105 protein-coding genes, 2 tRNA genes and 1 pseudogene (1 of these 108 only partly in view) are annotated in these 113,373 nt (G+C 67.3%); 67 read left to right on the top strand and 41 right to left on the bottom strand.

All coding sequences use genetic code 11. The features are described 5' to 3' along the window. The coding region (locus tag ASF25_RS22365) for a transposase (protein ID WP_156369090.1) at positions 1–326 on the bottom strand (326 nt) is incomplete at its 3' end. Positions 327–393: 67 nt separating this feature from the next. Beyond that, positions 394–1,017 (bottom strand): annotated as a pseudogene (locus ASF25_RS20865) (aldehyde dehydrogenase family protein); the annotation flags it as partial. A gap of 354 nt (positions 1,018–1,371) precedes the next feature. Here ASF25_RS20865 and ASF25_RS22370 point away from each other — a divergent pair. After that, a complete protein-coding gene (locus ASF25_RS22370; protein ID WP_082479397.1) occupies positions 1,372–4,128 on the top strand; it encodes a PAS domain-containing protein in 2,757 nt (918 codons plus the stop codon). Between the two features lie 86 nt (positions 4,129–4,214). On the opposite strand, the gene ASF25_RS20880 is transcribed toward ASF25_RS22370, so the two are convergent. From ASF25_RS20880 to ASF25_RS20890, 3 genes are read right to left on the bottom strand one after another with little or no spacing between them, the layout of a single operon-like run. Beyond that, positions 4,215–6,350, bottom strand: a complete 2,136-nt coding sequence (locus tag ASF25_RS20880; RefSeq protein ID WP_056265644.1) for a peptidase domain-containing ABC transporter — start codon at positions 6,348–6,350, stop codon at positions 4,215–4,217. Next, positions 6,350–7,777: an HlyD family efflux transporter periplasmic adaptor subunit gene (locus tag ASF25_RS20885; protein WP_056306650.1), complete on the bottom strand. Its 1,428-nt coding sequence runs from the start codon at positions 7,775–7,777 to the stop codon at positions 6,350–6,352. Before ASF25_RS20885 ends, ASF25_RS20880 begins: the two co-directional genes overlap by 1 nt. Then, the gene (locus tag ASF25_RS20890; protein WP_056306651.1) at positions 7,774–8,661 is read right to left on the bottom strand and encodes a hypothetical protein; all 888 of its coding nucleotides are present in this window, start codon (positions 8,659–8,661) and stop codon (positions 7,774–7,776) included. Before ASF25_RS20890 ends, ASF25_RS20885 begins: the two co-directional genes overlap by 4 nt. A 669-nt stretch (positions 8,662–9,330) precedes the next feature. On the opposite strand from ASF25_RS20890, the gene ASF25_RS20895 reads away from it, so the two are divergent. The 7 genes from ASF25_RS20895 to ASF25_RS20925 all read left to right on the top strand — a co-directional run bounded on the left by ASF25_RS20895 (position 9,331) and on the right by ASF25_RS20925 (position 17,603). Then, entirely contained in the window at positions 9,331–9,726 is a 396-nt protein-coding gene (locus ASF25_RS20895) for an acyl carrier protein (protein ID WP_244473124.1), read from the top strand. Then, a complete protein-coding gene (locus ASF25_RS20900; protein WP_056265654.1) occupies positions 9,723–10,916 on the top strand; it encodes a beta-ketoacyl-[acyl-carrier-protein] synthase family protein in 1,194 nt (397 codons plus the stop codon). Before ASF25_RS20895 ends, ASF25_RS20900 begins: the two co-directional genes overlap by 4 nt. A gap of 30 nt (positions 10,917–10,946) precedes the next feature. Continuing rightward, complete coding sequence (locus tag ASF25_RS20905; RefSeq protein ID WP_056265657.1) at positions 10,947–11,471, top strand: MaoC family dehydratase; 525 nt, start codon at positions 10,947–10,949, stop codon at positions 11,469–11,471. 263 nt (positions 11,472–11,734) lie between these two features. Further along, entirely contained in the window at positions 11,735–13,087 is a 1,353-nt protein-coding gene (locus ASF25_RS20910; RefSeq protein ID WP_082503017.1) for a TolC family protein, read from the top strand. 215 nt (positions 13,088–13,302) lie between these two features. Further along, positions 13,303–13,686: a hypothetical protein gene (locus tag ASF25_RS20915; protein WP_056306652.1), complete on the top strand. Its 384-nt coding sequence runs from the start codon at positions 13,303–13,305 to the stop codon at positions 13,684–13,686. Between the two features lie 144 nt (positions 13,687–13,830). After that, complete coding sequence (locus tag ASF25_RS20920; protein ID WP_082503019.1) at positions 13,831–15,363, top strand: DUF2252 domain-containing protein; 1,533 nt, start codon at positions 13,831–13,833, stop codon at positions 15,361–15,363. A 77-nt stretch (positions 15,364–15,440) separates the two neighbouring features. Further along, complete coding sequence (locus tag ASF25_RS20925) at positions 15,441–17,603, top strand: helicase-related protein (protein ID WP_056306653.1); 2,163 nt, start codon at positions 15,441–15,443, stop codon at positions 17,601–17,603. Here the strand turns inward: ASF25_RS20925 and ASF25_RS20930 are convergent. The 4 genes from ASF25_RS20930 to hemB form a co-directional block, all read right to left on the bottom strand. Further along, entirely contained in the window at positions 17,572–18,318 is a 747-nt protein-coding gene (locus ASF25_RS20930; RefSeq protein WP_056306654.1) for an arginyltransferase, read from the bottom strand. The two genes, ASF25_RS20925 and ASF25_RS20930, sit on opposite strands and share 32 nt — an antisense overlap. Positions 18,319–18,425: 107 nt before the next feature. Continuing rightward, positions 18,426–18,851, bottom strand: a complete 426-nt coding sequence (locus ASF25_RS20935; protein ID WP_244473134.1) for an RDD family protein — start codon at positions 18,849–18,851, stop codon at positions 18,426–18,428. Positions 18,852–18,997: 146 nt separating this feature from the next. Then, positions 18,998–19,372: a hypothetical protein gene (locus tag ASF25_RS20940; protein WP_056174356.1), complete on the bottom strand. Its 375-nt coding sequence runs from the start codon at positions 19,370–19,372 to the stop codon at positions 18,998–19,000. Continuing rightward, positions 19,369–20,427 carry a porphobilinogen synthase gene (gene hemB / locus ASF25_RS20945; protein ID WP_056174358.1) on the bottom strand — a complete coding sequence of 353 codons (1,059 nt, stop codon included), beginning with the start codon at positions 20,425–20,427 and terminating at the stop codon, positions 19,369–19,371. Before hemB ends, ASF25_RS20940 begins: the two co-directional genes overlap by 4 nt. Before the next feature lie 194 nt (positions 20,428–20,621). Between hemB and ASF25_RS20950 the strand changes: the two genes are divergently transcribed. The 3 genes from ASF25_RS20950 (at position 20,622) to ASF25_RS20960 (ending at position 22,844) form a co-directional block, all read left to right on the top strand. Next, complete coding sequence (locus tag ASF25_RS20950) at positions 20,622–21,686, top strand: enoyl-CoA hydratase/isomerase family protein (RefSeq protein ID WP_056306656.1); 1,065 nt, start codon at positions 20,622–20,624, stop codon at positions 21,684–21,686. Between the two features lie 13 nt (positions 21,687–21,699). Beyond that, positions 21,700–22,167 (top strand): DUF6163 family protein, encoded by a 468-nt coding sequence (locus tag ASF25_RS20955; protein ID WP_056306657.1) that lies wholly within the window; start codon positions 21,700–21,702, stop codon positions 22,165–22,167. Positions 22,168–22,331: 164 nt separating this feature from the next. Further along, the gene (locus ASF25_RS20960) at positions 22,332–22,844 is read left to right on the top strand and encodes a winged helix DNA-binding protein (RefSeq protein WP_056174365.1); all 513 of its coding nucleotides are present in this window, start codon (positions 22,332–22,334) and stop codon (positions 22,842–22,844) included. A 162-nt stretch (positions 22,845–23,006) separates the two neighbouring features. On the opposite strand, the gene pqqA (ASF25_RS20965) is transcribed toward ASF25_RS20960, so the two are convergent. Further along, complete coding sequence (pqqA, locus tag ASF25_RS20965; protein WP_056092902.1) at positions 23,007–23,096, bottom strand: pyrroloquinoline quinone precursor peptide PqqA; 90 nt, start codon at positions 23,094–23,096, stop codon at positions 23,007–23,009. Positions 23,097–23,156: 60 nt separating this feature from the next. After that, on the bottom strand, positions 23,157–23,246 hold the full coding sequence (gene pqqA / locus ASF25_RS20970; RefSeq protein ID WP_055952695.1) for a pyrroloquinoline quinone precursor peptide PqqA: 90 nt from the start codon (positions 23,244–23,246) through the stop codon (positions 23,157–23,159). 523 nt (positions 23,247–23,769) lie between these two features. On the opposite strand from pqqA (ASF25_RS20970), the gene mgtE reads away from it, so the two are divergent. The 13 genes from mgtE (at position 23,770) to ASF25_RS21035 (ending at position 35,531) form a co-directional block, all read left to right on the top strand. Further along, complete coding sequence (gene mgtE / locus ASF25_RS20975) at positions 23,770–25,140, top strand: magnesium transporter (protein WP_056306658.1); 1,371 nt, start codon at positions 23,770–23,772, stop codon at positions 25,138–25,140. A gap of 241 nt (positions 25,141–25,381) precedes the next feature. Then, on the top strand, positions 25,382–25,924 hold the full coding sequence (gene petA, locus ASF25_RS20980) for a ubiquinol-cytochrome c reductase iron-sulfur subunit (RefSeq protein WP_056174967.1): 543 nt from the start codon (positions 25,382–25,384) through the stop codon (positions 25,922–25,924). A 48-nt stretch (positions 25,925–25,972) separates the two neighbouring features. Beyond that, positions 25,973–27,259, top strand: a complete 1,287-nt coding sequence (locus ASF25_RS20985; protein ID WP_056306659.1) for a cytochrome b N-terminal domain-containing protein — start codon at positions 25,973–25,975, stop codon at positions 27,257–27,259. Positions 27,260–27,281: 22 nt separating this feature from the next. Further along, positions 27,282–28,178, top strand: coding sequence for a cytochrome c1 (locus ASF25_RS20990; protein ID WP_056306660.1), 897 nt, complete (start codon positions 27,282–27,284; stop codon positions 28,176–28,178). Positions 28,179–28,285: 107 nt separating this feature from the next. After that, the gene (locus ASF25_RS20995) at positions 28,286–29,161 is read left to right on the top strand and encodes an S-methyl-5'-thioadenosine phosphorylase (RefSeq protein ID WP_056306661.1); all 876 of its coding nucleotides are present in this window, start codon (positions 28,286–28,288) and stop codon (positions 29,159–29,161) included. 137 nt (positions 29,162–29,298) lie between these two features. Beyond that, the gene (gene hisB / locus ASF25_RS21000) at positions 29,299–29,886 is read left to right on the top strand and encodes an imidazoleglycerol-phosphate dehydratase HisB (protein WP_056174374.1); all 588 of its coding nucleotides are present in this window, start codon (positions 29,299–29,301) and stop codon (positions 29,884–29,886) included. Between the two features lie 28 nt (positions 29,887–29,914). Continuing rightward, on the top strand, positions 29,915–30,400 hold the full coding sequence (locus tag ASF25_RS21005) for a DUF2628 domain-containing protein (RefSeq protein ID WP_056306662.1): 486 nt from the start codon (positions 29,915–29,917) through the stop codon (positions 30,398–30,400). After that, entirely contained in the window at positions 30,397–31,059 is a 663-nt protein-coding gene (gene hisH, locus ASF25_RS21010) for an imidazole glycerol phosphate synthase subunit HisH (protein WP_056174379.1), read from the top strand. Before ASF25_RS21005 ends, hisH begins: the two co-directional genes overlap by 4 nt. Before the next feature lie 47 nt (positions 31,060–31,106). Continuing rightward, positions 31,107–31,853, top strand: coding sequence for a 1-(5-phosphoribosyl)-5-[(5-phosphoribosylamino)methylideneamino]imidazole-4-carboxamide isomerase (hisA, locus tag ASF25_RS21015; RefSeq protein ID WP_056174970.1), 747 nt, complete (start codon positions 31,107–31,109; stop codon positions 31,851–31,853). Positions 31,854–31,882: 29 nt separating this feature from the next. After that, positions 31,883–32,659, top strand: coding sequence for an imidazole glycerol phosphate synthase subunit HisF (hisF, locus tag ASF25_RS21020; RefSeq protein WP_056306663.1), 777 nt, complete (start codon positions 31,883–31,885; stop codon positions 32,657–32,659). A 97-nt stretch (positions 32,660–32,756) separates the two neighbouring features. Then, positions 32,757–33,080, top strand: a complete 324-nt coding sequence (locus ASF25_RS21025; RefSeq protein WP_056174383.1) for a phosphoribosyl-ATP diphosphatase — start codon at positions 32,757–32,759, stop codon at positions 33,078–33,080. After that, positions 33,077–34,096, top strand: a complete 1,020-nt coding sequence (gene coaA / locus ASF25_RS21030) for a type I pantothenate kinase (protein WP_056174385.1) — start codon at positions 33,077–33,079, stop codon at positions 34,094–34,096. Before ASF25_RS21025 ends, coaA begins: the two co-directional genes overlap by 4 nt. A gap of 175 nt (positions 34,097–34,271) precedes the next feature. Continuing rightward, positions 34,272–35,531 (top strand): hemolysin family protein, encoded by a 1,260-nt coding sequence (locus tag ASF25_RS21035; protein ID WP_056174972.1) that lies wholly within the window; start codon positions 34,272–34,274, stop codon positions 35,529–35,531. A 12-nt stretch (positions 35,532–35,543) separates the two neighbouring features. Here ASF25_RS21035 and thpR read toward each other — a convergent pair whose 3' ends face one another. Both thpR and ASF25_RS21045 read right to left on the bottom strand, forming a co-directional pair. Continuing rightward, complete coding sequence (gene thpR / locus ASF25_RS21040) at positions 35,544–36,086, bottom strand: RNA 2',3'-cyclic phosphodiesterase (protein WP_056306664.1); 543 nt, start codon at positions 36,084–36,086, stop codon at positions 35,544–35,546. Next, positions 36,086–36,715: an arylesterase gene (locus tag ASF25_RS21045; RefSeq protein WP_056306751.1), complete on the bottom strand. Its 630-nt coding sequence runs from the start codon at positions 36,713–36,715 to the stop codon at positions 36,086–36,088. Before ASF25_RS21045 ends, thpR begins: the two co-directional genes overlap by 1 nt. 182 nt (positions 36,716–36,897) lie before the next feature. On the opposite strand from ASF25_RS21045, the gene ASF25_RS21050 reads away from it, so the two are divergent. The 3 genes from ASF25_RS21050 to ASF25_RS21060 all read left to right on the top strand — a co-directional run bounded on the left by ASF25_RS21050 (position 36,898) and on the right by ASF25_RS21060 (position 41,174). Next, positions 36,898–37,617, top strand: coding sequence for an ABC transporter ATP-binding protein (locus ASF25_RS21050; protein ID WP_056174979.1), 720 nt, complete (start codon positions 36,898–36,900; stop codon positions 37,615–37,617). Positions 37,618–37,619: 2 nt separating this feature from the next. After that, positions 37,620–40,202, top strand: coding sequence for an FtsX-like permease family protein (locus ASF25_RS21055; RefSeq protein ID WP_056306665.1), 2,583 nt, complete (start codon positions 37,620–37,622; stop codon positions 40,200–40,202). A 204-nt stretch (positions 40,203–40,406) separates the two neighbouring features. Further along, a complete protein-coding gene (locus ASF25_RS21060) occupies positions 40,407–41,174 on the top strand; it encodes a Bax inhibitor-1/YccA family protein (protein WP_056268553.1) in 768 nt (255 codons plus the stop codon). Positions 41,175–41,248: 74 nt separating this feature from the next. Here the strand turns inward: ASF25_RS21060 and ASF25_RS21065 are convergent, their stop codons facing one another. After that, positions 41,249–41,623, bottom strand: coding sequence for a DUF2794 domain-containing protein (locus tag ASF25_RS21065; protein WP_056306666.1), 375 nt, complete (start codon positions 41,621–41,623; stop codon positions 41,249–41,251). 441 nt (positions 41,624–42,064) lie between these two features. Here ASF25_RS21065 and bluB point away from each other — a divergent pair, with 441 nt between their 5' ends. Together bluB and ASF25_RS21075 are read left to right on the top strand one after the other, a co-directional pair. Further along, positions 42,065–42,697: a 5,6-dimethylbenzimidazole synthase gene (gene bluB / locus ASF25_RS21070; protein WP_244473125.1), complete on the top strand. Its 633-nt coding sequence runs from the start codon at positions 42,065–42,067 to the stop codon at positions 42,695–42,697. A gap of 186 nt (positions 42,698–42,883) precedes the next feature. After that, positions 42,884–43,393, top strand: coding sequence for a L,D-transpeptidase (locus ASF25_RS21075; protein WP_056174396.1), 510 nt, complete (start codon positions 42,884–42,886; stop codon positions 43,391–43,393). A gap of 18 nt (positions 43,394–43,411) precedes the next feature. On the opposite strand, the gene ASF25_RS21080 is transcribed toward ASF25_RS21075, so the two are convergent. Further along, entirely contained in the window at positions 43,412–43,639 is a 228-nt protein-coding gene (locus tag ASF25_RS21080) for a DUF1674 domain-containing protein (RefSeq protein WP_244473135.1), read from the bottom strand. Between the two features lie 88 nt (positions 43,640–43,727). Here ASF25_RS21080 and ASF25_RS21085 point away from each other — a divergent pair, with 88 nt between their 5' ends. The 4 genes from ASF25_RS21085 to ASF25_RS21100 all read left to right on the top strand — a co-directional run bounded on the left by ASF25_RS21085 (position 43,728) and on the right by ASF25_RS21100 (position 49,238). Next, complete coding sequence (locus ASF25_RS21085) at positions 43,728–45,098, top strand: RsmB/NOP family class I SAM-dependent RNA methyltransferase (RefSeq protein ID WP_056306668.1); 1,371 nt, start codon at positions 43,728–43,730, stop codon at positions 45,096–45,098. A 254-nt stretch (positions 45,099–45,352) separates the two neighbouring features. Beyond that, a complete protein-coding gene (locus ASF25_RS21090; RefSeq protein ID WP_056306669.1) occupies positions 45,353–46,891 on the top strand; it encodes a DUF4173 domain-containing protein in 1,539 nt (512 codons plus the stop codon). A 38-nt stretch (positions 46,892–46,929) separates the two neighbouring features. Further along, positions 46,930–47,631 (top strand): response regulator transcription factor, encoded by a 702-nt coding sequence (locus ASF25_RS21095; RefSeq protein ID WP_056306753.1) that lies wholly within the window; start codon positions 46,930–46,932, stop codon positions 47,629–47,631. Next, positions 47,628–49,238: a HAMP domain-containing sensor histidine kinase gene (locus tag ASF25_RS21100; protein WP_156369091.1), complete on the top strand. Its 1,611-nt coding sequence runs from the start codon at positions 47,628–47,630 to the stop codon at positions 49,236–49,238. The genes ASF25_RS21095 and ASF25_RS21100 overlap by 4 nt, the downstream gene beginning before the upstream one ends. 125 nt (positions 49,239–49,363) lie before the next feature. Here the strand turns inward: ASF25_RS21100 and ASF25_RS21105 are convergent. Continuing rightward, positions 49,364–49,439 (bottom strand) — tRNA-Ala (locus ASF25_RS21105). A 122-nt stretch (positions 49,440–49,561) separates the two neighbouring features. On the opposite strand from ASF25_RS21105, the gene ASF25_RS21110 reads away from it, so the two are divergent. Both ASF25_RS21110 and ASF25_RS21115 read left to right on the top strand, forming a co-directional pair. Further along, positions 49,562–49,864, top strand: a complete 303-nt coding sequence (locus ASF25_RS21110) for a YggT family protein (protein ID WP_056174402.1) — start codon at positions 49,562–49,564, stop codon at positions 49,862–49,864. Positions 49,865–49,997: 133 nt separating this feature from the next. Then, a complete protein-coding gene (locus tag ASF25_RS21115) occupies positions 49,998–51,044 on the top strand; it encodes a MaoC family dehydratase (protein WP_056306671.1) in 1,047 nt (348 codons plus the stop codon). 15 nt (positions 51,045–51,059) lie between these two features. On the opposite strand, the gene ASF25_RS21120 is transcribed toward ASF25_RS21115, so the two are convergent. Together ASF25_RS21120 and ASF25_RS21125 are read right to left on the bottom strand one after the other, a co-directional pair. After that, positions 51,060–51,863 carry a TSUP family transporter gene (locus tag ASF25_RS21120; protein ID WP_056306672.1) on the bottom strand — a complete coding sequence of 268 codons (804 nt, stop codon included), beginning with the start codon at positions 51,861–51,863 and terminating at the stop codon, positions 51,060–51,062. 98 nt (positions 51,864–51,961) lie between these two features. Further along, positions 51,962–52,531: a L,D-transpeptidase gene (locus ASF25_RS21125; RefSeq protein WP_056174407.1), complete on the bottom strand. Its 570-nt coding sequence runs from the start codon at positions 52,529–52,531 to the stop codon at positions 51,962–51,964. Positions 52,532–53,001: 470 nt separating this feature from the next. Here ASF25_RS21125 and ASF25_RS21130 point away from each other — a divergent pair, with 470 nt between their 5' ends. From ASF25_RS21130 to ASF25_RS21140, 3 genes are all read left to right on the top strand, one after another. Then, positions 53,002–53,247, top strand: coding sequence for a hypothetical protein (locus ASF25_RS21130; protein ID WP_156369092.1), 246 nt, complete (start codon positions 53,002–53,004; stop codon positions 53,245–53,247). Positions 53,248–53,652: 405 nt separating this feature from the next. Continuing rightward, positions 53,653–54,939 carry an efflux RND transporter periplasmic adaptor subunit gene (locus ASF25_RS21135; protein WP_244473126.1) on the top strand — a complete coding sequence of 429 codons (1,287 nt, stop codon included), beginning with the start codon at positions 53,653–53,655 and terminating at the stop codon, positions 54,937–54,939. Positions 54,940–54,942: 3 nt separating this feature from the next. Continuing rightward, positions 54,943–58,107 carry a multidrug efflux RND transporter permease subunit gene (locus tag ASF25_RS21140; protein WP_056268526.1) on the top strand — a complete coding sequence of 1,055 codons (3,165 nt, stop codon included), beginning with the start codon at positions 54,943–54,945 and terminating at the stop codon, positions 58,105–58,107. Positions 58,108–58,182: 75 nt separating this feature from the next. On the opposite strand, the gene ASF25_RS21145 is transcribed toward ASF25_RS21140, so the two are convergent. The 7 genes from ASF25_RS21145 to ASF25_RS21175 all read right to left on the bottom strand — a co-directional run bounded on the left by ASF25_RS21145 (position 58,183) and on the right by ASF25_RS21175 (position 66,133). Then, positions 58,183–58,986 (bottom strand): succinate dehydrogenase iron-sulfur subunit, encoded by an 804-nt coding sequence (locus tag ASF25_RS21145; protein ID WP_056306674.1) that lies wholly within the window; start codon positions 58,984–58,986, stop codon positions 58,183–58,185. Positions 58,987–59,050: 64 nt separating this feature from the next. Further along, entirely contained in the window at positions 59,051–60,874 is a 1,824-nt protein-coding gene (sdhA, locus tag ASF25_RS21150; protein ID WP_056306675.1) for a succinate dehydrogenase flavoprotein subunit, read from the bottom strand. A gap of 31 nt (positions 60,875–60,905) precedes the next feature. Continuing rightward, complete coding sequence (gene sdhD / locus ASF25_RS21155; RefSeq protein WP_056268519.1) at positions 60,906–61,310, bottom strand: succinate dehydrogenase, hydrophobic membrane anchor protein; 405 nt, start codon at positions 61,308–61,310, stop codon at positions 60,906–60,908. An 11-nt stretch (positions 61,311–61,321) separates the two neighbouring features. Beyond that, entirely contained in the window at positions 61,322–61,723 is a 402-nt protein-coding gene (gene sdhC, locus ASF25_RS21160; protein WP_056268517.1) for a succinate dehydrogenase, cytochrome b556 subunit, read from the bottom strand. A 169-nt stretch (positions 61,724–61,892) separates the two neighbouring features. Then, positions 61,893–63,212, bottom strand: coding sequence for an SLC13 family permease (locus ASF25_RS21165; RefSeq protein ID WP_056306676.1), 1,320 nt, complete (start codon positions 63,210–63,212; stop codon positions 61,893–61,895). 126 nt (positions 63,213–63,338) lie between these two features. After that, positions 63,339–65,561 carry a glycosyltransferase family 2 protein gene (locus ASF25_RS21170; protein ID WP_244473127.1) on the bottom strand — a complete coding sequence of 741 codons (2,223 nt, stop codon included), beginning with the start codon at positions 65,559–65,561 and terminating at the stop codon, positions 63,339–63,341. A 71-nt stretch (positions 65,562–65,632) separates the two neighbouring features. After that, positions 65,633–66,133, bottom strand: coding sequence for a hypothetical protein (locus ASF25_RS21175; RefSeq protein WP_056268512.1), 501 nt, complete (start codon positions 66,131–66,133; stop codon positions 65,633–65,635). Positions 66,134–66,328: 195 nt separating this feature from the next. On the opposite strand from ASF25_RS21175, the gene argC reads away from it, so the two are divergent. Beyond that, positions 66,329–67,267: an N-acetyl-gamma-glutamyl-phosphate reductase gene (gene argC / locus ASF25_RS21180; protein WP_056306677.1), complete on the top strand. Its 939-nt coding sequence runs from the start codon at positions 66,329–66,331 to the stop codon at positions 67,265–67,267. Positions 67,268–67,356: 89 nt separating this feature from the next. Then, complete coding sequence (locus ASF25_RS21185) at positions 67,357–68,400, top strand: cytochrome c peroxidase (protein ID WP_056306678.1); 1,044 nt, start codon at positions 67,357–67,359, stop codon at positions 68,398–68,400. Positions 68,401–68,502: 102 nt separating this feature from the next. On the opposite strand, the gene ASF25_RS23330 is transcribed toward ASF25_RS21185, so the two are convergent. Further along, positions 68,503–68,664, bottom strand: coding sequence for a hypothetical protein (locus tag ASF25_RS23330; protein WP_200927171.1), 162 nt, complete (start codon positions 68,662–68,664; stop codon positions 68,503–68,505). A gap of 290 nt (positions 68,665–68,954) precedes the next feature. Here ASF25_RS23330 and ASF25_RS21190 point away from each other — a divergent pair, with 290 nt between their 5' ends. After that, positions 68,955–69,992, top strand: coding sequence for a hypothetical protein (locus ASF25_RS21190; protein ID WP_056306679.1), 1,038 nt, complete (start codon positions 68,955–68,957; stop codon positions 69,990–69,992). Positions 69,993–70,053: 61 nt separating this feature from the next. Here ASF25_RS21190 and ASF25_RS21195 read toward each other — a convergent pair whose 3' ends face one another. Then, positions 70,054–70,350 carry a hypothetical protein gene (locus ASF25_RS21195; protein WP_244473128.1) on the bottom strand — a complete coding sequence of 99 codons (297 nt, stop codon included), beginning with the start codon at positions 70,348–70,350 and terminating at the stop codon, positions 70,054–70,056. A 327-nt stretch (positions 70,351–70,677) separates the two neighbouring features. Here ASF25_RS21195 and ASF25_RS21200 point away from each other — a divergent pair, with 327 nt between their 5' ends. After that, entirely contained in the window at positions 70,678–73,470 is a 2,793-nt protein-coding gene (locus tag ASF25_RS21200; protein ID WP_056306681.1) for an EAL domain-containing protein, read from the top strand. Positions 73,471–73,486: 16 nt separating this feature from the next. Further along, a complete protein-coding gene (locus ASF25_RS21205; protein WP_056306682.1) occupies positions 73,487–75,493 on the top strand; it encodes a matrixin family metalloprotease in 2,007 nt (668 codons plus the stop codon). Positions 75,494–75,526: 33 nt separating this feature from the next. Here ASF25_RS21205 and ASF25_RS23025 read toward each other — a convergent pair whose 3' ends face one another. Then, positions 75,527–76,822, bottom strand: a complete 1,296-nt coding sequence (locus ASF25_RS23025; RefSeq protein WP_156369093.1) for a tetratricopeptide repeat protein — start codon at positions 76,820–76,822, stop codon at positions 75,527–75,529. Between the two features lie 496 nt (positions 76,823–77,318). Here ASF25_RS23025 and ASF25_RS23030 point away from each other — a divergent pair, with 496 nt between their 5' ends. Then, on the top strand, positions 77,319–78,233 hold the full coding sequence (locus tag ASF25_RS23030) for a class I SAM-dependent methyltransferase (RefSeq protein WP_156369094.1): 915 nt from the start codon (positions 77,319–77,321) through the stop codon (positions 78,231–78,233). Between the two features lie 64 nt (positions 78,234–78,297). Here the strand turns inward: ASF25_RS23030 and ASF25_RS23035 are convergent, their stop codons facing one another. Continuing rightward, positions 78,298–78,495, bottom strand: a complete 198-nt coding sequence (locus ASF25_RS23035; protein WP_156369095.1) for a hypothetical protein — start codon at positions 78,493–78,495, stop codon at positions 78,298–78,300. A 224-nt stretch (positions 78,496–78,719) separates the two neighbouring features. On the opposite strand from ASF25_RS23035, the gene ASF25_RS23040 reads away from it, so the two are divergent. After that, positions 78,720–79,679: a hypothetical protein gene (locus ASF25_RS23040; protein WP_156369096.1), complete on the top strand. Its 960-nt coding sequence runs from the start codon at positions 78,720–78,722 to the stop codon at positions 79,677–79,679. Positions 79,680–79,887: 208 nt separating this feature from the next. On the opposite strand, the gene ASF25_RS21215 is transcribed toward ASF25_RS23040, so the two are convergent. Further along, a tRNA-Thr gene (locus ASF25_RS21215) sits at positions 79,888–79,963 on the bottom strand. A 221-nt stretch (positions 79,964–80,184) separates the two neighbouring features. Here ASF25_RS21215 and ASF25_RS21220 point away from each other — a divergent pair. Genes ASF25_RS21220 through ASF25_RS21230 form a run of 3 tightly spaced genes read left to right on the top strand, consistent with a single transcriptional unit; the run spans position 80,185 to position 81,775 of the window. Then, on the top strand, positions 80,185–80,652 hold the full coding sequence (locus tag ASF25_RS21220) for a TerB family tellurite resistance protein (RefSeq protein ID WP_056268501.1): 468 nt from the start codon (positions 80,185–80,187) through the stop codon (positions 80,650–80,652). Positions 80,653–80,666: 14 nt separating this feature from the next. After that, positions 80,667–81,062 carry a CidA/LrgA family protein gene (locus ASF25_RS21225; protein ID WP_056306684.1) on the top strand — a complete coding sequence of 132 codons (396 nt, stop codon included), beginning with the start codon at positions 80,667–80,669 and terminating at the stop codon, positions 81,060–81,062. Then, the gene (locus tag ASF25_RS21230) at positions 81,059–81,775 is read left to right on the top strand and encodes an LrgB family protein (protein ID WP_056268496.1); all 717 of its coding nucleotides are present in this window, start codon (positions 81,059–81,061) and stop codon (positions 81,773–81,775) included. Before ASF25_RS21225 ends, ASF25_RS21230 begins: the two co-directional genes overlap by 4 nt. Positions 81,776–81,782: 7 nt before the next feature. Here the strand turns inward: ASF25_RS21230 and ASF25_RS21235 are convergent, their stop codons facing one another. Continuing rightward, positions 81,783–83,885, bottom strand: a complete 2,103-nt coding sequence (locus ASF25_RS21235; RefSeq protein WP_056306759.1) for an ABC transporter ATP-binding protein/permease — start codon at positions 83,883–83,885, stop codon at positions 81,783–81,785. Positions 83,886–84,018: 133 nt separating this feature from the next. Further along, positions 84,019–84,357, bottom strand: coding sequence for a hypothetical protein (locus tag ASF25_RS21240; RefSeq protein WP_056174442.1), 339 nt, complete (start codon positions 84,355–84,357; stop codon positions 84,019–84,021). A 132-nt stretch (positions 84,358–84,489) separates the two neighbouring features. On the opposite strand from ASF25_RS21240, the gene ASF25_RS21245 reads away from it, so the two are divergent. Beyond that, a complete protein-coding gene (locus ASF25_RS21245) occupies positions 84,490–85,122 on the top strand; it encodes a 2OG-Fe(II) oxygenase (protein WP_056174444.1) in 633 nt (210 codons plus the stop codon). A gap of 261 nt (positions 85,123–85,383) precedes the next feature. Here the strand turns inward: ASF25_RS21245 and groL are convergent, their stop codons facing one another. Continuing rightward, positions 85,384–87,039 carry a chaperonin GroEL gene (gene groL, locus ASF25_RS21250; RefSeq protein WP_056174446.1) on the bottom strand — a complete coding sequence of 552 codons (1,656 nt, stop codon included), beginning with the start codon at positions 87,037–87,039 and terminating at the stop codon, positions 85,384–85,386. Between the two features lie 99 nt (positions 87,040–87,138). Next, positions 87,139–87,426: a co-chaperone GroES gene (groES, locus tag ASF25_RS21255; protein ID WP_056094907.1), complete on the bottom strand. Its 288-nt coding sequence runs from the start codon at positions 87,424–87,426 to the stop codon at positions 87,139–87,141. Between the two features lie 213 nt (positions 87,427–87,639). Here groES and ASF25_RS21260 point away from each other — a divergent pair, with 213 nt between their 5' ends. The 5 genes from ASF25_RS21260 to ASF25_RS22375 all read left to right on the top strand — a co-directional run bounded on the left by ASF25_RS21260 (position 87,640) and on the right by ASF25_RS22375 (position 94,731). Further along, entirely contained in the window at positions 87,640–88,650 is a 1,011-nt protein-coding gene (locus ASF25_RS21260; protein ID WP_056174448.1) for a magnesium transporter CorA family protein, read from the top strand. Positions 88,651–88,753: 103 nt separating this feature from the next. Then, the gene (locus ASF25_RS21265) at positions 88,754–90,244 is read left to right on the top strand and encodes a lipopolysaccharide biosynthesis protein (protein WP_056306685.1); all 1,491 of its coding nucleotides are present in this window, start codon (positions 88,754–88,756) and stop codon (positions 90,242–90,244) included. 59 nt (positions 90,245–90,303) lie between these two features. After that, positions 90,304–91,506, top strand: a complete 1,203-nt coding sequence (locus ASF25_RS21270; protein ID WP_056306686.1) for an FAD-binding protein — start codon at positions 90,304–90,306, stop codon at positions 91,504–91,506. 193 nt (positions 91,507–91,699) lie between these two features. Next, positions 91,700–93,067 (top strand): heterodisulfide reductase-related iron-sulfur binding cluster, encoded by a 1,368-nt coding sequence (locus tag ASF25_RS21275; RefSeq protein WP_056306687.1) that lies wholly within the window; start codon positions 91,700–91,702, stop codon positions 93,065–93,067. A 632-nt stretch (positions 93,068–93,699) separates the two neighbouring features. Beyond that, on the top strand, positions 93,700–94,731 hold the full coding sequence (locus ASF25_RS22375) for a DUF262 domain-containing protein (protein ID WP_082503029.1): 1,032 nt from the start codon (positions 93,700–93,702) through the stop codon (positions 94,729–94,731). Here the strand turns inward: ASF25_RS22375 and ASF25_RS21280 are convergent. Genes ASF25_RS21280 through fumC form a run of 3 tightly spaced genes read right to left on the bottom strand, consistent with a single transcriptional unit; the run spans position 94,717 to position 96,576 of the window. Next, positions 94,717–94,935 carry a ribbon-helix-helix domain-containing protein gene (locus ASF25_RS21280; RefSeq protein WP_056306690.1) on the bottom strand — a complete coding sequence of 73 codons (219 nt, stop codon included), beginning with the start codon at positions 94,933–94,935 and terminating at the stop codon, positions 94,717–94,719. The genes ASF25_RS22375 and ASF25_RS21280 overlap by 15 nt on opposite strands. Before the next feature lie 13 nt (positions 94,936–94,948). Then, the gene (locus tag ASF25_RS21285) at positions 94,949–95,137 is read right to left on the bottom strand and encodes a DUF4169 family protein (RefSeq protein ID WP_056306692.1); all 189 of its coding nucleotides are present in this window, start codon (positions 95,135–95,137) and stop codon (positions 94,949–94,951) included. Positions 95,138–95,148: 11 nt separating this feature from the next. Then, positions 95,149–96,576: a class II fumarate hydratase gene (gene fumC / locus ASF25_RS21290; RefSeq protein WP_056306695.1), complete on the bottom strand. Its 1,428-nt coding sequence runs from the start codon at positions 96,574–96,576 to the stop codon at positions 95,149–95,151. A gap of 139 nt (positions 96,577–96,715) precedes the next feature. Between fumC and ASF25_RS21295 the strand changes: the two genes are divergently transcribed. Further along, a complete protein-coding gene (locus ASF25_RS21295) occupies positions 96,716–98,113 on the top strand; it encodes a cytochrome P450 (RefSeq protein ID WP_056306697.1) in 1,398 nt (465 codons plus the stop codon). Positions 98,114–98,165: 52 nt separating this feature from the next. On the opposite strand, the gene ASF25_RS21300 is transcribed toward ASF25_RS21295, so the two are convergent. After that, complete coding sequence (locus tag ASF25_RS21300; RefSeq protein WP_056174465.1) at positions 98,166–98,840, bottom strand: ClpXP protease specificity-enhancing factor SspB; 675 nt, start codon at positions 98,838–98,840, stop codon at positions 98,166–98,168. A 300-nt stretch (positions 98,841–99,140) separates the two neighbouring features. Between ASF25_RS21300 and ASF25_RS21305 the strand changes: the two genes are divergently transcribed. The 6 genes from ASF25_RS21305 to ASF25_RS21330 all read left to right on the top strand — a co-directional run bounded on the left by ASF25_RS21305 (position 99,141) and on the right by ASF25_RS21330 (position 105,461). Continuing rightward, complete coding sequence (locus ASF25_RS21305; RefSeq protein WP_244473129.1) at positions 99,141–99,950, top strand: CPBP family intramembrane glutamic endopeptidase; 810 nt, start codon at positions 99,141–99,143, stop codon at positions 99,948–99,950. A gap of 90 nt (positions 99,951–100,040) precedes the next feature. Further along, positions 100,041–100,835 (top strand): thymidylate synthase, encoded by a 795-nt coding sequence (locus ASF25_RS21310; protein ID WP_056306699.1) that lies wholly within the window; start codon positions 100,041–100,043, stop codon positions 100,833–100,835. Next, on the top strand, positions 100,835–101,332 hold the full coding sequence (locus ASF25_RS21315; RefSeq protein WP_056306701.1) for a dihydrofolate reductase: 498 nt from the start codon (positions 100,835–100,837) through the stop codon (positions 101,330–101,332). Before ASF25_RS21310 ends, ASF25_RS21315 begins: the two co-directional genes overlap by 1 nt. Positions 101,333–101,684: 352 nt before the next feature. Further along, a complete protein-coding gene (gene hflK / locus ASF25_RS21320; protein ID WP_056306762.1) occupies positions 101,685–102,845 on the top strand; it encodes an FtsH protease activity modulator HflK in 1,161 nt (386 codons plus the stop codon). Continuing rightward, positions 102,842–103,789 (top strand): protease modulator HflC, encoded by a 948-nt coding sequence (locus tag ASF25_RS21325; protein WP_056174472.1) that lies wholly within the window; start codon positions 102,842–102,844, stop codon positions 103,787–103,789. The genes hflK and ASF25_RS21325 overlap by 4 nt, the downstream gene beginning before the upstream one ends. Before the next feature lie 136 nt (positions 103,790–103,925). Further along, complete coding sequence (locus ASF25_RS21330; protein WP_082503031.1) at positions 103,926–105,461, top strand: Do family serine endopeptidase; 1,536 nt, start codon at positions 103,926–103,928, stop codon at positions 105,459–105,461. Between the two features lie 58 nt (positions 105,462–105,519). On the opposite strand, the gene serB is transcribed toward ASF25_RS21330, so the two are convergent. After that, positions 105,520–106,416, bottom strand: a complete 897-nt coding sequence (gene serB, locus ASF25_RS21335) for a phosphoserine phosphatase SerB (RefSeq protein WP_056306704.1) — start codon at positions 106,414–106,416, stop codon at positions 105,520–105,522. Positions 106,417–106,433: 17 nt separating this feature from the next. On the opposite strand from serB, the gene miaA reads away from it, so the two are divergent. After that, on the top strand, positions 106,434–107,396 hold the full coding sequence (gene miaA, locus ASF25_RS21340; RefSeq protein WP_056306706.1) for a tRNA (adenosine(37)-N6)-dimethylallyltransferase MiaA: 963 nt from the start codon (positions 106,434–106,436) through the stop codon (positions 107,394–107,396). Here the strand turns inward: miaA and ASF25_RS21345 are convergent. Then, complete coding sequence (locus ASF25_RS21345; RefSeq protein ID WP_056306709.1) at positions 107,374–108,240, bottom strand: NAD(P)-dependent oxidoreductase; 867 nt, start codon at positions 108,238–108,240, stop codon at positions 107,374–107,376. The genes miaA and ASF25_RS21345 overlap by 23 nt on opposite strands. 77 nt (positions 108,241–108,317) lie before the next feature. Further along, positions 108,318–109,460: a GTP 3',8-cyclase MoaA gene (gene moaA, locus ASF25_RS21350; protein ID WP_244473130.1), complete on the bottom strand. Its 1,143-nt coding sequence runs from the start codon at positions 109,458–109,460 to the stop codon at positions 108,318–108,320. Between the two features lie 96 nt (positions 109,461–109,556). Here moaA and ASF25_RS21355 point away from each other — a divergent pair, with 96 nt between their 5' ends. The 5 genes from ASF25_RS21355 to ASF25_RS21375 all read left to right on the top strand — a co-directional run. Continuing rightward, entirely contained in the window at positions 109,557–110,048 is a 492-nt protein-coding gene (locus ASF25_RS21355; protein WP_056306710.1) for a DUF971 domain-containing protein, read from the top strand. A gap of 24 nt (positions 110,049–110,072) precedes the next feature. Next, a complete protein-coding gene (locus tag ASF25_RS21360) occupies positions 110,073–111,449 on the top strand; it encodes an MATE family efflux transporter (protein ID WP_056306766.1) in 1,377 nt (458 codons plus the stop codon). 198 nt (positions 111,450–111,647) lie between these two features. Next, on the top strand, positions 111,648–112,220 hold the full coding sequence (locus tag ASF25_RS21365) for an iron transporter (protein ID WP_056306768.1): 573 nt from the start codon (positions 111,648–111,650) through the stop codon (positions 112,218–112,220). An 11-nt stretch (positions 112,221–112,231) separates the two neighbouring features. Then, on the top strand, positions 112,232–112,564 hold the full coding sequence (locus tag ASF25_RS21370; protein ID WP_056306770.1) for a cupredoxin domain-containing protein: 333 nt from the start codon (positions 112,232–112,234) through the stop codon (positions 112,562–112,564). 29 nt (positions 112,565–112,593) lie between these two features. Then, positions 112,594–113,373 carry the 5' portion of a 4Fe-4S binding protein gene (locus ASF25_RS21375; RefSeq protein WP_056306772.1) on the top strand. Its footprint extends 621 nt past the window's final position, so the window shows 780 of its 1,401 coding nt (coding positions 1–780); its start codon is at positions 112,594–112,596; its stop codon lies off the right edge, out of view.

Raw genomic sequence — 113,373 nt, forward strand, 5'->3', positions numbered from 1 at the left:
GGCGACCTTGCAGACGGGGCGGGCCATACGTTTTTTAGGACGTCGCGCTCCATGCGCGTCCGGTCGAGTTCACGCCGCAGACGGGCGATCTCAGCGGCTTGGTCGGAGGGGGACGCCACTGGGCTCGCAGGCGCGGCTCCCGGTGACCCTGCTCTCCGCGGTGGTGGGGAGCCACCCATCAGCGCCGAGCGCCACGGCCTCAGCATCGAGGGTTGGGTCCCGAACTCGGCTGCGATCTGCATCTGCGGCCGGCCGCTGCTGTCCAGCAGGGCCACCGCCTCGCGTTTGAACTCGGGGGTGAACTCGCGTCTCGTCTTGGCCCTCAAACACCTTCCCGGCCCGCAAGGAGCGTATCAGAGGTGTCCGTGAAAGCGGGGGAGGATCAAACTCGGTCTCCTTGTCGCCGTGGACGACGGAGAACACACCGTCCGGCAAGCCCGCCTCCTTGAGCCAGGCGGCGATTAGGAGTGCCGGTGAGGGATCGCGCTCGGAGGGCTTCAGCACGAAGCAATTGCCGCAGGCGAGCGCCACCGGGAACATCCACATCGGTACCATGACGGGGAAGTTGAACGGGGTGATGCCGGCGACCACGCCGAGGGGCTGGCGCAGGGAATGACTGTCGACGCGGGTGCCGACATTCTCCGTCACTTCGCCCTTGAGGAGCTATGGTGCTGCGGTGGCGAACTCGACCACTTCGAGCCCGCGCTGGATCTCGCCCTTGGCGTCGGACAACACCTTGCCGTGCTCTGCGGTGATGAGGGCCGCGAGCTCGTCGATGCGCTCCTCGGCGATGCGCAGGAATGCGTTGAGGATGCGCGCCCGGCGAAGCGGCGTGGTATGGGCCCAGTCGCGGGCGACCGCCTTCGCGGCCGCCACCGCATCGTTCACATCCGCCGCGTTGGCCAGCGCGACCCGGCCGGTCTCCTCGCCGGTGGCGGGATTGTAGACGGGGGCGGTTCGCGTACCGGTGCCGGGAACGGTCCGGCCGCCGACGAAGTGGTGGATTGCGGTGGGCATGGCTGTCTGGTGTCCTGTTTCTGGGAGATCCGCGAACCGGCGGATCGAGAGCAAAGGGAATGCCTTCGACGGAACGTCGCGACACCCGCGTCAGGAAATGTTCATGTCCCTGCGCGGCCGCGGGGCAGGCGGCGTGCCGAAGACGGTTGCCGCGGACCGAAACGGGTGGCGGTGGTTTCCGCTCGTGGGCGTGCCGCGCTTTCCCGCCCCCGATGGCTACCGCCGCGAGGCGGCGGAGTTCACCCCGGGCGATTCCAAGCGGCGGCGTCTCCAGAATGTTATGGCTCGCATCATCGCCGGTAATCGTGCCGGACGCCCTCGCCCATAACACAATCACCGGCTAACCCGGTCCGCATGCAGGCCCTATCCCTTCCGGACCCCGAAACCTTGTCCCGCGGGCAGCTCGAAGCCGAAGTGCGCCTGCTGCGGGCCCAGTCGGGCTCGCTCGCACAGATGTTCGAGCAGGCCCCGAGCTTCATCGCCCTGCTCAGTGGCCCGGAGCACCGATTCACCCTCACCAACGCCGCCTATCAGCGGGCCATCGACCACCGCGACGTGGTCGGTCGCACGGTGGCCGAGGCCTTGCCGGACGCGGCGGCGCAGGGCTACGTCGATCTCCTCGACGACGTGTTCCGCACCGGCCGGATACACAAGGCGACGGGCGCGCGGTTCGATGTCCAGGCCACGGCCGACGGTCCGGTCAACGAACGCTACCTCGACTTCGTCTACCAGCCGATCACCGACGCGCAGGGCACCGTCGTCGGCATCTTCGTCGAGGGGCACGACGTCACCGAGCGCACCTTGGCGGAGACCGCCTTGCGGGCGAGCGAGGCGCGCTACCGGACCCTGTTCGAGAGCATCGAGGTCGGCTTCTGCATCGTCGCGATGAAGTTCGCGGGCACCCACGCCGTCGATTACCGAATCGTCGAAGCCAATCCCGCCTTCGTTCGGCAGACGGGGGCCGATGTCGCCGGCCGGTGGGTGAGCGAGTTCGCCCCCGACCTGGAACGCCACTGGTTCGACACCTACGGCCGCGTCGCCCTCACGGGCGAACCAGCGCATTTCGAGCATTACGCGGACGTGTTCGGGCGCTGGTTCGACGTGCGCGCCCTGCGGACCGGCGATCCGGCCGCACACCACGTCGCCATCTTCTTCTCCGACATCACGGAGCGCCGGAACGTCGAGACCCGCGCGGAAGCCGGTGAGCGCGAATTGCGTCTCATCACCGACGCGCTGCCGGTCCTGATCTCCTTCATCGGCGCGGACCACGTCTATCGCTTCGCCAACCGGGCATACGAAGACTGGTTCTCGATGCCGGCGGGGGACGTGGTCGGACGGGACGTCAGGGACCTCCTCGGACCGGACGCCTATGCCACCCGCAAGCCCTACATGGACCGGGCGCTGGGCGGCGAATCGGTGACCTTCGAACTCGACTGGCCGCAACGCGACGGGCGGCATCGCGTCGCCGAGATCCGCTACCTGCCGCGGTGGGACCCGGCCGGCACCGTCGACGGTTTCCACGTGTTCGTGCACGACGTGACCGCACGCAAGCAGACGGAATCCGAACTCGCGCGCCAGGTCGCGCTGCGGACCGCGGAGCGCGATCAGGTCTGGCAGGCCTCCTCGGACCTGCTCTGCGTCGCCACCCTCGACGGGTACTTCGTCAGCCTCAACCCGGCCTGGCCACGGACGCTGGGATGGAGCGAGGCCGAGATGAAGGCGCGCCCGTTCCTCGACTTCGTGCATCCGGACGACGTGGCATCCACCCTCGCGGCGGCAGCTGGCTTGGCGCGCGGCGAGCCGCAACTCACCTTCGAGAATCGCTACCGCCACCGGGACGGCACGGACGTGTGGCTGTCCTGGAACGCGGTGCCGCGCGACGGCCTGATCTACGCCTCCGTGCGCGACGTGTCCGAGGCCAAACGTCAGGCCGAGATCCTGGAACGAACCGAGGAGGCTCTCCGGCAATCGCAGAAGATGGAGGCGGTCGGCCAACTCACCGGCGGCTTGGCACACGACTTCAACAACCTGCTCGCAGGTATCTCCGGCTCCCTGGAGCTGATGCAGACCCGGATGGCGCAGGGGCGGCTCACCGAGGTCGATCGGTACATGACGGTGGCGCAGGGAGCCGCCAAGCGCGCCGCCGCGCTCACCCACCGGCTCCTCGCCTTCTCCCGGCGCCAGACCCTCGACCCGAAGCCGACGAGCGTGAACCGTCTCGTCAACGATATGGAGGAACTCGTCCGGCGCACGGTCGGCCCCGCGATCCAACTCGAGGTCGTGGGTCTCGCGGGCCTATGGCCGGCGCTGATCGACCCGGGCCAGTTGGAGAATGCGTTGCTCAACCTGTGCATCAACGCCCGGGACGCGATGCCGGACGGCGGCCGCATCACCATCGAGACCGCCAACAAATGGATGGACGAGGCCGGGGCCCGCCAGCACGACATGCCGCCGGGTCAGTATCTCAGCGTTTGCGTGACGGACACCGGAAGCGGCATGTCCGCCGACCTCATGGCCAAGGTGTTCGAACCCTTCTTCACCACCAAGCCCATGGGGGAGGGCACCGGGCTCGGCCTGTCGATGGTGTACGGCTTCGCCCGCCAGTCCGGCGGACAGGTCCGGCTCTATTCGGAGGTCGGACAGGGCACGACGGTCTGCCTCTACCTGCCGCGCCACTACGGTGAGGCCGACGAGGCCGACGTCACGCGACGCCCCCCCGAAGTCGAGCGTGCGGGCCAGGGCGAGACCGTGCTGATCGTCGACGACGAGCCGTCGGTGCGCATGCTGGTCACGGAGGTGCTGGAAGATCTCGGCTACACCGCCATCGAGGCAGGCGACAGCATCGCCGGTCTGAAGATCCTGCAGTCGGATGTCCGGATCGACCTGCTGGTGACGGATGTCGGGCTACCGGGTGGCATGAACGGGCGCCAGATGGCGGACGCGGCCCGTGATCGGCGGCCCGACCTGAAGGTGCTGTTCATCACCGGCTACGCCGAGAACGCGGTCCTGGGAAACGGATACCTTCGCCCGGGAATGCAGGTTTTGACAAAGCCGTTCGTACTGGAGACGCTTGCATCCCGCATCAGGGATCTCATCGCCAGGACCGTCTGACCCCGGGCATTTCACGATGCCATGCGCAGCACCCGCCGGAGATTCCATTGGGTCCCGGGGGGGGCAAGCCGTGCGGGCGTTCGGCGTCACGCCGCCCGCTTCAACCCATCGATCTGCTGCAGCCGCCCGTCCTTCACCTGCAGGATGCGGTCGGCGAACGGCAGCAGGTGAGCGCTGTGGGTCACGAAGACCTTCGACACCGGGATCGCCATCAGGGCGCGGATCAGGGCCTCTTCCGACACGGGATCGAGGTTGGCCGTGACCTCGTCGAGGAGGAGCAGCCGGGGCTGGCGGCACAAGGCGCGGGCGAGGATGAGCCGTCGGCGCTGGCCGGTGGAGAGCAGGGGGCTCTCGTCGGAGAGGAGCGTGGCGAAGCCCTGGGGGAGGGACTGGATCTCCTCCAGCAGCCCCACCACCGACAGCGCGGCCTTCATCTGCTTGTGGGTGACGTCGGGCGAGAACAGGGACAGGTTCTCGATCACGGTGCCGGCAAGCACGCGGTCGTCGGCGAAGACGCAGCCGATATTGGCGCGATACTCGTGGATGCCGAACTCCTCCAGGGGGCTGCCATCCACCATCATCCGGCCGGTCGCACGGACGTTCAGGCTGGACAGGACCTTGAGCAGGGACGACTTCCCGCAGCCCGACGGCCCCACGATGGCGATGGTCTCGGGCTTGTCGATGCGGATGGTCAGATCGAACGGTTCGATGAGCGGCCGGCCGCGGCGGCCGAACTGGATCGACACCTCCTCAAGGCTGACGCTGCGCCGGATCAGGCGGTCGATGCGCAGGCCGGCGCTCGCCGGCTCCGGGCTCTCGTTCAGCACGTCGTCCAGGCGGGCGAAGTGGACCCGCATCACCGAAATCTGCAGCAGGCTCATGATCAGAGTGTTCATGGCGGTGAAGAACGACGCCCGCAGGGCGAAGAACGCGTACAGCACACCCACCGACAGGGTACTCTTCATCACCTCGGTCACGCCCATGAACAGGGTCGCGACGGTGCCGAGCATGAAGATCAGGTGAAGGAACAGATCCGCGTCGATGGAGAGCTTTTTCGCGCGGTAGCCGTAATTGGCGAACCGCGTGAAGTTCTCCAGCCATTTCAAGCCGAAGAAGTTCGTGGTGTTGCCGACCTTGAGGGCGCGGATCTGGGCGAGGCCGTCGAGCAGGCGGGCCTGCTCCTCGGAGCGAGATTCGAGGGTGAGCGCCGTGCTGCGGGCGATACCCGGATAGGTGGCGAAGCGCACGAGGATGGCGGCCGCCAGGGTCACCACGGAAGCGAACGCCATACTGGGCGAGTAGTAGTACATCATCCCGACGAGCAGGATCGACATCGTCCCGTCGGCGATGGACGAGACGAAACCGCCGACGAGGAAAGTCTTGATCTGGTCCACCGACGAGACGCGGGTGACGAAGTCTCCGGGATGCCGGGCCTCGAAGAACGTCATCGGCAGGCGAAAGGCGTGGGAGACGATGTTGCGGGTGAAGTGAATCTCGAACAGCGTCGCCGAGCGCAGGGCCACGAGGTCGCGAAGCCAGCGCGACAGGGCGTCGAGGGCGCTGAAGAGGATGAGGCCGATGACCACGACGGTGAGGAGGTCGAGGTCGTATTGCGGGATCACGCTGTCGACGGCGGTCTGCAGGAAGATCGGCGTCGCCAGGGCGAACAGGGTCGCGGAGAACGACAGCACTGTGATGAGGGCCAGGGTGTGCTCGATGCCCCGACACGAGCGCAGGACCGCCCAGAACAGGGACTTTCGCGACGTCTTCACCGCCTCGAAATCGACCCGCCGCTCGAACTCGAGGGCGATGCCGCCGAAATGGTGCTCCATGTCCTCGCGGGCGTAGAGCCGCTCGCCGAAGGCCGGATCGTGAACGTGGAACGTGCCGCGCACCACCTTCTCGAGCACCACGAAGTGGTTGCCGTTCCAGTGCAGGATCGCCGGGCAGGCGAGCTTCGACAACTCGCCGGTGTTGGAAATGGCCAAGCCCTGCGCGTCGAGCCCGATCTGGCCGGCGACTTCGACGATCTCCGCGAACGTCATGCCCTCCTGCGACGGCGGGAACAGCGCACGCAGGTAGGGCAGGTCGATGTCGTGGCGGTGCGCGTTGGCGACCATCGCCAGGCAGGCGAGCCCGCATTCCATGGTTTCGTTCTGCAGAACGGTCCGGACGGCGCGTTTGCGCTCGCCGAACCCGCCGAACACCGATTGGCCGAACATCAGCGTCCCCTCAAGGCTCGGATCGGATCGAGGACCCAATCGAGCAGGCGGCGGCGCTCCACCACGATATCGGCCGAAAGAGTCGAGCCGATCTTCACGGGAATGCGCTCGCCATAGGCGTCCACGTCGGGCCGGTCGGGCCGGATCTCGATGCGGTAGGCGGATTGGCGCTCCACCGGGCGCGGATCCAGGCCGATATCGGGCTTGTCCTCGCCCGCGAGGCCGCGCACGGCGGCGGTGGAGATGTAGGTGATGGTCCCGTGCTGGATGCCGAAGGTCTTGAACGGGAAGGCATCGTACTTGATGATCACCCGCTGACCGACCTTGGCGAGGCCGACGGCGCGGGCCGGGGCCTCGACGACGACGAGGGGGGCGGCGTTCGGCTCGCCGGTGGCGGCCACGAACTGGCCGGGCTTGACCGAATCCCCGACTTTGGCGGCGAGCGCCAGCACGGCGCCCGCGCTCTGGGCCTGAACCTCGACGGCGGTCTCCGTGCGCAGCATCGCGAGCCGGCTGTCGGTGGATTCGATCTGGTTCTGGGCGCTCGCCTTCTGCGACACCTTGGTGGCGACGACGAGGTCGAACTCGCGGCGCCGCTCCGAATCCTGGCGCTGCACTTCGAGGCGCTTCAGGCGCAGGTCGGAGAGCTGGCGCTCCAGGTCGAAGGTGCCGCGCTCGTGCGATTCGAGCATGTCGCGGGTGGCGTAGCCGTCGCGCATGTAGGCGGCGATCCGGCGCACCACGGCGCGGCTCTTCTCCGTCGCGGCGGCATGGCGCTGCGCCTGCTCGGCGAGGCCGGCATAGAACACCTCCTGGTCGGCCGCGATCTGCGCCTGCTGCTTCGTCGCGCGGGCAATGAACGCGTCGGCCCGCTCCACCTCGTCCTGCAGGCCCTTGCGGGAGAGTTGGAGGTTGCGCATCTCGGCCTCCACGGCCGATTCCCCACCGGAACTCGCAGAGCCGATGCGCAGGGCGTAGACTGCTTGGCCCGCTTTCACGGGATCGCCCTGGTTGAGGAAGATCCTGGTGATCACGCCGGCCCGGGGCGCATCGAGGCGGGCGAAACCGCCCGTGGCCGCGACCGTGCCCCGCACGGTTTCGGTCTGGGCGAAGTGACCGAACCACAGGCCGCCGATCACCGTGCACACCGTCAGCGCCACGAGCCCCGTCGCCAGAGTCGCGGTTCGGTTCTGACGCAGATCGATGGTCTGGACGATGCGGGGATTCTGGACGATGCCGGGCATCGGCCCGTCATCGGGATTCCCGGAGGTCTCCTCCGGCTGTGCCTCCGGCGGATCATCGTCGACGGGACGCGCATCGGACTCGGCCCGGACCATATGGCGGGCGGCAGCGGCCTCGACGCTCCGAGCCGGGGATTGCGTCGTGTCGTCCTCGGGTGGGCCGGCCCGGGTCACGTCGAAGGTCATGCCTGTCCGCCCTCGTGGAGAAACTCGTGCAGGCGCGGCCACATGAACCATTGGGCGGGGGCCGTCAGCACCGAGGTCTCGATGTGGCGGCGAACCAGACTCGTCACCCGTGCCTTGGTCTCCGGACCGCTATCGGCGACCTCGAAGGGCTGACCGCAACGAACCGTGTCGCCGGCGCAATCCGACGTGATGGAGAGCGGCAGGACCGCCGCCTCCGTCAGGCGGGCGAGGCTGTCGATGCCCATGGCGAGGCGGATCGGTCGGCCGAACAGGGTGGTCTCGACGGGTCCACCGTAGCTCGCCGGCAGGTCGACGAACGATACGATGACGGACCCGGTGCGGGCGAACCGGATCGCATCGATGTAATCCTGCTTGTCGCGGACGTTCAGGAACCGCATCTCCATGCCCATCTCGGAGATGCGCTGCATGACGCGGGTCTCGACGGCGCGGTCCTCGCGCGCCCGCAGGATCAGCATGCGCCGATCGCGGAAGAAGTCGTGGATCAGGCGAGCGAAGGGCAGGGCGAAGCAGCCCATGTGGAGCGGCGCCAGGATCACCGGCTTCCCGCTCGACGCCACCCGGCGGATGAGCTCCGAATCGGCGAACCGCACCGATTGCCAGTCGGCGACGATGTCGGCGTGCGAGCGGGTCACCAGGGACAGCCACTCGAGGCCGTAGAGGTCGTCCGAAAACGCGGTTTCGGCATCAAGGCGACTGGCTTCGGCCCGGGGCAGGCGCAAGGTCTGGCGTAGGATCGGCGCGACGCCGCGTGCGGGCAGCCGGCGCGTCACCCGCTGGGCGAGCCACAGGGTCCGAAGGGCGCGGCGGCGCAGCCTCAGCGGCAGGGCGGCGACCCGCAACTGTAGAGGGGTGACGTCGTTCATCGCCGGGTCCAGTCCATCCACGGGCAATAGACTGATTTGCGTTGACAGTTCTTTAAATGCGAACGCCGCCCGGGCATCCCGGGCGGCGTTCCATCAATATTCGTGATCGAGGCTTCGGCGGCGAGGCCCGATTTGATCCCGATCGAGACCGGTCCGAGCCGCCCTTACGAGCAGTCTGCGCCCTTGGACGGGGGGCAGTTCGGGGCCGGGGCCGGCTTGCAGTCGACGGGCTTGGTACCGCCGGAGACCTTCTTGAGATCAGTGAGAGCGAGCTTCTTCATGGGATGCATGTCCTGAATGAGAGGGTAGCGAAGTCAGTCGACCGGGCGGGCCGGCGAGTCGGCTTAGGAGCAGTCGGCGCCCTTGGACGGAGGGCAGTTCGGGGCAGGGGCCGGCTTGCAGTCGACGGGCTTGGTACCGCCGGAGACCTTCTTGAGATCGGCGAGATTGAGCTTCTTCATGGGGCTACTCCAGATCGAACCCGGCCTGACCTTGAGGCTGCCGGCTGGCTGCTGTTCAGCCATGGACAAACCGTACCCAGCACCCGGGGCCGCATCAATGCAGTCAAACTACGGTGCCGGGCCAATGGTTACCACCCGAGACTATTTCCGGAATTTACCATCAAGAGGGATAGATTTTGTAGAATACGAACCGCGACTTGCGGATTGAATGACCGGATTGATATTTGAGCCTCCTTCAGAGTTGCGAGGCCCACCAATGGTAACGCAGTCATCCACCCCCGCCGCTGCCCAAGACGAGATCGAGACCACCCTGCTCGAAATCTTCCGCACCCATTTGAAGACCGAAGGAACAGGTTGGGACGCCAACACCACCATGGCGGAAGCTCAGGTCGACTCCTTCGATCTGGTCGAATTGGTCTTCGAGATCGAGGACCGGTTCGGAATCGAAGTCAGCTTCAACGCCAATTCGGGCGAGACCGGTACGCTCACCGTCGGACACGTCGCCGAGATGATCCGGGCCGGACTGGCGGCGAAGAAATCCCCGGCCGCCAAATCCACCACCGCCGCCGACATCGCTCCGATGTCCAAGGTCCAGCTGGCGTGACCGCCGTCGTGGTCTCGGGCCTCGGGGTCGCGGCCCCCGGCGGGCTCGATACGGAAACGTTCTGGACGAGCCTCGTCTCGGGACAGAACGTGTTCTCGGCGAGCCGCGCCCTGCCGGATTCGGGGATCGTGGTCGCGCAGATCGACGAGACCGCGGATTTCTCCCGCCTGCCGCTCGCCTCGCAGGCGGCCTGCGACCGCAGCGCGATCCTCGCCGTTGCCGCCGCACAGGCCGCGATGGCGGACGCGAAGCTGAGCCTCGACGCGGTGGCGCCGGAACGCGTCGCCGTCATCCTCGGCAATGGCGGCGGCGGCCTGACCAGCCTCGACGCGCAATACTCGCGCCTGTTCAAGGACGGCAAGCGCCCGCACCCGTTCTCCGTGGTGCGGGCGATGACGAGTTCTTCGGCGAGTTGGGTCTCCCTCGCCTTCGGCGCCAAGGGACCGTGCTTCGTCATCGCCAGTGCCTGCGCGTCGGCAACCCACGCCATTGGGCTCGCGGCGCAGATGATCCGCGCCGGCATCGTCGACATCGCCATCACGGGCGGGACAGAGGCGCCGCTGTCGCACGGCACCCTGATGGCCTGGGATGCCATGAAGATCATGAGCCGGACCCGGTGCCGCCCGTTCTCGCGTGACCGCGACGGCCTCGTCGTCGGGGAGGGAGCGGGGATCCTCGTTCTGGAGCGCGCCGACCACGCCCGTGCGCGGGGGATCACCCGATCGGTCGCGCTCGCGGGTTTCGCCTCCAACGCCGATGCGGGCGACATCGTCGCGCCGACCGTCGATGGAATGGCCCGAGCCATGCGCTCCGCCCTCGCGGATGCCGGCCTCGCGCCAGACGACGTCGCCTACATCAACGCCCACGGAACGGGCACGCGCGCCAACGATCTCACCGAAGGCAACGCCATGGCGGACGTGTTCGGGCCGGGGCGCATCCCGCCGGTCTCGTCGACCAAAGGCGCCACAGGACACGCCCTCGGTGCGGCCGGGGCCCTGGAGGCCGTCGCCACGATCCTGGCCATGGAACGCGGGATCGCGCCGCCGACGGCGAACCTCGTCGAACTCGACCCGGCGCTGGATTTCGACGCCATCCCATGTGTGGCCCGGCCGATGCCCATCCCCGTCGCCATGTCGAATTCCTTCGCCTTCGGAGGTCTCAACGCCAGCCTGATCTTCCGGACGGCCTGAGCCTTTCGCCCGCCATCGGACCAGACAGCCATGAACGCGCACGTGACTCCGCCGGAAACGCTTTCACCCGACCCTGCGGCATACCTCGACGCCCTGAGGGCGCGGGTCAAAACAACCATCGGCACCTCCGACTGGGTGGTGATCGACCAGACGCGGATCGACCGGTTCGCCGAGGCGACGGGGGATTTCCAGTTCGTCCATGTCGATCCCGTCCGGGCCGCCGCAGAGACGCCGTTCGGCGGCACCATTGCGCATGGCTACCTGACCCTCGCCATGGTGGGGACGTTCGCGGCGGCGGCACTTCCACCCCATCCGGCGGTGCGCCTCATGGTCAACCTGGGTGCCGACAAGGTTCGCCTGCTGGCCCCCGTCCGGGTCGACCACGCGATTCGCGGCGTGTTCACCCTCGCGGGTGTCAGCGTCCTACCGGAGGGGAGGGCCGCCCTGCGGATCACGGTCGCCATCGAGTGCCGGCCGCCGGGTCCCTCTGCGGCCGATCCGGTATTCGCACTGACCGCCGACCTGTCCATCATGCTGATACTCAACGAGGCGTGATGGACAGTCGAAAAATCATCTTGTCCACTTGTCGACCGGACGAGACTTCAGCCCGACCACCGGTAGAAAACCGCTTCTGCGCGGGGACAATTCCTAGAACGAAATTACTTTTTATCTGTCACAGTATGATTTTCATGAAAAGACTTAGTTGATTATCTTGACTGGATTATGCGCCTGTGAACGGTATGAGTTTCATCGCCGGTTAACCTTGACGGTCTATTCACGACCGACACGCAGCGCATGTCGGGCGACTGGATTTCAACATGGATCGGACGGAGCGGGCAGGGGCGGACGGCGGCCCGTGCGGCACCCATGGTGGCGGGGTGCGCCGCTCAGTGCGGTACGGCATGCTCGGCGTTCTGCTCCTCGCCGGTCCGGCGCCCGCGGAAACCCTCGACACATCGATGCACTGGGCCCTGCGCGACAGCTACGACCGCAAGGCCGACGATGCGCGTCAGGCAGCGGCGGAGGCCCGGGTTCTCGGCGGCTACGAAGCCTTCCTGCCGACGGCGGCCTACGTCGTCACCCACCGCCTCGACAGCAACATCCGGTACTCGCCGGACTTCACCAGCACGCCCGAAGCGCCCATCGGGATCGACACGGTGCCGCGGCGCCAGCCCGAGGTCGAGGCGTTCCAGCTTTCCCTGCCCCTGTTCGACGGCCTGCGACGCTACCACGATCTCGAGTCCGCACGAAGCGCTGCCGCCGCCGGCCGGGAGCTCCAGAACGACAAGACTCAGCAGATCCTGTACGACACGGCGAGCGCGTATCTCGCCGTCCTGCGAGACCGCACCATCCTGCGTCTGCGCCAAGTCGCCATCGCGGACGTGGCAAAGGTCGCCAAGAGCGTCGCCGTGAAGCTCGAGGTCCACGACGCCACCCTGGCGGACTCGGCCCTGGCCGAATCGCGGGTCACCGCCGCCATCGCTGCGCACGAACAGGCGAAAGCCAACCTGCTCGCCTCGGAACTCGCCCTGGCGCGCCTCGCCGGTCCGACGGCGAACCCGTCGGGCCTGCCTCGCATCCCGAGCGCGTTGCTGCCCCGGTCCCTCGATGAGTTGCGCGACACCCTGCTGCAGACGAATCCGCGGCTGCTCGCTGCCCGTCTCAACGCGGATTCGGCTGCCTCCAGCGCCAAGGTCGCCTATGCGCGCTTCTCGCCGCAACTGAACTTCGTTTTCGCGCATACGCGCCAGGGCGCTGTCTCGAACTATCCCTACAAGGTCCGTGATACGTCGGCGATGCTGCAGGCGCGCATCCCGATCTACGACCCCGGTGAGTTCGCCGACGTGGCGCGCGGCCACGCCCTCGCCGATCAGAGGTCCTTCGAAGCCCTCGATCTCGAGCGGACCGTCCTGACCCAGGCCTCCACCGCCTTCGTCCAGCGCACCTCGTTGATCGTCCAGACGAAGCTTGCAGCCAAACGCGTGCGCCGAATCGAGGACGCCGTGCTCGGCCGGAAAATGGAGCTCCGCCTCGGCTCCATGACCATCGTCGATCTGTTGAACACCCTGGCGGAATTGACCGAAGCCAATGTCGCCAAGATCAACATCGAATTCGAGCGCGACAGGATCACGTATTCCCTCGCCTCCGCCATGAACCGGCTTCGGGTTTAGCGACTGCGGGCGCGAGACGCGCGGGCGCAGGATTCGCGCCGCAGAACCTGGGCCGCACGGCCACGGCGGGAAGGCGTCGCCAGAGAGGGCCGGGCTCTTCCGGCGCGCGGACCTCGGTGTATCCTCGCTCGGCGGACGAAGCGGAGCCGGGAGATCGAATGCGGGGGCGCGAGCAGGTCGGGACGGGTCGTTCGGTCCGACGCGTGACACGTTAGTTGCGCCGCCTGGAGGCGCTGGCGGCCCGCCGGCGCCTGCGAGTCCGACTCCTGCGCGGCCTGCGCGGCACCCTCGGGACGGGAGCGACCCTCGTGGCCCTGGTCAAGTTCAAGCTCGCGGCCTCCCTTGGTCTCAAGGTCGCGCTTGCCGTCCTCGTGGGAATCGGCCTCGCCTGGCCCTTCCTCGTCTTGGCGGTCCTGACCCTCATCGGCCTGGTTCTGGCCCTTGTCAGCGTCTTCGAGGGTGGTCATGCCGGGTCCCTCGATTGCCCCGATGGCTCGGGCTGCGAACGCCGGGAGAAGCGTGCCGAACGGCTCAAGCATCTCATCGCGACGCGAAGGGAATGGCTCGACGCTCAGGCCGTGCCGCCGACACCACCCTGATCTGTGCCGTCGAAGCGATACCCCTACGGATGCGACATCGCGGACGGCCGCCCATACGGATTGCGGCCGCGCTTTAATCCCCCTGGGGGCAACGATGTGCCGAGGCTCCGGTTGTCCTCGGCACAGCGATTACGGGTTGCGAACATGGAACGGTCGAACGACTTCATCGAGCGGCATCACCCGCAGGCCGAAGCCTTCGCAGGGCCCGAAGTCCGGGCTGCGGAAGAGCGCGTGCCCGACGCGGAAGTGGCCGAGGATGTCGTCCTCGAACCCCTGGCCGACTACCCCCGGATCGATCTGCGCGGTGCCGGCGAGCCCTGGGAGAAGCGTCGTGCCGCCGGCAAGGTCCTGCGGGATAACGTGCCGCACGAGAGCCATGCACCGCTCTTCCTCCCGGAGAATCGGCCCGATCCCGTGGCCCTCATCGAGGCCGCGCACGAGGGGCGCCAGCCCCATCTCGTCCCCTTGCGGGTGGCGCGCATGGCGAGCTCGCCGTTCGCCTTCCTGCGCGGTGCCGCGCACGTGATGGCCTGGGATCTCGCCCAGTCGCCTCGCAGCGGCATCATGGTGGCGATGAACGGCGACGCCCACATCTCGAATTTCGGTCTGTTCGGCACGCCCCAGCGCGACGTGGTGCTCGACCTCAACGATTTCGACGAAGTCACCATCGGCCCGTGGGAATGGGACCTGAAGCGCCTCGTCGCCAGCATCGAGGTGGCGGCCCGCGGCGATCACGTGGCCCCGGCCGAGCGCCGCGCCGCGGTCGTGGCGGCGGTGGGCGGGTACCAGCACACCATGACGGAATTGGCGCCCCAGGGCCCCCTCGACGTCTGGCAGCACGCCGCACGCGCCGACAACCTCGACTTCTCGGGCATCCGCATCGACGGCGAATCGCAGGGTGTCGTGCGCAAGGCCGTGGAGAAAGCCCGCAAGCGCACCAACCAGACCCTGCTCGCACGGGTCGGCGAGCGCCGCGTCGATGGCGGCTGGCGGTTCCGCGAGGACCCGCCGATCCTCACCCGCGTCGACGACGAGACCCGCGACGCGATCATCAGCGGGCTCGAGCACTACGCCGACACCCTACCGCGCGAGCGCCGGTTCATGCTGAGCCGCTACCACGTGGTCGACGTCGCCCACCGGGTGGTGGGCGTCGGCAGCGTCGGCACCCGCGCCTACGTGGCCCTGCTGTGCGGCAACTCGGACCAGGACGTGCTCTTTCTGCAGGTGAAGGAGGCCGTGCGCCCGGCGCATGCCCCCTACTTGCCCGGCATGCCCGAGCCCTATGCCAGCCACGAGGGCGAGCGCGTGATCTACGGCCAGCGCCTGCTCCAGGCGGTGGGCGACCCATTGCTCGGATGGACCAGTATCGCCGACCGGCCGTTCTACGTGCGGCAGATGAAGAACATGAAGGGCGAGATTCCGGTGTCGTGCATGACCGGTCAGCCGCTCCTGTACTTCTCCTGGGCCTACGGCGCGCTCCTCGCCCGCGCCCATGCCCGGACTGGGGATGCCGCCGCCATCGCGGGCTATTGCGGCAAGGACCGCCACGCCGACCTGCGCGAGGCCTTGGCCGACTGGGCCAGCGCCTACGGCGAGCGCAACCAGGCCGACTACGAGACTTTTCTCGCGGCCATCGCGGACGGCCGCCTCGAGGCGGCACCCGATCCGCATCTGTGACGATCCGTCGGGCCTTACCGGTGGGCGGGGCGGCACGGAGCGCTTGATTCTCGGGCGCCCCGCCGGAAGGGTGGAGCATGGCGCGCCGCATTCACCGGACCACTGACTTTCTCGCCGACGCCCTGCACCGGCTCGGCATCGCGGCGGGCGCCGTGGACCGGGAGGCCCTGCGCGAGCACCTCGGCCTGCCCGAACGCGGCGGCGTCTGCGAAGACGCGGCCGTCGCCCATGCCCTCCAGGCGTCCGATGCGCGCCGGACCTTCGCCCGCGAAGGCGTGCCGCGCCTGACTCAGGCGATTCCGGCCTTGCGCGCCGAGGCTGATCCCGACGGAGCCCTGCGCTGGCGGATACGGGTGCTGTGCCCGCTCCTCGACGACAACCGCCTGGATCTGCGAATCGACACGGCGCCGGATGCCGCAGCCGCCGAGATCCTCGACGAGATGGCCCTCGGGAACGATCCGGATTGGGCGCTCGACACCCTGCGCGCACGGGTGACCCAGGTCGCCGGCCGTACCCGTGGGGCACTGAACCGGACCATCCTGCGCCTGCGCGACCAGATCCGCGCCGACATGACGGAGACCGGGGCCGACGCCGTCACCTACATCGCCCATCTCGACCGGTCCCTGCGCTCTCGGGTCTTCGCCGATGGGCCGGATGTGGCGTCTCACATCCTCGACACCCTGAAGGTCGTGCGGGCCCGCGGGCGGGTGGTGGCGCAGGAAGCCTCCGGGACCCGGCGCCTGCGCGACCGGGCGGGCTTCGGCTCCTACATCGACAAGTTCGCCGCCGCCCGGCGTCTCGGCCGCCGCATCGTCTTCCACATGGGGCCGACGAATTCCGGCAAGACCTACGCGGCCCTGGAGGTTCTCGCGAAAGCCGCAACCGGTACCTACCTCGCACCCCTCCGGCTCCTGGCTCTGGAGAACTACGAGGCCCTCGCGGCGTGCGGCCTGCGCGCCGGCATGGTGACGGGCGAAGAGATCCTGGGTGAATCCGACCCGACCCACACGGCACGCACCATCGAGACCGCGGATCTCCGCCGGCCCATCGAAGTGGCGGTGATCGATGAGATCCAGATGCTGTCCGACCCCGACCGTGGCTGGGCCTGGACGAACGCCCTGTTCGGCATCCCCGCCCGCCTCGTCATCGTCTGCGGCGCCGAAGACGCCCTCTCGGCCGTGCGCCGAGCGGCGGAGGCGGCCGGCGAATCCCTCGACGTGGTCACCTTCACGCGCAAGACGCCGCTGGTCGCCCTCGACGCGCCCGTACCCCTGGAAGCCGTCGAACCGGGTGACGCCGTCGTGGCGTTCTCGCGCCGGGCCGTGCACGAGAACCGGGAGATCCTGGTGGCCGCCGGGCGGTCCGTCGCGACCATCTACGGCGCCCTGTCGCCGGAGGTGCGCCGCGCCGAGGCCGGGCGCTTTCGCGATGGCGAGGCCGAGGTGCTGGTCACCACGGATGCCATCGGGATGGGCCTCAACCTCGGCCCCCTGAAGCGCGTGATCTTCGCGTCCGTCCGCAAGTGGGACGGCACCGAGGAGCGTGCTCTGACCAACGCCGAGATCCGCCAGATCGCCGGCCGCGCCGGCCGCTTCGGCCATCAGGAGGCGGGCTACGTCGCCGCCACCGACGAGGACGGCCTCGGACCGATCCGCGATGCCCTGTCGGGAGCGCCGACGGCCCCGGCCGCCGACACCCGCTTCTTCGTGCGGCCGGATCTCGCCGCCATCGAAGCCGCGGCCAGCGAACTCGGCACCGATTCCCTGAGCGCCGTGATGGCGCATTTCTCCCGCGCGACGTTCTACGACGGTTCGCCGTTCCAGCCCTCGGCGTTCGAAGAGTTCCTGGGCGCGGCCGAGGCGGTGGATCGCGCCGCACTCCCGATCCGCGAGAAGTTTGCCTTCGCGGTGACGCCCATAGACCGGCGCGACCCCATCGCCGTGGGGGTCGTCGAGCGCTGGGTTCAGGCCCGAACCTTGAACGCCACGGTGCCGGCCCTGCGTGCCGACCCGCACGGGGACCTCGCCTATCAGGAACGCACCGTGCGGCTCGCCAGCGCCTACCTGTGGCTCGCCCGGCGCTTCCCCGAGACCTTCGACGATGATGCCGCCATGCGCGGCGTGCGCGAGCGTGCGAACGCGTCCATCGAGCGGACATTGCGGGAGACGGCGACCTTGAAGGTCACGCAGCGCGCGCAGAACAAGGCGCTCAGTCCACTCGCTGCCAGCCAGGGCCGGTGAGGCGTTCCTGGGGCAGGAACTTCGCCTTGTAGTCCATCTTGCGCGAGCCCTCGACCCAGTAGCCGAGGTAGAGGTAGGGCAGGCCGAGGTCCCGGGCGCGGCGGATGTGGTCGAGGATCATGAAGGTGCCCAGCGACCGCGGCGCCTCCTGTGGATCGTAGAACGAGTAGACCATCGACAGGCCGTCGGAGAGCACGTCCGTGAGACAGAGGGCGACGGTGGCGCCGATGCCGCGCCCGTTGATCGCCGTATCGGGCCCGCGTCGGCGATAGGCCACGAGGTGGGTGTCGACGTGGCTGTCCTCGATCATCATGGCGTAGTCGAGGACGGTCATGTCCACCATGCCTCCATCGCCGTGGCGGGCATCGAGGTAGCGCCGAAACAAGGCGTATTGCTCGGACGCCGGGCGATTCGGCTCCGGGGTCCCGACGAGGTCGGCGTTGCGCTGGAGAATGCGGCGCTGGCTCGCCGAGGGGGTGAAATCGTCCACCACCACCCGGACCGAGATACAGGCGCGGCAGGTCTCGCAGGCTGGGCGATAGGCGATGGTCTGCGAGCGACGGAAGCCGCCCTGGGTCAGGATTTCATTGAGATCGCGGGCGCGGCGCCCGACGAGGTGCGTGAACACCTTCCGTTCCTCCTGCCCCGGCAGGTAGGGGCAGGCGGACGGCGCCGTCAGGTAGAATTGCGGTGTGTCGCGGGAATGACTCGTCACGCTGTGGGTCGCTCGCGGCCTCGCGGCGCGTCATGCGCCCCGAACGTCGAGTGTATCGACAACATCGGCCGGCTCAACACCCGGAAACGCTCCCGCGCGGAATTTCCTCAGGCCGGACGCACCACGGCGAGGCCGAGGAGGATGTCGTGGCCGAGCCGGCGGTCGGGACGCACCAGACCGATGACGATGTCGAGGGCCCAGAGCAGAAAGGTCGAGATCGCCACGTAGAACAGCAGGGCATGGATCGCCGCCGTGATCATATCCACCCGCGTGCCCGTCTGGTTGACCACGCGCAGGCCCATCATCCGCATGCCCCAGGTGCCCTGGCCGGCGCCGCCGACCGTCACGGCGCTGTAGAGGATGCCGCTCGCCGGCAGCACCGCGAACAAGGTCCAGCCGAGGCCGAACGTGAGGGCGCCCACGACGGTGATCAGGAGGGTCAGAAGGGCCGTGAACCCGAAGATGAACAGGATGTCGAGCAGGTAGGCGACCGCGCGTGCGCCGAGGCTCGCCCGCACCACAGGCAGAGCCATGGGTAAGCCATAGGGGGTCTCGGGGCGGGTGGCGTAACCGGTGGGGGATTCAAGCATGAGGCGCTCCTCGGGCGGGGCGGCGTTCGGTGATTTCCAAGTGGGCGCGGGACTACCGAATCTCAAGATCAACCGGTCCGAGAGACGCGTCAGGGAGCCGACGCCCCTGGATCGGCGGCGGCGGCCTCCGGCGTGTTCAAGTAATACTGCTTCAGCAGGTAGAGCGCCGCGCCGTTCAGGGGTCCATGCTCGGTGATGACGGTCAGGAGTTCGGCCCCCTGTCCGAAGCCGCACACGATCCAGCGCTGGCGCGCGGCCTGGGTGGCCTGCCCGGTGACGGCGTAATCGACCCGGAGATCGGCGGGCGTCGGCCCGCTGCCGACCCGCAGGATCTTCGGAACGGTGCCCTGTGGCGCCAGGGCCGGGACCGCCCGGCGGCAGAGGGTGGCCCGCTGCCGGTCGACGGAACTCTCGCAGGCCGCGAGAAGAGCGAGAGCGGCGAGTCCGAAGCCGACCCGTCTCACGCCCCGGCGCGCAGCCGCTCGGCCACGCGGGGCGCGTAATACGTCAGCACGCCATCGGCACCCGCGCGCTTGAACGCCAGCAGGCTCTCGACCATGGCGCGCTCGCCGTCGAGCCACCCGTTTCGGGCCGCAGCCTCGATCATCGCGTACTCGCCCGACACCTGATAGGCGAAGGTGGGCACCCCGAATTCGTCCTTCACCCGCCGGATGATGTCTAGGTAGGGCAGACCGGGCTTCACCATCACCGAATCGGCCCCCTCCGCGAGATCGAGGGCGACCTCGCGTAGCGCCTCGGACGAGTTGCCCGGATCCATCTGGTAGGTACGCTTGTCGCCGATCAGGGCCGCCTGGGTGCCGATGGCATCGCGGAAGGGGCCGTAGAAGGCGGAGGCGTATTTCGCCGCGTAGGCCATGATCTGAACATCGCGGAATCCCGCCCGGTCGAGACCGGCCCGGATGGCGCCGACGCGCCCGTCCATCATGTCGGACGGTGCGATGATGTCCGCCCCCGCCTCCGCTTGGATCAGGCTTTGCTCGACGAGGAGCGCCACGGTCTCGTCGTTGAGGATGGCGCCGTCCTGCAGCAGGCCGTCGTGACCGTGGCTTGTGTAGGGATCGAGGGCGACATCGGTCATCAGGCCGAGCTCGGGCACCGCCTTCTTGACCGCCCGCACGGCCCGGCACACGAGGTTGTCCCGGTTGAGGGATTCGGACCCCGTGGGGTCGCGCAGGCTCGGCTCGGTGTAGGGGAAGAACGAGATCGCCGGGATGCCGAGCCGCGCGGCCCCCTCGGCCGCGCGCACGATCTCGTCGACGCTGAGCCGCTCGACGCCCGGCATCGACGCGATGGGCTCCCGCCGGCCGGAGCCCTCGATGACGAAGAGCGGCCAGATCAGGTCGTCCACCGTGAGGGTATGCTCGCGCACGAGGCGGCGCGACCATGCGGCCTTGCGGTTGCGGCGCGGGCGCTGGGTGATGCCGAGGCCCGTGGGGCGGGCGCTCTCCGCCGCGGCTTCGACGGCGAGGGGACGCGGGGTCGGCAATTCGTCGGGCATGGGCTTTGGAACTCGGGCTTTGCAACTCGCGGCGTCGCCGGAACGCGGGGTCAGCCGGACTACCACATCCGCAAAAGCCTTCGAAACCCGGCCCATTGCCACAAGCGCGATCGGCACGCGGTTTCACCCGGCGATTGACGCACAGGGCCGAAACTCCGTTAAAGCGACCCGACCGGAAACAGAGAAGGCGGACGATGGCGGGCGAAGGCGAGGCGGACATTCTGTTCGAGCGGCACGGGGCGGTAGGCCTCGTGACTCTGAATCGACCGCGCGCCCTCAATGCCCTGACGCTCGACATGATCCGGGCGATGCATGCGCAGTTGAGCGTCTGGGAGACCGACGACGCCGTCACCAGGATCGTCCTGCGCGGCGCCGGCAAACGCGCTTTCTGTGCCGGCGGCGACGTACGTGCCGTCTACACCTCCGCCAAAGCCGGGGGACACACGGAGGTCGATGCCTTCTGGCACGGCGAGTACGGCCTCGACGGCTTCATCCAATCCTACCCGAAGCCCATCGTCTCCCTCATCGGGGGACTCGTCATGGGCGGCGGCAACGGGCTTTCCGTCCATGGCAGCCACCGGGTCGCTTCGGACGGGTACGGCTTCGCCATGCCGGAAGTCGGCATCGGCTTCTTCCCCGATGTCGGCATGACCTACGTTCTGCCGCGCCTGCCCGGCCGGACTGGAACCTACCTTGCGCTCACCGGAGCGACCATCGGGGCTGGCGACGCCCTCGCCCTCGGCCTCGCCACCCACCATGTCCGCGCGGACGGGTTCGATGCCATCGTGTCAGCGCTCGGCGAGGGAGACAGTATCGATGCGGTCCTCGGGGCGCACGCGGATGCGCCGCCTCCCACGGGACCGATGGTCGCCGAGCGCGCCCTCATCGACGCCTGCTTCGGCGAACCGAGCGTGGCCGATATCCTCGCCCGTCTCGACGGTGCGGCGGCACAGGGCTCGACCTTCGCGGCGGACACTGCTGCTCTGCTGCGGAGCCGTTCCCCCACCAGCCTGTGCATCGCCCATGCGCAGATGCGGCGCGGCGCGACCCTGAGCTTTGCCGAGTGCATCGCCGCGGAGACCCGGCTCGCCGCGTTCCTGATGCACGGACACGACTTCTTCGAAGGCGTACGCGCCGCTCTCATCGACAAGGACGGCGCGCCGGCCTGGCAGCCGGCCAGCCTCGACGCCGTCGATCACGCGGCCATCGCGCGCGCGTTCGACCCTACCGGCGGCCCTGCGCCGCGAACCGAACCATAGGGACAGACCGGCCGTGCGGAGCTTGACGAAGGTAGGCGCGATGCGGGATGGCCGTGGGCGCGCGAGCGAGGTCGGCGGCGACCGGATCGAGCGTTCGCCGCGCCCGCACCAGACCGGATGGGACGTGGTGCTGGTGTGGTTCATGCGCTTGACCGCCCTGGTCTGGCTCGCAAAGGCGGTGGCGACCTGGGCGTCGATCCTCGACGTGCTGCCGGGCGCGCGGCCCTTCGAGGCCGAGCCGGTGACCCGCCAGACGGTGATCGTCTACTTCGCCGTCATCGACGCCATGGCGGCGGTGGGCCTGTGGCTGACGAGCGCGTGGGGCGGCGTGGTGTGGCTGCTCGCGGCCAGCAGTGCCCTGACGCTCGCAATCCTCACACCGCATCTACTGCCGATGTCGGTGCCTTATCTTGGACTTCAGGCAAGCATCGTGGTGATCTACTTCATCTTGTCCTGGCTGGCCGCGCGGGAAATCCGGTAAACGAGACCTTACGACAATCACTTCATCTTGCATTTACCGACAGAGGTAAATCGCAAATTCATCCTATCGCTTAAACCGTCTTTCATCCGTGGCGCCTAGGTTGGGTTCATGAGCGGTGGCGACGAACACCGGCCCTGCAACCCGAACATCTGACGAGGCCCGCGATGAAGTCCCAGGCAGCCAAGGTTATCGACACCAATACTGCTTCCGAAGCCGGCTCCGTCCACGGCTCTTACCTCGAAGCCCTCCACCTCGTCGAGCGCCTACACCGCCGCCTCCTCGACGTGATCAAGGACGAGTTCGAGCGCCGCGATCGTGAGGACGTCAACAGCGTCCAGGCCCTGTTGCTCTACAACATCGGCGACAAGGAACTCACCGCGAGCGAGCTGCGCACCAAGGGCTACTACCTCGGCTCCAACGTCTCCTACAACGTCAAAAAACTCGTCGAGGCCGGCTACCTCCACCATGCCCGCTCGACCACGGACCGCCGCTCCGTCCGCATCAGCCTGACCGACAAGGGCCGGCAAATCCACGACATCATCCAGAGCCTCTACGACAAGCACGCCCGCACCATTCAGCCCATCGGCGGCATCTCGGACGACGATTTCGGCCGGATGAACGTGGCGCTGAGCCGCCTGGAGCGCTTCTGGACCGACCAGATCCGCTACCGCCTCTAGAGCTGCGCTCCGCAGACGTCCCGCACGAGGCCGAAAGGCCCGGACCGCATACGGTCCGGGCCTTTTCGTCTTCGGTCATGCACAACGAAAAAGGGGGTGCCGCCCTTTCGAGCGACACCCCCTTCCAAGCGACTACCGTCTTAGGTGGAGGTGACGACCACCTTAGTTGAAGGTGTCGATCTCGGCGGACTCGTAGCTGGTGACTTCCATGCCGACGCAGATTTCCTGGACGATGGGGGCAGACCACTTCATGGTGTTTCTCCTAGTTGAGATTGGGCGGGTTTAGCTGACACCCCGAGGGGCGCCGATCCCTCAGTTGAAGGGATCGATTTCTGCCGACTCGTAGCTGGTGACTTCCATGCCGACGCAGATCTCTTGAACGACGGGGGCGGACCACTTCATGGCTGAACTCCTTCGTGTTCGACGCCCTTGATATGCCGTTACATTGGGCGCAATACAAGTGGGCGCTACACTTATATTTCTCATAGATCGAGACCGGGAGCCCTGGGATCGCCCAGCCCGCCGGCGAAGCGGCAGCCCCGGCGATATGGTGCCACAATGATGCGCGTCCCTGTCCGCGATCCGCGGCCAAATCGCATCGCAACCGGTTCCGGTGAGATTGTATCTCGGTCGAAAGTGTTGGAGCGCCTCGCATCTTCGGCTTGACGGCTGGGGCTCGCGGGCGCACTCACGCGCCGCCCACCGGTCGTGCCGGGACGCGCGACTCGTCGCATCCCGGCCGAGCTGATCGGGCACTCCTTCAAGCCAGCCAATGCCCAGCGACACTCCACGACGATCTTCCGCGCCCTGCGCGGCCGCGAGCGGGGTCTCCCCAGAATCCTGAACGGGATCCGGGGCGGCTCACCGACCCCGGTCGTCCAGGGCTGTGTGCCCTTGGCCGTGCGCCCCCGCGCGAGGTGAGCCCATGAACGCGATCCTTTTCGCTCCACCCAACGTCGACCCCTCGGTGCTCGCCGCCCGCCTGTCCGACGAGCGCGCGCCCGACATCGTCGAGGCCCTGAACGAAGAGGCGCCCGAAGTCGCCGCCGCGATTCTGTTGGGGCTGCCGCACGACCGCGCCGTCGAGGTTCTCGATCAACCCGAACTCGACTGCGCCGCCGACATCGTCGAGATGCTGCCGCGCGACCGCGTCGCCTCCTACCTCTCGGGCATGTCGGCCGACCGCATCACCGACATCTTCCGCGAGATCGAGGAGCCCGGACGCTCGGACCTGCGCGCGCGTCTCGACGCAGAGACGCGCGGCGCCGTCGACCGCCTCAGTGCCTACGGCGAGGAGAGCGTCGGCTCGCTGATGACCACCGAATTCGTCACCGTGCCGGGCGACTGGACGATCGGGCAGACCCTCGACCACGTCCGCCACGTCGAGAAGACCCGCGAGACCATCTACGCGATCTTCGTCCTCGATCCGCGCACCCGCGCCCTGACCAAAGCGGTGCCCCTGCGCCGTCTCATCTCGGGCGATCCGCAGGACAATGTGCTGTCCGTCGCCCCTGATCGGCGCCCACTCGCGGTCTCACCAACGGCAAGCCGCGAAGAGGCGGCCCGCCTGATCTCCAAATACGATCTGCTCGCGCTACCCGTCATCGACGCGGTGGGCCACCTCATCGGCATCGTCACCGTGGACGACATGATCGACGCCATGGTCGAGAAGCAGACACAGGACGTGCAGCGCTTCGGCGGCATGGAAGCCCTGCCCGAGCCATACATGGATATCGGCTTCTTCACGATGATCCGGAAACGGGCCGGCTGGCTCTGTGCCCTGTTCCTCGGCGAGATGATGACCGCCACCGCCATGCAGGGCTTCGAGGGCGAACTCGAGAAGGCCATCGTCCTGACCCTTTTCATCCCCCTCATCATGAGTTCGGGGGGTAATTCGGGCAGTCAGGCGACCTCGCTCCTCATCCGCGCGCTGGCTCTCCGTGAGATCCGCCTGCGCGACTGGTGGCGGGTGGCGGCCCGCGAGTTGCCGACGGGCCTCGTCCTCGGGGCGATCCTCGGCCTCATCGGTATCGTCCGAATCGTCGTGTGGCAGAAGACCGGCCTTTACGATTACGGCGTGCATTGGCCCCTCGTGGCCGCCACCGTCGGCGCGGCGCTGGTCGGCATCGTCACCTTCGGATCGCTGACGGGCTCGATGCTGCCGTTCCTGCTCCAGCGCCTCGGCTTCGACCCGGCGACGGCCTCCGCCCCCTTCGTCGCCACCCTCGTGGATGTGACCGGACTGGTCATCTACTTCTCGATGGCGATGCTGATCCTCAAGGGCACGCTTCTGTGACAAATCCCGTCCGGTGAACTTCCGGTGACGCGGGGTCGCATTGCAAAAAATTGCCGGAGGGTGCTTGCCTCCGGCGGGCTGACTTTCCTTCGAAAGCCTCTAATGTCCCGGCCGGCCAGGGTCCGCTCAACGGGCGGTGGCCGCACCCGTATCCTTGCTCGGAGTCCGACACTTGGCGAACCACTCGGCGACCCCCTTGGCGAACCCCTCGGCGAACCCGGTCGTCAATGCCGACGGGACCGTGCCGGGGACGGACGGCACGCGGCGCGACTTCATGTTCCTCGCCACCGGCGCGGCCCTTGCCGTCGGCGCCGGCGCCCTGGCCTGGCCCTTCGTCGCCTCCATGGCGCCCGATGCCGAGACCATCGCGGCCGGCGCCCCCCTCGAAGTCGACCTGTCGCCGATCCAAGAGGGCCAGATCGTCAACGTATTCTGGCGCGGCAAGCTCATCTTCGTGCGTCACCGGACGGAGAAGGAGATCAAGGAGGCCGCCGCCGTGCCGATGGCCGATCTCATCGATCCGCAGGCCGACGCCGCCCGGGTCAAGGAGGGTCACGCCAAGTGGCTCGTGGTCTACGGCAACTGCACTCATCTGGGTTGCGTGCCGATCGGCCATCAGGGCCAGTACGAGGGCTGGTCGTGCCCCTGCCACGGGTCCCTCTACGACACCTCCGGCCGCGTTCGCCGCGGTCCCGCTCCGACGAACCTGCCGGTCCCGCCCTACGCCTTCGAGACGGACGCCAAGATCCGGATCGGCGAAGAGGGTGGCAAGGCTGCGGCCTGAGGAAGGGCGACGGAATTTCATGCAACAGTTTTCGAAGCGGGTAGCCCCATGAGCGCACACGCCAACACCTACGTTCCGAAGAGCCGCGTGGCGAAGTGGTTCGAATCGCGGCTGCCCCTGGTCGGGCTGGTGCACTCGTCCTTCGTCGCCTTCCCGGTGCCACGGAACCTCAACTACTTCTGGACCTTCGGCGCGATCCTCATCGCCATGCTGATGTCGCAGATCGTCACCGGCATCTGGCTGGCGATGCACTACGATCCGTCAGCCGCCAACGCCTTCAATTCCGTCGAGCACATCATGCGCGACGTGAATTACGGCTGGCTCCTGCGCTACATGCACGCCAACGGCGCGTCGATGTTCTTCGTCGCGGTCTACATCCACATGTTCCGGGCGCTGTACTACGGCTCGTACAAGGCCCCGCGCGAGATCCTCTACATCCTCGGCGTGATCATCTATCTGCTGATGATGGCCACCGCCTTCCTCGGCTACACCCTGCCGTGGGGCCAGATGAGCTTCTGGGGCGCCACCGTCATCACCAGCATCCTCGGCGCGATTCCGATCGTCGGCGAGACGGTGCAGAGCCTGCTCTGGGGCGGCTACTCGGTCGGTAGCCCAACCCTCAACCGCTTCTTCTCGCTGCACTACCTGCTGCCGTTCATGATCCTCGGCGTCGTCGTGCTCCACGTCTGGGCGCTGCACGTCACAGGACAGAACAATCCCGCCGGCATCCCGATCAAGTCGAGCAAGGATGCGGTCCCGTTCACGCCCTACGCCACCGTGAAGGATGTGTTCGCCACCGTGGTGTTCGGCATCTTCTTCGCCTACTGGATCTTCTACCAGCCGAACTACCTCGGCCACGCCGACAACTACGTCCCGGCCAACGCCGCCGTGACCCCGGCCCACATCGTGCCGGAATGGTACTTCCTGCCGTTCTACGCGATCCTGCGCGCGGTGCCGGACAAGCTCGGCGGCGTGATCCTGATGTTCAGCGCGGTGATCATCCTGGCCTTCGCGCCGTGGCTCGACACCTCGCGGGTGCGCTCGGCCAATTACCGTCCGATCTACCGTCAGTTCTTCTGGCTGTTCGTGATGGTCACGATCCTGCTCGGCTGGCTCGGCGCCAAGCCGCCGGAGGGTGGCTACGTCATCGCCGCACGCCTGTGCACGGCCTACTACTTCCTCCACTTCCTCGTCGTGATGCCCCTCGTCGGCCTCTTCGAGACGCCCGACCGACTGCCGGACTCGATCCTCGAGAGCGTCACCGGTCCGGGCAAGCAGGTCTCCGGGTCCGGCATGCCGGCCGGGGCCACGGCCGCACCGTCGTCCAAGGGTTGAGGGCAGGGGACTTTTGACAACCATGAAAACGACCCGCCTCCTCGCCGCGACCCTCGTCGCGGCCACCCTCGGCATCACCATGGCTTCGGCGGAAGAGGAGCATGGCGCTCCCCAGCCGCCGCGTCAGACGTGGAGCTTCGCCGGCATGTTCGGCCGGTTCGATCAGGCGCAGTTGCAGCGCGGCTTCCAGGTCTACCGTGAAGTCTGTTCGAGCTGCCACGGCATGAGCCTCGTACGGTTCCGCAACCTCGCGGAGCCGGGCGGCCCGGGTTTTTCCGCCAGCCAGGTCAAGGCGCTCGCCGCCGAGTACAAGGTCAAGGAGCAGAACGATTCCGGCGAGGATGCCGAGCGACCCGCACGGGCCGCCGACGCCTTCCCGTCGCCGTTCCCCAACGAGAAGGCGGCCGCGGCCGCCAATGGCGGCAAGGCGCCGCCGGATTTCTCGGTGCTCGCCAAGGCCCGCACCTTCGAGCGCGGCTTCCCGAAGTTCCTCACCGATGCTCTGCCCGTCGTCGGCTACACCGAGCACGGCGTCGACTACATCCATGCCGTGCTCGACGGCTACGAGGACCCGCCGGCCGGCAAGGAAGTTCCGGCGGGCACGTACTACAACAAGTACTATCCTGGACATCTCATCGCGATGCCGAAGCCGTTGAGCGACGGGCAGGTCACCTACGCGAAGAACGAAAAGGGCGAGCCGGTGGTACCCGAGACGGTCAGCCAGTACGCCACGGACGTCGCCGCGTTCATGGCCTGGACCGCCGAGCCGCACATGATGGCGCGCAAGGCTCTGGGCCTGCGGGTGATCCTGTTCCTCATCGTGCTCTCGGGCCTGCTCTACTACGTCAAGAAGAAGATCTGGGCGAAGGTCGGCGGCGAGGTTCACGGCCTCCAGCCGGAACTGCACAAGACCTACTAGCCACGCGCGCCGACCGGGGCTCGACACGAGCCTCGTTCCCACCGAAACACCACAGCGCCGGCGTCCCCCTGGGGGGCGACCGGCGCTCGCTGTATGGAGCCATGAGAATGTCGCAAGCGGTACTCGGCGTGATGGGCGGGTCCGGGGTCTATGATCTGCCGGGTCTGGAAGACGTGCGCGAAGAGGCGGTGCAATCCCCCTGGGGCGAGCCCTCTGATGCGCTGCGCATCGGCCGGATCGGCGAGACCCAGGTGGTGTTCCTCGCCCGCCACGGACGCGGCCACCGCCTGTCGCCCTCCGGCATCAACTACCGCGCCAACATCGACGCGATGAAGCGCGCCGGCGTCACGGACCTCGTCTCGCTCTCCGCCTGCGGCTCGTTCCGCAGCGAACTCCACCCGGGGTTGTTCGTCCTGGTCGACCAGTTCGTCGACCGTACCCATGGCCGCGTGTCCTCGTTCTTCGGCAACGGCTGCGTCGCCCACGTGTCCCTGGCCCACCCCGTCGGCCCGGCCTTGCAGAACCGCATCGCGGAGGCGGCGCAGGCGGAAGAGATCGCGGTCCATCGCGGCGGTATCTACGTCTGCATGGAAGGCCCGCAATTCTCGTCCTACGCTGAATCCACCACCTACAAGGCGCAGGGCTACGACGTGATCGGCATGACCAACATGCCGGAAGCCAAGCTCGCCCGTGAGGCGGAGATCACCTATGCGACCATCGCCATGGTGACGGATTTTGACTGCTGGCATCCGAGCCACGATGCCGTGGACGTCGCTGCCGTGGTCGCCGTCGCGCGTGCCAACGCGGACAAGGCCGCCCGCCTCGTCGCGCGGCTCGCCCGCGACTTTCCACAGGAGCGCGAGGCCTGCCCCATGGGCTCCGACCATGCCCTCGACGGCGCCATCATGACCGCACCGGCCCAGCGCGATCCGGCTCTGCTCGCCAAACTCGACGCCGTCGCGGGCCGGGTATTAAACGGCTGATCCGCCCTCGGGTCCGGGGCGCATTCGATCGAATCGCCCGATGAATCGCGAGCCCGCTCCCTTCACAGGCGGGCCTCGTTGGCTCTAGAAGGCGGGTTCGTTCCAAAGATCCGACGTCACAAGAGCAAATTTCAGGCATGCGCGCCGCCAGTATCGACCGCCGCACGGCGGAGACCGACGTCCACGTCGCGGTCAATCTCGACGGGACCGGCCGCGCCACCATCGCGACGGGCGTCGGCTTTCTCGATCACATGCTAGAATTGCTGGCGCGCCACGCCCTGTTCGACATCGAGGTCCGTGTGACGGGCGACCTCCATGTCGACCAGCACCACACCACCGAGGATGCCGGCATCGCCCTCGGACAGGCCTTCGCCCAGGCGCTCGCCGACAAGCGCGGCATCGCGCGCTACGCGGACATCCACTTGCCCATGGACGAAGCGCTGACACGGGTCGCCGTGGACATCTCCGGGCGGCCGTTCCTCGTCTTCCGCACCGCCTTCCGGGTCGAGAAGATCGGCCAGTTCGACACCGAACTCGTGCGTGAGTGGTTCCAGGCCTTCGCCATGAATGCCGGCATCACCCTCCACATCGAAACGCTGTACGGCGACAACGCCCATCACATCGCCGAAAGCTGCTTCAAGGGTCTGGCCCGCGCCTTGCGGCAGGCCGTCTCCATCGATCCGCGCGAGGGCGGCCGCGTCCCCTCGACCAAGGGCTCGCTCTGACCGGTCAGGTCGCAGGAGAGGACACGCCATGCGCACCTACACGCTGCACCTCGACCGGGACGCCCAGACGGGTGAGGCCCATGGTCTCGAGCGCGCGCATCTCGTGCCCGATGGCTTCTCGTGGACGGCCTTCGCCTTCGGACCGCTGTGGTTTCTGTTTCATCGGCTGTGGCTGGCGGCGCTCGGCGTCTTGGCCCTCCTCGTCGCCACGGCCTATCTCGGCCGCATGGCCGCCCTGAACCCATTCGCCGGACTCCTGGTCACCCTGCTGGTGCTGCTTCTGATCGGGCTGGAAGCCTCGTCCCTCCGTCGCTGGACCTACGCCCGCAGGGGCCGACCCGTGCGTGACGCCGTCCTGGCCGCAAGCTTGGAAGAGGCAGAGATGAAGGCCGCGAACCGTTGGTTCGACGGTGTCGTCCCGCCGCGTCCGGCGCCGGTCCCTTACGCGAACGCCACCTCCCGCCCGAGCGAGGTCGCCATTGGGATGTTCCCCACGAGTGAGGGCCGGCGGTGAGCGGACAAACCGTCGCGATCATCGATTACGGCTCGGGCAACCTGCATTCGGCGGCGAAGGCCTTCGAACGCGCCGCCCGAGAAGCTGGCCTCGACGACACCCGCATCGTGTTGACCTCGCAAGCCGAGATCGTCGCGGGCGCCGACCGCGTCGTGCTGCCGGGCGTGGGCGCCTATGCCGATTGCCGCGCCGGCCTCGACGCCGTGCCGGGCATGGTCGATGCCATGACACATGCGGCCAAGGTCCGCGCCCGACCGTTCCTCGGTATATGCGTCGGCATGCAGCTCTTGGCGACACGGGGGCTCGAATACGCCACCACGCCCGGGCTCGATTGGATCTCCGGCGATGTCGGCCCGATCCGCCCGTCCGATCCGGCGCTGAAGGTGCCGCACATGGGTTGGAACACCTTGGCGCCCGACCGCGACCACCCCCTGCTGTCCGGCATTCCCCTCGGCGAGAACGGTCTGCACGCCTATTTCGTCCACAGCTTCGCATTGCATCCGGCGCAGGCGTCCGACACCGTCGCCCACAGTGATTACGGCGGCCCGGTGACCGCCATGGTGGCACGGGACAACATCGCCGGCACCCAGTTCCATCCCGAGAAGAGCCAGCACCTCGGCCTTGCCCTGCTGGCGAACTTTCTGGCGTGGCGTCCCTGATTGGGGACCGCCCTCATCCACCGAACGATTCGAAAGCGAACCGACGCGTGATCCTGTTTCCGGCCATCGATCTCAAGGAAGGGCGCTGCGTTCGCCTCGTGCAGGGCGACATGGCCCAGGCCATCGTGTTCAGCGACGATCCGGCCGCCCAGGCGGCCGTCTTCGAGGAGCAGGGTTTCCCATGGCTCCACGTGGTCGACCTCGACGGGGCGTTCGCCGGCGCGCCGATGAACGCCGACGCCGTGGATGCGATCCTCGCCCGGACGAAGCTGCCTGTGCAGCTCGGCGGCGGCATCCGCGAAATGAAGACCCTGGAGGCCTGGCTCGCCAAGGGCGTCAGCAGGGTCATCATCGGAACGGCCGCCGTGCGCGATCCCGCCTTCGTCCACGAGGCCGCTCGGCTCTATCCGGGCAGGATCGCCGTCGGCATCGACGCCAAGGACGGCCGCGTCGCCGTCGAGGGGTGGGCCACCACCTCCAGCATGACCGCGGAGGAACTCGGGCGCCGGTTCGAGGATGCCGGCGTCGCGGCGCTCATCTACACGGACATCGCCCGCGACGGCATCCTCAAGGGCCTCAACATCGAGATGACCCTCGGCCTTGCCCGCGCCGTGACGATTCCGGTGATCGCCTCCGGAGGCCTCGCCTCCATCGACGATGTCCACCGCATCCTCGAGCCGGATTGCGCCCTGCTCGCGGGGGCCATCACCGGCCGTGCGCTCTACGATGGCCGGATCGACCCACGCGAGGCCCTGGCCGCCATCGCGAAGGCCAAGGGCAGATCGGCGGCCTGACCGCGCCGTCGCCGTGAGGAGGGACGCCCATGCTCAAGACCCGCATCATCCCCTGCCTCGACGTCAAGGACGGCCGGGTGGTGAAGGGCGTCCAGTTCCTCGAACTGCGCGACGCCGGCGATCCCGTCGAAGCGGCGAAGGCCTATGATGCGGCCGGAGCCGACGAGCTCTGCTTCCTCGACATCACCGCGAGCCACGAGGATCGGGGCACGCTCCTCGACGTCGTCAGCCGCACGGCCGAAGCCTGCTTCATGCCCCTCACCGTCGGCGGCGGCATCCGCACGGTGACCGACATCCGCACCCTGCTGCTGGCCGGGGCCGACAAGGTCTCGATCAACACGGCCGCCGTCAACGACCCCGATTTCGTCGCACGCGGGGCGAAAAAGTTCGGCAGCCAGTGCATCGTCGTCGCCATCGACGCCAAGCGTACGTCGGCTCCAGGCGAACCCGACGCCTGGCAGATCTTCACCCATGGCGGCCGCAAGCCCACGGGACTCGACGCCATCGCGTTCGCCCGCACGGTGACAGCCCTCGGGGCCGGCGAACTCCTGGTCACGTCCATGGACCGCGATGGGATGCGCTCGGGCTACGATCTCGCCCTGACCCGTGCCATCGCGGATGCCGTGAGCGTGCCGGTGATCGCGTCCGGCGGCGTCGGCAGCCTCGACGACCTCGTGGCCGGAGTGCGCGACGGCCATGCCAGCGCGGTCCTGGCCGCTTCGATCTTCCATTTCGGGCAGCACAGCGTCGGTGAGGCCAAGGCCCATATGGCGGCGGCAGGTCTTTCCATGCGCCGCGACGCTTGACGCGAGGCCTGGAAGCGGCTCTTGCCGCATGATCAGGAATGCAACCGCCCGCCGTCGGGTGGAACGATAAGTCCGGCCCGCCGGAATCCAGGACCGTATGACCCAGTTCACCCTCGCCGATCTGGACGCCCTCGTCGCGGCCCGCGCCGCGGCCCCGGCCGACCAATCCTACACCGCCAAGCTCCTCGCTGGCGGGCCGGCCAAGCCCGCCAAGAAACTCGGCGAGGAAGCCGTCGAGGCGGCCATCGCTGCGGTGCAGGGCGACCACGCCGGTCTCGTGAGCGAGGCGGCGGACGTGCTCTATCACCTCGTCGTGCTGCTGCGGGCCGGTGGCGTCGCCCTCGACGAAGTCATGGCCGAGCTGGAACGGCGCACCGCACAGAGCGGGATCGCCGAGAAGGCGGCCCGGAGGCACACGTGAGCGAGAATGCTGCCGTGGGGCCCTCGCCGGAGCGTGATCCGGCCGTTGGGCAGGACCCCGTCACCGGCTTCGGTCCCGAGCGGCTCTCGCCCTACCGCCTCTTCACCCGCGAGGAATGGGCGCAGCTGCGCGCGGACACGCCCCTCACACTCACCGCCGAGGACGTGACCCGCCTGCAATCCCTCAACGATCCGATCTCGGTGGAGGAGGTCGAGGCGATCTACCTGCCGCTGTCGCGCCTGCTCTCCCTCTACGTCGCGGCGACGCAAGGCCTGTTCAAGGCGACCCAGCGCTTCCTCATGGCCGAGCGCGAGGCCAAGGTCCCGTACATCATCGGGGTCGCCGGTTCGGTCGCGGTCGGCAAGTCCACCACCGCCCGGGTGCTGAAAGCCCTGCTGGCACGCTGGCCCAATACGCCGAAGGTCGACCTCATCACCACCGACGGCTTCCTGCTGCCCAACGCCGAGCTGAAGGCCATGGGCGCCATGGAGCGCAAGGGCTTCCCGGAGAGCTACGACACCGCAGCACTCCTGCGCTTCCTCACGGACATCAAGGCGGGCAAGAAACGTGTCGCCGCCCCGCTCTACTCGCACCTCGTCTATGACGTCGTACCGGGCGAGGAACGGGTTGTGGAATCCCCCGACATCCTCATCGTCGAGGGCCTCAACGTCCTCCAACCGGCGCGCCTGCCCCGCGACGGCACCGCGATTCCGTTCGTCTCCGACTTCTTCGACTTCTCGATCTACCTCGACGGCCACGAGGACGACCTCCACCGCTGGTACGTCAACCGCTTCCTGCGCCTACGCCAGACCGCGTTCCGCGATCCACTGTCCTACTTCCGGCGCTACGCCGAGGTTACGGAGGCCGAAGCCCTGGAGATCGCCGACAATCTCTGGACGACCATCAATTTGCCGAATCTCCGCGACAATATCCTTCCGACCCGCCAGCGTGCGAGCCTGATCCTCGCCAAGGGCGCCAGCCACCGCATCGAGACCGTGGCACTGCGCCGCCTGTAGGGTCGGCACCCGGGGGGAGCTACCGTGCCTCATATTGCTGCGGGTGGACTGTCCGGGGCGATTGGCCCCGTGCGGCACAACTGTTAGATCTCCCGCCACGACCCGAGCGGTGGAGACGACGATTTCCGATCAAGTGTGGGCAACCGGCCTCGGCCTTGTTGCCGTCCTCGTCCTCGTGCTGGCCAACGGGTTCTTCGTGGCCGCCGAGTTCGCCCTCGTTTCCGTCCGCAGGAGCAGGGTGACTGAACTGGTCACCGAGCGCCGGACCAACGCCACCGCCCTGCAGCGCGCCACCGATCAGCTCGATGCGCATCTGGCCGCGACGCAGCTCGGCATCACCATATCGTCCCTGGCGCTCGGCTGGGTCGGCGAGCCGGCGTTGGCCCACCTCATCGAACCCGCTCTGTTCTGGCTGCCGGACTCCGTAAGCGCGGTGGCCGCCCACACCATCGCGGTCGCGATCTCGTTCGTCATCATCACCGCGCTGCACATCGTTCTCGGCGAACTCGCTCCGAAGAGCCTCGCCCTTCAGCGCAGCGAGCGCACGGCGCTGGCCGTGGTGCGGCCCCTCAGCCTGTTCCTGTTCATCTTCCGTCCGGCGATCCTGTTCCTCAACGGGCTCGGCAACGGCGTCGTGCGCCTGTGCGGCCTCAAGGCCGGGCATGGCGAGGGGTCGCTGCATTCGACGGCGGAACTGAACCTCCTGATCCAGGCGAGCCAGGAGGCGGGCCTCATCCGCGAGGCGCAGCAGGAGGCGGTGGAGCGCATCTTCTCCATCGGCGAGCGCAAGGTGCGGGACATCATCACCCCCCGTCACGAGGTCGAATGGGTCGATGCCGACGACGACCGCGAGGCGATCCTGAAGGCCGTGCGCGAGTGCGACCACGCCCAGATCGTGGTCAGCCGAACGCAGGTCGACGAGATCGTCGGTGTGGTGCGCAAGCAGGACCTCCTCAATCAGGTTCTCGATGGGAACGCCATCGACGTTCTGGCCGCGACCCAGCCGCCCATCGTGGTGCACGAGAGCCTGTCGATCCTGGCGGTCCTGGAGATCTTCCAGGCCCAGCCCGTCCGCATGGCCATCGTGGTGGACGAGTACGGCAGCCTGGAGGGCATCGTCACGCAGACCGACCTCCTGGAGGCCATCGCGGGCGACATCCCGGAGATCGGCGACGAGCCGGCGGTGGTCGAGCGCGAGGACGGCTCGCTCCTCATCGACGGGATGATGCCGGCAGGGCAGGCTTTCGAGCGGCTTGCCTTCGCCGAACACCCGGACACAGAGGATTTCGCCACCCTGGCGGGCTTCGTGATCTTCCAGCTCGGGCGCATTCCGTCGGCCGGCGATCATTTCGAAGCCCATGGCTGGCGATTCGAAGTGGTCGACATGGATGGCCGACGCATCGATAAGGTGCTGGCGACACCCCGCCCGGCCTGACCGGCCGGACGGTCATCCGTCGAGGGGGTAGGCCGCCTCGACGAGGTAGGGTCCGCCGCCCTTGGAGGCGCGGGCCGAGAACAGAGCCACCCGCTTCACGGTGAAGCGAAGGGGCGGGAAACCGCCCGTTTCCGTCAGATACTGTGCCACCGCGAACGCATCCGCCTGCCGGTTGAGGCGAGCCAATGTCACGTGTGGCGTAAACCGCCGGGTGTCGGGCGCGGCATCCGCATCCCGGGCGATTCGTTCATGCTCGGCCTGAAGTTCAGCAAGGTCCGGATTCGCTGCGACATTCGCCAGGATCGAACGGGGTTTCGCGCCCCCGAACACCCCGAGCCCATCGAGGACGAGATCGAGGGGCGGGCGCGCCCGGGCTTCGACGAGGCCATCGTGGTAGGCTTCCGCCACGGTCTCGTCCACGTCGCCGAGGAACCGGAGGGTGATGTGATAGTCGCCGGGCTCGATCCAGCGTGAGCCCGGCAGGGCGGCGCGCCGCAGGGCCAGCGTTTCGGCGATGTCGGCCGGGATTTCCAGACCGGTGAACAGCCGCGGCATCAGCGGCCCGCGGCCTGTACCCGGTCGAGAAAGGTCTCGACGCTCGGCAGGATGCCGGTGACGATGGTCTCGACACCCTTCGCGTTGGGGTGGAGCTTGTCCTCAAGGTTGTAGGCCTTGTCGCCGGCGATGCCGGCAAGGAAGAACGGGTAAAGGACGAGACCGTGATCCCGGGCGAGGTCCGGATAGATCGCGTCGAAGCGCGCGACGTAGTCCGGCCCGAGATTCGGCGAGGCCCGCATGCCCGCGAGCATCACCGGAATGTTGCGCGCCTTCAGCCGCGTGATGATGGTCTCCAGGGCCTTGCGGGTCACGGCCGGGTCGGTGCCGCGCAGCATGTCGTTGGCGCCGAGCTCCAGGATCACCCCATCGGTTCCGTCGGGCACGGACCAGTCGAGGCGATCGAGACCGCCCGTGGTGGTGTCGCCGGAGACCCCCGCATTGGCGACGGTGACGGCGCGGCCCTTGGCCTGCAACGCCCGCTCCAGCACGGCGGGGAACGCGGCCGAGCCGGGCAGCCGGTACCCTGCCGTGAGACTGTCGCCGAACGCCACGAGAGTGACGGGCCGCTCGGCCGGGGCGGTCCGTGCCGGGGCTCCAGCCAGTCCGAGTGCGGCAAAGAGTGTCATCAGGACGACCTGCAGAGGGCGGATATGGCGCCGCGCGACCCAACGGACCATATCGGCGAAACGTGACCGCTCGGCTCCGGGAGCCATTTCGGTGGTACGTGACAATGAGCACCGACGCATTCCGGCTGAACCTCGACCCTGACGCTTTCGACCCCAACTCCCTACAGATCGGTTTCCCATCGATGTCCGGCAAGGCCGACCCCGTCCGCGACCCGCACGCCATCGCCCATGCCATTTCACTGGCTGACCTCGATCTCAGCCTCGGACGCGGCGCGGCGCGCGTCCATGTCCTGCGCGGCATCTCCCTCGATGTCGCAAAGGGCGAGGCGGTGGGCCTCGTCGGTCCCTCGGGTTCCGGCAAGTCGACCCTTCTCATGGTGATGGCGGGCCTCGAACGGCCGGATTCCGGCTCCATCGTGGTGGAGGGCACCGATCTCGGACGGCTCGACGAGGACGCCCTGGCGCGGTTTCGCGGCCGGCGCATCGGCATCGTGTTCCAGGCCTTCCACCTCGTTCCCACCATGACGGCCCTGGAGAACGTGGCCCTGCCCCTCGAACTGGCCGACAAGCCGGACGCCCATGCACGCGCCAAGGCCGAACTCGAGGCGGTCGGCCTTGGCCACCGGCTTCACCATTACCCGGCGCAGCTCTCGGGCGGCGAGCAGCAGCGCGTCGCCATTGCCCGCGCCATCGCGCCGGACCCCGCGATCCTCGTCGCCGACGAACCCACGGGCAACCTCGACGAGGCGACCGGCCGCCAGATCGTCGACCTGCTGTTCGCCCTGAAGCGCGACCGGGGCGCCACCCTGGTCCTCGTCACCCACGATCCGGGCCTGGCCCGACTGTGCGACCGGACCGTGAGCCTGCGCTCCGGCCGGGTCGAAGCGGCCCTGGCGGCCTGACCATGCACGGAACCCTCGTCCCCGCGCAGCCCGCGAAGCGCAATTCCGGCTTGGCCTTTCCTCTGACCCTGCGGCTCGCACTGCGCGAATTGCGTGGCGGTCTCGCGGGCTTTGCCGTGTTCCTCGCCTGTATCGCGCTCGGTGTCGCCGCCATCGCGGGCGTCGCCTCCATCGCCCGGTCTCTCACGGACGGGCTCGGGCGCGAGGGCGCGCGGATCCTCGGCGGGGATCTGACCTACAGCTTGATCAACCGCGAGGCGACGCCGGCCGAGCGCGACGCGTTGACAGCGCAGGGCCGCGTCAGCGTGGTGACGACGCTGCGGGCCATGGCGCTCGCCGGCGACAAGGGCGCGGCGTTGGTCGAACTCAAGGCCGTCGACGACGACTACCCGGCCACCGGGGAACTCGTCACAGATCCAGTCGCTCCCCTGGCCAGCCTGGTGGCCCAGGGGGAGGGGGCCTACGGCGCCGTGGTCGATCCGGTGCTGCTCACCCGCCTCGACCTCAAGATCGGCGACCGTATCACCGTGGCGGGAACGCCCATCGTGCTCCGTGCGACCCTGATTTCCGAGCCGGACCGCATCGCCAACGGTATCGGCTTCGGCCCCCGGATGCTGGTCTCCCGCGCGGCCCTCGATGCCACGGGCCTGATCCAGCCAGGCAGCCTCAACCGGTGGAGCTACCGCCTTCAGTTGCCGGACGCGAGCGATGCCGACATCGAGCGCCGGGCCGCCGCCATCGCGGCCGCCGCGCCCGAGGCCGGCTGGGAGATGCGGGCGCGGTCCAACGCCGATCCGCGTTTCGCCAAGAGCATCGAGCGCTTCACCCAGTTCCTCACCCTGGTGGGCCTCACCGCCCTCATCGTCGGCGGTGTCGGTGTCGCCAACGCGGTGGCGGCCTTCGTCGAGCGCAAGCGCGGTTCCATCGCCACCCTCAAGAGCGTCGGTGCGCCGGGCGGGCAGGTGGTCGCCCTGTACCTGACCCAGGTGATGCTCATCGCCGGCCTCGGCACAGCCATCGGCCTCGGCCTCGGCGCGGGTCTGCCCTTCGTCATCGATGCCCTGTTCCACACGTCCTTGCCACTGCCCCTCAACCCCACTTTGGCGCCGGGCGAACTCGTGCTCGCGGCCGCCTATGGTCTGCTGACCGCACTCGCCTTCGCGATCCTGCCCCTGGGTCGCGCCCACGATATCCCGGTCTCCGGGCTGTTCCGCGACGTGGTCGATCCCGGCTCGGTGAAGACACGCCGGCGTTACAAGCTGATCCTCGCTGCGGCCCTCGCGGGCCTCGTCGGGCTGGCACTCGCCACGGCCTTCGACCGGCGCCTCGCCCTCATCTTCATCGCCGCGGCCGCCATCGCCTTCGGCCTCCTTCGCATCGTCGCCTTCGGGCTGATGGCGCTGGCCCGCCGCCTGCCGCGCCCGCGCTCGGCCGCGCCCCGGATGGCGCTCGCCAACCTGCACCGGCCCGGCGCGCTTACGCCCGCCATCGTCCTGTCCCTCGGACTCGGGGTGACGCTGCTCGTCACCCTGAGCCTCATCGACGCCAACGTCCGCAACACCCTCAGCAACTCTTTGCCGGCGCGGGCCCCGAACCTGTTCTTTCTCGACATTCCAGCGGCCGATTCGCAGGGTTTCCACGCCTTCCTCGGAAGTCAGGCACCGGGGGCCAAGATCGAGCGCGTGCCGATGATGCGCGGGCGCATCACCGCCATCGACGGCGTCCCCGCCGCATCGATCAAGCCGCCGGAGGACGCCGCCTGGGTCCTCGACGGCGACCGGGGCATCACCTACGCGGAGGATATCCCGGAAGGCTCCCGCCTCGTCGCCGGAACCTGGTGGAATGCCGAGGACGCCCGCACGCCGCTGGTCTCTTTCGACGCCGAACTCGCCCGCAGCCTCAACCTCGCCGTCGGCGGCACCGTCACGGTCAACGTGTTGGGCCGGACCCTGACGGCCAAGGTCGCGAACCTGCGCAAGGTCGAGTGGCGGTCCCTCGGCATCAACTTCGTCATGGTGTTCTCGCCCGGCACCTTCCGGGGCGCGCCGCACTCGGACCTCGCTACCCTCACCCTGGCGACCGGACCGGATATGAAGGCCGAGGCAATCATCCTGCGCGATGTCGCGCGCGCCTACCCGTCGGTGACCAGCATCCGGGTCAAGGAGGCCCTGGAGGCGGTCAACGATGTCGTGGGCAAGCTCGTGCTCGCCATTCGCGGCGCCAGCGGCATCGCCGTGGTGGCGAGCCTGTTCGTCCTCGCCGGCGCCCTCGCGGCCGGCCACCGCGCCCGGCTCTACGACGCCGTCGTCCTGAAGACCCTCGGTGCCACCCGCGGGCGCCTGCTCGCCGCCTACACTCTGGAATACGGAGCGCTCGGTTTCGCCACGGCGGTGTTCGGGCTGCTGGCCGGTACGCTCGCCGGTTGGGTCATCGTCACCCGGGTGATGAAGCTCGAATTCACCCTCGACCTTACGGGCGCGCTCGTCGCGGCCGCACTCGCCGTGGTGTTCGCCGTCGTGCTCGGGCTTGCCGGCACCTGGCGCATCCTCGGGCAGAAGCCGGCGCCCTACCTACGACAGTTCTGACGAGCTTGGTTTTAATCCCGAAAAACGCAAATAAAATCAGCCCCCCGGGGGTCGAGATTCCCACGGGTGAAGCTCAACCGGCCTCTTGTGCGAAGCGGGAGGACGGAACATATTTGTGTTCGAGGCACTCATGGTGCCAGAGGTCCCGTGCGTGAGCCTCCTTCCTGAAATCACACGCTGAGAGAGCTTCCAAAGGAAACTCCCATGGCATTCGACAACAGCCCCTTTCGGGTCGGCGCCCAGCCGACAGGGTATGCCGGCACCCAGGTCGATATCGACCAGGGCCTGCGTACCTTCATGCTCGGCGTCTACAACAACATGGTCATCGGCCTCGGGATCTCCGGTCTCGTGGCGCTCGGCCTCAACATGGCCGCCGTCGCGCAGACGGCGACGGGCCGCGTAGCCCTGACCCCGTTCGGTCAGCTTCTCTACACGAGCCCGCTCAAGTGGGTGATCATGCTGGCGCCCCTCGCCTTCATCTTCATCTTCTCCATGCGTATGGACCGCATGTCGGCGGCCTCCGCCCGCATGACCTTCTTCGCTTTCGCGGCGGTGATGGGGGCGTCCATGTCGTCGCTGCTTCTTGTCTTCACGGGCGCCAGCGTGGTGCGGGTTTTCTTCATCACGGCGGCCACCTTCGGCGGACTCAGCCTATACGGCTACACGACGAAGCGTAGCCTGTCGGGCATGGGCTCGTTCCTGATCATGGGCCTCATCGGCCTGATCATCGCGTCGGTGGTCAACATCTTCATGGCCTCGTCGGCCCTGCAGTTCGCGATCTCGGTGCTCGGCGTGCTGATCTTCGCAGGCCTCACCGCCTACGACACGCAGAAGCTCAAGGAGATGTTCCTTTACAGCGGCCTCGACGCCGAGGGTGCTGCCAAGATGTCCGTCAACGGCGCCCTGACCCTGTACCTGGACTTCATCAACATGTTCCAGATGCTGCTCTCGCTGCTCGGCGACCGCCGCTAAGTCGAGTGGATCGAGCATAAGGAAGGCCCCGGCGGGTAACCGCCGGGGCCTTTTTGTTGCGGGCCTCCAGCCCCCTATACGGCGCGCAGGGGCGGTTCCAGCACGGCGAGCACGCGGGCGAGGTCCTGGCCGCGCTTCAAAACCAGCCCGGACGCTGACAACACCGCGTAGGCGCCCTGGCGCCGGGCGAGCTTGGGGTCCTTCTCGACCCGATAGAGGGGCATCTCGGAGCTGCGCCGGTAGATCGAGAACACCGCCTTGTCGCGCCGGAAGTCGAGGGCGTAGTCGCGCCACTCGCCCGCCGACACCATGCGGCCGTAGAGATTGAACAGCACGCGCAACTCCGCCCGGTCGAACGCGATCTGAGGAGGGACGGGCGCCGAGGGAAAAGGGATGACCCGGGCCGCAGGCTCGGACGATCTGGGTTCGGCGCTTGTCCGCTCGCTCATCGTCGCTCCTGTTTCCGGCTGGCCCAAACCCCGATGATGGTCCTGCGTCGGTGCTCCCGCAAGAGTCGCGGCGCCATCATCGGAGTGCGGTAAACCGGCAGAGCGGACGGGACGCGACGTCACGCCCGATGCCATGCCGAACTTGCCGCAGTACGGTGCGCCGGCGCACCACCACCATTCCGCCGTGAAGATGCCCTGCCCATGCCGCGTTGGAAGGGCAGACCTGTTGCTGAACCTCGTCGCATCCGCCGGTCGACGCGGTACCCGAAACTTACGCTCCCCAGCGCTCGGGTACCGCCCGACCTTCGCGAATCGACACTCCAGAGGTTTCGAGACCCAAGGACTTCAGGCCGCCTCTCCGGAGCGCGGCCTTTTTTTCGCCCGTCCCCCCGTTCCCCGGTCTATGACGGACCCACGCACTCTGCCGTGGGACGATCGGTCGTGGTCCAGTTCGATGCCGATTTCCGTCAGACCCTCGCGGACCTGTTCGCGTGGCGCCGCGACGTGCGCCGCTTCCGAACCGATCCGGTGGACGACGCCGTCCTGCGCCGCTGCCTCGATCTCGCGGCCCTGAGCCCGTCGGTTGGCAACAGTCAGCCCTGGCGGTTCGTCCGGGTGGCGGACCCGGCCCGGCGCGGAGCCGTTACGGCGAGCTTCGAGCGCTGCAACGCGGCGGCGGCGACGGACTACGCCGCCGAGCGGCGCGATGCCTATATCCGCCTCAAACTCGCCGGGCTCACCGAAGCACCGGTGCACCTCGCGGTATTCTGCGACGAGGGAACCGAGACAGGCCACGGCCTCGGCCGGGCCACTATGCCCGAGATGCTGCGCTACTCGGTGGTGAGCGCCGTGCAGACGTTCTGGCTCGCCGCTCGCGCCCACGGCCTCGGGGTGGGATGGGTGTCGATCCTGGAACCCGAAACCGTGTGTACGGTCCTCGACGTGCCCTGCGCCTGGCACCTCGTCGCCTACTTGTGCGTCGGGTTCCCCGTCGAAGAGCATGCCGATCCCGAACTCGTCCGCCACGGCTGGCAGGATCGGATCGCGACTGCGGCGGATCTTATCGAGCGCTGAATTCGTCAAGGTTGATCGAACCTTGCGAGAGCCCGTTGCTTCGCGTCGAAACGGCAGGAACGATCCTTTACCGTGACGGCAAGTCCTTCACAGTTATCCCCCAGCGCTGGCAGGCGTTAAGCGGAACGGCAACCTTGGCCGTCGATTGTCGTCGTCAGCAAAGTCAAGCTGACGGGGACGAGATTCATGATCGGATTCGAAAAGGTTGTATTCGGGGTGCTGGCCGTGGCCGGTGCGCTCGCGGCGATGCCGGCCGCGGCACGGGAAGTCGTGGCGTTCGACGAAGGCATGAGTCCCGGCACCGTCGTGGTCCGCACGGCCGAGCGCCGGCTCTACCTCGTCAACGGCGACGGGACGGCGATCCGCTACCCCGTGGCCGTGGGCAAGCCGGGCAAGCAATGGACCGGCGCGCGCCAAATCGACGGCAAGTACGTGGAGCCGGCCTGGTCGCCGCCCCGCGAGGTCAAGCGCGACAACCCGCGCCTGCCCGACGTCATCGCCGGCGGCTCGCCCCACAACCCCATGGGTTCGGCGGCCCTGACCCTCTCGGGCGGGGAGTACGCCATCCACGGCACCAACCGGCCGAACTCCATCGGCTCCTACGCCTCGTATGGCTGCATCCGCATGTACAATCAGGACGTGGTCGATCTCTACAGCCGCGTTTCCGTCGGTACGCCGGTCTACGTGGTTCGCTGATCCGGCCTTCCGGATCGCTCAGAAGTCGACCGCGATGCCCTTGATCTCCCAATCGTCGTAGCGAACCGGCTCCAGACCGCCGCGGCCCTGGCGCTCGCGCGCGGCGGCGATCTCGGCGGCTCGCGCGTCGATGTCGTTCCGACGCGCTTCGGCCTCGGCCAGGGCCCGGCGAGCGGCGGGGGAGAGGGGCGGGCGCGGCGCCGGATTCGGGGTTTCCGGCTCTCCCTGCATCGGCAAAACTGGCATCACGACTTGCATCTCGGCGGTGAGGGGTGAAAGGGCTGTCTCGTAGATACCCGGCCGGGCCGGGCACCGTGTTGGGAAAGTGGGACTCATGGCGATACGCCGCAATGCGGAGGGGCCGACGACGGCCATCGATCGCACCGTCGCGGGCCTCGCCGCCCGGCAAGTCGCCCACGGCGCCGTGGCCGATCTCCTGGCGAACACCCACGCCTTCGCCCTCGAAGACGCCCTGGCCCAGGCCGGGCGCCACGCCGAACTCGACGCCGCCGACACGGCCCTGGCCCGGGCCATCGCCACCGCCACCTTCCGTCGCCTCGGCTTCCTGCGGACGATCCTCGCCGCTCGTCTGTCGCAGGGCCTGCCGGAGGACCAGCCGCGCCTCGTTGCCCTGCTGGCGACGGGGGCGGCCCAGATCCTCGACCTCAACGTGCCGGACCACGCCGCCGTCGATCTCGGCGTCCGCATCGCCAAGGGCGACCCGCAACTCCTGCACCTGTCCGGCCTCGTGAACGCGGTCCTGCGCCGGATCGTGCGCGAGCGGGCCGAGATCCAGGCCGAGATGAGCGATCCCCTGGCGCAGAACACGCCGGCCTGGCTCGCCGGCCGTTGGCGGGACGCCTACGGCGAGGACACGGCGCGGGCCATCGCCGCCGCCCATCTGGCGGGCGCGTCCCTCGACATCACCGTGAAAGGCGCGGCGGCCGAATGGGCGGACCGCCTCGGCGGCGTCGTGCTGCCGACGGGCAGCGTGCGCCTGCATGATATCCGCTCCCCCGTCGCCGACCTGCCCGGCTACGCCGAGGGCGCGTGGTGGGTGCAGGATGCCGCGGCGGCGATTCCCGCTCGGCTCCTCGCCGTGAAATCCGGCGAGCGGGTGGCGGATCTCTGCGCCGCGCCGGGGGGCAAAACCGCGCAGCTCGCCGCAGCCGGTGCGGACGTGGTCGCCGTCGACCGGTCCGTCCCCCGCCTGGAACGCCTGCGCGAAAACCTCAGGCGCCTTGGCTTGGAGGCGGAGATTCGCGTCGGCAACGCCCTCGAAGTGGACGAGCCGGGTGGGTTCGACGCCGTGCTGCTCGACGCGCCGTGTTCGGCGACCGGCACCCTGCGCCGGCACCCGGACGTGGCTTGGACCAAGGCCGGCAACGACATCCTGCGCCTTGCCGCCCTGCAGCGCCGCCTGTTCGACCGGGCCGCGATGCTGGTGAAGCCCGGCGGCCGGATCGTCTACTGCACCTGCTCCCTGGAGCCGGAGGAGGGTGAGCGCCAGGTACGGGATTTCCTCAAGCGCACCGACGAGTTCGAGCGCGTGCCTGTCACCCCTGAAGAACTCGGCGGCTTGTCCGAGCCCATCGACGCCCAGGGCGACCTGCGCACGCTGCCCTCGCACCTCGATGGCACCACCCCCGAGCAGCGGGGGGGCCTCGACGGCTTTTTCGCGACACGTCTGCGCCGGAAGATCTGACGGAGGCCTACGGCGCTTGCGAGAGTGTGTCGTCGCGCCAGCGGGCCGGGCACGATCTGCAGAGATTCTGCACGCGATTCCTGATCGGCTGCACAGGCTGACCCTCGGGGCTGCACCGTACCGGTTCAGCTTGCGCAGATGAGCACGAACGGGTCCGATCCCGGCGGCCCGGTCTTCCGGATCGCCGGGGCTGGCGCGGCGGCTCTGTCGTGGGTGCGCCAGCCCCGCGGCGGCTCCCACCGGGAATCCTGCCCATGGCTGAGATACGCTCGCCCACCTCGTCCGTCCCCGACATCCTCTGGGCCGATGCACCCCCCGCCGTGGCGCATCCGGCCCCGAAGCTCCTCCTCGCCGCCCTCGTCGCAATCGTCGGCGACCAGCTGCTCTATGAGCGCAACCTCGGCATCTCCGTCGCGCTCTTTCTCGGACTGCTCGGCCTCGCCGTGGCGGTTGCCAATCCTTTGCGCGCCCCGCTGCGCGACCGGTGCGGCGCCATCCTGATCCTGCTTGCCGGGTTGCTGCCTCTCGTCGAGGGTGTCGGGCTCCTGTCGGTCACGTCCGGCATCTTCGGAACGGCGCTGTTCGCTGCGGGGATACGAGGCGCATTCAGCCAGGGCGTCCGATCCACAGGGCTGACGGTCGGGAATCTCCTCGTGGTCGGGCCGTTCCGCCTCATTCCGGATCTCGCCACGATTTCGCAGCGGATCCCGCTGCGGCGCCTGACGGAGCGCCTCCAGGCCTCGCTGTTGGGCTGGCTCGTGCCGCTGCTGCTCTGCTGCCTCTTCGCGAGCCTGTTCGCCTCGGCCAACCCGATCATCGACGCGTGGCTGGCGGACCTGGAATGGTCGATCCCCGCCGCCGACCTCGATACGCTGCGCCTGCTTGCCTGGGGTATCCTGCTCTCGGTGGCGTGGGCCTTCGTCACCGCCCGCCGCGTCATGGCTCGTGGACAGGGGCCTGGAAATTTCGTCCCGGCTTTGCCCCCGACGGTTGCGACGGGTCTGAACCGGTGGATCGACGCGTCCCTCGTCCTGCGCAGCCTGATCCTGTTCAACCTGCTGTTCGCCCTCCAGAGCGGCCTCGACCTCGCCTACCTCTGGGGCGGCGTCGCCCTACCGTCCGGCATCACCTACGCGTCCTATGCCCATCGCGGGGCCTACCCGCTGATTCTCACGGCGCTGCTCGCCGCCGGCTTCGTCCTCGTGGCCCTCCGTCCGGGCGGTCCCGGCGAGGGGTCCCGCACGATCCGCGGCCTGGTCTATCTCTGGATCGGACAGAACGTGCTGCTCGTGGTCTCGGCGCTCTTGCGCCTCGACCTCTACGTCGCGACCTACTCGCTCACCCTGCCGCGCGCCGCCGCCTTCGTGTGGATGGGGCTGGTCGGGGCCGGGCTGATCCTCATCCTCGCCCGCATCGCCCTGCGTCGCACGAACACCTGGCTGATCGCCGCCAATGGCCTGATCCTGGCCGCGACCCTCTACGCCTGCGCCTTCGTCAACGTCGCCGGGTTCGTCGCCGACTACAACCTCGCTCACAGCCGACGGGCGGGAACGCTGTTCGACGCGTACTACGCCTTGAGCCTCGGTCCCCAGGCGATCCCGGCCGTCGACCGCTGGCTCGTGGATGAGACAACGCGGCAGAACGGTGTGGTCGCCTGGCGCAACGAACTCGCAGCGGCACAGATCGGCCGGATGGCGGATTGGCGCGCCTGGACGTTCCGCGACGGACGCCTCCTGGGCTATCTGCAGGGGCACCGGTACGCCCCCACCCCCGGGGGCGCCGGCACGCCGTGATACGCGACCGAAGCGACCCGGCTGAAATGAGCGAGGCGATGGCCCCCAGTATTCTCGTCGTCGACGACGACCCCCACATCCGCGAGGTGATCTGCTTCGCCCTCGGCAAGGCGGGGCACGTGACGCGGGTCGCCGGCGACGGGGAGGAGGCCCTCGCCCGGATCGCCGAGGACGCGCCCCGCCTCGTCGTCCTCGATGTCGGGCTGCCTGGGATCGACGGCCTCGAAGTGTGCCGGCGCGTACGCCGAACCTCGGAGGTCCCGATCCTGTTCCTGTCATCCCGGGACGAAGAGATCGACCGGGTGCTCGGCCTCGAGATCGGGGGCGACGATTACGTCACCAAGCCCTTCAGCCCACGCGAACTCGTGGCCCGGGTCGGGATCATCCTGCGCCGGATGGAGCAGCGCCCGATCGCGGCAACGGAGCCGGACGTCCTACGGCAGGGCGGCCTCGTGCTGGACCCGCCGCGCCGCGCCGCCGCTTTCGCCGGAGCGGCCGTGCAACTGACGGCGGTGGAATTCGCGATCCTGCGGGGTCTCGCGGTCCGGCCCGGCATCGTCCTCACCCGCGATCAGCTCATGGACGCGGCCCATGGCGGACGCGTCCACGTCTCGGACCGGACCATCGACAGCCACGTCCGCAACATCCGGGCGAAGCTCGCCGTCGCCGGATGCTCCGACGCCGTCGAGACCGTACACGGCGTCGGTTTCCGGCTCGGCCCGTGCAGGCCCCCGTCGTGAGCGCACGCCGTGGCTCCCGGAAATGGCGGCCGACCCTCGGCCTCGTCGTCCTGACGATGCTGGCGACCGTCGCGGCGCTGCCGCTCCTCGGCCTATCTTTCGTGCGCCTCTACGAGAACCAACTGGTACGCCAGACCGAGGGCGAATTGATCGCCCAGAGCGCCGTTGTGGCCGCCTTCGTCGCCCGTGACCTCGAAACCGATCCGGCCCGGGCCGATCTGCTCGGCGCCGCGGCACCGGACGCATCGCTCCCGATCATCGAGCCGGCCCTCGACCTCACCGTCAACCACAGCCTCGACAGGCGGCCCGACGCCCAGGAGGCCGCGAAGGCCGCGAGTCCCACCGCCCTGGCCCTCGGCGAGCGGCTCGCCCCCGTGCTGGCGCGGGTGAAGGCGACAACCCTCGCGGGCTTCCGGATCGTCGACCGGGACGGGACGATCATCGCGGGCGGCGATGAAGTCGGCCGCTCCCTCGCCGGGGTCGAGGAAGTCGCCGATGCCCTGCGGGGCCGCTTCCGAGCCGTGTTGCGCGCCCGCGTCTCGAAGCACGCCGTGCCGCCGCTCTACTCCCTCAGCCGCGGCACCAGCGTGCGGGTGTTCACTGCGCTGCCGATCCTCGTGGATGGCCGCGTCGCCGGAGCCGTCTACGCCTCGCGGACGCCGAACAACGTCATGCGCCAGCTCTACGGAGAGGGGGGCAAGGTCGCGACGGCCGTGCTCGTGGTGCTGGTGGCCACCCTCGGCATCGCTCTCGTCTTCACCCGCGCCATCGCCCGGCCGATCCACGCGCTGGTGGCCCGCGCCGTCGCGCTCGGTCAGGGCGCGCCCGTCGACCCGGAGCCCGATGCGCGGTTCGGGACGCGGGAGATCGCGCTCCTCGGACACAGTCTCGACAACATGGCTTTGCAGTTGCGGGAGCGATCCGACTACGTCGCGACCTTCGCGAGCCACGTCTCCCACGAATTGAAGACGCCGCTGACGGCGATCCGGGGAGCGGCCGAACTGCTGCGGGACGATGGCCTCCAGCCCGGCGCAGCCATGAGCGCGGCGGAGCGGAGGCGCTTCCTCGACAACATCGTCGCCGACACGGCGCGGCTATCCGCCCTGCTGGGGCGGCTGCGCGAACTCGCGCGCGCGGAGCGTCCGGGGGCCGTCGGCATCGCGTCGCTCGCCGCAATCGTGTCGGACCTTCGCCGCAGGTTTCCCGATCTCGATGTTCGAACCGAGAATGCCGACGCGTGGACTCTGGGCCTGTCCGACGAGAAGGCCGGCATCGTGTTCGGGCATCTGGCCGACAACGCCACTCGTCACGGTGCGGCTGTGCTGCAGATCACCGCCAGGGCCACGGCCGGGCATCTGCACGTCCATGTCGTCGACGACGGCACGGGCATCGCCGAGCGGGATCGGGCGCGGGTGCTCGAGCCGTTCTTCACCACCCGCCGCGTGGAGGGCGGCACCGGCATGGGCCTGGGTATCGTCCAGGCGGTCCTGCGCGCCCAGGGCGGCACCCTCGAACTCGCGGCGGCCGGTGGCGTGTCGAGCCTCGGCGGCGCCCGGTTCGAGATCACCCTGCCCCTGGCGAGGGAGGGTGAAACGGAGCACGCGTGAGCGGCGACCATCACAGGATTGTTGGGGATCTGGTCCGGATACCACCCTGGTCCCGTCGGGACCCACTCAGGGCGATGGACCTGATAAACTCTTGACCTCACACACCAATTCCAAGCGGGAAATGGTGGTGGAGCTGAGCGGGATCGAACCGCTGACCTCCGCAGTGCGATTGCGGCGCTCTCCCATCTGAGCTACAGCCCCGTTCCGGGGTGCGGGCCTTTTAGGCGTGCGCACGCCGGCCTGTCAATTCCGGAAATCCTGCTGCTTTGCGTGCGCGTGACCCGTGCCCGGGGCGCTGGACCACGAGGACATCGATCCCGCGCATGAATGCCTTCATCTGGCTCTTCGACACCGTCGTCCAGCTCTACATCTACGTGCTCATCGCCAGCGCCGTCCTGAGCTGGCTGGTGGCGTTCAACGTCGTGAACGTCCGCAATCCCATCGTCTCCCAGATCGGCGAAGTGCTCTACCGGCTCACCGAGCCGGTGCTGCGGCCGATCCGCAACATCCTGCCGAACCTCGGCGGCGTCGACCTGTCGCCCATCGTGCTGGTGCTACTGCTTCTGTTCGCAAGCCGCCTACTCCACGAATTCGTGCCGGTGCAGCCCACGGTCTACGTGCGCTGAGCGCTCCATCTACCGGGCCGTCTCGTGTCGGTGAGCCGCCGTGGGACAGCCCGGATCTCCGATGCCTCGCGGAGGCGCGCGCGCCAACCTGCGCGCCCTCCCGCGAACCCCGATCCGAGGACGATTCGCGCCCATGAAGACCAATCCCGGCCGCTTCTTCGAGGATTATCGCCTCGGCGAGACAATCCGCCATGCCACGCCCCGCACGGTCACCACCGGCGACGTGGCCCTGTACACGGCGCTCTACGGACCGCGTTTCGCCGTGCAGGCGTCCGACGCCTTTGCCAAAGCGCTGGGCTATCCCCAGAGCCCGCTGGACGACCTGCTCACCTTCCACGTGGTGTTCGGCAAGACCGTCCCGGACATCTCGCTCAACGCGCTGGCGAACCTCGGCTACGCCGAGGGTGGCTTCCGCCGGCCGGTCTATCCGGGCGAGACCCTCTCGACGGTCTCGGAGGTGATCGGTCTCAAGGAGAGCTCCAACCGCCAGACGGGAGTCGTCTACGTCCGCTCCACCGGATCGGACGCCAACGGCGAGACCGTGCTGAGCTATTGCCGCTGGGTGCTCGTGAAGAAGCGTGACCCCGAGGCGAAGATCGAGCAGGAGCACGTGCCGACCTTCGCCAAGGTGGTGAACCCGGCCGACCTCGCCGGCGCCCTGCCGCCCCTCGATGTCGGCGCCTACGATCTCGAACTCGCCGGCTCGCCGCACCGCTTCGGCGACTACGTGGCGGGTGAGAAGATCGACCACGTCGACGGCATGACCGTGGAGGAGGCCGAGCACCAGATCGCCACGCGCCTCTACCAGAACACCGCCAAGGTGCATTTCGACGGGTACGCGGCGAAGGACACCCGCTTCGGCCGCCGGCTTATCTATGGCGGCGTGGTCATCTCGCTGGCCCGTGCGCTCAGCTTCAACGGCCTGGGCAACGCCTTCGCGCTCGCTGGCATCAATGCCGGACGCCACGTCGCTCCGCTGTTCGCCGGAGACACGGTCTACGCCTGGAGCGAGGTGCTGGAGACGGCCGAACTGCCGGGCCGGTCCGATGTCGGCCTCCTGCGCCTGCGCACGGTGGCGACGAAGAACCAGCCGTGCGGTGCCCACCCGGACAAGACCGGCGAAGGCTACGATCCGTCGGTGATCCTCGACCTCGACTACTGGGCGTTCATGCCCCGCTGACTTTTGCCCCGGTGATCAGGGGCCGACGAAGAGACCGGCCACGGCGTGCCGAAGCGGGTTCGCCGGGTCGGAGAGCAGGCGGATCGCCATGGCGCATGCGATGGTGACCAGCAGCGGGCGGATCAGGCGCGCCCCGAGGCGGATGGCGAGGCGAGCGCCGATCTGCGCCCCCAGGATCGCGCCCACGGCCATGACGAGGCCGATCGTCCAGACAACGTGCCCCCCGAGCGCGAACAGGGCGAGGCTGCCGAGGTTGCTCGCCGCGTTGGCGAGCTTGGTGTGGGCTGTCGCCCGCACCACGCCGAGCCCCAGCAGGGTCACGAACCCGATCATGTAGAACGCGCCGGCACCGGGCCCGAACACCCCGTCGTAGAAGCCCACCGCCGGCGCCCAGGTGAGGGCGAACAGTGCCGGCGTCATCCGTGCCGTGGCGTCCTCGGCACTCATGCGCCGGGCCGTGGCGAAGTACACGGCGATGCCGATGAGCAGGATCGGCACGCCGGCATCGAGGACGGGGCGCGGCAGCAGGCTGACGCACAGGGCACCGGCGATGGACGCGATCCCGGCCGAGACGGCGATCTTCCAGGCCGCCGGCCAATGGATCAGGCCGCGCCGCGCGAAGGCCACGGTGGACGAGACCGCACCGGCCGAGCCCTGGAGCTTGTTCGTCGCGATGGCGCTCACCGGATCGAGGCCGGCCAGCAGAAGCGTCGGGAGGGTGAGAAGCCCGCCACCGCCCGCGATAGCGTCGACGCAGCCCGCCGCGACCGCCACGGCGAACAGGCCCGCAAGCAGGCCGGGATCGACACCGAAGATCATAGGCCCTCTGGCGGTTGGTTCAGATCAAGCCGACCAGAGGCGGGCAGGGGAAGTCGGGCGGTGCGCGCGAGCTCGCGGCGCGCAACGGCCCGAGGGGGTCAGTTGCGGACGACGACCTTGGTGCCGACCTTCACCCGGTCGTAGAGGTCGACGACGTCCTTGTTGGTCATACGGATGCAGCCCGACGAGACCGCGGCGCCCATGGTCTCGGGTTCGTTCGATCCGTGGATGCGGTAGAGCGTGGAACCGAGATACATGGCGCGAGCCCCGAGCGGGTTGTCCTGGCCGCCGGCCATGAAGCGTGGCAGGTCCGGCCGGCGCGCCAGCATCTGGGCCGGGGGGCGCCAATCCGGCCATTCCTTCTTCGCAGTGACGGCCTTCTGGCCGGACCAGGAGAAGCCTTGGCGCCCGACGCCGACGCCGTAGCGCACGGCCTGCCCGCCGGGGAGCACGTAGAACAGGCGCCGCTGGCTCGTCGAGACCACGACCGTGCCGGGCTTCTCCGCGCCCTTCCACGCCACCGTCTCGCGCGGGATCGCCTGCTCGCGGAAGATGTTCATGAAATCGGCGATGGGGCCGCTGTCGAACGGGTTGCCGGCCTGGGCACCGGGCGCCGTCGCGAGGGTGAGGGCGATCGCGAAAGCGGATGCGGCGAAGCGCGTCTGCATGATGTGGTCCTTCAGCCGAGGCGAGCCCCGTGCCTGCGCGGCGCCGGGTCCGATGGGCAGTTGGTCGAACGGGGGCCGTGAATCCTCGGATTCGCGATCCCCGAAATCGAGGGGCCGAGCCTTGGCCGCCCGGGATGGACCGGTCAACGGGTGCGAGACCGATGGGGATACCCCTGTGTGATCCCGGCAACGTCCGAGGGACTGCCTCCACCGGGATGGGAGCGCAAGCGCGGAGGACGGCAGAATGCCGCAGGAACTTGTCACGCGCTCGCTGAAACACCAGTCTTGGTGGTGTGAGAGGTTCCGCACAGCACCTGAAGTCGCCCGTGGGCGCAGACGAGACGCACTCCCGCGGGCGCGCCCTTGGGTCGCTGCCCGGTCGGAATTGGCTCTCTGCCCTGCCGTGCCTTCTCCATGTCATGGTGATGCTCCTGATCTCTTGGCCGTCCGTGACGGGCCCGGGACCGAAGATGCCGGCGGCGTCCTTCGCAGAGCACTCCGCGTACGATTCCGGCGACAGCGCGGCCTCCTCCGAAGTTCCGAAGATGGTACGGGTCGGCAATGACGCCGACGACCTGCGCGAGGACATTGTGGTGGCCGGCCCCCGGCTTCTGCCGATTTCGCACGCCTCGGCGGCGGTTGCTCTCACGGGCGCCGGCAAGCCGGATACCCGCGACGATCATCCACCGGACCGGCCTCCACGGCTTGGCGCCTGAGACTATCGCACGAAGCGATCGCCGCATCGGGGGCCGGTCGAAAGAGCCGGCGTCGATCGTGAGCTTCGTCGGGCACGTCGAGATGGTCGCGCCTTCACGGTTTCTTGTGTCGTGTGCTCCAGGCTAGCGGCCGAGGCGAGGTCCGTCCCGATCGTTGGGTTGTCGTCGGATCGCCAAGATCGTCCGTCAGACAGCCCTGATGACAGCCAAGCCGTCCGGCCCTCCGCCGCTGTTCCCATCGATGCCCTGCGCATCTCTCTGTCCGGGCGTCTTCTCCGTGGCCCGGCGCTTGCCGCGCGATCCCTCCGTTCCACGGGGCGGGCCGGCGTGGTCCTTTGAACACAGCGAGAGCGGTCCGCCCCTGGCGGCCGCCCATCGACCGAATTCCGCAGGAGCGAAGTGATCGTGACGTCCCCCTCCCTACGCGTGTTCTGGGCTCGGCCGGCTTCCGTTGCCGTCGGCATCGTCCTCGTCACCCTGTCGGCTTGCAATCAGAAGCAGCAGGCGGCAGCGCCGGTGCCCGTCCCGCCGCCGGAGGTGAGCATCGTCACCGTGCGCGAGCAACCGATTCCCTACGTGCGGGATCTTCCCGGTCGCGTCGCGCCCATGCGGATCGCCGAGGTGCGCTCGCGGGTCTCGGGCCTCGTCATCAAGCGGACCTTCGAGCAGGGCAGCTTGGTCAAGGAAGGCGACATTCTCTACAAGATCGACCCGGCGCCGTTCGAGGTGGAATTGCAGAGTGCCGAGGCGGTGCTCGCGCGCACGGAGGCCGCTCAGGTCCTGGCCGGCCAGCAGGCCGACCGCCTGGAGCAGCTCCTGACACGCCAGACCGCGAGCCAGGCCCAGTACGACAGCGCCTACGCGGCCCTGAAGCAGGCCGAGGCCGAAGTCGCAGGCGCCAAGGCCGCTCGCAACCGGGCACGGCTGAACCTCGGCTACACCGATGTCCGCGCTCCGATCTCGGGCCGCATCGGCCGGGCCCTCCTCACGGAGGGAACCCTGGTGGAGCAGGGTGCCACCTCGAACCTCGCGACCATCCAGCAGCTCGATCCGATCTACGTCGACATCACCCAGTCGGTGGGCGAGCTGAACAAGCTGCGCCGGGATCTCGCCAGCGGCGAGCTTTCGCGCCTGTCCGGCGATACCGCCAACGTGCACCTCATCATGGACGACGGGTCGCTCTACGGTTCGGCGGGCCGGCTCCTGTTCTCGGACGTCACCGCCGATCCGAGCACCGGGCAGGTGACCCTGCGCGTTCAGTTCCCGAACCCGCACGACGAGTTGTTCCCCGGCATGTACGTGCGCGCCCGCATCAAGCAGGGCATCGATTCCGACGCCCTGGCCGTTCCGCAGCAGGCGATCCAGCGCACCAGCGACGGCAAGCCCGAGGTCTGGGTGGTGCGCGAGGACGACAAGGTCATGCTCCAGCCCATCGAGGTCGGTCCCGTGGTCGACAGCCAGTGGATCGTTCGCGAGGGTCTGAAGGTCGGTGACCGCGTGGTCGTCGAGGGCGTGCAGAAGATCTCCGCCGGCCAGCAAGTGAAGACCGTCGAACTCCATCCGGTCTCAGCGGATACGACGCCGAAGCCCCGCGACACCGACGTGGTCGAGCCGGCTCCGAAGGTGGACGCGAGAGCGGAGGTGAAGCAGGAGGCCAAGCCTACGCCCCGCTCCGCCGCGCAGGTGCGCTGACCCATGGCGCGTTTCTTCATCGACCGGCCGGTCTTCGCCTGGGTCGTCGCCCTGTTCATCATCCTGGGCGGCGTGCTCTCGATCCCGATGCTGCCGGTGGCGCAGTACCCGGTGATCGCGCCCCCCTCCATCGCCCTGTCGACGGCTTTCCCGGGCGCTTCGGTGGAGAGTCTCTACACCGGCACGACGCGGCTCATCGAGGATGAGCTCAACGGCGCCGCCAACATCATGAGTTTCGAATCCACCACGGATTCGTTCGGCTCCATCAACATCACGGCGACCTTCCAGCCGGGCACGGACCCGGCGCTCGCCTCCGTCGAGGTGCAGAACCGCCTCAAGCGCGTCGAGGCGCGTCTGCCGGCGGAGGTGCGCCAACAGGGCATCCTCGTCGAGGAAGCCTCGGCCGCGACCCTTAACATCATCACCCTCATCTCCACCGACGGGAAGATGGACGAGATCGGGCTCGGCGACTTCCTGATCCGCAACGTCATCAACGAGATCCGGCGCGTGCCGGGGGTCGGACGCGCGACGCTCTACTCGACGGAGCGGTCGCTTCGCGTCTGGGTCGACCCCGACAAGCTGCGTGGCCTGTCGCTCAGCCCCGACGACGTGGCCGACGCGATCCGCGCCCAGAACGTCCAGATCGCCTCGGGCGCCGTCGGCGCCCAGCCGAGCCCGGTGAAGAACGCCGTGTTCGCCCCGATCATCGTCAAGGGCCAGCTCAACACCGTCGAGGATTTCGGCGCCATCGTCCTGCGGGCGAATTCCGACGGCTCGAACGTGCGCCTGCGCGACGTCTCGCGGATCGAACTCGGCGGCGACGCCTACCAGTTCTCCACGCGCCTCAACGGCGGCGAGGCGGCCGGCATCTCGGTGACCCTGGCCCCCGACGGCAACGCACTCGAGACCGCCCAGGCGATCCGCGCCAAGATGGAGGAGCTGTCGCAGTTCTTCCCGCCCGGCCTGAAGTGGGACATTCCCTACGACATCACCCCGGCGGTGCAGGCCTCGATCAAGAAGGTCCTGATGACCCTCGTGGAGGCGGTGATCCTCGTCTTCGTGGTGATGTTCCTGTTCCTGCAGAACATCCGCTACACTCTGATCCCCACCATCGTCGTGCCCATCGCCCTCCTGGGAACGGTGACGGTGATGCTGCTCGCGGGCTTCTCCATCAACGTGCTGACCATGTTCGGCATGGTGCTGGCCATCGGCATCCTCGTCGACGACGCCATCGTGGTAGTGGAGAACGTCGAGCGCATCATGAACGAGGAGGGGCTGCCGCCGAAGGAAGCCACCGCCAAGGCCATGGAGCAGATCACCGGCGCCATCATCGGCATCACCCTGGTGCTGGTGGCCGTGTTCATCCCGATGGCGTTCTTCCCCGGTTCGGTCGGCATCATCTACCGGCAGTTCTCCATCGCCATGGTGACCTCCATCGGCTTTTCGGCGCTGCTCGCCCTGTCCCTGACCCCGGCCCTGTGCGCGACCCTGCTGAAGCCCGTCGAGAAGGGCCATGCCCACGCCAAGGGCGGGTTCTTCGGCTGGTTCAATCGCATCGTCGACCGGGAGACCGCCCGCTACGGACGCGGCGTCGCCTGGTTCATCAAGGCGTCCGGCCGGATCATGGTGGTCTACCTCGCCCTGCTGGCGGGCGTGGCCGTCGCCTTCATGCGCCTGCCCGAAGGCTTCCTGCCCATCGAGGATCAGGGCTTCTTCACCGTCGACATCCAGACGCCCCCGGGCGCTTCGTTCAACCGCACGCAGACCGCGGTCCGCAAGGTCGAGGAACATCTGCTGGCCCAGCCGGGCGTCGCCACGGTGACGATGCTCAACGGCTTTTCGTTCTCGGGCCAGGGTGCGAACCTGAGTCAGGCCTTCGTCACGCTGAAGCCGTGGAGCGAGCGCGACGCGTCGAGTTCCGCCGCTGCCCTCGTGGCGGGCACGAACACGGCGCTCGCCGGCTACCGCGACGCCATCGTCGACGCCCAGGAGCCGCCCCCGGTGGACAACCTCGGCAACGCGGCGGGCTTCTCGTTCCGCCTGCAGGACCGGGCGCAGCGGGGCTACTCCGCCCTCACGGCGGCGGAAGCCCAGCTCCTGTCGCTCGCCAGGAAGAGCCCGATTCTCCAGAAGATGAAGATCGAGGGTCTGCCGCCGGCGCCCCAGGCGGAACTGATCATCGACCGGGAGAAGGCCGCCGCCCTCGGAGTGAAGTTCGAGGACATCAATACGACGATCCAGGTCAACCTCGGTTCGGTCTACACCAACGACTTCCCGAACCAGGGCAAGATGCAGCGCGTCTACGTCCAGGCGGAGCAGCTCCAGCGCATGCAGGCCACCGACCTCCTGAGCTATGCCGTGAAGAACGCGCAGGGGGCGATGGTGCCGATGTCCTCCTTCGCCGATCTGAAGTGGGGCATGGGACCGAGCCAGATCGTCGGCTTCAACGGCTACCAGTCCGTGCGCATCACCGGCGAGCCGAACCCGGGCTACACCTCGGGCGACGCCATCGCCGAGATGGAACGCCTGATGCAGCAGCTGCCCAAGGGCTTCGGCTACACATGGACCGGGCAATCGCTCCAGGAGAAGCTCGCCGGCAGCCAGGCGAGCCTGCTCCTCGCCCTGTCGGTGATCATCGTGTTCCTGTGCCTCGCCGCCCTGTACGAGAGCTGGACGATCCCGCTCTCCGTCCTCCTCGTGATCCCGCTTGGCGTGATCGGGTCCGTGGCGGCGGTGTATCTCCGGGGTCTCCCCAACGACGTCTACTTCAAGATCGGCCTCATCACGATCATCGGACTGTCCGCGAAGAACGCGATCCTCATCGTGGAATTCGCCAAGGACCTGTGGAAGCCTGGCAAGAGCCTCGTCGATGCCACCATCGAGGCTTCGACCCTGCGGTTCCGCCCCATCGTGATGACGTCGCTCGCTTTCATCCTCGGCGTGGTGCCGCTCGCCATCGCCACCGGTGCCGCCTCGAAGAGCCAGCAGGCCATCGGCACGGGCGTGCTGGGCGGCATGATCTCGGCGACCATCCTGGCGGTGCTGTTCGTGCCGGTGTTCTTCGTCGTCGTGATGCGCCTGTTCCGGCGCAAGGACGCGACGGAGGGCATCCAGCCCGAAAGCAAGGTCGCCTCCCCCGTGGCGCACCATCCCGCGCCGGCCGAATAGGCTGGCCGGCCCACGAAAAAGGGGCGCGCGGTTCACACCGCGCGCCCCTTTTTCGTTTGGTTCGGTCGGAAGTCCTCAGACTTCGCGGGCGACCATCATCTTCTTGATCTCGGCGATCGCCTTGGCCGGGTTCAGGCTCTTCGGGCAGGCGTTGGCGCAGTTCATGATCGTGTGGCAGCGGTACAGGCGGAACGGGTCGTGCAGAGCGTCGAGGCGCTCGCCGGTGTTCTCGTCACGGCTGTCGATCAGCCAGCGGTAGGCCTGGAGCAGGGCGGCCGGGCCGAGGAAGCGGTCGCCGTTCCACCAATAGCTCGGGCATGAGGTGGTGCAGCAGGCGCACAGGATGCACTCGTAGAGGCCATCGAGCTGGGCCCGGTCCTCCGGGGTCTGCTTCCACTCGCCTTCCGGCGCCGGGGTCTCGGTCTGAAGCCAGGGTTCGATGGAGGCGTGCTGGGCAAAAAAATTCGTCAGGTCGGGGACGAGGTCCTTCAGCACCGGCATGTGCGGCAGCGGGTAGATCCGCACCGCGCCGGTCTTCTTGCCCTTCGCGTTCTCCTGGCACTCGTCGATGCCCATGGTGCAGGCGAGCGCGTTCTGGCCCTCGATGTTCATGGCGCAGGAGCCGCAGATGCCCTCGCGGCAGGAGCGGCGGAACACCAGGGTCGAGTCGACCTTGCTCTTGATCCACAGCAGGGCGTCGAGGACCATCGGTCCGCAATCGTCGCGATCGACCTGATAGACGTCGACGCGCGGGTTATTCCCGTCATCCGGGTTCCAGCGATAGATCCGGAATTCCTGTAGGTTGTTGGCGCCGACCGGACGGGGCCAAGTCTTGCCCTCGGTCATCTGAGAGTTCTTGGGAAGATTGAACTGAGCCATGATTTGGCGTGCCTAATTCCGTCTCAAGAGAATCATCATCGAAAGCAAGTCTGCGACTGCTTCCTCAATACACACGCGCTTTCGGCTCGATGTACTGGATCTCGTTCGACATGGTGTAGGTGTGGACCGGACGGTAATCGATGGTCACCTGTTTCGACGTATCGTCCATCCACGCGAGGGTGTGCTTCATCCACTCCTTGTCGTCGCGGTCGGGGAAGTCCTCGCGGGCGTGGGCGCCGCGGCTCTCCTTGCGGTTGGCCGCCGATTCCATAGTGACGACGGCCTGGCCGATGAGGTTGTCGAATTCCAGGGTCTCGAGCAGATCGGTATTCCAGATCAGCGAGCGATCGTTGACGTGAATGTCGGCGAGGCCCGAGGCGACCTTGTGGATGAGGGTCTTGCCCTCTTCCAAGACTTCGCCCGTGCGGAACACCGCGCAGTTGTTCTGCATGGTCTTCTGCATCTCGGCGCGCAGCTCCGAGGTCGGGGTTCCGCCATCGGCATAACGGAACCGGTCGAGGCGGCTCAGGGCCTTGTCGGCGGAGTCCTTCGGCAGATCCATCTGGCGGCGGCCCGGCTCGACGATCTCGGCACAACGGAGACCGGCGGCCCGGCCGAACACCACGAGGTCGATGAGTGAGTTGGAGCCGAGTCGGTTGGCGCCGTGCACCGAGACGCAGGCGGCCTCGCCGAGCGCCATCAAACCCGGTACCACCGTGTCGGGGTTGCCGTTCTTCAGGGTCAGCACCTCGCCATGATAGTTCGTCGGGATGCCGCCCATGTTGTAGTGCACCGTCGGCAGCACCGGGATCGGCTCCTTGGTGACGTCGACGCCCGCGAAGATCTTGGCGGATTCCGAGATGCCTGGAAGGCGCTGGTGAAGGATCGCCGGGTCGAGGTGGTCGAGGTGCAGGTAGATGTGATCGTTGCCCTTGCCGACGCCGCGACCGGCCCGGATCTCCATGGTCATGGAGCGCGAGACCACGTCGCGGGAGGCCAAGTCCTTCGCAGAGGGGGCGTAGCGCTCCATGAAGCGCTCACCCTCGGAATTTGTCAGGTAGCCGCCCTCGCCGCGGGCCCCCTCGGTGATGAGGCAGCCGGCGCCGTAGATACCCGTGGGGTGGAACTGCACGAACTCCATGTCCTGCAGGGGCAGGCCGGCGCGCAGCACCATGGCGTTGCCATCGCCCGTGCAGGTGTGGGCGGAGGTGGCCGAGAAGTAGGAGCGGCCGTAGCCGCCCGTGGCCAGGATCGTCTGCTGGGCACGGAAGCGGTGAATCTCGCCGGTGGCCTGGTCGATGGCGATGACGCCGAGGCAGCGGCCGTCCTCATCCATGATGAGATCGAGGGCGAAGTACTCGATGAAGAAGTTGGTGTTGTTCTTCACCGCCTGCCCGTAGAGCGTATGCAGCATGGCGTGGCCGGTACGGTCGGCGGCGGCGCAGGTGCGCTGGGCGGTGCCCTTGCCGTAATCGGTGGTCATGCCGCCGAAGGGCCGCTGATAGATTTTCCCTTCTTCAGTTCTGGAGAAAGGCACGCCCCAATGCTCGAGTTCGTAGACCGCCGCGGGGGCGTTGCGCACGAGGTACTCGATGGCGTCCTGGTCGCCGAGCCAGTCGGACCCTTTCACGGTGTCGTACATGTGCCAGCGCCAATCGTCCGGACCCATGTTGCCCAGCGACGCCGAGATGCCGCCCTGCGCCGCCACCGTGTGCGAGCGGGTCGGGAACACCTTTGAGATACAGGCCGTACGCAGGCCCGCCTGGCTGCAGCCGACCGTGGCGCGCAGGCCCGCGCCGCCGGCTCCGACGATGACCACGTCGAAGGTGTGGTCGTTGATCGTGTAGGCGGGCGCGCCGTTCGATCCGTTCGATCCGTTGCTGGCCATGGACGATGTCCTTATCGGTTTACGGATGCGGTCAGACGAGGCGGGCGAGGCTCACGCGCAGAATCGCGTAGAGGCAGGCCACCGCGACGGCGACGGCATAGGTGGTGTTGGCGAACAGGGCCGCGAACTTCAGGCCCTTGTCGTGGACGTAATCCTCGATGACGACCTGCATGCCGATGCGCATGTGCAGCGTCACCGAGATCACGCCGCCGATGAGGATGAGGGCCGCGGCCGGATGCGACACGAGGGCGACGGCCTCGGGGTAGGGCCGCCCGGCCATCAGGGCGATGATGACGATGAAGCCGATCATCAGCGGCACGTTGGCGGCGGCGGTGACGCGCTGCTGCCACCAGTGTCCGGCCCCGTGCCCGGAGGCGCCGAGCCCCTTCACGCGGGAGCGGGCGGTGCGGAGCGAGGTCTTTGCGGTCTCGGCCATGGGTTCGGTCCTCAGCGCACGAGAAGGGCGACGGCCCAGATCGCCACGGTGGCGATCACGGAAGCGATGAGGGTTCCGCGCGCCAGCCACATCCGCCGCTCGCGGTCGAACCCGTGGCCGACATCCCACACGAAGTGGCGCAGGCCCCCGAGCATGTGGTGCATCAGGATCCAGGTGTAGACGAACAGGACGAGCTTCCCGATGAGGGAGCCGAAGAACCACGCCACCCAGCCGTAGGCCGCCGGGCCGGACGCCAGGGCTACGAGCCAGATCGCCACGAGGGCGGTGCCGCCGTACAGCGCCGTGCCGGTGATGCGGTGGAACACCGACATCGCCATGGTCCAGGTCCAGCGGTAGATCTGGAGATGGGGCGAGAGGGGCGCTGTGACCGTGGGTCGGACGGTGGGAGCCATCGTGTTCCGAATTCCTCGATGGTGGGTTGAGGCGCCGCCTTGGCGCTGCAGTGCAAAAAGATTTTGGATCGTCTCTAATCTGCCCGCGGCCCGGCGCCAATCCGCAACCCGCGACGGCGGAACGGGAGTGGCGACATTGTCCTCGGATCGTAAGTCGGGCGCGAAGCCCTCATGGCAACCTCCCGAGGGCCCGCCACCAGAGGTAATCCAGCGGTGCGACGATGAGCAGCGATACAACCCCGAGCGTAAGGGTCAGCTTCGTCGCAGCGCGCAGGGGCACCCGGCCGAGATCCATCGCCACCACGATGGGCGGTGCCTGGTACGGCAGGAACAGGGTCGCGTAGCCGATCACCTGGATCATCACCACGCTGTAGAGATCGAGGCCGCTGACGCGCGACATCTCGCCGGCCAGAGCGGTGTAGAGGGCCGGTGCGCCGTTGGCCGTGACCACCAGGGCCAGAGCCGCGCTGATGCCGGTCAGGATGCCGAAATTGTAAGCGGGCGCGTCGGGCGCCAGGGGCGCGACGGCCAGGAGCGCGTGGCCGAGGCTGTCTCCAAGGCCGGTGGCATTCACCGTGGCGACGAGACCGAGCAGCGCCGCGACGTAGAAGCAGGTGCGCAGGTTCACGGAAGCGAAGGCTTCGGCCGGCATCACGCCGATCCGCGGCATCAGGCAGATCACCGCCGCCGTGAGACCGATCCAGGCCGGCGCGATGTGGTGCAGGCTGTCCGTGACCCAGAAGCCGAGGGTGGCGAGGAGAATGACGGCGAGGCGTCGCGCCTCCGGCGTCATCGGTGCGACGGCGAGGGCACCGGCATCCACGGCCGTGAGCCGATCCGGAAACAGCCGAACGATACAGGCGACCAGGATCGCGCCCTTTACCAGGGCCAGCACCGGGGCGTGCAGGAGGAGGTAGGGCAGGTAGGCGAGGTGCAGGCCGTATTGGGCCTCGGCCGTCCCGGCCATGACGAGGTTCGGCACGTTGGCCGGCAGGATCGCGGCGGACAGGATCGGCGTCGCGACGCCGACGGCCAGAACCGCGCCGTGGCGTCCGGGCCGCCCGGGGCCGAGGCCGTAGGCATCGCACAGCGCGAGCACCACCGGGACCAGCAGGGCGACGCGTCCGAGATTGGACGGCATGACGAACGCGATCCCGAAGGCGAGCGCCACGAGGCCTGCGATGAAGCCGGTGTAGGATCCCGACAGATGTCCCGAGAGGCTTCGCGCCAGACGATCCCCGAGGCCGGTACGGGTCATGGCGAGGCCCACCACCATGCCGCCAAGCACGAGCCAGAACGCGGAGGAGGCGAAGCCCGAGAACACCACGTTCGGGGGCGCCAGGCGGAACAGCATCGCCATGGCGAAGAACAGCAGGGCGGTAACGATCTCGGCCACGCGACCGGTGGCCCATAGGCCCATGCAGATCACGAGCAGGGCGCCGGTCAGCCAGACCGTCGCATCGCCCCCCAGGGTGTGAAGTATCTGCATGCCGAACTTCCGGTGGCGGGACGCACGCCACGCGTCGCCGGCCGGCGAACAGAACCGCGAACTAGACTGGTTCGCAATTCGGGAGTCCGGGACCGAGCCTTCGCGTCAGCCGAAGGCCAAACGCAGTCAGAACCGTGCCGGGTCGAGTTCGAAGGTCGGCGGCAGCGCCTCGAACCACGGGCTGTAGAACGGATCCTGCGGGATCTTTCTCGCCCAGCGGGCGCGAAACCGTTCGTGCTCGGCCGGATCGACGGTGCGGGCGCGGTTGCGGCTCTCGTAATGGTAGAGTTCGGCCTGAGCGCAGTACACGATCCGCCGGCCCTGCTCCCACAGGCGAAGGCACAGATCGATGTCGTTGTAATTGACGGCGTAGGCCTCATCGAAGCCGCCGAGCCCCGCGAACGCATCCTGCCGCACCATCAGGCACGCGCCCGTCACCGCGAGGTAGTTGCGGTTGCCCACCGTCGAGAAGAAGTGCCCGGGATCGTCGCCGGGGTAACCGCGACGGACATGGTCGGGCGTGGCGTCGACGATGGAAACGCCGGCGTGCTGGATCTCGCCGGTCTCGAACAGCAGCTTCGGTCCCACCGCGCCGACGCCGTCGATCTGGAGCAGCGCCAGCATCGCTTCGATCCAGTCGGGGGTGATCACCGCGACGTCGTCGTTGAGAAACACGAGGATTTCCCCCGTGGCGACGCTGGCCCCGAGGTTCATCTTCGCCGCGACGTTGAAGCCGGGCTCCGCGTAGGTGATCCGCCGCGCGTCGTACCGCTGCAGGGCCGACAGGGTCGCGAGGCGAAGGTCGCCGTTGTCCACGACCACGATTTCGATGTCGCCGTAGGTGCTCGTTCGGCGGATGCTGGCGAGACATTCGGCCAGGAGATCGACGCTGCGGCCGCCGACGGTACTGTCGCGCCCGGCGCTCGGGATCACGAGGGAGACGCGCGGCGTGCCGACGATCTTGCGGCGCAGGAAGAAGCAGCCGGCATAGGGGGAGGGGCGGACGTGATCGAGGGTGCCGGTGCGGCGCGCCCGGTCTTCGAGACCGCGCACGGCCGCCGCGATGACGTAGTCCTTGTTGTCCATGGTCTGGGCGGTGGAGCCCGGAATGGCGCGCCAATGGTAGAGCACCTTCGGCACATGACGGACGTTTCGGACGTGCTCGGTGTAGCGCAGTGCGAAGTCGTAATCCTGGGCGCCGTTGCACTCGTCGCGGAACCCGCCGATGCGCCCGACGATGTCCATGCGGTAGAGGGCGAGGTGTGCCGTGTACATGCACGCCTCCAGGGCCTCGGGCGACCAGTCGGGCTTGAAGAAGGGATCGTAGCGGACGCCCTCGACCGTGATCTTGTCCTCGTCGGAGTAGAGGAAGTCCACGCTCGGGTCCTCGTTGAGGACGCGGACGAACTCGTAGAGCGCGTTGTCGGGGATCGCGTCGTCGTGGTCCATGAGCGTCATGTACGCGCCCGTCGCCAGGGCCATGGCGTCGTTGGAGGCCGCCGCGATGCGCCCGTTGTGCCGGCGCCGGTGGAGCTTGATCCTGGGATCGGCGTCGGCGAAGGCCTGCAGCATCGGCCAGACGTGCGCGCTCGGCGAATTGTCGTCGCAGAGGCAGAGTTCCCAGTTCTCGTAGGCCTGCGCCCGCACGGAGGCGATGGCGGCTTCGAGCCAGACCTTCGGTGTGTCGTAGACCGGCATGACGATGGAGATGCGTGGTGCGAACCCGAACTTGGTGACGGCCGCCCGCATGGCGGGCACGGACAGGCGGCTCGGCGTCTCGACCGCCTCGATCCAGGCGGCGTAGGAGGCCGGCACCGGGCGCGGCTTCGCGCTGTCGAGGAAATCGCGCCACAGGGCACGGGCCGGGCGGCGCCGGATCAGTTCCGCGACGCGGGCGACGAGGCGGGGGAGGGGACGCTCGGCGGCCGGCAGACGGGCCACGAGACGCCGGATGATCTCCGCGTAGGCGGCCGGCACGCCGAGGTGGTCGAAGGTCACATGGCCGAGGGTGAATCCGCCGGCCCCGCTCAGGGGGTCGAGACGCAGGCCGCGCACTCGGCGCGGCAGCCGCACGAGGTTGTCGATCCCGGCCTCGCCCCGCTCGAGGGGAATGGTCAGGCTTTCCCGAAATCCCTTGCCGTCGTCGACATAGAGGAGCGGCACGAGCTTGGTACGGCCCAGCGGAGCGAGGTCGGCCCGGATGCGGACCCAACCGCCGCGATGGCGACGCCGGCCGGCGGGGGGCAGGATGCGAAAGTAGGGGTCCGAGCCGACAGCACGCCACGCCCCGGCCGCGTCGGACACGATCTGATGGACGGGGTCGAGGCGGCAGCGCACCGGTCGCGACACGTGGGGAGCCTTTCCGCGGGCGATGAAATCGCCCGTGGTCTAGGCGCCGCATCCCGGTACGGCAATCGGGCTCAGGCGTGGAGCGCCCGCGCGAGTTCGTCCTTCGACATCTTGGAGCGACCGGGGATGTTCTTCTCCCGGGCCTTCGCGAGGAGATCGGCCTTGGTGTGCCCGCCCGCGTCACGCGCCGTCGCGGCCTTCTTCGCCACGTCGGCGGGCTGCTTTGAGTGCTGCCGGCCTTTCGCCGAGTCCGCGCGCTTCTTCTCCGTCGACCGGGCGTACTCGCCGTCCGACAGCTTTTCCCGGGCCGCCTTCGGCAAGTAGCGCTCGCCGGTCTCGCCGCTCTTCCTGCCGGATTTCGTGTCCCACTCCTCCTCGGTCCACTCCTTGAGATGGTTGTCCGACGATTTCTTGCCGGCATAGCCGCCGCCGGCGTCCTTGTAGGCTTTCGTTGCGGCCTGAGCCTTGCGGGCCGACCATTGGCCCGGCTTGCCGCCCTTGTCGGATTCGGTGACCTCTTTCTTCACCTTCTCCCACAGGGCGGGATCGGTCTTCTTGGCGGTAGCGGACATGGTCGCATTCCGAATGACTGGATTCCGAAAACCAACCGGATGGGCAGCCTTGCGTTCCGTGCAGGGCAGCGCATCCACAACTGTCATGAAACCGTCCTTTGGCCCGGCGATAGCATCGCCTCGACAAGGCGGCCGCCAAGTCGCATCACGCGTGGCGACGGACCGGACGGACCGACGGTGAGGAACGAGACGGCAATGAGCGAGCGCGGCGCGGAGCACAAACCCACGGTCTTCATCGACGGCGAGGCTGGCACCACCGGTCTCGGCATTCGCGAACGCCTGGAGCGCGAGGGCCGCGTCGCCCTGAAGAGCATTCCGCACGAGAGCCGGAAGGACATCGCCGTCAAGCGCGCGCTGATGGAAGCCGTCGACCTCGTCGTGCTGTGCCTGCCCGACGACGCGGCGCGCGAGACCGTGGCGCTGGCCGATGCCATGCCGAGCGGCGGACCGCGCATCCTCGATGCCAGCACCGCCCACCGGGTCGATCCGGCCTGGGCCTACGGGTTTGCCGAACTCACCCCCGACCAGCCTGCGCTGATCCGGCGATCCCGCCGGGTGGCGAATCCCGGCTGTTATCCCACGGGCGCCATCGCGCTGATCCGGCCCCTGGTGGAAGCCGGACTGATTCCCTCCGACACGCCCCTGAGCATCAATGCGGTCAGCGGCTACAGCGGCGGCGGCAAGGGCATGATCGAGGCCTACGAGGCGGGGGAGGGCGCGCCGTTCCAGCTCTACGGACTCGGCTTCGCGCACAAGCACCTGCCGGAGACGCAACGCTACGGTGGACTGACCCGGCGGCCGATCTTCATTCCGTCCGTCGGCAATTTCCGCCAGGGCATGCTGGTGAGCATCCCGCTCCACCTCGACACGATCCCCGGCAAGCCGCGGGCGGCTGCCCTCGAGGCGGCGCTTCAAACCTACTACGCCGGATCCGACTTGGTCACGGTGATCCCGGGGCCTCATGCCGAACGCCTGGAGCCGGAAGACCTCAACGACACCGATCGTCTCGAATTGCGAGTGTTCGGCGCCGAAGCCCATGGACACGCGGTCCTCGTCGCGCGCCTCGACAATCTCGGCAAGGGTGCGTCCGGTGCCGCGGTCCAGAACATCGGGCTGATGCTGGGGCTCGACTGAGATCGGCCCCCGAGACAACGGCTGGCGGCCAACCGGAGACGTTTTGTTTACTTCCGCGCGGTAGCCTGTCGCGGGCTCAGGAGATTCCAATGCGTTGGAAGGTCGGCGGTGCCTGCGCGGTCGCGGCGCTGGCCGCCTATATGGTGAATCAGGCGACGGGCACAATTCCCGTGCCGGCCCAGGCCGTTGCGGCCCCTGCGGATGCGCGCGCTGCGTTCCAGACCCGGGAGGCAGTGGTTTTCCCCGCCTTCAATCCGTACAGCCCCGAGAAGGCTGCCCTCGGCCAGCGCCTGTTCTTCGATCCGATGCTGTCCGGCGCCGGATCGATGTCCTGCGCCTCGTGTCACGATCCGCAGAAGGCGTGGGGCGAGAACCGGCCGCGCGGGATCGGCGAGGTCGGCATGCCGATGAAGCTGCGGACGCCGACCCTGCTGCACGTGGCGACGGCGCCAATTCTCGGTTGGGACGGAAAATTCCGCTCCCTGGAGAACGTCACGTTCACGCCGATCAGTTCGCCCGTGGTGATGAATTTGCCTGAGAGCGTCCTGATCCAGCGCCTGCGCGGCGACGCCGGTTACGTACAGGACTTCGCAGCGGCCTTCCCCAATGGGGCGATCACCCGCACCACCATCGAGCAGGCTCTGGCCACCTACCAGCGCACGATCCAGCCAGGCCTCTCGGCCTTCGATCGCTGGATCGCCGGGGATGCGCGCGCGATCTCGCTCCGGGCCCAGGACGGGTTCCGGCTCTTCACCGGTAAGGCGCGCTGCGCCGAGTGCCATAGCGGGTCGGCTTTCACCGATGCATCGTTCCACGATATCGGCGTCGGTCAGGGTGAGGATATCGGACGCGGCGCCTTCTTTCCGTCGTCGCGCATGCTGCGCTATGCCTTCAAGACGCCGACCCTCCGGGATGTCGCCATCCGCGCGCCCTATATGCACGACGGCTCGGTGGCGACCCTCGAAGCTGTGATCGACCTCTACGACCGCGGCGGCATCGATCGGCCGAGCCGGGCGGCCGATGTTCGGCCCCTCAACCTGACGGCGTCCGAAAAGGCCGATCTGCTCGCCTTCCTCAAGACGCTGACGAGCACCGGCCCGGCCCCGAAGTTCGAGCCTTCCCCCCGCAACTGATCCGCCCGCCGTGGATCGATCCCACGAGCCTCGCGTCGGCCCGTCGGGTACGACCATGCCTGTGTGAGCGCGCGCCGGCGGGAGAGCATGGGTGAGCGTGCGTCAGCGCGCGAGCGGTAGACCCGATCCGATCAGAACGAGGCCCGCGAGCAACAAGCGACCGCTCCACAGTTCGTAATGGTCCGTCCGGTCGGGCGTCCGGGTGGACGCGTAGGACAGGGCTCCCCCGGCGAACAGGCTCGCGGCACTCAGGATGGCGATCATCGGCAGGGGTCTCCGGCTGTCACGACCCCGACACGCTGAACCAGGGCCGGTTACCGAACCTTAACGGCCAAGCTCCGTTCCCAAAAGCATCGTCACGAATGGTTTTCGAGTCACCCCGGAACGTCTGCCGATTTTCCACCGAATACCGGCGGCGGCGTTAACCAATGGGTCATGTTTATTAACAAAATCCTTCCACCCTCCATCGAAACTACGTAAGTTCGCTCTTGCCGGGGCCGACCTCCCCCGTGCCCTTCCTTAACTTCCCATATTGTTCGCAAGGGTGTTTCTCCATGCGTATTGCGAGTGCACGGTTGCCGCGCCCGGCAGCCTGGACGGCTGCATTTTGTTTGAGTCTGACGGGCGTCGGCGCGGCCGAGGCGCACGTGAAGTGGTTCTGTGCCTACGACGTCGTCGGAGCACCGCGCGGTCTCGAGACGGTTCTGTGCGAGAATTTCGAGAAGCTCGCGGCTCTCTCCATCCTCGCCCTCGTGGTGGGGGGCCTGTTCGAGGGCACCGTTCTCGGCGCGGCCCTGACCCGTTCCCTCGACCGGGTCACGGCCTGGGCGCGAGTGAACACCGAACTGATGTTCCGGGCTGTGGGCGGTGGGTTCTTCGTTGCCCTCTGGGCCCTGGGCGGCATCATTCTGACGCCTGAACTCACGACCACGAATCCGATGCTGTCGTGGCTGCAACTAGCCATCGCGGTGGGTTTCCTGTGGCGCGCCACCCTGCCGTTCTCGGCCGCCGGCATCGTCGCCCTGTTCGTCATCGCGGCGAGCCAGTACGGCGCGTTCCACCTCGCCGATTATCCGGTCTTCCTCGGGTTCGCGGCCTATCTCGCCCTCACGGCCTTCCAGCGCGATCTGTTCGGCCTGCGCCCCCTCGACGTCCTGCGCTACGCCGCCGCCATCACCCTGATGTGGGCGTCCGTCGAGAAGTGGGCCTATCCCCACTGGACCTTCCCGCTCTTCATCGAGCACCCGGCCATGACCATGGGTTTCGACGGCGAGTTCTTCATGAAGGCCGCCGGCGCGGTGGAATTCGTCCTCGCCTTCGCGCTGATCTGCACACCCCTCGTGCGCCGGATTTCCGCGATCCTGCTGGCCGCGGCCTTCGTCTCGGCAATCTTCGAGTTCGGCAAGATCGACGCCATCGGGCACGCCCCGATCATCGTCGCCATGGTCGCCATCGCCGCCGACAACGTGACCGCCCCCCAACGCCTGCGCAACCTGGTGATCATGCCGGTGGGCTACGCCGCTGCCCTCGCGGGTTTCATCGGACTCTATTACGGCGCCCACGCCGTCCTCTACGGATCGACCATCCTCTGAAGCACTGATTCTGCCCGAACGACATCGTGCCGGCGCCTTTCCTCAGGCGTCGGCCTCGGCGTCAATCGACCTGCACCGTGAGTTTCATCTTCGGATGGATGCCGCATAGAACCGCAAAGGTTCCGGCGACGGGAAACACGATCCTGGCCTTCTCGCCGGGCTCCTGGTCGCCGGAGTCGAAGGTGAACTCGGGCGAATCGACATAAGCGTGATGGAGTAGGTCGGCGTCGTCGTTGAGGACTTGTACGGTCTCGCCGCGCTTGATCACGAGGGCGGCCGGCTGGAAGGCGCGCCCCTTCTGCGACACCTCATGGACGCGCGCACCGATGGCCGTGACCGTGATCGCAGTCGTGCCCACGACGACCATCGGCATTATTGCAGCCAAGCGAAGCAGTGCGTGCATAAGGTCTCCGATCAAGCAGGCGGCAAACCGCTAGAAAAAACGGGCATTGGGAAGTGGAAAATGAAGCAGCACACTCCCACGGGGGCGGTAAAAACGCGGTTAAGAATTTAAGCGAAACGGATCTTCGCAAGGTGACCTTAACCTGTGGCTGCCAGACCTTCAGTCTCCATGCCGAGACTCGTAACTTCGGCGACCGGAAACCTGTCGATGAGTCCCCCTACGAACGCTTCTGCTCACCGGCGCGTCCGGTCGCCCCGGGCCGCATTCGAACGCGTCGGGCAGATGCTCGGGACCATCCGTGGCCGCATCACCGTCGCGTTCATCATCACCAGTACGATCACGGCGGTCCTCGGCCTGTCCGCCGCGTCCAGTATCCGGCGCGCGGACGAACTGGTCACCCGGACCTTCGACAACTCGCTCATGTCGATCAACTATGCACGCGCCGCCGCCGCGGACTTCGCCGGGATGCGTGCTGCGGATGCGCGCCGCTGGACGACAACCGATGTCGCCATGCGCAACGCCCTTAATCAGCGCGTCGCCGCCCTTCGACAATCCTACACGGAAAGCCTCGAGATCGCCGTGGACCGGGCCCAGTCGGTCCGCGCGAGCCGGGCCGCCGTCGCGGTGGCGGGCGCCGTCGAGGAATGGCTCGACGCGCGCCTCAAACTCTCGGACGGTCCGGGACAGACGATGGCTTGGGCGACCCTCGATCGGCACGCCGTGGCGGCGGAAGAGAACTTCGATCTCCTCATCAACTACACCGCCGGCGATGGCTTCACCTATCGGCAGGAGGCCCGGGCCGTCGTCGCGCGCGAGACGATGCTCAACCTCATCGGGACCTTCATCGCCATCCTGTTGTCCGGGACGGTCTCCTATGCCTTGGGCCGTCGCATCATCCGTCCCCTCGCCGACGCGTCTCAGGTCGCATCCCGCATCGCGGCGGGCGATCTCAGCGGTGCCATTCCCGCCGGCAGCGCCGACGAGGTCGGTCGTCTCCTCGCCTCCATGGGCGTGATGCGCGACAACATCCGAAGCGCCATGGAGCAGGAGGTCGCCCAGCGCCTGACTGCCGAAGCCCATCTCGCCGATGCGCTCGAAACCTCGAAGGAGGGGATCGTGGTGGTCGATGCGGACGGGCGCGTCACCCTCACCAACGGTCAAGCGGAATCGTATCTCGGCGTCGCGCCCGGTTCGCTCCCGCCCGGCACAACCGTGGCGCAGCTCGCCGCGGCATCCCCGGACCCGGCCAACCTCGCCCGCGCCTTGCTGCATCCCTCAGACGAGCACGGCGAGCACCGCCTCGGCGACGGCCGCTGGCTGCGGATCGGCCGAAGCCGGACCCTGGACGGCGGATTCATGGCCGTACTCAGCGACATCACCCTGCTCAAGGATCAGGAATCCCGCCTCGTCTCGACGAACCTACGCCTGGATACGGCTCTCGACAACATGTCGCATGGCCTGTGCATGTTCGACGCGCACGGGCGGCTGACGGTGGTCAACCGCCGCTATTGCGAGATCTTCGATCTGCCTCAGGATGCCGCGATCCTCGGCCTCCGGCACGAGGCCCTCGTCGCCCTGGGCGGCGTCGCCGCCCTCGGTCAGGAAAGCGCACTGAGCAGCGAGGTCGGGACGATCCGGGGGAGGGATCTGAAGCATCTCAAGAACGGCCGGATCATCGCGATCTCGCACAAGGCCGTCGCCGGCGGCGGGATCGTTGCGACCTACGAGGATGTGACCGAGCGTCGTCAGGCGGAAGCGCGCATCGCCTTCATGGCCCGTCACGATGTGCTAACAGGCCTGCCGAACCGTTCGGTCTTCGTCGAACGCATCGACGAAGCCCTGGTCCATCTCGGACGCGGCAGCCGATTCTCCGTGCTCTGCCTCGACCTCGACCGGTTCAAGGAGGTCAACGATACTCTCGGGCATCCGGTGGGCGACGCGCTTCTGCGTGCCGTCGCCGAGCGCTTGAGCGCCTGCGTGCGCGAGGTCGACACGGTGGCGCGCCTCGGCGGCGACGAGTTCGCCATCATCCTCTGCGACATCCGTCGCCCGGACGATGCGACGATCCTTGCCCGCCGCATCGTCGAGGTGCTCAGCGCACCCTACACCCTCGACGGGCATCAGGTCAGCGTCGGCGTCAGCATCGGCATCTGCTTCGCACCGGGCGACGGCACCACCTGCGACAAGCTCCTGAAGAACGCCGATGTCGCCCTGTACCGCGCCAAGGCCGATGGCCGGGGGACGTGGCGGTTCTTCGAGATCGACATGGACATCCGCCTCCAGGCCCGGCGGGCCCTCGAACTCGACTTGCGCGAAGCCCTGGCCAACGGCGAGTTCCAGTTGCACTACCAGCCGATCTACGATTTCCGGGCCGGGCGCATCGGCGGGTTCGAAGCCCTGGTGCGCTGGATCCATCCGACGCGCGGCCTCGTCTCCCCGGGCGAATTCATCACGATCGCCGAGGAGATCGGGCTCATCGTGCCGCTCGGCGCCTGGTGCCTGAAGACCGCCTGCGAGGAGGCCATGCGCTGGCCCGACGGCATCAAGGTCGCGGTCAACGTCTCGGCGGTGCAGTTCCGCGACGAGATCGTCGTCGCCTCCGTGCGCGAGGCTCTGACCGCGAGTCGGCTTCCCCCGGCGCGCCTCGAACTCGAGATCACCGAATCGGTCCTGCTCAAGGACAACGTCGCGACGCTGGCGACCCTGCACGCCCTGCGCCGTCTCGGGGTGCGCATCGCCATGGACGATTTCGGGACCGGCTACTCGTCCCTGAGCTACCTGCGCAGTTTTCCCTTCGACAAGATCAAGATCGACCAGTCCTTCGTGCGCGACATCACCCCCGATTCCGATTCCGGCCTTATTGTGCGGGCAGTGATCGGGCTCGGCGCGAGTCTCGGCATGCGCACGACCGGCGAAGGCATCGAAACGCAGACGCAGTTCGATCGCCTCAAGGCTGAAGGGTGCGACGAGGGACAGGGTTACCTCATCGCCAAGCCCGGCCCGGCCGCCACTGTGCCCGAGGTGATTGCGCGATGGTCGGATACACGCTCGCGCTCCGCTCGGGCCGTGGCCTGAGGCGAGACGGGACGAGATGGCGAACTATGTGCTCGAGGGGCCGAAATTCGGCTCGCCCACACTCGGGACGACGGGCGGGACGGTGACCTGGGCGGTGGATGCCACCGTGCCCGCCGCCTTCGTCGAGACGCTGACCCGGGCCTTCGCGGACTGGTCGGCCTACGCCAACATCCGGTTCACCCAAGTCGCCTCCGTGGCGAGCGCCACCATCGACGTCGGCTTTGCCGCCATCGACGGTCTGTCCAACGTTCTCGGCGACGCGAACTACAGCTTTCGCGGGCCCCAGATGCTCTCGGCCGCGATCCGCTTCGACAGCGGCGAGGGGTGGCACGCCAGCGGAAGCGGCGTCGTCAGTCAGAGCAACGTGAGCTTCTTCGTCGTCGCGGTCCACGAGATCGGCCACGCCATCGGGCTCGGCCACTCCGACGCGACGCCGTCGATCATGAACACCTACGTGAACCGCACGGTCGCGGACCTGCAGGCCTCCGACATCGACGGCATTCGGGCACTCTACGGCCCGGCGGGCCGGGTCTTCGACGGGACCGCGTCCATGACGGTTGCCCGCGACGAGCCCGTCACCCTGGCGGTGAGCCCCGGAAGCTTCGTCGCCGCCACTGAGGCGGGCGGCGCGGTGACCCTGACCTTCGCGGAGGGCCGGACCCTCACGGTGGGCGGCACGAGCCTCGTCCCGGCGGGCCTGGCCGGCCTCGCCTTCGCCGATGGCGACGTGCGCGTCGGCGGCGATGGGGTCGCGGTGAGCAGCGGCAAGGCGAACGCCCTGATCCTCGGTGGCGCCGGCGGCGGATCGATCAGCAACGTCGTCGATCCGGCCCTGGCGCCCGGCACGCACATCCTCTTCGGCGGCTTCGGCTTTGCCGACCCGAACGACGGGGCCGACACCATCACGTTCGGCGGCAAGGGCTCCTGGGGGGTCTTCGGCAATGCCGGGGCCGACAGCCTGCAGCAGGGCTCGGCAGCCTTCGATGCGCAGAGCTACGTCTCGGTCTTCGGCGGGCGCGACGCCGACACCCTCCGCATCGCCGACACCCGCAACCTCGACGCCAAGATGGCGATCTACGGCGGCGAGGGCACCGACACGATCCGGGTCTTCAACACCGGGGCCGACGCCGCCACCGCCATCTTCGGCGGGCAGGGCGCGGCCGACCCCACGGACGCGGCCGACACCATCGCGTTCGCGGGCGGCGGCCGCGTCACGATCTTCGGCAATGGCGGCGACGATTCCATCACCGTCGGAACGGGCGCCGACCTCGACACCACCACCGTGGCGGCGGTCTACGGCGGCGCCGGAACCGACACCCTCGTGTACGATGCCGGCCAGACCCGGACCGTGGCCTCCCTGTTCGGCGGTGAGGGCGGCGACGGGATCCGGGTTCACAACACCGGCACCACGGTGATCTACGGCGACACCGCCGCAGCCGACCCGGCCGGCGGCAACGACAGCATCGCGTTCACGGGTTCGGGGATCGTGACGATCTACGCCACGGGGGGCGACGACACCGTCGCGGTTTCGGTCGAGCGCGCCGACGCGGCCAACGCCTTCGCCATCTACGGCGGCGCCGGCAACGACAGCCTCAGCCTCGCGGCCGCCGCGCCCGGCAGCCTCGCGCAGGGGAGCTTCACCCTCGCGACGGGCGCCGGCGCCGATACCGTCACGCTGCGCACGGACGTGACCGCTGGCGCGGGTGCCACCGTGACGATCACCGACTTCACCCTCGGCGAAGACCGCCTCACCCTCATCGGTGCCGGCGCGGCTGGCCCCCTTCACGTGTCCCTGGCGCTGCCGGGCTCCCTCCAGGACGCCCTCGGCCGCGCCGCCGCAGCGGCGTCGTCCGACGGCGCGAGCGCCAACGGTTTTGGGGTGGTCGTCTATGCCGGCGACGCGTATCTCGTGCACAACGTTGCCGCCGACACGCGCTTCACCGGATCGGTCGATCAGGTGATCCGGCTGATCGGGGTGACGGACCTGCCGGGGCTGGCGGGTGCGACGAGTATCGCGGCGTGATGCGATCCGCGCCTCAAGTCCGGCCTCTCACCCTCACAATTTATCCTTATCGATTCCAGCGCCCGGCCTGGAGTCGATACCCATCCAACCATCGATCAGTGAACCAATATCCAACGCAACGCCACCGCTCCGTTTAATTTGATCACAGTAGAATTTACCGAGAAGCCCCCCGGCAACTAGAAACAGCTTGCCTTCGAGCGGGCGCCGAAGCGCGGTCATGACTTCATGGTAACGTCCGGGGAAGTGTTGTCCTTCGACGGCGCTTGCCCCGAGCAGATGGGCATGCAACTTCTCACCAGGAATTTTATGGAATTCCACGTCGTCGAAACCGAAGGCTTGCCTCAAAGCGTCTGGAGCTTGAGCGTGACAGGATATGACGCCAACGCGCGATTGAGATTTCAGGATCCGAGTTAGGTGCCCGGTGCGATAGAAATCCAAATGCATGGAGTGCTTCGTAAGGGACTGCCCCGTGTCGACGGCAGGCTGACCGATCCAACGCAGCGCATTGACCAGTGACGACATGCCTGTCACGCTACAGATTTGGTAGTCATACTTAAGCCATTCGATAGGCGGAACGCCGACCACATCGGCAAATGCGATCGGAATGACAAGCTCAAGGGCCGAACGCGTAAAATTCGATACCGCGATATCGATTTCGCCGTTGAACCAGACATTCGATCTGTTGATCCGCGAATGGCGATAAAGATCAGTGTAAGACGCTTCGTCCGCATCGGAAATCTTAATGAAGGCTCCTTCACCGTCGCCAAGGCGGATGAAAGAAAAGCCTCTCTTTGCTTCCAGAGCCCCCTCGATCCGCTTCGTGAGTTCATCCTTGTTAAGGAACCTCTCTGACGCCGCCGCAGCCGTCGCAAGATCGTACGCTCTCTCGGCGGGATATCGAATCAAGAATTTATTCAGATCACTTAGCCACTGAAGTTCCGAAGCCTCAGGCCGCAGACGCTTGATCTGTTCGATTGTGGTATCGGACTGAATATGAAAGCCAAGACGCTGCTGCATTCGAGCCATCAGAACCAGCGCTTCGAGATTATCGGCATCAAAATTGGTCAGACGCTTGACCAATTCTAGTGCATCCGCGTGACGCCCTTGCATGAGGCATGACAAAGCATATTGATAATAAGCATCGCCGAAATTTGGATTAGCCAAAATAATTTTCCGACAGATACTATCCGCCTGATCGTATAAAGCACACTCCCTCAAAATGATCGCGATGCCGATTTGATCAATGATGCTCTGAGATTCCACCTCTGAAATCTGATTTGAGAGCGAACCAAGTTCATCATGACGACCTTCCGCCTGCATTTGCTTCATTATGCTGAGAAGTCCTACCATTTCGATCCCCAACGATCTTTCAGCGCGTGATATTTGTATTCGCATCCTACAGCCCAACCAGATTGGTCGAACGGATGCCTACTCGTTTGACATGATTTTCAATAGAATGTCGTCTAGCATATAGACCACCAGATTTCACGGATTGCGGGAATGGCATATTTCAAATACGTCGGGCTTCATATATAAATTGCGAATCGCGGATTTCGCCTGATATAGAATTTTTACAATCCGCCGACCTATCTGATGCTTTTCAGTTGTAACAAGCATTTCACAAAAGTTCGAGTCATCTGCAAACTCCGCTCCAGTTAGTCGTCGGCGACGAAAATTTCAGCGAGGATCCTCGATTCAAAATGTCAGTAGGTGGCACTATCCTGCCAGGTGGCACGGCTGGATGACCGACGAAACGATATAGGCTATCCTCCGTATTCTGAAGCTAGGCTTCAAAGCACGCAAACGAAATCAGGAATACGCCTTCATGCTCGTTATGACCAATCATGGAACGATATTGGGATGGAACTCCGGGGAACTAATTCAAATCACCGACCCGAACGACAGCAGGGCCGTTAGGTTCGATGAAGTCGAAATCGAGGTTGACAAAATATTCTCTGGCGGCCCGCTGCATGGATTTCAAATAAAAACCGTAGGCCGTGGCGTCGGTTTTTTGAATGATGAGGGATACCTATCAGCAAGTGGCGATCGCGTGAACGTTGAGACAGGCCGTACAGCAATGGCTGGATGGGAAACGTTCTCTTTTGTGTCGGATGATAGTCTAAGCTCTTTCACCAAATCGACCTCAGACCCTGAAGCGGAAATGAACCGCTTTCGACGAAAGGTGTTGTCGCTCATCGAAGCAGGGCAACCTGTAAAAATATACCCCGGTTGCGGATATGCGCCGCGCGATGGTTTTCTGAACCTCGACATCGTCTGCATGCAGCCCAACTATATGTTGGAAAAGCCTGATAATTATTTTATATTTCCTTTTGTTTGCAAATGGGACATACCAGACAATTGTGTCGACTATATCTTCACCGAAGATTTCATGGAACATGTTTCGCAATTGATGCAGTGGCAATTCCTTACCGAAACTCGTCGGGTGCTGAAATCTGGGAGCTGGCAGCGGGTCAATACACCAGACATTATCTGGAGTATGAAGAATCGTAGCGATTTCAGTCGTGGATTTGATGGAGTTTACACGGGAGAGCTGGAATATGAGCACATTGCCATCCTATCACATCTTCAGCTGAAAGAGATTGCCCAGACAATTGGCTATAAGGAGATAATATTTACTACGCATAGCCACGGTGTTTCAGAATACAGCGAGGCAGATATCAGACCTGGGCCGGATCGCGACAAGATTGGCGGGAACATCTACGCCGATCTTAAGAAATAGCTAATGAAGAATTAATTCCTCTCGGCGCAAGTCCCGCTGAACGGTAAATAACCAAATAAAGCTGTTAATATTTCAGTTTATTGATGCGCGCCATAGGTGTCTCGCCGAAATCTTGCGGTGAGACACCCAGGTCGAGATGAAAGAAAGCGACATATAAACTCGGAATTATTCCGCAAATACCTAAGTCAATAATTTGTAAAAATGTCAGGATCAATAAATACTGGTGATTTTCTGATTTTACACTTCCTGCTTCAGCCGGCATCTTCATCTCGTTAGCAGCGGGTTGGGCGGTCGCCCAATAGAAATAGTGTACGTCGGTGCATAACTGCAGAGTTGAATTTTCACCCTGATACAAGATCGTAAAGACGATCAAACGAAGAATGGATAGGTCATTTTTTTTACGCATCCATGGTGGTTGTGATCCGGTTCATTTCCCGTTAGCACGCGCAGTGAATTCGAGTGCAATCTTGAGGGAGATGCTCCGCCATGAGGCATGCGGTCATACTATCTTCGTTTATACCGAATACCGAAGTCGCACGTGCTGTCGGCGAATATTATATCAATTTGATTCGCAAAAGATTCTCTGATTGTGCAATTTATGTTGGCATCAATACAGGATCGTCAGATGATTGGCGTGACATGCTCTCACGGTGTGGGCTCGACATTATCGCCTGTGAAGTGCCGAAGCACCTTTCCGTGTCATCCGATGTCGCAGGCTTTCAAGCTGTTCTCCGGACGCTACGCATTGCAAAATCGGCACACGATTATTATTGGTTTGGACACACCAAGGGTGCGACCCACCACCAATACTCGGACGCGGAGTTGCTCCGCGAAGTAATCGATCGAGATTTTTGGTCGCGCCGCGCCGAGATCGAAGATCGCTGCGACACAACGCGCTACGGAACGTTCGCCGCACTTCCCATGCCTGCATCGGGCCGTAACACCCAAGAGCTCGCCTATTTGCGAAGCATTTTCCCGGGCCGTTATTCGCCTGTGGGTGTGATTCCGACCTACACGTTTTTTGGAATGACGGGTGTTGTGCTGCGTAATTTTCTAGGCAGTGCCGATGAGCGCTTCTTTGATCAGAACCTCGTCGAGACTGGTGGCGTGTCGCGGTACTTTTTCGAGGGGACCTTCCCTTGGATCGCCGATTTGACGGGTTTCGAGCCTTACCTTCTTAGAAAGGAGTTTACCCGACCCGACGATCCCGCCCTGAATTGGCCATCACATCCAAACGACTTTGCCATGAATCGGCAGAGAGCTGCCCAGCTGATCAATGCTTGGCGCTCCGACCGCGAAGGCTTCGACTTCCCCGGATGGCCAGTGTGGGCTGGACAAAACATCGAATACCAAGATCGAATCCATGACACCGGGGAATTTTTCCGCGCTTATCCTAATTATTCTCCACCCGTGTTCAAGGCGAGTTCTTCGTCAGGGTTGCGCTAGATCCCGATTTTGCTAACGCCGAAGGAGACAAAATCTGATGACGACTGGTCGAAACATGGGACCTTATCCTGCGTCCTACATCACCATCAAAATCTTCACCATCTGCCCAATAACATTAGATGAAGGCGCTAAGGTCGATATACACAACTGCCTATCTGCGTTTCCGAGACACTAAGGACTCTAAACGTGAACAACAGTAGGGAAGCGGTGGTGCCGCAAGAGGGATTCGAACCCCCGACCCCCTCATTACGAATGAGGTGCTCTACCAGCTGAGCTATTGCGGCACGAGGCGGTGCGGACCTGAGGGCCGGCGCGGCGTCGTTGAGAGGGGTCATATCCGGCCGGTCCCGGATTGGCAAGACGCTCCGTCCCGCATGGCGCATTGCGCCGCGACGCGATGCAGGGGTGCCACGGTGGGGCGGCATCGTCGTCCGGGGGGAGCGGCGTTGCTTGACGGGGGCGGAGGCGACCTCGAAGGGTGGCGCATCGTGTCCGAAGGATCGTCATGTCGCTCATCGCCCGACTGCGTGCCTATGCCGCCGACGCCTTCGGGCTCGGGCAGCCCGCCGATGCCGCGGAAGGGGCCGACGAGCGCCTCGCGGCCATCGCCCTCCTCGTCCATGTCGCGCGCGCCGACGGCATCCTGGCCCCGGAGGAAACCGAGCGCCTCGCGCGTCTGGTCGAAGGGCGCTTCGCGCAGACGCGGGCCGAGGCACAAGCCCTGATCGCGCGGGCGGCCGCCTTCGACGCCCAGACCCGGGATATGGCGGCCCTGGTGGAGATGATCGGCCACGAGGCCGGTCGGGAACAGAAGGCGCGCCTCCTCGCCATGGCGTGGTCGGTGGCCGGGGCGGATGGCGACGTCCACGAGTTCGAGGAGGCCCTGGTCTGGCGTCTCGGCGGGCTCCTCGGGATCGACGAGGCCGGCATCGTCCTCGCCCGCGCCGGCGATCCCCTGGCGACCGTTCCGTAGCACCGGGTCCGCCCATGATCATCGGTCTGACGCTGATCCTCGCGGCGCAGCTTCTCGGCGAGGCCCTGGCCCGCGCCTCCGAAATCCCGGTGCCGGGGCCGGTGATCGGGATGGCGCTGCTCCTGGTGTTCCTCGTGGTGCGCGACCGCTACGCCTGTGCCGCCGCCCGTGTCCTGCCGCCGCCCCTCGTGAACGGGCAGCTCGAGGGGGCGGGGCGCGGCCTCCTCGCCAACCTCTCCCTCATGTTCGTGCCGGCGGGCGCCGGCATCGTCGGGCGCCTCGATGTGCTCGCGGCGCACGGGGCGGCTCTGGGCGTCATCGTGGTGGTCTCGACCGTGACGACGCTCGCCGCGACGGCCCTCACCTTCGTCGCCGTGTCGCGCTGGCTGCGCGCGGGCGAGGGGGCATGACCGGCGATTTCGCCGTCTGGGTCTACCTGTCCCGCACCCCGCTCCTGTGGCTCACCGTGACCCTGGTCGCCTACGCGGTCGCCGACCGGATCGCCACGGCGACGAACCGCCACCCGCTGGCGAACCCGGTGCTCGTGGCCATCGCGATCACGGCCGCGGTGCTGGAGGTGACGCGCACGCCCTACGCGACGTACTTCGAGGGCGCGCAGTTCGTGCATTTCCTCCTCGGGCCGGCCACCGTCGCCCTGGCGTTCCCGCTCTACGAGTACCGCGCCACGGTCCTGCGGGCGCTCGCGCCGATGCTGGCCGCCCTCGTCGTCGGCTCCGTGGTCGCCCTGTCGTCGGCCCTCACCCTCGGGCATCTGCTCGGGGTGCCGCGCGACGTCATCGTGTCCCTGGCGCCGAAATCCGTGACCACCGGCGTCGCCATGGGTATCGCCCAGACCCTCGGCGGCGACCCGACGCTCGCCGCCGTCATCGTCATGCTCACCGGCATGACGGGGGGCATCCTGGTCACGCCCCTCATGAACATCCTGCGCATCCGCGACATGCGGGCGCGGGGCTTCGCCGCCGGCCTCGCCGCCCACGGCGTCGGCACGGCCCGCGCCTTCCAGGTCGATGTGGTTGCGGGCGCCTTCGCGGGCATCGCGCTTGGGCTCAACGCCTTCCTCACGGCGATGCTCGCGCCCATCGCCGTGAGTTTCCTGCGGTAGGTTCGACTTACCCGGCCGCCACGGGCGTCGGTACGAAGCGTCCGTCGGGGCCGGGCTTCATGTCGATGCGCCGGTCGTGCAGGACGTGCAGGGTCGAGCGGTGGCCAATCGAGACGATGGTGGTTTCCGGCAGGCGCTCGCGCAGCATGCGGTACAGGGCGGCCTCGCTCGGCTCGTCGAGGGCGGCGGTGGACTCGTCGAGGAACAGCCACTGGGGTTTCGCCAGCACCGCGCGGGCGATGGCCAGGCGCTGCTGCTCGCCGCCCGAAAGGCGCTGGTCCCAGGCATCGACCTCGTCGAGGCGGTCGGCCAGCAGCGGCAGCTGCGCCGCCACCAGGGCCTCGCGGATCGCCTCGTCCGAGAACTGGTCGGTGGTGGCCGGATAGACCACTGCGCCCCGCAGGGTACCGAGCGGAATGTAGGGCCGCTGCGGCAGCACCAGGGCCGACTGACCCGGCGGCACCGCGATGCGCCCCTTGCCGAACGGCCAGATGCCGGCGATGGCCCGGAACAGGGTCGACTTGCCGGAGCCCGACGGGCCGGTGACCAGGGTGGCGCCGCCCCGCGTGAGGGTGAACCGATCGGCACTGACGATCTCGCGGCCGTCCGGCAGGGCGAGGGTGATGTTCTCGGCAGTGACGTCGCGGCCCGAGGCGTCGGACTGGGCCAGACCGTAGCCGGCGCCCGCCATGGCCTCGGCCTTGGTCATCGCCCGTTTGAACGACGACAGGCGGTTGGTGTTGGCCTTGTAGGCCGCGATGGTGGTGTAGGCGCTGATGAAGAACGACAGCGACGACTGCACGTTGCTGAAGGCGTTCACGGTCTGCTGCAGGGCGCCGAAGCTGAGCTTTTTCGCGAAGTACGAGGGTGCGGCAATGACGAGCGGCACCATGGTGCTCGCCTGGGAATAGCCGAACGAGAAGGCGATGAGCTTGATGCGCCGGAAGATGATCTGCACGTAGTTCGCGATGATCTCGTCGAACAGCGACCGGAGACGCACGGTCTCGGCGCGCTCGCCGCGCAGGAGCGCGATCTGCTCGCCGTAGATGCGGCTGCGGGCGAGCGAGAACCGAAAATCCGCCTCCACCCGCTCCTGGCGGAAATCGAGGCCGATGAGCGGGCGGCCGATGAGGTGGGCGAGCCAGGTGCCGACGACCGCGTAGGTGATCACGGCCCAGACGAGGAAGCCCGGCACCACCGTGTCGGTGAACGGCAGCACGAAATCCCGCGACAGGGTCCACAGGATGACCATGAACGAGACGAGCTGGGCCGCCTGCGACAGCAGCCGGATCGACAGGCTCGCCGTCTGCGAGATGAAGGCGTTGACGTCGGCCTGGATGCGCTGATCCGGGTTGTCGGCGTGCTCGTCCGTGAAGGGAATGCGGTAATGCGTGCCGTCCCCGAGCCAGCGCTGGTAGAAGCTCCGGGTCAGCCACGTGCGCCAGCGGATGTGCAGAGACTGGTCGACGAACAGGTCGAACATGCCGATGCAGACGTTGAGGATCGCGAGGGGCACGAAGACCCAAAGGATCTGGTACCAGAATACGTCGAGATTGTATTCCTGGATCGCGTTGTAGAGATCGCGGTACCAGAAGTTGAACCGCAAGGTCAGGGCGACATCGGCGAAGCTGACGAAGATCGACAGCGCGACGAGGCGCTGACCGATCTTGCCCTCCGTCCGGCCGAACCAGCGGAACAGGCCGATCTCGCGGGTCGGCTCGTCACGGTTCGCGAAGTAGGGATCGGCAATGAGGGTGATCGCCCGAATCGGCTTCAGGTGCGAGATGCCGAGCACGATGGCGGCGAACACCACGGCACCCGTGGCGGCGAAGGCCGGCGGCAGCAGGGCGGCGAGCGTCGGGGGCAGCGCGCCCAAGGCCGTCAGCAGCTTGGCCCCGGAGAACAGGAGATAGCCGACGCCGTAGACCGAGATGAAGATCTTCAGGTAGGCCGAGATCTTGCCGGAGGCGAGCAGGATGCCCGCCATGGCGAGCCCGCTCAGGGACACGTAGAGGGGCGGTGCGGCGTCGCCGGGAAATGCCAGCAGGACGAGGGCGAACAACGCCGTCACGGCGGCTTGCAGGCCGAGGCCCGTCCTCAATACGGCCACGTGCGTCTTCTCCCCGTGCTGATCGTCGAGGCACCGCTTCCGCGGCATGCCGGAACCCGGGAGTGACGGCGGGTCGTGGCGAGATCGTGGCCGGACGGGTGCCTGATCGGACGAAAATCCTGGCCCGTGTGTTCTATTGCCAATCCCAGTCGCCGTAGCCCGGCTCGCGGCAGCGATAGCCGATGGGGCATTCCGGGTTGTCGCGGGTCGGCACGAAGCGCAGGTCGGCGATCTCCGAGAGTTCGCAGAAGCTGCGGTCGCGCACGAAGCGCTGGAAGGTCTGGTTGCCGGTGTCGAGGAGGATCGCCCCCTGGCGCTTCACCAGCGCCATGGCGTCGGCGCAGGCCATGCGGGCGGTCGTCCCGGTGGTCTGGGCGCTCGCCGGCGTCGCCAGGACGACGCAAAGGGCGAGGGCGAAACATCTCGTCACGATGGCGGGGCGCCGTTCCGGTGATTTGCTGAGCCCAAGCATGGCAGTTTCCGCCGGGCGCGAAAAGGGCCGCGCCCCGCCTTGCCGTCCGGTTGCCGCAATCGGGCGCTCTATCCACCGCTGTTGCGCCAGAGCGCGCGCCGATCGTCGGACGGAACGGGTACAGAGGCAGCCATGTCGGGACTTTCGATCCTCAACCTCGAAGCCGTGCGCGCCGCGCCCGTGTCGCGCGAGCCCTACACGTTTTTCCTCGGCAACGACGTCCTCGACCGCGCGGCCATCGACGAAATCCGGCAGGACTTCCCGGCGATTGCCAAGCCGGGTTACCTCACCGTGGACGAGGTGGCGCTCAAGGGCCGGTTCAAGGCGCTCATCGACGAATTGGAGAGCGACGAGTTTTCCCGCATCATGGGCGAGAAGTTCGGCATCGACCTCGTCTCGTGCCCGCGCCTCACCACCATCATGAAGAAGAGCCAGCCGAAATACGGATCGATCCACACCGACGGGCCGTCGAAGGTGATGACGATGCTGATCTACATGAACGATGCCTGGGACGCGCCCGCCGCCGGGCGCCTGCGGGTGCTCTACGACGGCCGGAACTACGAACCCTTCGCCGTCGAGGTGCCGCCCACCATGGGCACGATGTTCGCCTTCCTGCGGTCCGACAATTCCTGGCACGGCCACGAGCCGTTCGAGGGCGAACGCCGGGTGGTACAGGTCGCCTGGGTCAAGGACGCGGCCGAACTTGAGCGCAAGAAGAAGCGCAACCGGACGGCGCAGTTCCTGAAGGGCATCTTCGGGCGCTGAAACCCGGGCGGCCGGACACCGGTCGCATCGGACATCGTCTTCCTGGCTCGGACCGCTTCAGGGCGATCCGGGCCATTTTCTTGGGTAGGGGGATCGGCGATACGACAGCCGACGTCGCCCCGCGATCACCATGCTCCCGGCGTGGACGCGGAGTGGCGACGCCCGAGACTGCCAAGGGTGTGTCCCACGCTCTCGGCCACGAAAAAGGGGCCGCCTCTCGGCGACCCCCTCTATCAAGTTCGGCTCAAGAGGCTCGGACTTTTAGAAGTCCATGCCGCCCATGCCGCCGCCCATGCCGCCGCCGCCCGGCATACCGCCGCCGGCGCTGTCCTTCTTCGGAGCATCGGCGATCATGGCTTCCGTGGTCACCAGCAGGCCGGCGATGGAGGAGGCATCCTGCAGGGCGGTCCGCACGACCTTGGCCGGGTCGACGATGCCGGCCTGGATCATGTCCACGTACTCTTCGGTCTGGGCGTTGAAGCCGTAGGTGATCGAAGAGGTGTTGTCGGTGATCTTGCCGACGACGATGGAGCCTTCGACGCCGGAGTTGGCGGCGATCTGACGGATCGGCGCCTCGAGGGCCTTCAGCACGATCTTGATGCCGGCCTGGACGTCCGGGTTGTCGCTCTTGAGGGCGCGGACGGCCTCGCGGGCGCGGAGGAGGGCGGTGCCGCCGCCGGGGACGATGCCCTCTTCCACCGCAGCGCGGGTGGCGTTGAGCGCGTCGTCGACGCGGTCCTTCTTCTCCTTGACCTCGACCTCGGTCGCGCCGCCGACGCGGATGACCGCGACGCCGCCGGCGAGCTTGGCCAGACGCTCCTGGAGCTTCTCACGGTCGTAGTCCGAGGTGGTCTCCTCGATCTGCGCCTTGATCTGGGCGACGCGGGCCTCGATGTCCGACTTCTCGCCGAGACCGTCGATGATCGTGGTGGTCTCCTTCTCGATGCGGATGCGCTTGGCGCGGCCGAGCATCGGCAGGGTGACGTTCTCGAGCTTGATGCCGAGGTCCTCGGCGATCATCTGACCCTGGGTCAGGATCGCGATGTCCTCGAGCATGGCCTTGCGGCGATCGCCGAAGCCCGGAGCCTTGACGGCCGCGACCTTGAGGCCGCCGCGCAGCTTGTTCACCACGAGGGTGGCGAGCGCCTCGCCCTCGATGTCCTCGGCGATGATGACGAGGGGCTTGCCCGTCTGCACCACGGCCTCGAGCACCGGCAGCATCGCCTGGAGCGACGAGAGCTTCTTCTCGTGGATGAGGATGTAGGGGTCCTCGAGCTCGGCGACCATCTTCTCCGCGTTGGTGATGAAGTACGGGGAGAGGTAGCCGCGGTCGAACTGCATGCCCTCGACGACGTCGAGTTCGGTCTCGGCGGTCTTGGCCTCCTCGACGGTGATGACACCCTCGTTGCCGACCTTCTGCATGGCATGGGCGATCATCTCGCCGATTTCCTTGTCGCCGTTGGCCGAGATGGTGCCGACCTGGGCGACTTCCTCGGACGAGGCGACCTTCTTGGCGCGGCTCGTGATGTCCTCGACGGCGGCCTTCGTCGCGAGGTCGATGCCGCGCTTGAGGTCCATCGGGTTCATGCCGGCGGCGACGTACTTGGCGCCTTCCCGGACGATGGCCTGGGCTAGCACGGTGGCGGTGGTGGTGCCGTCGCCCGCGATGTCGTTGGTCTTCGAGGCCACTTCGCGCACCATCTGGGCGCCCATGTTCTCGAACTTGTCGGAAAGCTCGATCTCCTTGGCGACGGTGACGCCGTCCTTGGTGATGCGCGGCGCACCGAAGCTCTTCTCGATGACGACGTTACGACCCTTGGGGCCGAGGGTCACCTTCACTGCGTCGGCCAGGATATCGACGCCGCGCAGCATCTTCTCGCGGGCGTCGGAGCCGAAACGGACTTCTTTCGCTGCCATGTTCAAATCCTCATGCGGTGGGAAGCCCCGAGGCGCTCAGAGTTGAAGCGCGCTCAAAGGGCTCGGGTAGGGGGACGAAGGAAGAGGGCAGATCGCCGTTCAGGCGACGACGCCCATGATGTCGGATTCCTTCATGATCAGGAGATCCTGACCGTCGATCTTGACCTCGGTGCCGGACCACTTGCCGAACAGCACGCGATCGCCGGCCTTGACGTCGAGGGGATTGATGCGGCCGGCCTCGTCGCGGGCGCCGGGGCCGACGGCGACGATCTCGCCCTCTTGCGGCTTCTCCTTGGCGGTGTCGGGGATGATGATGCCCCCCTTGGTCTTCTCTTCGCCTTCGATACGGCGAACGACGACACGGTCGTGCAGCGGACGGAACTTCATGAGCTGCCCTCTTGCTCTAAATTCATGGATGGCGTTGATGCGGCGCGGCAGCGCGCTCAACCCAGGCCGTTAGCACTCTCGATCGGTGAGTGCCAACGATGCCGCGGAGGTAGGCGCATGCCTTGCGTGAGTCAAGACTGTCGCAGGTCGGCGCGACGGTTGCGCGACGGCAATTCTCTCCCGATCCGCTCCGCCACGGACCAATCATCCCCGATGATCAGCCTTCATGGACCACAGGGTGCGGTCGGGTCCCCCGCCACCGACGGCGCCGGACCGATGCCTGCCGCCACGGTGTGGATCGACCTCGACGACCCGAGTGCCGAGGAGGCGCAGCGCATCGAGGACGCGACGGGCATCCGCGTCCCATCGCGAAAAGCCCTCAGCGAGGTGGAGAATTCGAGCCGGCTGCGGCGTCTCAAGAACGGCTTCTCGCTGTCGACGCCGATGATCACCTTCGACAAGGTCGATTCGTTGTTGAAGCCCCTGGGGTTCGTCCTGACCAAGGACCACCTCGTAACCGTGCGGTTCCACGATCTGCGCGCGTTCGCGGAGGTGAAGAAGCGCATCGCCGAGGGCGACGGCCCGTCCACCACGAGCACGGAGATCTTCCTCCTGCTCATGGAGGAGTTGGTCGACAGCCTCGCCGATTCCCTGGAGGACATGGGCGCCGATCTCGATGCCCTCTCGACCCGAATCTTCGACTTCGACGTGCGGGGCGGCGCGCCCGCCAGCGACGACAAGCTCAAGACCCAGACGCCGCGACGGCGCGATCTGGCGCTCCGCCGGATCCTGCGCGGCATCGGCCGGCGCGGCAAGGCGCTCGGCAAGATCCGGTCCAGCCTGCTCGGTCTCGAACGCATCGTCCCCTTCGTCGCCAACGAGTGCGAGCACCTGCTCGGCGCCGAGCAGGTGCCGCGCTTCGAGGCCGTGCGACGGGACATCGCCTCCCTCGACGAGTTCGAGATCCGTCAATCGGAGAACGTCCAGTTCCTCCTCGACGCCACCCTCGGCCTCATCAACATGGAGCAGAACAACACCTTCCGGGTGCTGACCGTGGTCTCGGTCGTGGGCATTCCGCCGACCCTCGTGACCTCACTCTACGGCATGAATTTCAAGCACATGCCCGAACTCGATTGGGCCTACGGCTATCCCTACGGCCTCGCCCTCGTGGTTCTCAGCGCCCTCGTGCCGATCGTGTTCTTCCGCATGCGGGGGTGGTTCTGAGGATCGTCACGCCGGGCGGTTGACGGATTCTTTGCGCACCTCCGCTTAGGGTCCAGCCAAAGGCGCGAGCGCCCCGCTCGGCGCAAGGCTGCCCGTTCCCGCCATGGCCGTGATCTGCGCCTTCGTCCTCAACGCCGGGCTGAACTTCGTGCTCGGCCTGCTCATCGCGAAGCTGCTGGGCCCGGCGGATTTCGGTCTGTTCGCGCTGGCCACCGCCGGCGCCATCGTGGCCAACACGGTGCTGTTCGAGTGGCTGCGCCTGTCGGCGACGCGGTTCTACTCGGCCCGCGTCCGCGATCAGGAGCCGTGGATCCGCCAGGGTCTCGACCGGGCCTACGCCGTACTCGGCGCCGGGCTCCTCGCCGCCGCCCTGGTCTGCGCCGGATTCGGCATGGAGGCGGGGCCCGAGAGCCGCGCGGCCATCACGGCGGGCGCGGGCGTGGCCGCCTTCGGGATCGGAGTGTTCGACTACCACGCGGCGCTCGCCCGCGCCCGCTTCGACGGTGGCCTCTATTTCCGGCTGGTGGCGATCAAGAACGCCTTGGCCTTCGTGCTCATGGCCGGCACGGCGTGGCTCCTGCCCCAGCCGGCCTGGGTGCTCGCCGCGGCGGGCCTGAGCCAGTTCCTCGCCGCCGCGATCCTATGGCGGCCCATGCGCGATCCCGTGAGCCCGCGCCTGCGCGTGCGCCTCGCCGAGACCTGGCGGCTGTTCCTCGCCTACGGCCTCCCCTTGATCGCCGCCAACGCCATCTACCAGCTGCTGCCGTTCCTCAATCGCGGCACCATCGCGGCCCAGGCCGGGCTGGCCGAGGCCGGCTACTTCGCCCTCGCGGCCGACGTCACCACGCGCAGCATCGGCACGCTGGGCACCGCCCTCGACCTCCTGCTGTTCCAGCTCGCAGTGCGCGTCGAGGAGGAGGAGGGCCGCGCGGCCGCCGAGGCCCAGGTCGGGCGCAACGTCGGCGTGGTGGTCGCCCTGCTGCTGCCCTGCGCCGTCGGGTTCTGGGCGATCCTTCCCGCCCTCCAGGCCCTGGTGGTGCCGGAGGCCTATCGCGGCCCATTCGCGAGCTATGCCGGGCTGATGATCCCGGGCTTCTTCTGCCTCGCCATGATGAACTTCGCCCTCAATCCGATCTTCCAGATCCGCCGCAGGACCCTGCCGGTGATCGCCGCCGCCCTGGTGGGCCTCGCCGTCGACGCCCTCGGCCTGTGGCTGCTGCCGCCGCTCATGGGACCGGAAGGCATCGCGGCGGCGCAGACGGCGGGTCTCGCCGCCGCCACCGGGTTCCTGGCGCTCCGGGCGCTCACGGGGCCGCAGCGCCTGCGCCTGCCGTGGCGCGATCTCCTGATGGCCGGTATCGCCTGTGCGGCCATGGCCCTGTGCCTCTTACCCCTGCGCCATCTCGAGCCCGTGCGGGCCCTCGCGGTCAGCCTGCCCGTCGGCTTCCTCGTCGTCGGAGGGTTCACCTGGGTCCTGGACATCGCCGGCCTGCGCACCCTCATCGCAGCCCGCCTGGCGGCGCGGCGCGCAGGACCGTCGAAGGCGGGAACCGGACGCACCGGACCGGATGCAATCGCGAACGATTCTCATTAGGATCGGACCACAAAACACGAAGACGGACCGGGCACGCCGCCCGGCCAGGGCGGGAAACGATGCGGTCATACGAGCCTCACGACGCGGATGCGGCGGCGGACATCGTCCGCGCGGCCGCCGACCGGGCGGAGCGCCTGCGCCTCGTCGGCGGCGGCACCAAGGCGGGGATCGGCCGCCCGGCCGGGAATCCCGCATCCGAGGACGAGGCGACGCTGTCCACCGCCGGATTGTCGGGCATCACCCTCTACGAACCGGCCGAGATGGTGGTCTCGGCGCTCGCCGGCACACCGCTCGCCGAGGTGCAGGCCCTGCTCGCCGGGCGCGGCCAGATGCTGCCCTTCGAGCCCATGGACCATCGCGGCCTGATGGGGACGCACGGCACGCCGACCTTCGGCGCGGTGGCATCCACGAACAATTCCGGCCCCCGCCGCATCAATGCCGGGGCGGCCCGCGACAGCCTCATCGGCGTGCGCTTCGTCAACGGACGCGGCGAGATCATCAAGTCCGGCGGTCGGGTGATGAAGAACGTCACCGGCCTCGATCTCGTGAAGCTCATGGCCGGCGCCTGGGGCACCCTCGGGCTGCTCACGGAGGTCACCTTCAAGGTGCTGCCGGTGCAGGAGCGAGTGTCGACCCTGGTGTTCTCAGGCCTCGACGATGACCGGGCCGTCGCCGCCCTCTCGGCCGCCCTCGGCTCGCCGTTCGAGCTCACGGGCGCCGCCCACCTGCCGGCCGGGATCGGCGGCCCCGAAGCCCGCACCGCCATGCGGGTCGAGGGGTTTTCGGATTCGGTCGCCTATCGGCTCGGTGAACTGACGAAGCTGCTCAAGCGCTTCGGTGCGCCCGAGATCGTCGAGGGCGACACCGGCACCGCCCTGTGGACCGGTATCCGCGACGCCGCCCCCCTGGCCGAGCCGGCGGATGCCGCCATCTGGCGTCTCTCCACCGCCCCGACCTGCGGCCCCGCCCTGGCAGCCGCCATCGCGGCGGAGCGCGACGCGCGGTGGTTCTACGATTGGGGCGGCGGCCTGATCTGGCTCGCGACCGCGGCCGAGGGCGATGCCGGGGCCGCGACCGTGCGGGCGGCGGTGAAGGCGCAGGGCGGCCACGCCACCCTGGTGCGCGCGCCCGACGCCGTGCGCGCCGCCGTGCCGGTGTTCGAGCCCCTGTCCGAGCCGCTGATGCGGATCACGGCGGGTCTCAAGGCGGCGCACGACCCACTGGGCGTGTTCAATCCGGGCCGGATGTACGCGGAGATCTGACGTCGCCGCGACATTCTTACCCGCAGGCATCGGCCTTGGGTTCCGGCTATCAAAAACCGGCCTGCCAGTGTTTGGAGCGATTCCAAAGGCTCGGCAGACCCTCCGTTCCGCTCTAAGGTACGGGCGAAGACGACGGGGCCGCCATGCCGATGGTGTGAAGCGGCACCGCGATGGGTGGATTCAGGAACACGCCGTGCAGACCAGTTTCAGCCTGACGCAGCTCGCCGATCCCGCCATGGCGGCCTCGGAAAAGATTTTGCGGACCTGCGTCCATTGCGGTTTCTGCACCGCCACCTGCCCGACCTACCTGCTGCTGGGCGACGAACTCGACAGCCCGCGTGGCCGCATCTACCTCATCAAGGACATGCTGGAGGGCAACAAGCCCGCCGTGCCGGAGGTGGTCAAGCACATCGACCGCTGCCTGTCGTGCCTGTCCTGCATGACGACATGCCCCTCGGGCGTGCACTACATGCACCTCGTCGATCACGCCCGCGCGCATATCGAGGAAACCTATACGCGGCCCTTCGGGGACCGGGCGCTCCGGGCGGTGCTGGCCTTCGTGCTGCCCTATCCCAACCGTTTCCGACTGGCTTTGCTCGGCGCCAAGCTCGGGAGCCCGTTCCGCCCCCTGGTGGCGCGGGTGCCCGGCCTCGGCAACCGGCTCGCCGCCATGCTGGATCTCGCCCCGGCCGAATTGCCGAACCGCAACCGCACCGACCGGCCCGGCACCTTTCCGGCCGAGACCCGTGCGCTGGAGGCCAGCGCCGCCCTTCAGGGCACCACGGCCCCGGCCCGCACGGCCCCGGCCCGCACGGGCCGCGTCGCGCTGCTGCGCGGCTGCGCCCAGAGCGTCCTGCGGCCCGACTTCAACGAGGCGGCGATTCGGCTGCTGACCCGCCACGGCGTCGAGGTGGTGCAGGCCAGGGGGGAGGGCTGCTGCGGCGCGCTCACCCACCATATGGGCAAAGCCGAATCCTCCCATGCCCAGGCCAAGCGCACCATCGACGCCTGGATCGCCGAAATGGACGGCGAAGGCCTCGACGCCATCGTGGTCACGGCGTCGGGCTGCGGCACCACCATCAAGGATTACGGCTTCATGTTCCGCGACGACCCGGCCTACGCCGAGAAGGCCGCGCGGGTTTCGGGGATCGCCAAGGACGTGACCGAGTACATGGCCGGTCTCGGCCTGATGCCGACGCTCATCGAGAGCGACCTCGTGGTCGCCTACCACTCCGCCTGCTCGATGCAGCACGGCCAGGGCATCCGCACGGAGCCGAAGAACCTCCTGAAGCGTGCGGGCTTCGCCGTGAAGGACGTACCCGAGGGGCATATCTGCTGCGGCTCGGCCGGCACCTACAACATCCTCCAGCCCGAGATCGCCGGCCGCCTCCGGGACCGCAAGGTCGCCAACATCGAGCGGATGCGCCCCGACGTCATCGCCACGGGCAACATCGGCTGTGCGACGCAGATCGGGAAGGGTACCGCGATTCCCATCGTGCACACGGTGGAATTGCTCGACTGGGCGACGGGGGGGCCGAAGCCGGCGGCAATTGAGCGATAGTAGATCGATTATTCAATATTGTAAGAATGAGAACCAGAGAATGATCTCTAGTGAATCTTCATCAATCAGGGAATACATAACAAACGGAGTTTCTTCTGATATTGTATCACACAAAATCATGGAGCGTATACCACATATATTTTCCGAAAATTGGGCGATCTACATAAAGTGGCGAAGCCGATTGTCAGAACTGCTCAAAGTTGACCCTTGTGCAATTTCATTAATTGGCAGCGCATGCGTTGGATATAGCCTTAGCCCAAATAAAATGTTCGCCAGCTTTCATGACGATTCCGATATCGACGTAGCAATAATATCTTCTTATTACTTTGATATTGGCTGGCGAGCGCTTAGGTTTGTCCGGGCTGCAGATACTCGCAACAAGAAAGAGCTAAACGCAATAAATGAGCACAAAAGGAATTATATTTACTCTGGATGTATTGCTGTCGATCGGATCTCACGATTCTTGCCGTACAACCGAGAGTTTACGATTGCATCCTCCGAAATGATGGCAATACCTCCCACCGAGGGCAGAGATGTTAAATTTAGAATTTATCGTGATTACGACTCGCTAAGAATCTACCAAATGAAAAGCATAGACGCTCTACGCTCAGCTATTTCGGAGGCGTAAAATAATGAACTTTCTTAATACAACAATGCACAATGTATCGTGGTTTCACAAGCGATACCAGAACGATGAGCTCACACTGAAGGCCCCATTTCAGCGAAACCCTGTTTGGACAACAAAACAGAAGTCATACTTAATTGATACAATTCTACGGGGATACCCGATTCCTGAGCTATATATTCAGGAATTTGCCGACGGAGACGGAAATGAACAATATATCGTAGTGGACGGTCAGCAGCGAGTTCGCGCCTGTATGGAGTTTATCGCAGGAGGGTATGAAATCGTAGAAGAGAAAGACAATGAGGAATGGGCAGGCCTAAATTTCGATGATTTGACAGAAGCTCAACGCAAAAAAATATTCAACTACAATTTTGTTGTGAGAGTCCTTCCAGAGATGGAAGATGACAAGATCAGGGCAATATTTAAAAGACTTAATAGATATGTTATTGCACTTAACACGCAAGAACTTCGCCATGCGACCTATTGGGGAGAGTTTATATCCTGCGTGGAAAAGATTTCTGATAATGAGAATTGGTCGTTATTAGGTGTTTTTACACCTAACGACGTAAGAAGAATGAATGATATAGAATACGTGAGCGAACTAGCAGTCGGACATATCCACGGAGTTCAGAACAAAAAGATTTCGCTGGATAAATGGTATGAGGCGTATGAAGAAACTTTCCCCGACAAGCGTAGTTTAGAGAAAACATTCCCCCTCATACTTGATACTATAGTTGATTTATTTCCAGAGATTTCGTATACACGCTGGAGAAAGAAATCGGATTTCTACAGTCTTTTCTTAGCACTTGCGGAAAATAAAAAAATATTACCTTTAACGGAGGGAGAGAAAGAGAAATTAGCTGAAGCATTAGAAAACTTTAGCGATGAAGTAACTAAATATTTGAGAGACAACGACTACAAACCTACTCACGATGTCAAGCAATACGCGGTGGCAGTCGAAAGGGCTGCATCTGATTTGGCTAACAGGCGTACAAGACGAGATATTATATTGAAGATAATAGAATCAACTCTTGGCTAACAAATTTAGAAGTATATACACCCGGATCGCCGAGGACAGGTTCTGCCCGTCCCGGCCCGCATCGATCTCACCGATCAGGGCCTGGATCGAGCGATCGCGCGCTTCTGCGATCTCCCGTAGGGCGTCCCAGAACGGGTCCTCCAGGGACACGCTGGTGCGGTGCCCGGCGATCATCACCGAGCGCTTGGTGATGCCGCCGGTCACGGGTTGCGCCCCTTCACTCCGAGGCCGGCCCCATGAGCTTGTGGCCCTCGTGGCGCGAGACCTCGATGGCCTTCTTGGCGTCCGCCAGGGTCCTGGCCTTCTTCGGGCGGCCGAAGGCGATGCGGTTGTCCGCCGCCTTCGCCTCCTTCTCGGACCGCGCCTTCGCCTTGCGGGCGTCGCGCAGGTTGATGATCTCCGCCATGCGCGTCCCCGTCAGTCGGCGCTGGGTGCCAGCATGTTCTCCGGGCGCACCACGCGCTCGAACCCCTCTTCCGTGACGTAGCCGAGCCGCAGGGCCTCCTCCTTAAGGGTGGTGCCGTTCTTGTGCGCGGTCTTCGCGATCTCGGCGGCCTTGTCGTAGCCGATGGAGGGGGCGAGCGCCGTCACCAGCATGAGCGACCGGCTCATGAGGTCGGCGATGCGGTCTTCGTTGGCCTTGATGCCCACCACGCAATTGTCGGCGAAGCTCACGGCCGCGTCGGCGAGGAGCCGCACCGACTGCAACACCGCGTTGGCGATGACGGGCTTGAACACGTTCAACTCGAAATGGCCCTGGCTGCCGGCGAAGCTCACGGTGGTGCCGTTGCCGATCACCTGGGCGCAGACCATGGTCAGCGCCTCGCACTGGGTCGGATTGACCTTGCCGGGCATGATCGAGGAGCCGGGCTCGTTCTCGGGCAGCGACAGCTCACCGAGGCCGGAGCGCGGTCCGGACGCCAGCAGGCGGATGTCCTGCGCGATCTTGAACAGGCCGGCGGCGAGCGCCGACAGCGCCCCTTGGGTGAACACCAGGGCGTCGTGGGTGGCCAACGCCTCGAACTTGTTCTCGGCCGAGGTGAACGGCAGGCCCGTCAGCTCGGCGACCTTGGCGGCGAACTTCTCCGCGAAATCCGGGTGCGCGTTGAGGCCGGTGCCGACCGCGGTGCCGCCCTGGGCCAGGGCCAGCACGCCCGGTACGGTCGCCTGGACGCGGGCGCTGCCCAAAGCCACCTGCGCGACGTACCCCGAAAATTCCTGACCGAGGGACACCGGCGTCGCGTCCTGCAGGTGGGTGCGGCCGATCTTGACGATGTCGGCGAAGGCCGTCGCCTTGGCGTCGAGGGCGTCGTGCAGGTGCTTCAGGGCCGGCATCAGCCGGTCGTTGATCTCGCGCGACACCGCGATGTGCATGGCGGTGGGGAACACGTCGTTGGACGACTGGCCCCGGTTGCAATGGTCGTTGGGGTGCACCGGCGACTTGCCGCCGCGCTTAGCCCCCAGCAACTCGTTGGCGAGGCTGGCGATCACCTCGTTGGCATTCATGTTGGACTGGGTGCCGGACCCCGTCTGCCACACCACCAGGGGGAATTCCTGGTCGTGCTCGCCCGCGACGACCTCGGCGGCCGACGCCGCGATGGCCTGGGCGACCTTCGGGTCGAGGCCGCCGAGATCCTGGTTCACCAGGGCGGCGGCCTGCTTGACGAGGCCGAGCGCGTGGACGAGGGGCGCCGGCATCCGCTCGGTGCCGATCTTGAAGTTCTGGATCGAGCGCTGGGTCTGAGCCCCCCAGTAGCGATGCGCCGGAACCTCGATGGGTCCGAACGTGTCGGATTCCGTGCGGGTGGCGGGGGTTTCTTCGCTGTGCGTCTCGGTCGGCGACATCGTGGCCTCTTCGTGTGGCTGCGGCGCACCCTACTTAGACCGGGCGGGTCGAAACCGCGATGGTGCCGCGTGACGGTGCCGTGGATGTCTCAACGCTTTTCGAGCGACCGGCCCCGGACCGAGGATCGATGACACGCCGATGATGGATGCCGCCGCCCCGTGCCCGCCCGACGCCCCCGCGCGCTTCCGCCCGACCGTGCCGCGCCCCCTGCGCCGGCCCATGGGCCTCCTCGCCTTCCTGAAGGCGGCGCGGGCCAACCCGATCACCACCTGGCTCGACGACCATTTCGAGAAGCCCGTCATGGCCGGCGAGGGCGCCATGGGCCGCGTCACCGTGGTGAGCGACCCCGCGTTGATCCGCTATCTCTACGTCGAGAACGCCGCCAACTACCGCAAGGACGACCTGCAGCGCCGGGTGCTGGCGCCGGGCCTCGGCAACGGCCTGCTGACGGCGGAGGACGAGGAGTGGAAGCTTCAGCGCCGCACCCTGGCGCCGATCTTCTCCGCCCGCCACGTGCTCGGCTTCGCCGAACCCATGAACGCGGCCGGCGCTCGCATCGCCCGGCGGCTCGCGCGCCGGGACGGGACCACCATCGACGCCGCCCTGGAGATGACCCGCGTCACCCTCGACGTGCTGGAGCGGACGATCTTCACCCAAGGCCTCGCGAGCGACCCGGATGCGTTGGGCCGGGCGATCACGCGGTTTCTCGAAGCCGTCGGGCCCATCGATCCCCTCGACGTGTTCGGGATCCCGAGCTTCGTGCCGCGCATCGGGCGCCTGCGGGCACGCCCCGCCGTGCGGTTCTTCGCCGAGGTGGTGGACGCGCTCATCGACAAGCGCCGCGCCCTCATCGCGGCCGATCGTGCGCCGGCGGACCTCCTGACCCTGCTGCTGAAGGCGCAGGACCCGGAGACCGGTAAGGGCCTGACGGACCTCGAAGTGAAGGCTAACATCGTCACGTTCATCGCGGCCGGCCACGAAACCACCGCCAATGCCCTGACCTGGGCGCTCTACTGCCTGTCACAGGACGACGGTGCGCGGGCGCGAATCGAGGCCGAGGTCGATGCCGTGCCGGCGGGCGAAGGATTCGATGCCGAGGCGCTACCCTTCACCAAGGCGGTCATGGAGGAGACCATGCGGCTGTTCCCGCCGGTGCCGTTCCTCAGCCGCCAGGCCATCGCGGAGGATCGTATCGGCCGGGTGAAGATTCCCCGGGGCTCCCTCGTGATGGTGGCACCCTACGTGCTTCACCGTCACCGCACCTTGTGGGACGATCCCGCCGCGTTCGTGCCGGATCGGTTCCTCGGCGAGGCCCGCAAGGACATCCCGCGCTTCGCCTACCTGCCGTTCGGGGCCGGGCCGCGCGTGTGCATCGGCCAGAGCTTCTCCGTGCAGGAAGCGGTGATCGTCCTCGCTCACATCATCCGGGCCGTGCGCCTGCGGATGGCGGCGGATCACCCGCCGGTCACGCCCCTGCATCGGGTCACCCTGCGGCCGGAGCATGGCCTTCGCATGGGCGTGGAACGGCGAGCCTGAATGCAGCACCGACGGAAAACACCGGCCTCCGAAAGGCCGGCATTCCGGTGGTTCAGCTCTTCTTGCGGAACGCGTCGAGGCTGACGACCTCGGCGCTGGCCTCGGTGCCCTCACCCTCGGCCTTCTTCGAAGCGGACGCCTTGCCGACGGACAGCTTGGCGGCGGGCTTGTCGGCTTCGTCCGCGTCCTTGTCGCTCTGCGCCGGCGCGGTGGCGGGACCGATCTTCGGCACGCTGGAGCCGATGGCCGCCAGACCCGTGCCCTTGGGCTTCAGCTCGCTCGGCTCGGAAGCGGCGCCGCGCGGGGCGGTCTTGCCGGTGGCGAGCGGTGTGACGTCGTCGTCGACGGCCTCGACGGCCTCCTCCATGCCCTCGGTCAGGTCGAACTTCAGGCCGAACTGGACGGAGGGGTCGAAGAAGCCCGAGAGCGCGTCGAACGGCACCAGTAGACGCTCGGGCACGCCCGAGAACGACAGCCCGACCTCGAAGGTGTGCTCGTTGACGCCCAGATCCCAGAACTGGTGCTGGAGCACGATGGTCATGTCCTGCGGGTACTTCTCGCGCAGGCGCTGCGACATCCGCACGCCGGGCGCTTCCGTCCGGAAGGACACGTAGAAATGATGCTCGCCCGCGAGCCCGTCCCGGGCCGCGTCGGTGAGCACCTTGCGCACGACGCCGCGCAGGGCGTCCTGCACCAGAAGATCGTAACGGATCAGATCGTCTGCCATCTGCGGTCGCTTATACCCGGTGCCTGGCCGCCGTCGCGCGCCCAAAAGCGCACCGGGGTCGGATGAAAATCGAGCGGAGCGCCGTTGCCGGGTCACTCCGATAATGCCTGTACGGCCTCGACCTTCCGCTGGAACCCGGAGCCTGTCCAGACCGCATGCGATGCGTCCAAAGGCCCATGGTTCTGATGGAAGGTGGCGGGTACCGTCGCGCGGTCGGAACGCCCCTCCGACACGGGGACCACGGCGCGCCATCGCTGACGCGTCGTCTGTCCCCTGAACATAGAGAGAGTCAGGCCGCTTTTGAAGCCCGATCCGCGCGTCCTCGCCGAACCCGACGACCCGGCCGCCATCGGGCGGTGGCTGGCGATCGGGCGGGCCGGGCTCGCGATCGCCGCCATGGTGCTGTGGGTCGCCTTCCTCCTCGGCGCCGCGAGCGTGATCGCCCTGGTGATCGTCCGGGTCGGCGCCGATTGGATCGACGGGCTCGATCCGTTCTCGGCCGCCGGACGCAGTCCCCTGCGCCCGCGCCAGTTCGCCGTCCGGGCCCTCGCCCTCGATGCGGTCCGCCAGGGCATCCTCGCCCTCCTCGTCCTCGCCGCCGCCCGCTGGGCAGCCGGCCCCGACTGGCGCCGGATCCTGGCCCTGTCGGCCCCGCGCGATGCGCGCCTGCCGCGGCGGACCTTCGGGTGGCTCCTCGTCGCCTGGCCCATCGTCCATATCACCTGGGTCACGGGCACCGGGGCGATGTTCGGCGCGCCGGTGGCCCGCCACGCCACCCTGTCGCCGTCCCTGCTCGCCGTAGGCATCGTCCTGTGGCTCGCCACCGTGGTGGTGTTGGCACCCGTGGCGGAGGAACTGCTGATGCGGGGCTTCGTCTTCGCCCGCGGTCTGACCCGCGCCGGTCCGGTCCTCACCATCCTCACCACCGCCGGGCTGTTCGCGGGTGCGCACATCAACGGCTTCGGCCTCGCCCGGCCGATCTCGCTCCTGCCGCTGGCGCTGATACTGGGCTGGCTGCGCTGGCGTGGCGGCCGGCTGTGGCCGTGCATCCTCCTCCACGCCTGGAGCAACCTCGCCATGATCGCCTGGGTGCTCTGGCCCGAGGGATGAGGATCGTTAGGGACAATCCGCGCGGACGGCGCGGATGATCTCGCCTCGACGACCGGGACCCGTTATTCGAGAACCACAGTCGGAGCCGCGATGCACGCCTATCACCAGCTTCTCCAGCGCATCCTCGACGAGGGCGTCCGCAAGGACGACCGCACGGGCACCGGAACCCTTTCGGTGTTCGGCCACCAGATGCGGTTCGGTCTCGCGGACGGCTTCCCCCTGGTGACGACGAAGCAGCTGCACCTGCGCTCCATCATCCACGAATTGCTGTGGTTCCTCACGGGCGACACCAACGTGCGGGCGCTTCAGGCCAATGGCGTCACCATCTGGGACGAGTGGGCCGATGCGCAGGGCGATCTCGGTCCCGTCTACGGCCGGCAATGGCGGTCCTGGGCCAAACCCGACGGGGGCAGCGTCGACCAGATCGCCTGGGTGCTCGACGAAATCCGCCGCAACCCGGATTCGCGCCGCCTCGTCGTCTCGGCCTGGAACCCGGCGGACCTCGACCAGATGGCGCTGGCGCCCTGCCACTGCCTGTTCCAGTTCTACGTCGCCGAGGGGCGGCTCTCGTGCCAGCTCTATCAGCGCTCGGCCGACGTGTTCCTCGGTGTCCCGTTCAACATCGCCAGCTACGCCCTGCTGACCGCGATGATCGCCCGGGTCACGGGACTGGAGCCCGGCGATTTCATCCATACGCTGGGCGACGCCCACCTCTACGTGAACCACCTCGATCAGGCCCGCCTGCAGCTCACCCGCGAGGAACGCCCACTGCCGCGCCTTGAGCTGAACCCAGCGGTGACCAGCCTGTTCGATTTCCGTTTCGAGGACATCGCCATCGAAGGCTATGCGCCGCACCCCGCCATTCGTGCGCCGGTAGCGGTCTGATGGCGCAGCCCCGCATCACCCTACTGGCCGCGGTCGCGGAGAACGGTGTCATTGGCCGCGACAACGGCTTGATCTGGCGCCTGCGCAGCGACCTCCAGCGGTTCAAGGCGCTCACCCTCGGCAAGCCCGTGGTGATGGGCCGCAAGACCTACGAGTCCATCGGCCGCCCCCTGCCGGGCCGGCGCATCCTGGTGCTCACCCGCGATCCGCGCTTCACCGCACCCGGCATCGAGACCGTGGGGAGCTGGGAGGAGGCCGTGGACGCCGCCGTCGCGGCCGGGGAACTGATGGTGGCCGGGGGCGGCGAGATCTACCGGCTCGCCCTGCCGCAGGCCGACCGCATCCACCTGACGGAAGTCGCCCTGGCGCCGGAGGGCGACACGGTGTTTCCGCCCTTCGACCGCGCCGCCTTTCGCGAGACCCTGCGCGAGGCGCATCCGACGGGCACTCACGACAACTGCGCCTTCAGCTTCGTCGATCTGGAACGGATCGCGTGAGTCCGGCGGGCCGGATCTCGCCCCGCAAAGGCCCGCGATCCCAGACCCCGAGCCCCGCGACCCGCGACCCAATGCGCAAAGGTTCCCCCGGCGGTTGTCTTTCGGATCGGCGATGCCCAAGTGCCGTAGAGGTCCGTACCGGCATCGTTCGGCCGCCTTCGGTCCAACCTTGACAGGACGGCGGGCGGGCTCGCAGGTGGTGCGGGTCGATCGGGGCCGTCCGACACTCCTGTCCACGCGATGGAGTAGAGTTCGCGCTGGGTGACAGTGCGAACGAACGGCGCGAGTGGGCTTCGTGCCCGGTGAGCTTTGTGCGGCGAACACGCTGCTGGAACGGGAGATATCGGCGAGCATGCCTTGGAGCAATCAGAGCGGCGGCGGTAGCGGCAACGGGGGAGGGCCCTGGGGCCGGGGCAGCGGCGGCAATGGCGGCGGGGGTGGCCCGTGGGGGAGCGGTGGCGGTGGCGGCGGCGGTAAGACGCCCCAGGACCTCGAAGAGTTGCTCCGGCGCGGCCAGGATCGCCTGCGCGGCGTACTTCCGGGCGGTGCCATGGGTGGTGGACGCGGCATTCTCGTCGCGGCCGGACTCGTGGCCGCGGCGTGGCTCGCCACGGGCTTCTACACGGTGGCCCCGCAGCAGGTCGGCATCGAAACCATGTTCGGACGTTACACCGGCACCACCGGTCAGGGCCTGAACTACGTGCTTCCCTATCCCATCGGGGCCGTGACGAAGCCGAATGTCGGACAGGTCAACAGCATCCAGATCGGTTACCGGGCCGGGCCGCAGGGCCGCAGCACCGACAAGGCCGATGAGAGCCTGATGCTCACGGGGGACGAGAACATCGTCGACCTCGACTTCGAGGTACAGTGGCGCATCAACCCGCTGAAAGCCTCTGACTTCGTGTTCAACCTCGAAAACCCCGAGGGCACCATCAAGGCCATCGCGGAAAGCGCCATGCGCGAGGTCATCGGCCGCCGCAACATCCAGGCGATCCTGACGAACGAGCAGTCGAGCGTCGCCCAGGAGGTCAAGGAGCTGACCCAGAAGGCGCTGGACGAGTACGGCGCCGGCGTGCGGATCGAGGTGGTCCAGCTCGTCGCCGTGAACCCGCCGCCGGAAGTGCGTCCCGCCTTCATCGACGTCAACGCCGCCCAGCAGGACGCCGAGCGCGCCCAGAACGAGGCCCGCACCTACGCGAGCCGCGAACTGCCGCAGGCCAAGGGTAAGGCCGCGCAGATCGTCCAGGCCGCCGAGGCCTACAAGACCCAGGCCACCGCCGAGGCGACCGGTCAGGCCGCCCGCTTCCAGCAGGTCTACGATTCCTACAAGGTCGCCCCGGTCATCAGCCGCGAGCGCATCTTCCTCGAAACGATGGAGCGGGTCCTGGGCTCGGTCAACAAGGTGATCATCGATCAGAACGGCACCGGCGTGAACAATGCCGGCGCCGGCGTCGTCCCCGTCCTGCCGCTCACCGAGTTCGGCGCCCGCAGCACCGGTGGAGCCGCACGATGAACAACCCCGCAATCCGCACCGGCCTCATGATCGCGGCGGCGGCCGTCTTCGTCCTGCTCTACGCCTCGGTCTTCACCGTGGGCCAGATGCAGCAGGCCCTCGTCCTTCAGTTCGGCCGCGTGCGCGCCGTCCTGAACCAGACCGGCACCGACAAGCCGGGCCTGTATTTCAAGGTGCCGTTCTTCGACAACGTCGTCCTGTTCGACAAGCGGGTCCTCGACCTCGACCTGCCCGTGCAGACCCTCCTGACGGCCGATCGCCAGAACCTCGAAGTGGACGCCTTCGCCCGCTACCGGATCATCGATCCGCTCAAGTTCTACCAGTCGGCCAACAACATCCTGCGCGCCAACACCCTGCTCGCCAGCTTCACCAACTCGGCCCTGCGCAACGTGCTCGCCCGCTCGACCCGGGACGCCATCGTGCGGACCCAGCGTTCGGACCTGATGAACCAGATCCAGGGCGACGTGAACCGGCAGGCCAAGGAGCTGGGCGTCGAGATCGTGGATCTGCGCATGACCCGCGTCGATCTGCCGGCGCAGAACAGCACGGCCGTCTATCGGCGCATGACGACGGAGCGCAACCGCGAGGCCGCCGACATCCGCGCCAACGGCGACCAGATCGCCGCGACCATCAAGGCCAAGGCCGACCGCGACGTGACCGTGCTGATCTCCGAGGCCAACCAGACCTCGGAGACCCTGCGCGGCCAGGGCGACGCCGACAAAAACCGCATCCTCGCCGCAGCCTACGGCAAGGACGCCGACTTCTTCAGCTTCTACCGTTCGATGCAGGCCTACGAGACCGGGCTGAAGGGCTCCGACACCCGCCTCGTGATCTCGCCGTCCTCGGACTTCTTCCGCTACTTCAGCGATCCGCAGGGGCGCTCCCCGGCCACCGCCGCGCGTGGTGCGACCGATGCGGGCGCGACGGGTTCGGTCGGGCGCTGAGCCTGCCGATCTCTCGTCAAAGAACGATCAAGCGGCCGGCACCTCAGTGCCGGCCGTTTTCGCAAGGGCACAAGCCCCCTTGATCGTCGGGTCCGGGGGACGATCTAAGAGCAACGTTTCAGCCAAGAGGTCGATCATGGATTCCGTCGCGCGCGCTGCTCCCGCGCCCCGCCTGCGAGCGCTGCGCCGCTCCCTGTGCTCGGTCCTCGTCGCCGTCAGCCTGGCGACCCCGCTCGGCGTCACCGGCCTGTCCCAACCCGCCTATGCCAAGGGCCCCGAATCCCTGGCCGACCTCGCCGACCAGGTGACGGACGCCGTGGTGAACATTTCGGCCTCCACCACCGTCGAGGCCCGGCCCAACACCCGCAGCGGCCCGCAACTCCCGCCCGGAACCCCGTTCGAGGACCTGTTCGAGGAGTTCTTCAGCAAGCGCGGCGGTCGCGGTGGCGGCGGTGGTGACGGAGAGGCGCCGCGCCAGCAATCGCGCAAGTCGAACTCGCTCGGCTCCGGCTTCATCATCGACGCGTCCGGCATCGTGGTGACGAACAACCACGTCATCGGCGACGCCAACGACATCCAGGTGATCCTGCACAACGGCACCAAGTTGAAGGCCGAGATCATCGGCAAGGACCCGAAGATCGATCTCGCGGTACTCCGGGTGAAGCCCGATGCCGACAAGCCCCTGAAGGCCGTGCCTTTCGGCGATTCCGAGAAGATGCGGCCGGGCGACTGGGTCATCGCCATCGGCAACCCGTTCGGCCTCGGCGGCTCGGTCTCGGCCGGCATCGTCTCGGCGCGCGGACGCAACATCGAGTCCGGTCCGTACGACAATTACATCCAGACCGACGCCGCCATCAACAAGGGCAATTCCGGCGGACCGCTGTTCAACATGAACGGCGAGGTCATCGGCATCAACACGGCGATCCTGTCGCCCACGGGCGGCTCCGTCGGCATCGGCTTCGCCGTGCCCTCGGCCACGGCGTCCCAGGTCATCGATCAGCTGCGGGAGTTCGGCGAGGTCCGGCGCGGCTGGCTCGGGGTGCGCATCCAGAACGTGGACGACGCCACCGCGGAGGCCCTCGGCCTCAAGGGCGGCGCCCGCGGCGCCCTCATCGCCGGCGTCGACGAGAAGGGACCGGCGAAGGTCTCGGGCCTCGAAGTCGGCGACGTGATCACCAAGTTCAACGGCACGGCGGTGAAGTCGTCGAGCGATCTGCCGCGCATCGTCGCCGCGACCCCCGTCGGCAAGGTCGTCGAGGTGATCGTGGTGCGCAAGGGCGCCGAGACGACGAAGTCCGTCACCCTCGGCCGCCTGGAGGACAACGAGAAGCCGCAGCTCGCCAATGCCCGCCAGCCCGAGGCCGAGAGCGCCGTGCGTCAGGCGCTCGGACTGAACCTCTCGAACCTCACCGACGATCTGCGCCGCCGCTACGGCATCAAGGACAGCCTCAAGGGCGTCGTCGTGATGCGGGTCGATCCGAATTCGACCGCCGCCGACAAGCAGATCAAGCCCGGCGAACTCATCGTCGAGGTCGGTCAGGAGCCGGTGAACAGTCCGGCCGAGGTGACGAAGCGCGTCGAGCAGCTGCGCAAGGAGAACCGCAAGTCGGCCCTCCTCATGGTGGCGAGCGCGTCCGGCGACGTTCGCTTCGTGGCCCTCGGCCTCGAATAACCCTCGACGCGGCGAGCCCTCCGAGAGAGGCCGTCGTCCCCCCGGACGGCGGCCTTTTTCAGTTCACGAACGCGCTCGCACCATACCCTTGCAGGTACAGGAGGGCGGTGAGATCGCCGTGGTCGATGCGGACATGAGCCGCGGCCGCGACGGCGGGCTTCGCCCGGAACGCGACCCCGAGACCCGCCTCGCCGAGCATGTCGAGGTCGTTTGCGCCGTCCCCCACGGCCAGGGTTTCGGCCGGGTCGAGGCCGAAGCGGCTGCGCAGGTTGATGAGGGTGGCCCGCTTCGTCGCCTTGTCGACGATGGGCTCTTGGACGGAACCCGTGAGCCGGCCGTCCGCGACACCGAGCGTCGTCGCATGGGCCTCGTCGAACCCGATTTTTTCCGAGATCGGCCCGGTGAACAGGGTGAAGCCGCCGGAGACGAGGCAGGTGTGGGTGCCGTGCGCCTTGCACGTCTGCACCAGGGTCCGGGCGCCGGGCATGAGGGTGATGCATTCGGCGATCAGGCTGTCGATGACACCGACCGGCAGATCCCGCAGGAGCGCGACCCGCTCGCGCAGGGCCGGAGCGAAGTCGATCTCCCCCCGCATGGCCCGTTCGGTGATGGCCGACACCTGATCCCGCAGGCCCACGGTGTCGGCGAGTTCGTCGATGCATTCCTGCTGGATCATGGTGGAATCCATGTCCGCGAGGAACAGGCGCTTGCGCCGGTGCGGGCCGGCGGGCAGGACCGCGACGTCGAAGGGCTCGGACGCGAAGGCCGCACGCAGGCGCCGGGCGAGGGCGGGCGCATCGGCGGCGGCGCCCGGCACCAGCACCTCGGCGGCGACCTCGCCGTGGAGGATGCGCGGCTGATGTTCCGTGCGCAGCACCCGGCGGGTCTCGGCCAGGACCGCATCGGTGATGGCGGGACGCGCCGCGTTTGCTATCAGGATCGCGACGAGGGACATCAGGGAGCTTCCACGCCTTGCCGCCGGTCACGGACACAGCACACGCGCACGGCCGGCCGGCGGCCATCCTCATCGCAGGGCCGACCGCCTCCGGCAAGTCGGGCCTCGCCACCGCCCTGGCGCGCCGGTTCCGGGGCGTGGTGATCAACACCGATTCCATGCAGGTCTACGGCGACCTGAGGCGCCTGTCGGCCCGGCCGAGCGAGGCGGAAGCGGCCCTGGCGCCCCACCGCCTCTACGGCCATGTCGATGGCGCGACCAACTATTCGGCCGGACATTTCGCCCGGGAGGCGGCCGCGCTTTTCCGTGCGGTGCGGGCGGAAGGCCGCCTGCCGATCTTCGTCGGCGGCACCGGACTGTACTTCCGCGCCCTGGAAGAGGGCCTGTCGGAGTTGCCGGCCGTGCCCGACGCCGTGCGGACCGCGATCCGGGCCGAAGCCGAGGGCAGGGCGACCGAGGCCCTGCATGCGAACCTCGCCCTCCGCGATCCCGGCGGCGCCGAGGCCCTGCGGCCGAGCGACCGGGCCCGAATCATGCGGGCCCTCGAGATCCTCGCCGCCACGGGAAAACCCATCGCCAGCTTCCAGGGCAGCCGAACGCCCGGTCCGCTGGCGGGCCTGCCGCTCCTGAAGCTGTTCCTCGCCCCCGAGCGCGCGGCGCTCCGCGCGGCCATCGACGCCCGGTTCGCCGCGATGCTCGCGGACGGCGCCCTCGACGAGGTCGCGGCGTTGCGAGAACGCCGCCTTGACCCGCTCCTGCCGATCATGCGTGCTCACGGCGTACCGGGCCTGATTGCCCACCTCGACGGGGTCATCGACCGGGCCGAGGCGATCCGGCGCGGACAAGCCGACACGAGGCGCTACGCCAAGCGTCAGTTCACCTGGTTCCGCCACCAGATGGGACCGGACTGGGAATGGACCGCCCCGGAGGCGGCCCAAACCCACGCCGAGGCGCGGCTTACTTTTCCAGACGGGCGATGAGGCTCGACGTGTCCCAACGGTTGCCGCCCATACCTTGGACGTCGGCGTAGAACTGGTCCACCAGAGCGGTTACGGGCAGCTTCGCGCCGTTGCGGCGCGCCTCGGCCAGCAGGATGCCGAGATCCTTGCGCATCCAGTCCACGGCGAAGCCGAAATCGAATTTCTCCGCGTTCATGGTCCGGCCGCGATTCTCCATCTGCCAAGAGCCGGCGGCGCCCTTGGAGATCACGTCGAGGACGGCGTCGACGTCGAGTTCGGCGCGCTTGGCGAAGTGGATCGCCTCCGACAGCCCCTGCACCACGCCCGCGATGGCGATCTGATTGACCATCTTGGTGAGTTGGCCCGAGCCCGACGGGCCCATGAGGCGGCTCGCCTTGGCAAAGCACAGGATCGCGGCCTCGACGCGGGCGTAGGTCGCGGCGTCGCCGCCGCACATCACCGTGAGGGCCGCGTTCTCGGCTCCCGCCTGACCGCCGGACACGGGGGCGTCGATGAAGTGAAGGCCGGCGGCGTCGGCGATCTCGGCGAGTTCGCGGGCGACTTCGGCGGAGGCCGTGGTATGATCGACGAAGACCGCGCTCTTCGCCATTCCGGCGAACGCGCCGTCGTTCCCGAGGGTCACGCCGCGCAGGTCGTCGTCGTTGCCGACGCAGGCGAAGACCACCTCCTGGCCCTCGGCGGCCTGACGCGGGGTCGGCGCCGCCGCGCCGCCATGGGCCTTCACCCAGGCTTCCGCCTTCGATGCCGTCCGGTTGTAGACGGTGACGTGATGGCCGTGCCGGGCGAGGTGCCCCGCCATCGGGCCGCCCATCACACCGAGGCCCAGGAACGCGACCTTCGCCATCAACCGTCTCCACCGTTCGAACGCACGCTGGACGGGGGTCTAGGTGGGCGGGGGCGAGGGGTCAAACCCCTCTGTCTTCAGCCGCCGGTGACGCTCATGTGGCGCGGCACCGCCGCCGGGCGGGCCCGCTCGATGACGAAGTCGTGGCCCTTCGGCTTGCGGGCGATGGCATCCACCACCGCCTGCGTCACCAAGGCATCGTCGGGCGAGGCACGGAGCGCCGCGCGCAGATCCGCCGCGTCCTCCTGGCCGAGACACATGTAGAGCTGACCGGTGCAGGTCAGGCGCACGCGGTTGCAGCTCTCGCAGAAATTATGGGTGAGGGGCGTGATGAAGCCGAGGCGCCCACCGGTCTCCTCCACGCGCACGTAGCGCGCCGGACCACCGGTGCGGTCCGGCAGGGGGGTCAGGGTGTAGCGGTTCTCGAGGCGCGCGCGGGCCACCGACAGGGGCAGGAACTGATCGGTGCGGTCGCCCTCGATCTCGCCCAGCGGCATGACCTCGATCAGGGTCATGTCCATGCCGTCGCCGTGCGCCCAGGCGATCATATCGGCGATCTCGTCCTCATTGACGCCCTTGAGCGCCACGGCGTTGATCTTGACCTTGATGCCGGCGCGCCGGGCCGTCGCGATGCCGTCGAGCACCACCTTGAGATCGCCGCGACGGGTCACGGCCTTGAACTTGGCGGGATCGAGGGTGTCGAGGGAGACGTTGACGCGCTTGACCCCGAGGTCGGCGAGTTCGGGCGCGAAGCGGCCGAGCTGCGTTCCGTTCGTGGTCATGGTCAGCTCCTCCAGCGCGCCCGTGCCGAGATGGCGGGACAGGCGGCGGAACAGATGCATGATGTCACGCCGCACCAGAGGCTCGCCCCCGGTAATGCGCAGCTTCCTCACCCCGCGCCCGATGAACACCGCGCACAGGCGATCGAGCTCCTCGAGGCTGAGAAGGTCGCGTTTCGGCAAGAAGCTCATGTCGTCGGACATGCAGTAGACGCAGCGCAGGTCGCAGCGATCCGTCACCGAAATGCGCAGGTAGGTGATCGCCCGCTGGAACGGGTCGATCAAGGGCGCGGGCCCGGACAAGGGCGCAGACGCAGGCTTGGACAAGGGCGCGGGGACAGGCGTCACGGGCGCGTCGTCGGTGCGTGGACCCCACATGCGAAACTCTGAACCCTGGTCTGGGGAAGGCACTGGCGTTTGGTCGCGTGACGAACCTAGCATGAAGAAGCATATGAGGTCTTGCACCCGCGCGGGCAAGCGCGCACCGGGGCGACGTGTCCGCACGTGGAACCACCCCTTCCACAAGGAGACTGCCACATGGACCAGCAGACCCCCGATCAACGAACCCCCGCACCCGCTCCGGCCGCACTGGAGCGCTGGCCGACGGAGATCCGGCTGTCGGGCGACAAGCGCAGCCTCATCGTCGCCTTCGAGGATGGTGGGCGCTTCACCCTGCCGGCGGAATACCTGCGGGTGTCGAGCCCGTCGGCCGAGGTCCAGGGCCACTCCCCGGCCGAGCGCAAGGTGATCGGCGGCAAGCGCGAGGTCGCGATCCTCAAGGTCGAGCCCATCGGCAACTACGCCGTGAAGCTCACCTTCGACGACATGCACGACACCGGCCTGTTCGGCTGGGGCTACCTCTACGACCTCGGCCGTGAATACCGGAACCGCTGGGCCACCTACCTGTCGGAGCTGGACGAGCGAGGCCTGACGCGCGATCCCACCATGCGGCCGGCGAAGAAGCCGGCCGGGACTCCGCCGGAGAGTTCGGGCGGCGGCAGTTGCGGCACCGGGTGCGGCTGTCATTGAGGCCATATCGATGAGGGCATGCCGATGAGCGTCCGCGGAGCCCATCCCGCACCCGCCACGAACCGGCGCGTCCTGTCCCTCGCCCTGCCGATGACGGTCGCCAACGTCACGACGCCGCTCCTCGGCTTCGTCGGTGCGGCGGTGATCGGGCGGCTCGGCGATGCGGCCCTGCTCGGCGCCATGGCGCTCGGCGCCGTGATCTTCGACGCGATCTTCTGGTCGTTCGGCTCCCTGCGCATGGCGACCGCCGGCCTGACGGCGCAGGCGGTGGGCGCCCGCGACGGGGCGGAGGTCGACCGCACCCTGGCGCGGGCGCTCGCCGCAGGTCTCCTCGTCGGCCTCGTCATCGTGATCCTGCAAGGGCCCATCGGCCAGGGCGCCTTCGCCATCAGCGGCGCGAGCCCGGCGGTGATCGCCGGCCTGTCGGACTATTTCCATATCCGCATCTTCGCGGCGCCCTTCACGCTGGCGAACTACGCCATCCTGGGGTCCGTGCTCGGCCGCGGCCGCACGGATCTCGGGCTCGTGCTTCAGATCGCCATCAACCTCGTCAACATCGCCCTGACCCTCGCCCTCGTGCTCGGCGCGGGCATGAGCGTCGCGGGCGCGGGCCTCGCCACCCTGGTGGCCGAGGCGGTTGGAACCGGGCTGGGGCTCCTCGTCCTCGCCCGACTCGGCTCCTATCCGTTCGGCGTGCCATGGCGGATCGTCGCCGATCCCCTGGCGCTCGCCCGGATGCTCAGCGTCAACGCCGACGTCATGATCCGCACCCTTCTGCTCGTCGCCTGCATTGCGGCGTTCTCGGCCCTCGGCGCACGCTCCGGCGACGTGGTGCTCGCCGCCAACGCCGTCCTGTGGAATCTCTTCATGATCGGCGGCTTCTTCCTCGACGGCTTCGCCACCGCCGCCGAGACCCTGTGCGGACAGGCCGTGGGCGCCCGTGACCAGGCGGGCTTCCGCCGCGCCGCGCGCCTGAGCCTCGCCTGGTGCCTCGCCTTCGGGGCCGCCATCGCGGGCCTGTTCCTCGTGACGGGTGGGGCTTTCATCGACGCGGTGACGACGAACCCCGAGGTCCGCGAGACGGCGCGGGCCTACCTTGTCCCAGCGGCCCTGGCGCCCCTCGTCGCTGCGCTCCCCTTCGCTTTCGACGGCATCTACATTGGCGCCACCTGGACCCGCGCCATGCGCAACCTGATGATCGGGGCCAGCGTCACCTATGGCCTCGCCCTGCTGGCGTTCCACGCGCTGGATCTCGGCAATGCCGGCCTGTGGGCCGCTTTCCTGCTGCTGCTGGGCGGCCGTGGCGTCGGTCAGGCCCTGGCCTATCCGGGCCTGACGACGCGAACGTTTTCCCCAGCGGTCGAGCCGGGACTGCCCGCGCCGGTACGGCAGGTTGCGTAACCGTAATCGCCCCTCGGGCTGGAAGACCAGGAACCAATAGATCGGACGCGAGCACCCACTTTGTTTTGAAAAGGTCCAACTACCGTCGAATTAGAATGATTCCGATGTAACAATGTGACGAAGAAGCCTCTTTGCTTGCTTGTGTGGCTGGTCTACGCGCTCGATACCCTGCGCGAAGCTCCGATGTGCGAGAGATCCATGACCGCCCGCTCCATCACCGCCCGATGCTTGCCGTCCCTCCTCGTCGCCGGCTTCCTCGCCGCCGGTGCGGTCCTTCCCGCTCACGCGAAGGAGACGCCCATCGGGCCGCACGTGGTCCAGAACGGGCTCGAAGTCGCCGCCGTCTACCTGCAGCCCATCGAGATGGACCCGCCGGACATGATGCGCGCCGCCGCACAATCCGACCTGCATCTCGAAGCCGACATCCGCGCCGCGAAGGACAACCGCAACGGCTTCGCCGAAGGGGACTGGGTGCCGTCGCTCGCCGTCTCGTTCGAGCTGACGAAGCTCGACGGGGAGGCCGCCACGGGGCCGAAGGTCACCGGCACCCTCATGCCCATGGTGGCCAACGACGGCCCCCATTACGGCGACAACGTCAAGCTGTCCGGGCCCGGGCGCTACCGCCTCAAGCTCACGGTGGCGCCCCCCGGCGCGGGCCAGCATTTCGGACGCCACGTCGACAAGGAGACCGGGGTCGCCGAATGGTTCAAGCCGTTCGACCTGATCCAGGACTTCACCTTCGCGGGCATCGGCAAGAAGGGCGCGTACTAACCGTGGCCCGGCTGCCGAACCTCCTCGCCGCCGCAGCGGCGGCCGCCACCCTCGCGCTCGGGCAGCCGGCCCGCGCCGAGGACCTGCCGGTCATCAAGGTCGAGATGCGCGACGGGGCGATCATCCCCGAAATCATCGAGGTGCCGGCCAACACCCGGTTCAAGCTCGAGATCACCAACACGGGCAAGAGCCCCGTCGAGTTCGAGAGCACCGAACTGAAGCGCGAGAAGGCGCTCGCCGCCGGCGCCACCTCGTCCATCGTGTTCCGCACCATCGATCCCGGTCGCTACGACGTGTTCGACGACTTCCACCCGGATTCCAAAGCCACCCTCGTGGCGAAGTAGGCAGCGAAACGGACCGAATGGCGAACCCCATGGCGGCATCGGCCTCCATTTCACCGGGCGAGGCCTGGGTCGATGCCAAGCTGGCCGGCCTCGGCCAGTGGCTCCAGCGCAACGGCGGCATCATCCGCACGATCCAATGGGTCGTCGTGGCGATCTACCTCGTCCTCGTCGCGGTCCCGGCCTTCCTGCCGCTCCCTGGACGCACGGCGCACCTGTGGAACGACCTCAGGGTGTTCGCCCAGTTCGCGTTCTGGGGCATCTGGTGGCCGTTCGTGCTGGTCAGCATGGTGGTGGTCGGGCGCGCGTGGTGCGGCATCCTCTGCCCCGAAGGCGCCCTCACGGAATTCGCCAGCCGGTGGAGCCTGGGGCGGGCCGTGCCGCGCTGGCTCACCTGGGGCGGCTGGCCGTTCGTGGCGTTCGCCGGCACCACGGTCTACGGCCAGATGGTCAGCGTCTACGGCTACCCGAAACCGGTATTGGCCGTGCTCGGCGGTTCCACGGTGGCGGCCATCGCCGTCGGCCTGCTCTACGGGCGCAACAAGCGGGTGTGGTGCCGCTACCTCTGCCCCGTCAACGGCGTCTTCGCGGTCCTGGCCAAGCTCGCGCCGGTGAGCTTCCAGGTCGATCACGCGGCGTGGAGCGCATCGCCGAAGCCGAAGGGCGAGAGCTTCAACTGCGCGCCCCTGGTCCCGGTCAAGACCATGAACGGCGCCGGCGCCTGCCACATGTGCGGACGCTGCAGCGGCTATCGCGGGGCCGTGCGCCTCGCCCGGCGGTCGCCCACCCACGAGATCGTCAACGTCGCCGGC

Origin of the sequence: Methylobacterium sp. Leaf100 (assembly GCF_001422845.1) — a bacterium.
GTDB lineage: Bacteria > Pseudomonadota > Alphaproteobacteria > Rhizobiales > Beijerinckiaceae > Methylobacterium.

Bases quoted from the DNA above. Each gene is read 5' to 3' on its own strand.
- ASF25_RS21065 (WP_056306666.1), bottom strand. From the start codon at position 41,623: ATGAGCGAGCGGACAAGCGCCGAACCCAGATCGTCCGAGCCTGCGGCC.
- ASF25_RS22375 (WP_082503029.1), top strand. From the start codon at position 93,700: ATGAACTTTCTTAATACAACAATGCACAATGTATCGTGGTTTCACAAG.
- ASF25_RS21365 (WP_056306768.1), top strand. From the start codon at position 111,648: ATGACCGCCCGCTCCATCACCGCCCGATGCTTGCCGTCCCTCCTCGTC.
- ASF25_RS20950 (WP_056306656.1), top strand. From the start codon at position 20,622: ATGGCGGGCGAAGGCGAGGCGGACATTCTGTTCGAGCGGCACGGGGCG.
- ASF25_RS21300 (WP_056174465.1), bottom strand. From the start codon at position 98,840: ATGGCAGACGATCTGATCCGTTACGATCTTCTGGTGCAGGACGCCCTG.
- mgtE (WP_056306658.1), top strand. From the start codon at position 23,770: ATGAACGCGATCCTTTTCGCTCCACCCAACGTCGACCCCTCGGTGCTC.
- sdhA (WP_056306675.1), bottom strand. From the start codon at position 60,874: ATGGCCAGCAACGGATCGAACGGATCGAACGGCGCGCCCGCCTACACG.
- ASF25_RS21310 (WP_056306699.1), top strand. From the start codon at position 100,041: ATGCACGCCTATCACCAGCTTCTCCAGCGCATCCTCGACGAGGGCGTC.
- ASF25_RS21205 (WP_056306682.1), top strand. From the start codon at position 73,487: ATGGCGAACTATGTGCTCGAGGGGCCGAAATTCGGCTCGCCCACACTC.
- ASF25_RS21260 (WP_056174448.1), top strand. From the start codon at position 87,640: ATGATCAGCCTTCATGGACCACAGGGTGCGGTCGGGTCCCCCGCCACC.
- ASF25_RS23025 (WP_156369093.1), bottom strand. From the start codon at position 76,822: ATGAAGCAAATGCAGGCGGAAGGTCGTCATGATGAACTTGGTTCGCTC.
- ASF25_RS21090 (WP_056306669.1), top strand. From the start codon at position 45,353: ATGGCTGAGATACGCTCGCCCACCTCGTCCGTCCCCGACATCCTCTGG.
- ASF25_RS21005 (WP_056306662.1), top strand. From the start codon at position 29,915: ATGCGCACCTACACGCTGCACCTCGACCGGGACGCCCAGACGGGTGAG.
- ASF25_RS20905 (WP_056265657.1), top strand. From the start codon at position 10,947: ATGAACGCGCACGTGACTCCGCCGGAAACGCTTTCACCCGACCCTGCG.
- ASF25_RS20960 (WP_056174365.1), top strand. From the start codon at position 22,332: ATGAAGTCCCAGGCAGCCAAGGTTATCGACACCAATACTGCTTCCGAA.
- hemB (WP_056174358.1), bottom strand. From the start codon at position 20,427: ATGCCCGACGAATTGCCGACCCCGCGTCCCCTCGCCGTCGAAGCCGCG.
- fumC (WP_056306695.1), bottom strand. From the start codon at position 96,576: ATGTCGCCGACCGAGACGCACAGCGAAGAAACCCCCGCCACCCGCACG.
- ASF25_RS20880 (WP_056265644.1), bottom strand. From the start codon at position 6,350: ATGTTCGGCCAATCGGTGTTCGGCGGGTTCGGCGAGCGCAAACGCGCC.
- ASF25_RS20910 (WP_082503017.1), top strand. From the start codon at position 11,735: ATGGATCGGACGGAGCGGGCAGGGGCGGACGGCGGCCCGTGCGGCACC.
- sdhD (WP_056268519.1), bottom strand. From the start codon at position 61,310: ATGGCCGAGACCGCAAAGACCTCGCTCCGCACCGCCCGCTCCCGCGTG.
- ASF25_RS21360 (WP_056306766.1), top strand. From the start codon at position 110,073: ATGAGCGTCCGCGGAGCCCATCCCGCACCCGCCACGAACCGGCGCGTC.
- ASF25_RS21050 (WP_056174979.1), top strand. From the start codon at position 36,898: ATGTCCGGCAAGGCCGACCCCGTCCGCGACCCGCACGCCATCGCCCAT.
- ASF25_RS21245 (WP_056174444.1), top strand. From the start codon at position 84,490: ATGTCGGGACTTTCGATCCTCAACCTCGAAGCCGTGCGCGCCGCGCCC.
- ASF25_RS21045 (WP_056306751.1), bottom strand. From the start codon at position 36,715: ATGACACTCTTTGCCGCACTCGGACTGGCTGGAGCCCCGGCACGGACC.
- ASF25_RS20935 (WP_244473134.1), bottom strand. From the start codon at position 18,851: ATGGCTCTGCCTGTGGTGCGGGCGAGCCTCGGCGCACGCGCGGTCGCC.
- ASF25_RS21265 (WP_056306685.1), top strand. From the start codon at position 88,754: ATGGCCGTGATCTGCGCCTTCGTCCTCAACGCCGGGCTGAACTTCGTG.
- ASF25_RS20990 (WP_056306660.1), top strand. From the start codon at position 27,282: ATGAAAACGACCCGCCTCCTCGCCGCGACCCTCGTCGCGGCCACCCTC.
- ASF25_RS21355 (WP_056306710.1), top strand. From the start codon at position 109,557: ATGGACCAGCAGACCCCCGATCAACGAACCCCCGCACCCGCTCCGGCC.
- ASF25_RS21085 (WP_056306668.1), top strand. From the start codon at position 43,728: ATGGCGATACGCCGCAATGCGGAGGGGCCGACGACGGCCATCGATCGC.
- ASF25_RS21025 (WP_056174383.1), top strand. From the start codon at position 32,757: ATGACCCAGTTCACCCTCGCCGATCTGGACGCCCTCGTCGCGGCCCGC.
- ASF25_RS20895 (WP_244473124.1), top strand. From the start codon at position 9,331: ATGACCGGATTGATATTTGAGCCTCCTTCAGAGTTGCGAGGCCCACCA.
- ASF25_RS21115 (WP_056306671.1), top strand. From the start codon at position 49,998: ATGAAGACCAATCCCGGCCGCTTCTTCGAGGATTATCGCCTCGGCGAG.
- ASF25_RS21325 (WP_056174472.1), top strand. From the start codon at position 102,842: ATGAACAACCCCGCAATCCGCACCGGCCTCATGATCGCGGCGGCGGCC.
- hflK (WP_056306762.1), top strand. From the start codon at position 101,685: ATGCCTTGGAGCAATCAGAGCGGCGGCGGTAGCGGCAACGGGGGAGGG.
- pqqA (WP_056092902.1), bottom strand. From the start codon at position 23,096: ATGAAGTGGTCTGCCCCCATCGTCCAGGAAATCTGCGTCGGCATGGAA.
- ASF25_RS21125 (WP_056174407.1), bottom strand. From the start codon at position 52,531: ATGCAGACGCGCTTCGCCGCATCCGCTTTCGCGATCGCCCTCACCCTC.
- ASF25_RS23030 (WP_156369094.1), top strand. From the start codon at position 77,319: ATGCTCGTTATGACCAATCATGGAACGATATTGGGATGGAACTCCGGG.
- ASF25_RS21220 (WP_056268501.1), top strand. From the start codon at position 80,185: ATGTCGCTCATCGCCCGACTGCGTGCCTATGCCGCCGACGCCTTCGGG.
- ASF25_RS21080 (WP_244473135.1), bottom strand. From the start codon at position 43,639: ATGCCAGTTTTGCCGATGCAGGGAGAGCCGGAAACCCCGAATCCGGCG.
- hisF (WP_056306663.1), top strand. From the start codon at position 31,883: ATGCTCAAGACCCGCATCATCCCCTGCCTCGACGTCAAGGACGGCCGG.
- ASF25_RS20885 (WP_056306650.1), bottom strand. From the start codon at position 7,777: ATGACCTTCGACGTGACCCGGGCCGGCCCACCCGAGGACGACACGACG.
- ASF25_RS20925 (WP_056306653.1), top strand. From the start codon at position 15,441: ATGGCGCGCCGCATTCACCGGACCACTGACTTTCTCGCCGACGCCCTG.
- ASF25_RS20985 (WP_056306659.1), top strand. From the start codon at position 25,973: ATGAGCGCACACGCCAACACCTACGTTCCGAAGAGCCGCGTGGCGAAG.
- ASF25_RS23330 (WP_200927171.1), bottom strand. From the start codon at position 68,664: ATGATCGCCATCCTGAGTGCCGCGAGCCTGTTCGCCGGGGGAGCCCTG.
- ASF25_RS20995 (WP_056306661.1), top strand. From the start codon at position 28,286: ATGTCGCAAGCGGTACTCGGCGTGATGGGCGGGTCCGGGGTCTATGAT.
- ASF25_RS21130 (WP_156369092.1), top strand. From the start codon at position 53,002: ATGCCGGCGGCGTCCTTCGCAGAGCACTCCGCGTACGATTCCGGCGAC.
- ASF25_RS20890 (WP_056306651.1), bottom strand. From the start codon at position 8,661: ATGAACGACGTCACCCCTCTACAGTTGCGGGTCGCCGCCCTGCCGCTG.
- ASF25_RS21345 (WP_056306709.1), bottom strand. From the start codon at position 108,240: ATGGCGAAGGTCGCGTTCCTGGGCCTCGGTGTGATGGGCGGCCCGATG.
- ASF25_RS21285 (WP_056306692.1), bottom strand. From the start codon at position 95,137: ATGGCGGAGATCATCAACCTGCGCGACGCCCGCAAGGCGAAGGCGCGG.
- ASF25_RS23040 (WP_156369096.1), top strand. From the start codon at position 78,720: ATGAGGCATGCGGTCATACTATCTTCGTTTATACCGAATACCGAAGTC.
- ASF25_RS21075 (WP_056174396.1), top strand. From the start codon at position 42,884: ATGATCGGATTCGAAAAGGTTGTATTCGGGGTGCTGGCCGTGGCCGGT.
- thpR (WP_056306664.1), bottom strand. From the start codon at position 36,086: ATGCCGCGGCTGTTCACCGGTCTGGAAATCCCGGCCGACATCGCCGAA.
- ASF25_RS20920 (WP_082503019.1), top strand. From the start codon at position 13,831: ATGGAACGGTCGAACGACTTCATCGAGCGGCATCACCCGCAGGCCGAA.
- ASF25_RS21190 (WP_056306679.1), top strand. From the start codon at position 68,955: ATGCGTATTGCGAGTGCACGGTTGCCGCGCCCGGCAGCCTGGACGGCT.
- ASF25_RS21095 (WP_056306753.1), top strand. From the start codon at position 46,930: ATGGCCCCCAGTATTCTCGTCGTCGACGACGACCCCCACATCCGCGAG.
- argC (WP_056306677.1), top strand. From the start codon at position 66,329: ATGAGCGAGCGCGGCGCGGAGCACAAACCCACGGTCTTCATCGACGGC.
- hisB (WP_056174374.1), top strand. From the start codon at position 29,299: ATGCGCGCCGCCAGTATCGACCGCCGCACGGCGGAGACCGACGTCCAC.
- ASF25_RS21060 (WP_056268553.1), top strand. From the start codon at position 40,407: ATGGCATTCGACAACAGCCCCTTTCGGGTCGGCGCCCAGCCGACAGGG.
- ASF25_RS21165 (WP_056306676.1), bottom strand. From the start codon at position 63,212: ATGCAGATACTTCACACCCTGGGGGGCGATGCGACGGTCTGGCTGACC.
- sdhC (WP_056268517.1), bottom strand. From the start codon at position 61,723: ATGGCTCCCACCGTCCGACCCACGGTCACAGCGCCCCTCTCGCCCCAT.
- ASF25_RS23035 (WP_156369095.1), bottom strand. From the start codon at position 78,495: ATGCCGGCTGAAGCAGGAAGTGTAAAATCAGAAAATCACCAGTATTTA.
- ASF25_RS21225 (WP_056306684.1), top strand. From the start codon at position 80,667: ATGATCATCGGTCTGACGCTGATCCTCGCGGCGCAGCTTCTCGGCGAG.
- ASF25_RS21240 (WP_056174442.1), bottom strand. From the start codon at position 84,357: ATGCTTGGGCTCAGCAAATCACCGGAACGGCGCCCCGCCATCGTGACG.
- ASF25_RS21175 (WP_056268512.1), bottom strand. From the start codon at position 66,133: ATGTCCGCTACCGCCAAGAAGACCGATCCCGCCCTGTGGGAGAAGGTG.
- ASF25_RS21145 (WP_056306674.1), bottom strand. From the start codon at position 58,986: ATGGCTCAGTTCAATCTTCCCAAGAACTCTCAGATGACCGAGGGCAAG.
- moaA (WP_244473130.1), bottom strand. From the start codon at position 109,460: ATGCTAGGTTCGTCACGCGACCAAACGCCAGTGCCTTCCCCAGACCAG.
- ASF25_RS21295 (WP_056306697.1), top strand. From the start codon at position 96,716: ATGATGGATGCCGCCGCCCCGTGCCCGCCCGACGCCCCCGCGCGCTTC.
- ASF25_RS21330 (WP_082503031.1), top strand. From the start codon at position 103,926: ATGGATTCCGTCGCGCGCGCTGCTCCCGCGCCCCGCCTGCGAGCGCTG.
- ASF25_RS21120 (WP_056306672.1), bottom strand. From the start codon at position 51,863: ATGATCTTCGGTGTCGATCCCGGCCTGCTTGCGGGCCTGTTCGCCGTG.
- ASF25_RS21185 (WP_056306678.1), top strand. From the start codon at position 67,357: ATGCGTTGGAAGGTCGGCGGTGCCTGCGCGGTCGCGGCGCTGGCCGCC.
- ASF25_RS21230 (WP_056268496.1), top strand. From the start codon at position 81,059: ATGACCGGCGATTTCGCCGTCTGGGTCTACCTGTCCCGCACCCCGCTC.
- ASF25_RS21140 (WP_056268526.1), top strand. From the start codon at position 54,943: ATGGCGCGTTTCTTCATCGACCGGCCGGTCTTCGCCTGGGTCGTCGCC.
- groL (WP_056174446.1), bottom strand. From the start codon at position 87,039: ATGGCAGCGAAAGAAGTCCGTTTCGGCTCCGACGCCCGCGAGAAGATG.
- ASF25_RS21110 (WP_056174402.1), top strand. From the start codon at position 49,562: ATGAATGCCTTCATCTGGCTCTTCGACACCGTCGTCCAGCTCTACATC.
- ASF25_RS21270 (WP_056306686.1), top strand. From the start codon at position 90,304: ATGCGGTCATACGAGCCTCACGACGCGGATGCGGCGGCGGACATCGTC.
- ASF25_RS21055 (WP_056306665.1), top strand. From the start codon at position 37,620: ATGCACGGAACCCTCGTCCCCGCGCAGCCCGCGAAGCGCAATTCCGGC.
- groES (WP_056094907.1), bottom strand. From the start codon at position 87,426: ATGAAGTTCCGTCCGCTGCACGACCGTGTCGTCGTTCGCCGTATCGAA.
- ASF25_RS22370 (WP_082479397.1), top strand. From the start codon at position 1,372: ATGCAGGCCCTATCCCTTCCGGACCCCGAAACCTTGTCCCGCGGGCAG.
- serB (WP_056306704.1), bottom strand. From the start codon at position 106,416: ATGTCCCTCGTCGCGATCCTGATAGCAAACGCGGCGCGTCCCGCCATC.
- ASF25_RS21315 (WP_056306701.1), top strand. From the start codon at position 100,835: ATGGCGCAGCCCCGCATCACCCTACTGGCCGCGGTCGCGGAGAACGGT.
- pqqA (WP_055952695.1), bottom strand. From the start codon at position 23,246: ATGAAGTGGTCCGCCCCCGTCGTTCAAGAGATCTGCGTCGGCATGGAA.
- ASF25_RS21200 (WP_056306681.1), top strand. From the start codon at position 70,678: ATGCTCGGGACCATCCGTGGCCGCATCACCGTCGCGTTCATCATCACC.